Origin of the sequence: Pseudomonas sp. CNPSo 3701, assembly GCF_028674975.1 — a bacterium.
GTDB classification, from domain to species: Bacteria; Pseudomonadota; Gammaproteobacteria; order Pseudomonadales; family Pseudomonadaceae; genus Aquipseudomonas; species Aquipseudomonas straminea.
In genome coordinates, this window is record NZ_JAQZSI010000008.1 from 230,355 (window position 1) to 345,697 (window position 115,343).

98 protein-coding genes and 2 pseudogenes (2 of these 100 cut by a window edge) are annotated in these 115,343 nt (G+C 61.9%); 32 read left to right on the forward strand and 68 right to left on the reverse strand.

Translation table 11 applies throughout. The annotated features are described in order from the left end of the window. On the reverse strand, positions 1-1,026 hold the 5' portion of the coding sequence (gene msbA / locus PVA39_RS21075; protein WP_274125703.1) for a lipid A export permease/ATP-binding protein MsbA. The gene continues 804 nt to the left of window position 1, outside the view; only the first 1,026 of its 1,830 coding nucleotides appear in the window; it begins with the start codon at positions 1,024-1,026; its stop codon lies off the left edge, out of view. A 5-nt stretch (positions 1,027-1,031) separates the two neighbouring features. Here msbA and PVA39_RS21080 point away from each other — a divergent pair, with 5 nt between their 5' ends. Further along, positions 1,032-1,670 carry a toluene tolerance protein gene (locus PVA39_RS21080; RefSeq protein WP_274125704.1) on the forward strand — a complete coding sequence of 213 codons (639 nt, stop codon included), beginning with the start codon at positions 1,032-1,034 and terminating at the stop codon, positions 1,668-1,670. Here the strand turns inward: PVA39_RS21080 and PVA39_RS21085 are convergent. From PVA39_RS21085 to glnE, 16 genes are all read right to left on the reverse strand, one after another. Beyond that, entirely contained in the window at positions 1,640-2,437 is a 798-nt protein-coding gene (locus PVA39_RS21085) for a lipopolysaccharide core biosynthesis protein (RefSeq protein WP_274125705.1), read from the reverse strand. The two genes, PVA39_RS21080 and PVA39_RS21085, sit on opposite strands and share 31 nt — an antisense overlap. 45 nt (positions 2,438-2,482) lie before the next feature. Continuing rightward, entirely contained in the window at positions 2,483-3,427 is a 945-nt protein-coding gene (locus PVA39_RS21090; RefSeq protein ID WP_093506318.1) for a hypothetical protein, read from the reverse strand. 39 nt (positions 3,428-3,466) lie between these two features. Beyond that, positions 3,467-4,666, reverse strand: coding sequence for an O-antigen ligase family protein (locus PVA39_RS21095; protein ID WP_274125706.1), 1,200 nt, complete (start codon positions 4,664-4,666; stop codon positions 3,467-3,469). Position 4,667: 1 nt separating this feature from the next. Continuing rightward, positions 4,668-5,777 (reverse strand): capsular polysaccharide export protein, LipB/KpsS family, encoded by a 1,110-nt coding sequence (locus PVA39_RS21100; RefSeq protein WP_274125707.1) that lies wholly within the window; start codon positions 5,775-5,777, stop codon positions 4,668-4,670. 151 nt (positions 5,778-5,928) lie between these two features. Continuing rightward, a complete protein-coding gene (locus tag PVA39_RS21105) occupies positions 5,929-7,188 on the reverse strand; it encodes a capsule biosynthesis protein (RefSeq protein ID WP_274125708.1) in 1,260 nt (419 codons plus the stop codon). 5 nt (positions 7,189-7,193) lie between these two features. Then, positions 7,194-8,318: a glycosyltransferase gene (locus PVA39_RS21110; RefSeq protein WP_274125709.1), complete on the reverse strand. Its 1,125-nt coding sequence runs from the start codon at positions 8,316-8,318 to the stop codon at positions 7,194-7,196. Next, positions 8,305-10,059, reverse strand: a complete 1,755-nt coding sequence (locus tag PVA39_RS21115; protein WP_274125710.1) for a carbamoyltransferase family protein — start codon at positions 10,057-10,059, stop codon at positions 8,305-8,307. The genes PVA39_RS21110 and PVA39_RS21115 overlap by 14 nt, the downstream gene beginning before the upstream one ends. 12 nt (positions 10,060-10,071) lie before the next feature. Then, positions 10,072-11,517 carry a lipopolysaccharide kinase InaA family protein gene (locus PVA39_RS21120; RefSeq protein ID WP_274125711.1) on the reverse strand — a complete coding sequence of 482 codons (1,446 nt, stop codon included), beginning with the start codon at positions 11,515-11,517 and terminating at the stop codon, positions 10,072-10,074. Then, a complete protein-coding gene (locus tag PVA39_RS21125) occupies positions 11,517-12,260 on the reverse strand; it encodes a lipopolysaccharide kinase InaA family protein (protein ID WP_274125712.1) in 744 nt (247 codons plus the stop codon). Before PVA39_RS21125 ends, PVA39_RS21120 begins: the two co-directional genes overlap by 1 nt. Then, positions 12,257-12,988: a lipopolysaccharide kinase InaA family protein gene (locus PVA39_RS21130; protein ID WP_274125713.1), complete on the reverse strand. Its 732-nt coding sequence runs from the start codon at positions 12,986-12,988 to the stop codon at positions 12,257-12,259. Before PVA39_RS21130 ends, PVA39_RS21125 begins: the two co-directional genes overlap by 4 nt. Before the next feature lie 10 nt (positions 12,989-12,998). Then, positions 12,999-13,958 (reverse strand): glycosyltransferase family 9 protein, encoded by a 960-nt coding sequence (locus PVA39_RS21135; RefSeq protein ID WP_274125714.1) that lies wholly within the window; start codon positions 13,956-13,958, stop codon positions 12,999-13,001. After that, positions 13,959-14,765 carry a lipopolysaccharide core heptose(I) kinase RfaP gene (rfaP, locus tag PVA39_RS21140; protein WP_274125715.1) on the reverse strand — a complete coding sequence of 269 codons (807 nt, stop codon included), beginning with the start codon at positions 14,763-14,765 and terminating at the stop codon, positions 13,959-13,961. Next, positions 14,762-15,883 carry a glycosyltransferase family 4 protein gene (locus tag PVA39_RS21145; RefSeq protein WP_274125716.1) on the reverse strand — a complete coding sequence of 374 codons (1,122 nt, stop codon included), beginning with the start codon at positions 15,881-15,883 and terminating at the stop codon, positions 14,762-14,764. The genes rfaP and PVA39_RS21145 overlap by 4 nt, the downstream gene beginning before the upstream one ends. Before the next feature lie 20 nt (positions 15,884-15,903). Next, positions 15,904-16,905, reverse strand: a complete 1,002-nt coding sequence (waaC, locus tag PVA39_RS21150) for a lipopolysaccharide heptosyltransferase I (protein ID WP_274125717.1) — start codon at positions 16,903-16,905, stop codon at positions 15,904-15,906. Beyond that, the gene (gene waaF / locus PVA39_RS21155) at positions 16,906-17,943 is read right to left on the reverse strand and encodes a lipopolysaccharide heptosyltransferase II (protein WP_274125718.1); all 1,038 of its coding nucleotides are present in this window, start codon (positions 17,941-17,943) and stop codon (positions 16,906-16,908) included. Between the two features lie 41 nt (positions 17,944-17,984). Continuing rightward, complete coding sequence (gene glnE / locus PVA39_RS21160) at positions 17,985-20,930, reverse strand: bifunctional [glutamate--ammonia ligase]-adenylyl-L-tyrosine phosphorylase/[glutamate--ammonia-ligase] adenylyltransferase (RefSeq protein WP_274125719.1); 2,946 nt, start codon at positions 20,928-20,930, stop codon at positions 17,985-17,987. A 267-nt stretch (positions 20,931-21,197) separates the two neighbouring features. Here glnE and aceE point away from each other — a divergent pair, with 267 nt between their 5' ends. The 7 genes and pseudogenes from aceE (at position 21,198) to PVA39_RS21190 (ending at position 31,078) form a co-directional block, all read left to right on the forward strand. Then, the gene (aceE, locus tag PVA39_RS21165; RefSeq protein WP_093506290.1) at positions 21,198-23,846 is read left to right on the forward strand and encodes a pyruvate dehydrogenase (acetyl-transferring), homodimeric type; all 2,649 of its coding nucleotides are present in this window, start codon (positions 21,198-21,200) and stop codon (positions 23,844-23,846) included. Between the two features lie 11 nt (positions 23,847-23,857). After that, positions 23,858-25,849, forward strand: a complete 1,992-nt coding sequence (gene aceF / locus PVA39_RS21170; protein WP_274125720.1) for a dihydrolipoyllysine-residue acetyltransferase — start codon at positions 23,858-23,860, stop codon at positions 25,847-25,849. A gap of 310 nt (positions 25,850-26,159) precedes the next feature. Continuing rightward, a pseudogene (locus PVA39_RS23610) lies at positions 26,160-26,544 on the forward strand (diguanylate cyclase); the annotation flags it as partial. Positions 26,545-26,600: 56 nt separating this feature from the next. After that, positions 26,601-28,832, forward strand: a pseudogene (locus PVA39_RS21175) (putative bifunctional diguanylate cyclase/phosphodiesterase); the annotation flags it as partial. Between the two features lie 57 nt (positions 28,833-28,889). Next, a complete protein-coding gene (msrA, locus tag PVA39_RS21180; RefSeq protein WP_147177367.1) occupies positions 28,890-29,540 on the forward strand; it encodes a peptide-methionine (S)-S-oxide reductase MsrA in 651 nt (216 codons plus the stop codon). A gap of 15 nt (positions 29,541-29,555) precedes the next feature. Then, positions 29,556-29,753: a putative motility protein gene (locus tag PVA39_RS21185; RefSeq protein ID WP_274125722.1), complete on the forward strand. Its 198-nt coding sequence runs from the start codon at positions 29,556-29,558 to the stop codon at positions 29,751-29,753. A gap of 71 nt (positions 29,754-29,824) precedes the next feature. After that, entirely contained in the window at positions 29,825-31,078 is a 1,254-nt protein-coding gene (locus tag PVA39_RS21190; RefSeq protein ID WP_274125723.1) for an HD-GYP domain-containing protein, read from the forward strand. Between the two features lie 154 nt (positions 31,079-31,232). On the opposite strand, the gene PVA39_RS21195 is transcribed toward PVA39_RS21190, so the two are convergent. Further along, on the reverse strand, positions 31,233-32,078 hold the full coding sequence (locus PVA39_RS21195) for a 23S rRNA (adenine(2030)-N(6))-methyltransferase RlmJ (protein ID WP_274125724.1): 846 nt from the start codon (positions 32,076-32,078) through the stop codon (positions 31,233-31,235). Between the two features lie 160 nt (positions 32,079-32,238). Between PVA39_RS21195 and PVA39_RS21200 the strand changes: the two genes are divergently transcribed. Then, the gene (locus PVA39_RS21200; RefSeq protein WP_274125725.1) at positions 32,239-34,038 is read left to right on the forward strand and encodes an acyl-CoA dehydrogenase; all 1,800 of its coding nucleotides are present in this window, start codon (positions 32,239-32,241) and stop codon (positions 34,036-34,038) included. A 52-nt stretch (positions 34,039-34,090) separates the two neighbouring features. On the opposite strand, the gene ppk1 is transcribed toward PVA39_RS21200, so the two are convergent. Further along, a complete protein-coding gene (ppk1, locus tag PVA39_RS21205) occupies positions 34,091-36,304 on the reverse strand; it encodes a polyphosphate kinase 1 (protein ID WP_274125726.1) in 2,214 nt (737 codons plus the stop codon). A gap of 17 nt (positions 36,305-36,321) precedes the next feature. Further along, entirely contained in the window at positions 36,322-37,335 is a 1,014-nt protein-coding gene (gene hemB / locus PVA39_RS21210) for a porphobilinogen synthase (RefSeq protein ID WP_274125727.1), read from the reverse strand. Positions 37,336-37,586: 251 nt separating this feature from the next. On the opposite strand from hemB, the gene PVA39_RS21215 reads away from it, so the two are divergent. Next, positions 37,587-38,138: a DedA family protein gene (locus tag PVA39_RS21215; RefSeq protein ID WP_274125816.1), complete on the forward strand. Its 552-nt coding sequence runs from the start codon at positions 37,587-37,589 to the stop codon at positions 38,136-38,138. 142 nt (positions 38,139-38,280) lie between these two features. After that, complete coding sequence (gene elbB, locus PVA39_RS21220; protein ID WP_274125728.1) at positions 38,281-38,940, forward strand: isoprenoid biosynthesis glyoxalase ElbB; 660 nt, start codon at positions 38,281-38,283, stop codon at positions 38,938-38,940. Between the two features lie 131 nt (positions 38,941-39,071). Here elbB and PVA39_RS21225 read toward each other — a convergent pair whose 3' ends face one another. The 4 genes from PVA39_RS21225 to PVA39_RS21240 all read right to left on the reverse strand — a co-directional run bounded on the left by PVA39_RS21225 (position 39,072) and on the right by PVA39_RS21240 (position 42,785). Beyond that, entirely contained in the window at positions 39,072-39,524 is a 453-nt protein-coding gene (locus PVA39_RS21225) for a YaiI/YqxD family protein (protein ID WP_274125729.1), read from the reverse strand. Between the two features lie 2 nt (positions 39,525-39,526). After that, positions 39,527-40,156 (reverse strand): homoserine/homoserine lactone efflux protein, encoded by a 630-nt coding sequence (gene rhtB, locus PVA39_RS21230; RefSeq protein ID WP_027904350.1) that lies wholly within the window; start codon positions 40,154-40,156, stop codon positions 39,527-39,529. Positions 40,157-40,287: 131 nt separating this feature from the next. After that, the gene (locus PVA39_RS21235) at positions 40,288-40,821 is read right to left on the reverse strand and encodes a mechanosensitive ion channel family protein (RefSeq protein ID WP_111542222.1); all 534 of its coding nucleotides are present in this window, start codon (positions 40,819-40,821) and stop codon (positions 40,288-40,290) included. A 50-nt stretch (positions 40,822-40,871) separates the two neighbouring features. Continuing rightward, positions 40,872-42,785 carry an ATP-binding cassette domain-containing protein gene (locus PVA39_RS21240; RefSeq protein WP_274125730.1) on the reverse strand — a complete coding sequence of 638 codons (1,914 nt, stop codon included), beginning with the start codon at positions 42,783-42,785 and terminating at the stop codon, positions 40,872-40,874. Between the two features lie 49 nt (positions 42,786-42,834). On the opposite strand from PVA39_RS21240, the gene PVA39_RS21245 reads away from it, so the two are divergent. After that, entirely contained in the window at positions 42,835-43,287 is a 453-nt protein-coding gene (locus PVA39_RS21245; protein WP_274125731.1) for a TIGR02444 family protein, read from the forward strand. A gap of 155 nt (positions 43,288-43,442) precedes the next feature. Here the strand turns inward: PVA39_RS21245 and PVA39_RS21250 are convergent, their stop codons facing one another. From PVA39_RS21250 to PVA39_RS21285, 8 genes are all read right to left on the reverse strand, one after another. Next, complete coding sequence (locus tag PVA39_RS21250; RefSeq protein ID WP_274125732.1) at positions 43,443-43,904, reverse strand: hypothetical protein; 462 nt, start codon at positions 43,902-43,904, stop codon at positions 43,443-43,445. A gap of 216 nt (positions 43,905-44,120) precedes the next feature. Beyond that, on the reverse strand, positions 44,121-44,414 hold the full coding sequence (locus tag PVA39_RS21255; protein ID WP_274125733.1) for a hypothetical protein: 294 nt from the start codon (positions 44,412-44,414) through the stop codon (positions 44,121-44,123). 4 nt (positions 44,415-44,418) lie between these two features. After that, positions 44,419-45,066 (reverse strand): hypothetical protein, encoded by a 648-nt coding sequence (locus tag PVA39_RS21260; RefSeq protein WP_274125734.1) that lies wholly within the window; start codon positions 45,064-45,066, stop codon positions 44,419-44,421. A 239-nt stretch (positions 45,067-45,305) separates the two neighbouring features. After that, positions 45,306-46,007, reverse strand: coding sequence for a transposase (locus tag PVA39_RS21265; protein WP_274125735.1), 702 nt, complete (start codon positions 46,005-46,007; stop codon positions 45,306-45,308). A gap of 111 nt (positions 46,008-46,118) precedes the next feature. Then, the gene (locus tag PVA39_RS21270) at positions 46,119-46,799 is read right to left on the reverse strand and encodes a hypothetical protein (protein ID WP_274125736.1); all 681 of its coding nucleotides are present in this window, start codon (positions 46,797-46,799) and stop codon (positions 46,119-46,121) included. Continuing rightward, a complete protein-coding gene (locus PVA39_RS21275) occupies positions 46,799-53,881 on the reverse strand; it encodes a two-partner secretion domain-containing protein (protein ID WP_274125737.1) in 7,083 nt (2,360 codons plus the stop codon). Before PVA39_RS21275 ends, PVA39_RS21270 begins: the two co-directional genes overlap by 1 nt. A 35-nt stretch (positions 53,882-53,916) precedes the next feature. Then, positions 53,917-55,629 (reverse strand): ShlB/FhaC/HecB family hemolysin secretion/activation protein, encoded by a 1,713-nt coding sequence (locus PVA39_RS21280; protein WP_274125738.1) that lies wholly within the window; start codon positions 55,627-55,629, stop codon positions 53,917-53,919. Between the two features lie 187 nt (positions 55,630-55,816). After that, positions 55,817-56,095, reverse strand: a complete 279-nt coding sequence (locus tag PVA39_RS21285) for a polyhydroxyalkanoic acid system family protein (RefSeq protein ID WP_093507528.1) — start codon at positions 56,093-56,095, stop codon at positions 55,817-55,819. Positions 56,096-56,412: 317 nt separating this feature from the next. Between PVA39_RS21285 and ubiE the strand changes: the two genes are divergently transcribed. The 10 genes from ubiE to PVA39_RS21335 all read left to right on the forward strand — a co-directional run bounded on the left by ubiE (position 56,413) and on the right by PVA39_RS21335 (position 63,517). Further along, the gene (gene ubiE / locus PVA39_RS21290) at positions 56,413-57,183 is read left to right on the forward strand and encodes a bifunctional demethylmenaquinone methyltransferase/2-methoxy-6-polyprenyl-1,4-benzoquinol methylase UbiE (protein ID WP_274125739.1); all 771 of its coding nucleotides are present in this window, start codon (positions 56,413-56,415) and stop codon (positions 57,181-57,183) included. Continuing rightward, the gene (locus tag PVA39_RS21295; RefSeq protein WP_274125740.1) at positions 57,183-57,800 is read left to right on the forward strand and encodes a ubiquinone biosynthesis accessory factor UbiJ; all 618 of its coding nucleotides are present in this window, start codon (positions 57,183-57,185) and stop codon (positions 57,798-57,800) included. Before ubiE ends, PVA39_RS21295 begins: the two co-directional genes overlap by 1 nt. After that, positions 57,797-59,404: a ubiquinone biosynthesis regulatory protein kinase UbiB gene (ubiB, locus tag PVA39_RS21300; RefSeq protein WP_093507534.1), complete on the forward strand. Its 1,608-nt coding sequence runs from the start codon at positions 57,797-57,799 to the stop codon at positions 59,402-59,404. The genes PVA39_RS21295 and ubiB overlap by 4 nt, the downstream gene beginning before the upstream one ends. 52 nt (positions 59,405-59,456) lie before the next feature. Further along, positions 59,457-59,858: a phosphoribosyl-AMP cyclohydrolase gene (gene hisI, locus PVA39_RS21305; RefSeq protein WP_274125741.1), complete on the forward strand. Its 402-nt coding sequence runs from the start codon at positions 59,457-59,459 to the stop codon at positions 59,856-59,858. After that, positions 59,851-60,192: a phosphoribosyl-ATP diphosphatase gene (locus PVA39_RS21310; protein WP_075929721.1), complete on the forward strand. Its 342-nt coding sequence runs from the start codon at positions 59,851-59,853 to the stop codon at positions 60,190-60,192. Before hisI ends, PVA39_RS21310 begins: the two co-directional genes overlap by 8 nt. Positions 60,193-60,216: 24 nt before the next feature. Continuing rightward, positions 60,217-60,492 carry a twin-arginine translocase TatA/TatE family subunit gene (locus PVA39_RS21315; RefSeq protein ID WP_093507538.1) on the forward strand — a complete coding sequence of 92 codons (276 nt, stop codon included), beginning with the start codon at positions 60,217-60,219 and terminating at the stop codon, positions 60,490-60,492. An 8-nt stretch (positions 60,493-60,500) separates the two neighbouring features. Continuing rightward, on the forward strand, positions 60,501-60,884 hold the full coding sequence (gene tatB, locus PVA39_RS21320) for a Sec-independent protein translocase protein TatB (RefSeq protein ID WP_274125742.1): 384 nt from the start codon (positions 60,501-60,503) through the stop codon (positions 60,882-60,884). 2 nt (positions 60,885-60,886) lie between these two features. Further along, the gene (gene tatC, locus PVA39_RS21325) at positions 60,887-61,687 is read left to right on the forward strand and encodes a twin-arginine translocase subunit TatC (protein ID WP_274125743.1); all 801 of its coding nucleotides are present in this window, start codon (positions 60,887-60,889) and stop codon (positions 61,685-61,687) included. Further along, positions 61,684-62,391: a 16S rRNA (uracil(1498)-N(3))-methyltransferase gene (locus PVA39_RS21330; protein ID WP_274125744.1), complete on the forward strand. Its 708-nt coding sequence runs from the start codon at positions 61,684-61,686 to the stop codon at positions 62,389-62,391. The genes tatC and PVA39_RS21330 overlap by 4 nt, the downstream gene beginning before the upstream one ends. A gap of 232 nt (positions 62,392-62,623) precedes the next feature. Further along, positions 62,624-63,517, forward strand: a complete 894-nt coding sequence (locus tag PVA39_RS21335) for an acyltransferase (RefSeq protein ID WP_274125745.1) — start codon at positions 62,624-62,626, stop codon at positions 63,515-63,517. A gap of 201 nt (positions 63,518-63,718) precedes the next feature. Here the strand turns inward: PVA39_RS21335 and PVA39_RS21340 are convergent, their stop codons facing one another. The 10 genes from PVA39_RS21340 to PVA39_RS21385 form a co-directional block, all read right to left on the reverse strand. Continuing rightward, the gene (locus tag PVA39_RS21340) at positions 63,719-64,153 is read right to left on the reverse strand and encodes a VOC family protein (protein WP_274125746.1); all 435 of its coding nucleotides are present in this window, start codon (positions 64,151-64,153) and stop codon (positions 63,719-63,721) included. A 209-nt stretch (positions 64,154-64,362) separates the two neighbouring features. Continuing rightward, positions 64,363-65,562 (reverse strand): formaldehyde dehydrogenase, glutathione-independent, encoded by a 1,200-nt coding sequence (gene fdhA / locus PVA39_RS21345; RefSeq protein ID WP_075929728.1) that lies wholly within the window; start codon positions 65,560-65,562, stop codon positions 64,363-64,365. A gap of 217 nt (positions 65,563-65,779) precedes the next feature. Continuing rightward, positions 65,780-66,637, reverse strand: coding sequence for a formyltetrahydrofolate deformylase (gene purU / locus PVA39_RS21350; RefSeq protein ID WP_274125747.1), 858 nt, complete (start codon positions 66,635-66,637; stop codon positions 65,780-65,782). 258 nt (positions 66,638-66,895) lie between these two features. Next, positions 66,896-67,525 (reverse strand): sarcosine oxidase subunit gamma, encoded by a 630-nt coding sequence (locus tag PVA39_RS21355; RefSeq protein WP_274125748.1) that lies wholly within the window; start codon positions 67,523-67,525, stop codon positions 66,896-66,898. Beyond that, complete coding sequence (locus PVA39_RS21360; RefSeq protein WP_274125749.1) at positions 67,518-70,535, reverse strand: sarcosine oxidase subunit alpha; 3,018 nt, start codon at positions 70,533-70,535, stop codon at positions 67,518-67,520. Before PVA39_RS21360 ends, PVA39_RS21355 begins: the two co-directional genes overlap by 8 nt. Then, on the reverse strand, positions 70,532-70,858 hold the full coding sequence (locus tag PVA39_RS21365; RefSeq protein WP_274125750.1) for a sarcosine oxidase subunit delta: 327 nt from the start codon (positions 70,856-70,858) through the stop codon (positions 70,532-70,534). Before PVA39_RS21365 ends, PVA39_RS21360 begins: the two co-directional genes overlap by 4 nt. A gap of 55 nt (positions 70,859-70,913) precedes the next feature. Then, entirely contained in the window at positions 70,914-72,164 is a 1,251-nt protein-coding gene (locus tag PVA39_RS21370) for a sarcosine oxidase subunit beta family protein (protein ID WP_274125751.1), read from the reverse strand. 138 nt (positions 72,165-72,302) lie between these two features. After that, positions 72,303-73,556 (reverse strand): serine hydroxymethyltransferase, encoded by a 1,254-nt coding sequence (glyA, locus tag PVA39_RS21375; protein ID WP_274125752.1) that lies wholly within the window; start codon positions 73,554-73,556, stop codon positions 72,303-72,305. A gap of 181 nt (positions 73,557-73,737) precedes the next feature. Next, positions 73,738-74,472: a TraX family protein gene (locus PVA39_RS21380; protein ID WP_274125753.1), complete on the reverse strand. Its 735-nt coding sequence runs from the start codon at positions 74,470-74,472 to the stop codon at positions 73,738-73,740. 100 nt (positions 74,473-74,572) lie between these two features. Beyond that, positions 74,573-74,872 carry a hypothetical protein gene (locus PVA39_RS21385; protein WP_274125754.1) on the reverse strand — a complete coding sequence of 100 codons (300 nt, stop codon included), beginning with the start codon at positions 74,870-74,872 and terminating at the stop codon, positions 74,573-74,575. 211 nt (positions 74,873-75,083) lie between these two features. Between PVA39_RS21385 and PVA39_RS21390 the strand changes: the two genes are divergently transcribed. Further along, on the forward strand, positions 75,084-76,124 hold the full coding sequence (locus PVA39_RS21390) for a threonine aldolase family protein (RefSeq protein WP_274125755.1): 1,041 nt from the start codon (positions 75,084-75,086) through the stop codon (positions 76,122-76,124). 1,180 nt (positions 76,125-77,304) lie between these two features. On the opposite strand, the gene gbcB is transcribed toward PVA39_RS21390, so the two are convergent. Next, complete coding sequence (gene gbcB / locus PVA39_RS21395; protein WP_093507558.1) at positions 77,305-78,405, reverse strand: glycine-betaine demethylase subunit GbcB; 1,101 nt, start codon at positions 78,403-78,405, stop codon at positions 77,305-77,307. Between the two features lie 355 nt (positions 78,406-78,760). Here gbcB and gbcA point away from each other — a divergent pair, with 355 nt between their 5' ends. Continuing rightward, positions 78,761-80,053 (forward strand): glycine-betaine demethylase subunit GbcA, encoded by a 1,293-nt coding sequence (gene gbcA, locus PVA39_RS21400; protein WP_274125756.1) that lies wholly within the window; start codon positions 78,761-78,763, stop codon positions 80,051-80,053. 245 nt (positions 80,054-80,298) lie between these two features. Beyond that, the gene (locus tag PVA39_RS21405; protein WP_274125757.1) at positions 80,299-84,291 is read left to right on the forward strand and encodes a hypothetical protein; all 3,993 of its coding nucleotides are present in this window, start codon (positions 80,299-80,301) and stop codon (positions 84,289-84,291) included. A 42-nt stretch (positions 84,292-84,333) separates the two neighbouring features. Here the strand turns inward: PVA39_RS21405 and PVA39_RS21410 are convergent, their stop codons facing one another. The 4 genes from PVA39_RS21410 to choX form a co-directional block, all read right to left on the reverse strand. Beyond that, a complete protein-coding gene (locus tag PVA39_RS21410; RefSeq protein WP_274125758.1) occupies positions 84,334-84,804 on the reverse strand; it encodes a thioesterase family protein in 471 nt (156 codons plus the stop codon). Positions 84,805-84,806: 2 nt separating this feature from the next. Then, a complete protein-coding gene (locus tag PVA39_RS21415; protein ID WP_274125759.1) occupies positions 84,807-85,772 on the reverse strand; it encodes an L-carnitine dehydrogenase in 966 nt (321 codons plus the stop codon). Positions 85,773-85,792: 20 nt separating this feature from the next. Continuing rightward, entirely contained in the window at positions 85,793-86,677 is an 885-nt protein-coding gene (locus tag PVA39_RS21420; protein WP_027904328.1) for a 3-keto-5-aminohexanoate cleavage protein, read from the reverse strand. A gap of 70 nt (positions 86,678-86,747) precedes the next feature. Further along, positions 86,748-87,683, reverse strand: a complete 936-nt coding sequence (gene choX / locus PVA39_RS21425; protein ID WP_274125760.1) for a choline ABC transporter substrate-binding protein — start codon at positions 87,681-87,683, stop codon at positions 86,748-86,750. Positions 87,684-87,876: 193 nt separating this feature from the next. Here choX and PVA39_RS21430 point away from each other — a divergent pair, with 193 nt between their 5' ends. Then, positions 87,877-88,818: a GlxA family transcriptional regulator gene (locus tag PVA39_RS21430; RefSeq protein WP_274125761.1), complete on the forward strand. Its 942-nt coding sequence runs from the start codon at positions 87,877-87,879 to the stop codon at positions 88,816-88,818. A gap of 13 nt (positions 88,819-88,831) precedes the next feature. Here the strand turns inward: PVA39_RS21430 and PVA39_RS21435 are convergent, their stop codons facing one another. Beyond that, positions 88,832-92,155 (reverse strand): hypothetical protein, encoded by a 3,324-nt coding sequence (locus PVA39_RS21435; RefSeq protein ID WP_274125762.1) that lies wholly within the window; start codon positions 92,153-92,155, stop codon positions 88,832-88,834. Between the two features lie 772 nt (positions 92,156-92,927). Between PVA39_RS21435 and PVA39_RS21440 the strand changes: the two genes are divergently transcribed. Further along, a complete protein-coding gene (locus tag PVA39_RS21440) occupies positions 92,928-94,655 on the forward strand; it encodes an ATP-binding protein (protein WP_274125763.1) in 1,728 nt (575 codons plus the stop codon). A gap of 64 nt (positions 94,656-94,719) precedes the next feature. Here the strand turns inward: PVA39_RS21440 and PVA39_RS21445 are convergent, their stop codons facing one another. The 13 genes from PVA39_RS21445 to PVA39_RS21505 all read right to left on the reverse strand — a co-directional run bounded on the left by PVA39_RS21445 (position 94,720) and on the right by PVA39_RS21505 (position 103,530). Beyond that, complete coding sequence (locus PVA39_RS21445) at positions 94,720-95,775, reverse strand: EscU/YscU/HrcU family type III secretion system export apparatus switch protein (RefSeq protein ID WP_274125764.1); 1,056 nt, start codon at positions 95,773-95,775, stop codon at positions 94,720-94,722. Then, complete coding sequence (sctT, locus tag PVA39_RS21450; protein ID WP_274125765.1) at positions 95,775-96,593, reverse strand: type III secretion system export apparatus subunit SctT; 819 nt, start codon at positions 96,591-96,593, stop codon at positions 95,775-95,777. Before sctT ends, PVA39_RS21445 begins: the two co-directional genes overlap by 1 nt. Before the next feature lie 3 nt (positions 96,594-96,596). Further along, complete coding sequence (locus tag PVA39_RS21455) at positions 96,597-96,866, reverse strand: EscS/YscS/HrcS family type III secretion system export apparatus protein (RefSeq protein WP_274125766.1); 270 nt, start codon at positions 96,864-96,866, stop codon at positions 96,597-96,599. Positions 96,867-96,869: 3 nt separating this feature from the next. Then, positions 96,870-97,529, reverse strand: a complete 660-nt coding sequence (sctR, locus tag PVA39_RS21460; RefSeq protein ID WP_042556778.1) for a type III secretion system export apparatus subunit SctR — start codon at positions 97,527-97,529, stop codon at positions 96,870-96,872. Further along, entirely contained in the window at positions 97,526-98,506 is a 981-nt protein-coding gene (gene sctQ, locus PVA39_RS21465) for a type III secretion system cytoplasmic ring protein SctQ (protein WP_274125767.1), read from the reverse strand. Before sctQ ends, sctR begins: the two co-directional genes overlap by 4 nt. A gap of 23 nt (positions 98,507-98,529) precedes the next feature. Continuing rightward, complete coding sequence (locus PVA39_RS21470; RefSeq protein ID WP_274125768.1) at positions 98,530-99,000, reverse strand: hypothetical protein; 471 nt, start codon at positions 98,998-99,000, stop codon at positions 98,530-98,532. Next, positions 98,997-100,319: a FliI/YscN family ATPase gene (locus tag PVA39_RS21475; protein ID WP_274125769.1), complete on the reverse strand. Its 1,323-nt coding sequence runs from the start codon at positions 100,317-100,319 to the stop codon at positions 98,997-98,999. The genes PVA39_RS21470 and PVA39_RS21475 overlap by 4 nt, the downstream gene beginning before the upstream one ends. After that, a complete protein-coding gene (gene sctL, locus PVA39_RS21480) occupies positions 100,300-100,899 on the reverse strand; it encodes a type III secretion system stator protein SctL (protein WP_274125770.1) in 600 nt (199 codons plus the stop codon). Before sctL ends, PVA39_RS21475 begins: the two co-directional genes overlap by 20 nt. Then, entirely contained in the window at positions 100,896-101,522 is a 627-nt protein-coding gene (locus PVA39_RS21485; RefSeq protein ID WP_274125771.1) for a type III secretion protein, read from the reverse strand. Before PVA39_RS21485 ends, sctL begins: the two co-directional genes overlap by 4 nt. After that, positions 101,519-102,298, reverse strand: coding sequence for a type III secretion system inner membrane ring lipoprotein SctJ (gene sctJ / locus PVA39_RS21490; RefSeq protein ID WP_274125772.1), 780 nt, complete (start codon positions 102,296-102,298; stop codon positions 101,519-101,521). The genes PVA39_RS21485 and sctJ overlap by 4 nt, the downstream gene beginning before the upstream one ends. A 2-nt stretch (positions 102,299-102,300) precedes the next feature. Next, on the reverse strand, positions 102,301-102,621 hold the full coding sequence (locus tag PVA39_RS21495) for a hypothetical protein (RefSeq protein WP_443200999.1): 321 nt from the start codon (positions 102,619-102,621) through the stop codon (positions 102,301-102,303). Positions 102,622-102,723: 102 nt separating this feature from the next. Continuing rightward, positions 102,724-102,927, reverse strand: a complete 204-nt coding sequence (locus PVA39_RS21500; RefSeq protein WP_274125774.1) for a hypothetical protein — start codon at positions 102,925-102,927, stop codon at positions 102,724-102,726. Between the two features lie 24 nt (positions 102,928-102,951). Next, entirely contained in the window at positions 102,952-103,530 is a 579-nt protein-coding gene (locus PVA39_RS21505; protein ID WP_274125775.1) for a type III secretion protein, read from the reverse strand. Between the two features lie 159 nt (positions 103,531-103,689). Here PVA39_RS21505 and PVA39_RS21510 point away from each other — a divergent pair, with 159 nt between their 5' ends. Continuing rightward, positions 103,690-104,493 (forward strand): tetratricopeptide repeat protein, encoded by an 804-nt coding sequence (locus tag PVA39_RS21510; RefSeq protein WP_274125776.1) that lies wholly within the window; start codon positions 103,690-103,692, stop codon positions 104,491-104,493. Between the two features lie 26 nt (positions 104,494-104,519). Here PVA39_RS21510 and PVA39_RS21515 read toward each other — a convergent pair whose 3' ends face one another. From PVA39_RS21515 to PVA39_RS21545, 7 genes are all read right to left on the reverse strand, one after another. Continuing rightward, positions 104,520-104,915: a hypothetical protein gene (locus PVA39_RS21515; protein WP_274125777.1), complete on the reverse strand. Its 396-nt coding sequence runs from the start codon at positions 104,913-104,915 to the stop codon at positions 104,520-104,522. A gap of 14 nt (positions 104,916-104,929) precedes the next feature. Then, entirely contained in the window at positions 104,930-106,207 is a 1,278-nt protein-coding gene (locus PVA39_RS21520) for a type II and III secretion system protein family protein (RefSeq protein ID WP_443200994.1), read from the reverse strand. Further along, positions 106,204-108,342 (reverse strand): type III secretion system export apparatus subunit SctV, encoded by a 2,139-nt coding sequence (gene sctV, locus PVA39_RS21525; protein ID WP_274125778.1) that lies wholly within the window; start codon positions 108,340-108,342, stop codon positions 106,204-106,206. Before sctV ends, PVA39_RS21520 begins: the two co-directional genes overlap by 4 nt. Then, positions 108,339-108,680 (reverse strand): tetratricopeptide repeat protein, encoded by a 342-nt coding sequence (locus tag PVA39_RS21530; RefSeq protein WP_274125779.1) that lies wholly within the window; start codon positions 108,678-108,680, stop codon positions 108,339-108,341. Before PVA39_RS21530 ends, sctV begins: the two co-directional genes overlap by 4 nt. After that, a complete protein-coding gene (locus PVA39_RS21535) occupies positions 108,677-108,901 on the reverse strand; it encodes a hypothetical protein (RefSeq protein ID WP_274125780.1) in 225 nt (74 codons plus the stop codon). The genes PVA39_RS21530 and PVA39_RS21535 overlap by 4 nt, the downstream gene beginning before the upstream one ends. A gap of 148 nt (positions 108,902-109,049) precedes the next feature. After that, positions 109,050-109,997 carry a SctD/MshK family protein gene (locus PVA39_RS21540; RefSeq protein WP_274125781.1) on the reverse strand — a complete coding sequence of 316 codons (948 nt, stop codon included), beginning with the start codon at positions 109,995-109,997 and terminating at the stop codon, positions 109,050-109,052. A gap of 156 nt (positions 109,998-110,153) precedes the next feature. Next, positions 110,154-110,315: a hypothetical protein gene (locus PVA39_RS21545; RefSeq protein ID WP_274125782.1), complete on the reverse strand. Its 162-nt coding sequence runs from the start codon at positions 110,313-110,315 to the stop codon at positions 110,154-110,156. A 403-nt stretch (positions 110,316-110,718) separates the two neighbouring features. Here PVA39_RS21545 and PVA39_RS21550 point away from each other — a divergent pair, with 403 nt between their 5' ends. From PVA39_RS21550 to dgcB, 4 genes are all read left to right on the forward strand, one after another. Next, positions 110,719-111,696, forward strand: a complete 978-nt coding sequence (locus PVA39_RS21550; RefSeq protein WP_147177399.1) for a dipeptidase — start codon at positions 110,719-110,721, stop codon at positions 111,694-111,696. A gap of 119 nt (positions 111,697-111,815) precedes the next feature. After that, complete coding sequence (locus PVA39_RS21555) at positions 111,816-112,346, forward strand: DUF5943 domain-containing protein (protein WP_027904325.1); 531 nt, start codon at positions 111,816-111,818, stop codon at positions 112,344-112,346. 84 nt (positions 112,347-112,430) lie between these two features. After that, positions 112,431-114,491: a dimethylglycine demethylation protein DgcA gene (dgcA, locus tag PVA39_RS21560; RefSeq protein WP_274125783.1), complete on the forward strand. Its 2,061-nt coding sequence runs from the start codon at positions 112,431-112,433 to the stop codon at positions 114,489-114,491. 142 nt (positions 114,492-114,633) lie between these two features. Then, a protein-coding gene (dgcB, locus tag PVA39_RS21565; protein WP_274125784.1) for a dimethylglycine demethylation protein DgcB crosses the window boundary here: on the forward strand, positions 114,634-115,343 show its start. Its footprint extends 1,249 nt past the window's final position; the window shows 710 of its 1,959 coding nt (coding positions 1-710); its start codon is at positions 114,634-114,636; its stop codon lies off the right edge, out of view.

Below are 115,343 nucleotides of genomic sequence, written 5' to 3' on the forward strand. Positions count from 1 at the left end.
AGGCTCTTCATCAAGTTGCTCGAATATGGTCTCGGCGCCGGCCAACCCTTTCTGGATGGTCGAACTGACCTCGGACAACTGGCGAATCGGTTTGGGCAGCAAACCAGCTAGGGTGATATAGGCCACCAGATCCCCAGCCGACGAATCACCGCGTAACCAGAGGACAAGAAACATCAACACGGCCATGGCACTGTAAATCACCAGTTGCAACGAAGGTGTATACACAGCACCGGTGCGCACCATTTTCAGCTGCTTGTTCTTGTTCTCCTCGCTGGCCTTGAAAAAACGCTCCTTCTCGTAATCCTCGCCGCCAAAGCTACGCACTACACGATAGCCATGGATGCTCTCGGACGTGACATGGGTGACGTCCCCCATGCTGGTCTGAATCTTCCGGCTTTGCTTGCGGAATTTCTTGCTGGTGCTACTCACCATAAGACCGATGATTGGCAGAATGGCCAACATCACCAAGGTCAACTTCCAGTTCATCCACAGCAGGGTGATAAACAGAAAAATTACCGTCATGCCTTCCCGTACCACCACCTTGATCGAGTCGGTGGCAGCGCCGGTAACCATTGTTACGTTGTACGTGATGCGCGAAATCAGGTGGCCAGAGTTGTGGTTGTCGAAATAGCGGTTGGGCAACATCAACAGGTTGTTGAAAAGTGCAATACGCAGATCCTGCACCAACCCCATGGAAACCTTAGCTATGTAGTAATTGCCAAGGAAGGAGCCAAGCCCCTGCCACAAGGCGATCAGTATGATCAGCAGCGGTACGGCCTGCAGCAGCTTGAGGTGGGCCAGCCACGGCGCATGCTCCAAAAGCCAGGGAACACCTGCGAATAAACTGGCGTCAGGGTTCGACAGGCCATCGACAAAATACTTGAGGATGTAGCCTAGCATTGGCTGGGTGGAGGCAAAGATAAGGAAGCCAAAGAGGCTGATGGCAAAAAGCCCCCAGTAGGGGACCACGTAACGCAGCAGACGCAGATACACCTTCAGGCTGGATTGCTGGGTAGAATTGGCCATTCGGCATGTCCCACAACTGGCTAGAGAAAACGATGCGGATTGTAACAGCGAACGAGCTACAGCACTGGCTTAACACAGGGCAGATCGTGGAGAAGGACTCCCGCGGCCCGAAAGTCGTTCGCCTTCAAGATGGGCGGTTTCTTAAGATCTTTCGTAGCAAAAGACCGTGGCTAGCACGCTGGCGCCCCGAAGCAAAGCGATTTGCCCACAACGCCCAAGCGCTGGGAAGCTTGGGCATCGCCACTCCCGAAAAGATTGAAAGCGTTTGGCTTGAACCAGACAAAGGGGTTAGCGCCTGCTTGTATTATCCTCTGAACGGCACTCCACTGGAGAGCTTGTTCAAGCAACAACGACCACTCTTCGACGCGCTTCTAGCGGATTTCTCTGCCTACATATACCACCTGCATCAGAACGGCATATATTTTCGGTCACTGCATTTGGGCAATGTATTACTACTGCCTGCAGGAGGCTTTGGGCTCATCGACTTTCTAGACCTGCGCATTAAGCGAAGTCCACTAAGTCAGAGCCTGGTACGACGTAATTTTGCTCACCTGCAAGGCTATTTGAAAAGGCGAAACGTAGAGGGTTTTCCCTGGGAAGAACTCATACGCGATTACGAATTAACCAATAAGCCGTCCAACTGATCGATACCTATTTTAGGAATCAAATCGGCAGGCAGTCGGCTATTGGGCGACAGATTGTAGACAGCGAAGTGCTCTCCCACTACACGTCTTGCCATCAGCTGGAAACACGGCAGGATGTAGTCAAAATAGTCACCATCCAAACGGCTGGGCACCGCGTCGGCACCCTGCTCATAAAAACGACCAAGACTCGAATCAAGATCCACGCCTACCAAGAACACCCGACTGAACCCCAAGTGGTACGCCAGCTGGATGCCTGCATAAGGAATTGTTCGACCACTGAAGTATCCCTTGGCAAGATTACGGCAGAAACCAATGCGATTGGGTTTCTGCCGTAGCAGGGAGAAATGACATTCCATGTCCGAATCTTGACGCGCGCGCCAAGCAAAGCATCTATCACTCAAAGCGGGCTTATTTTCCCCGGGGCGATTCACACGCTCAAATCGGTAGATGTCCACGTCATCAAGCGCACGCTCTTGCAGCCTCAACAGGTTATCGATGACCCCAGGGCTCAGTGCTAAGTTCTGAGAAATCTCGACAGCCCGTAACAGCAACGGCAATCGATTACGTACGAAGCTGCCATCATCACACATATAAAAGAAAGGCGAGATACCCGCCTCATCAAACAAACGGACAGATCCATTCAAAGCCAGCATAGGAATATGCGAATACTGCATCAACGGAAACTCGCGAGCAGAGGGCCCACTTGCAATAATAAAAACATCCCCTCTTTGGGAATTTTGCACATTCGCGATATCTAAAGAATTCAAAAAACCTCCTTATCAAGAACCGTCAACCCGCCAAGACAAAAGCAATCAACCACTGTACCCATGATTGCGCATCAGTGTCTCTAGCATGTGCTCAGGTGAATACTCATAGATCAACGATGATGCAACAGGCTCAACCGTCGACGCGAGAAAGCGCTTGAGCTCTTCCACATCAGGTAAATGACAGTCATCAAGGATATAAAAATTACATGGATTATAAAAAGACAGCTCACGCACCGAGCTATTAGTCGTTATCAGTTTCTTTCCAAAGTAGGCTGCCTCCAGCGCACGCAGGGTAACGCCTGCCTGCCCTGACTGATTAACCTCAACAATGACGTCGGCACCAGCGCTAGCCAAAACGTAATCCCGGTAATCGACCAACTCCGTAACATGGTACTTTGTCTTACCAGAAAACTGCTTATCAACCAGAATTCTAAAATCCACCTCACAGCCGCACTCCACTAACGTCTCAGCCAAACGTATTAAGGCTTGGCCTCTTCCCTTATCCCTCCCTATGAACAATGCTTTTGTAGTGGTCCATTCATATGAGGACGCAACAGCTTTGGCATGGGCAAACCCCATAGGAAAGAATTGATGAAGGTACTTTATGCCAAGGACTTCACACTGCTTACGATCAAAGCTGTACACCGCATCAAAAAGACCGGCCCACCTTATAATAAAATCGGAGTCAACCAAATCCCTTATCAGTAATAGCTTCACACCGGGAAACGCTCCGACTATAGGCGCGTTGAACTTTCGATGTATCTCTCCCTCGTTGCATATCAACAGATCATTCGCAGAAAATCCCGACCGCCATACATAAAACAACGCGAGTCGTGACTGCCATCGCCCCCCCAGAAAACGGCCAACCAACCTGTTGAGACGGTTCCAAAACTTGGACTGCTCGAGATAAACGACATCATAGCTCTCTGCAAGGTGATCAATAAAAAGCTTTTCGTATTGGGCCTTCCAGCCGAGAAAGTAAACCGTCATAGGCAGCTCAGCATCAACTGAAAAGCAAAAATCATCAAATCAGCGAACATGATCTAACCCTGCCTTCACGCTCTCTGCGGCAATAGCCTCGGACGCATCCTCTTTTACCGCAAGCACCAAACCTATCGCTACAGGTAACCAAGTAACCATCCAGTCTGCATTCGGCTTAAACCATAAGCCGATACCATCGGTGAGCAATGACACGCTCGAAAACGTCCATAGCCCAAGCAAGGCAAGCCCTAAGTCGACTCGACGGTTATGCCACGCCCGCCACCCTACACTCGCCCACAACATGAAAAATAGAGCAAGCCCAACCGCCCCCCAGCGAATCCCCGTATCCAGATAAAGATTGTGGGGATGTTTAAAGGTTCGTCCTAGCGCATCCACTGTGATTCCGTACTCACCAAAACCGACTCCCAGCATCCAGCTCTCTGTAAAAATCGCCAGCCCCTTTTGGAACAGTTCAGGGCGATACGACAGGCCGCGCTGAGCCAGGAACTCGGGAAAGAACAGAGCCACTATGGCAATTCCTAACCCACCTAAACATAGAGTAAACACGCCCAGCCGCGTAGGTCTTGCTAACACAATTACTATAAATGCGGCGACCAGAGCGATCCAAACACCGCGCGTTTGACTCAGTAGAACGAAGAGGCCCATCGCGCCAATAGCTAAAAGGATTAGGAACTTCGACCAACCAGATCGATATCTAACGCTCAGCAAAACACCTAGAACCAGAAGCGCACCTACCGCATGAGCGGCCAGGATGACTGTGTCCCACAGCCCAAGGGCTATAACTCGATGTCCAAGGTCGTTACCTGCTAAGTAATAAACCTTAACAACAGACAATAGTGCAAAAGGCCCGGCTACAAGCGCAGCGGCGCACAGCTGGCTCTCGATGGAATATTTCCTTTGCTGTGCCGCAAGCACCACGCCAAGCAAAGATAGCAGCACATAGAACGGTAACTTGAGACTACTGAGCACGTCCGCTCCGCTATGGATGAGCGTTACGATTAGCGTCCACACCCCCAGCAAAACAAAGAGCACAAACTCAGGCTTCAGCAAATGCTTACGAAACTCGACATGTTTTAGCGCGAACAACCCTGGCAACCAGAGGAGAACAATCAAGAACTGGTGATAAAGCTTGTTACTAGGCATCACCCAAGGAGCACAAAGCAGCGTAAGAAAACCTAATAGCGCCCAAGTTGCCAGGAGATCAAGTCGTGGATAAATCGCTCTCATATCAGACTCTGTTATCCAGCATTCGATTCGCCACACGCTGTAACTGGGCCCCATCGGCTTCCCGCCACCCACCTTGGATACAGTATTCCGCAGCCAAGTAACGCAAAAAGCTCTGCCGTAGCTGATCATCCAGCCCCCACCGCGGAAAGTTCGCAGCCAACTCAAGCAGCTCGCTGGCCGAGTCAGCATGCGCAACAATCCCGGGGATATTGAAAAAAGCCTGCCCAAGGGTCATCACTGGTTTCCCCAGCAGCAAACTTTCAAGTCCGACTGTGGAATTGAGCGTCACGACAAACTCACAGTTCTGGATCAACTCTTGAGTTGGATTGCCATTAGCGAAAAGTAGCCTTTCATGCACCTGTGCATGAAGGTCGGGATAGGTCTCCCTGCTAGAGGGATGCTCCTTGAAAACTACGGTAAGGCCACACTCGTCAGCCAAACGCTTACCAAGAGCAAACAGCTGACGCATATCGCCCACCCAAGGTGAAAACAGTCGCACCTGAGTATCACGGTCATCTTGGAAAGGCATAAATACATAGCGATGTGGCAAGCGGATGGGCTCAAGGCCTTTATTGCGTGACGGACGTGGGATTAGCTGTAGACGGGCCTCAACCGCGCCTTCTGGCGCAATGTAGCGTCGATAGAACTCGGCGTTGCGAGGAACCGAATTGCGATAATTTACACCTTTTGAATCAAGTGTCGTCGTGTCCGGAAGCAATCCATTCTCAAAGAAGAAAGTGCCGCAGCCTTCAGGACGTAGAGCTAGCAGCAGCTGGCAGTAACGATGCGAACCATTCCACACAGCAACATTTTCTGGCTTCTCGCGATGCAATAGCGCTTCTACTCGCAGCGCCATCCAGGCCAATTCCAGCCTTAGCAGCAAACGGTAGAAAAACCCTTCATATTTACGCTTTACTCGCCTCTCTTGGCACTTCTCCTCGATGAGCCCTGCCCAGTCGAGCCGACCTGCGATGGCTGACAACCGCCATGGCCGCGGTAAGGGTAACTGGCTGGGCTGAAAAACCTTGCCCTGCAATTCCGTTTCATCAAGCAGCCGTTTGAAGTAAATAAGCTGATGTTTGGCCAGCGCCAGAAATAGAAACTGAGTCATTCGTTAATCCGGTGAAGAGCGTCAAACCTAACGCAAGATTGTTTGACGGGAAACTCGCTTAAAATAGCGATCCGATTCATGAGGAGTACACCAACCTCTTCATACAAGAATCAATACATGTATTGATGGGGTCTGACAGACAACATTGCTATCAACATTGAGCTAACTCGACTGTCGAGTGGATCACCTGCAGATCGCCAGGAGGGGTTCGACGCTCAAGCAACGTAGCCAGCGCGTCGAGGGTGCTGGGCAAACCTGCGCAACCATTCGCCAAGTGGTATTCAGCGAAATCTGAGCTTTGCTCGACGGCTGCTCTATAGCCGCGCTCTGCAGCAGATACCTGCGCCTGCAAAGCGTCCACCGATGCAACACCGGGCCCGAAGAAACGCTGGAGAGCGAAGATGTCCCGCTCGCCACTGACACTTATGCTTATTACCGGGCGCCGAGCCAGAGCGGCCTCAATAACAGCATTGGACATTATGTTGATTACCATCGAAGCGCGTTGCAACGCGTCTGCCAGATGGCAATCGCGTGACAGAACCGTAAGCTGTGGTATCTCGCTAGCAACCTGCCGCCAGAATGCCGCTTGACTACGCGGATGAGCCCTGAACAGAACTTTGTACTCGGAGTGCTCCCGCGCCCAGTCTCGCAGCAACTCATACGCAGCCTTATACCCCGCCTCCTTCTCCTTATCCGGACCAACGCCCAAGATAAGAATTGTGCGCAACTCCGGATCTGCCGGCGCCAAGTCATAGGTGTTGTCAATCATATGGGAGCCGGCAAGGACGGCCGTTGAACTGCCAAAGCGCAACGTTCGCTTCTGCAGCGCCTCCAATGAACTACGTCCGAACAGAAAGTAATAGTCGTAATCGTTCATTCCCAGCCGACGTGAACTTTCGACTGTAGTGGCGTGAGCCAGATGCACCAATAGGTTTTGCCGGGCGTTCAGGGCAAGCCGCAGAAATGGCGCATATAAGCTGCCATTACGATCATTGAGCAAGACGCGCGGATGGTAACGCTCGACTAGCCACTGTGCATGGGCTGCGTAACCGAAATAGCGAACGGGAATCGGGAATGGCGGCTTGCAGAGCATACGTTGACGGAGCATCTCACCAGGCTCAGGCAACGCAGTTTCCACCAAGCTATAGCCGCGGGCTACCAGCGCATCCTTTAACAGGCGTTTACGTTGCAGGGGAATGACTTTCGTCATCGACTGCAGCAACAGGAAATCGCAGCTCTGCGTTTGCGGATTCGCCACCAAACGCGTCATGGCACGAACACCTAAAATCCAGTCCCGGCTCGCATCGCGCACAAAGCGCAAGACGCTACCCAATAGACCATGACGCTCACGCAAGAGCAGCCAGCGATATCGGTCCAGCATTCGGCACTTGTCCAGCCAGGGATTGCTCATATGCGTTATGCCCAGCTTGACGGTATCAACAGCGTCCGAAAACGCTCAGCAGCAGCCTGATCCGAAAATAATCGTTGCAGGCGGACCAGCATCGCTTCACTTGAGGCCTGCACAGTAGGCACTCGGAGCAACTCGCTGGCTAACCCTTGCACATCGCCCAGCGTGAAAACCTGTCCAACGCCGCCCACAACCTCCGGCGCTCCGCCACAATCGCTGCAGACCACCGGAACACCTCCAGCCATCGCCTCCAGCAACACCATGCCGAAGGGCTCATGATCAGAGGTCAGTGCGAATACATCGAAGGCCTTGAAGTAGCGACGCCCATTCGGTATCTGCCCAAGAAAACGCACTGACTCACTCACCCCTAACTCCATAGCGAGGGCCTTGAGTGAGGACTCCAGACGGCCACAGCCCATAATGGCCAATAGGCTAGACACCGGCAACTGGGGTAGAGCTTCGGCAAAACCACGAATCAGCGTGGCCTGGTCCTTGTCGGGGTGCAGACGGCCTACATTACCGACCACCCAAGCATCCTGAGGTAATCCCAGATGCTCACGCGCAGCCTCACGAGGTAACTGCTCTGCCCGCACGGCCTCGATATCGATACGGTTATAGAGAGTTTCGATGCGCCCGGTTGGCCAATCAGGAAGGCAGGCGCGCATGTCGTCACGTACGGCTTTGGAAACGCCGATCAACATCAGGCGCTTGCTGAAGAAATTGGCGAACAGTTGCCTCGAGCGGCGCTTATAGTCGCCAAAAGCGTGATGTACGCCAATCACCGGCAGGTTGCTGCCCAGCAGAGCCACATAGATCGGTTTGAAGCGGTGCGCGATGCACAGGGCGAAATCGCGTGAGGCAGCAATCCGACGAAAATCCCGGACAGCCCCCAATTTCAGCGCGCGCACCTGGGCGCTGGAATAGTCGAGGAAGATCACCTCGTCGGAAACCGAGCCGCGCTCGACCTCCGCCGATGGCTTGCCGGTCAGATAGACAGTGCAAACCTTGTAGGGCGTGTCTTTGAACAGCACCGCGTATTGCCGCGCGCAGTCCAGAAAGGGGCCGTCGTAGCCATGGCAAAACTGCAGAACCCAGCGCTGCGCTTGACCAGCAGCCTGCTCAGACGCCGTCATACCAATCCTTGCCATCCTTGACCACGAGTACATCTTCCATGATGAGGTACTGCAAGTCAGAGCCGTAGAACATGTTCAGCGCGTCGGTCGGCGAGCAGATCATCGGCTCGCCACGACGGTTGAGCGAGGTGTTCAGCGAGACGCCATTGCCGGTGAGCTTCTCCAGTTCCAGCATCAGGTCGTACCAGCGGGGGTTGTACTGGCGCTCCAGCACCTGGGCGCGCGAGGTGCCATCCTCGTGAACTACCTCGCCGACGCGCTCTTTCCACTCCTCGTTGACCTCGAAGGTGAAGGTCATGAAGGGGCTCGGGTGATCGACCTTGAGCATCTTCGCTGCCACGGTGTCGAGCATGGACGGGCAGAAGGGTCTCCAGCGCTCGCGGAACTTGATCTGCTCGTTGATGCGGTCGGCCACGCCCGGAATACTCGGGCAACCGATGATCGAGCGGCCACCCAAGGCGCGCGGCCCGAACTCCATGCGGCCCTGGAACCAGGCTACCGGGTTGCCGTCGACCATGATTTTTGCGATGCGCTCAGCCGTGTTGTCGATGCGTTTGAAAACCGGCTGGTTCGGGTGCTTGGCGCAGGCAGCGATGACGTCTTCGTTGCTGTACGAAGGGCCGAGGTAGACGTGCTCCATCTTCTCCACCGGCACGCCACGCTGGTGCGAGACGTAGGCGGCGGCGCCGACAGCCGTGCCCGCGTCGCCAGAGGCCGGTTGCACGAAAAGCTCCTTGACGTCATCGCGGGCGATGATCTTCTGGTTCAGTTTGACGTTCAGCGCGCAACCGCCAGCGAAGGCGATCTTGCCGGTTTCCTTGAGGATGTCGCCGAGGTAGTACTCCATCATCTGCAGCGCCAGCTTCTCGAACAGCGCCTGCATGCTGGCCGCGTAGTGGATGTACGGGTCGTCGGCGATATCGCCCTCACGCTTCGGCCCCAGCCACTCGATCAGCTTGGGCGAGAAGTAGTAGCCCTTGCCGTTTTCCTTGTAGCGACGGAAACCGATGACGTTGGCGTAATGGGTGTTGATGATCAGCTCGCCATTCTCGAACTTGGCCAAACGCGAGAAATCGTACTTGGCGGCATCGCCATAAGGCGCCATGCCCATGACCTTGAACTCGCCATCAAGCATCTCGAAGCCCAAGTATTCGGTGATCGCACCATACAGGCCGCCGAGCGAATCCGGATCGAAGAATTCCTTGATCTTGTGGATTTTGCCGTTCTCGCCGTAGCCGAAGAAGGTGGTGGCGTACTCGCCCTTGCCGTCGATACCGAGGATGGCAGTCTTTTCCTTGAAGCCCGAGCAGTGATAAGCACTGGAGGCGTGCGCCAAGTGGTGCTCGACAGGCTCGATCTTGATCTTCTTGGTGTCGAAGCCCAGTTGCTCGAGGCACCAAACGATCTTCTTGCGATAGCGCTTGTAGCGGCGGTTGCCGAAAAGAATCGCATCGAGGGCACGATCGGGCGCGTAGGCGTAACGCTTGGCGTACTGCCAACGGGCTTTCTCGAAGATACTGATGGGCGCGAAGGGAATCGCCACCACATCGACGTCAGCCGGTTTGATCCCGGCTTGCTCCAGGCAGAACTTGGCCGATTCGTAGGGCATGCGGTTCTTCGCGTGCTTGTCGCGCACGAAGCGCTCCTCTTCCACTGCCGCGATCAGCTTGCCGTCGATGTACAGTGCGGCGGACGGATCGTGACTGAGGGCGCCGGACAGGCCGAGAATGGTCAATGCCACAGGTTTGAGCCTCTAATTCGGGCAGGTGCCGGGCACCTGCGGTAAACGTTGGTCGAGCAACTGGTGCAGGGCGGAGCCCGCCGGCCAATTGCGCAGAAAACGGGCGCGGTCACGGGCATAGGCCCGAGCGAAACTGCGCATACTGCGATGCTGCCGCATGGCGTCCAGGTCGATCAGCGACCAGGCGCCCTGCGCATCATCCCAGAACAGATTGTGCCCCTTGAAATCACCGTGGCTGATGCGTTCGCGCAGCAAGGCAGCGAATAGACGATCCAGCGCCAGCAGTTCGTTTTCCGGGGGCGTCGCCTGCTGATGTGCCTCGAAATGCGCGATTATATCCTGCCCGCCGCAATAGTCGGTAATCAGGTACGCCCTACCGCGCAGCCAGCACCAGCGTCGCTCGATCACCGCCAAAGGCGTCGGCGTGGCGATGCCCAGCAGCTGCAGGCGGTTGCCTTCAACCCAGCTATGCCAGGCGCGACTGGGCCGCCAGAAGCGTTTGAGCCAGTGCAGCCAGTTCTTGACGTTGTAACGTTTGACGACCAGAGGCCGAGCGCCAACCTCGACACGCGCCACGGTGGCGGCGCCGCCAGTCTTGTAGATGTGCCCGGCCTCGATGCGTGCGTCCAGATCGGCCAGCAGCGGCTGCAGCGCCGGCTCTGCCTCACGGCGCACCACACGCAGGCCAAAAGCGCCAATGCGCGCGGCGAACAGGCTGCAATCCCGTGCGGTTTTCTTCAGGTAATCGCGCAGACGCCAACGCCGCACCTTGGCGATCTCGGCCTGGAGCATTTCCAGCGGCAGCGCGTGCTCGCCGTTGGCCAGCAAATAGTGGATCAGCAGCTCTTCGAGAACAGCATCCAACTCGGCCGGTAGCTGGGCGAAGAACACGCCGAGGTTTTCCAGCACGCGCGCACGCGACAGCGGCTGCCCTGGCGTTTCGCAGCGCACGCCGCCGCCGTCGATCAGATACAGGCGGCCTTCATGCCGCAGCAGGTTGTCCAGATGCAGGTCGGCCTGCCATAGGCCTTGAGCATGCATCTGCCCAATCGCCCCCAGCGCCTCGGCCAGCACCGCCTGTTGGGCATCGCTCAGCGGCGGCTTGCGTGCTGCCTGACGCCAAGCCTCCCAGAGGCTCTGCGCGCCTTCCAGGTAATCGAACAGCAGCCAACCGCCCTGCCCCTCGACGAAGCCTTGCACCAACAGCTCGGGGGTGACCAGTCCTTGTCCAGCCAACAGCTCAGCACCCTCCAGCTCGCGCTGAAAGTGGCGCTGCGCCTTGCTGCCGACCAACAACTTGGCCAACACCTGGCGCCCCTGCCAGCGAGCCACACCGACATAACGCTGTCCCGGCAACACGCGCAGCAGGCGCTCGAACACCAGCGTCTCGCCAGAGATATCCAGCGACAGCGGCAGCTCAGGTGCGCGACCAGCGTGGTTCAGCTCGCTGAGAAGCATCACCGCGCCTCCTTCTTGCGCTGTCGTGCAGCGATCAAACGCCACCAATGCTCAACATCCACCACATCGCCCAGATATGCATTCAGCAGCTCGCGAACTTCGGCCTCGTTCCAGATGGGGGCTCGCCGTAACAGTGGCTCAAGATCCTTGATCCGGTCACGTCGCCCCAGCAGCAATGGTCGAGTTTTCTCCAGATCGATCAGTTGCGCCTCGAATGTGGCGCCACGTTCCTGCAAAAAAATATGCTTGGGATAGAAGCAACCATGCATTTGCCCAGCCCGATGCAGACAACGCGCTAACTCACCGCAGGCACGCAGAATCTCGCTTCGCTTTGCCCACTCAAGGCTCGGCCAATGTTCGAGCCAATACGCAAGATCATTCCAACCATCCAGCGCGCGGGTCAGCAGTACAGCTCGGCGCTCGCCCGGCAAATTACGTTGGCCGAAGAAAGTTGCCTGCAGCGCAGGAATACCTCGCCCTGCGTAGCGGCGGATATTGCGAAACTCGCGGGCAAACGTTGGCTCGCCGAATGGATGCAACAGGCTACGCGTCAGGTGATTGCTCTGCCGCTTGAGATAGAAGGCGCGCTCGCCAAGATCCAGGCGATACACCGAACTCCAGCCGCCACGCTCGGTGTTGGGCTCATCCACGGCCTCCAATTTCAGTGTCCAGAGGGCGTCAAAGCTCGACAGGCCGTGGCGCTCGAGCAGGGCACGATCTTGCGCGGCGATGAAGTCACTCATTCACGTCCCTCGAAGAATTTCAGCACTTGCCGCACGCGTTTTTTATCCTCGTCATTGAGATGGCTGCAACCCTGATATTGCAGATAAAAACGCAAGCGCTGCGTACGCGACAACACTCGCTTGGCGACCTTGTCGAGACAGGCCAGATCCTTGACGATGCGATAACGCAATAACGAGCCCCGCCAGAAACTGCCAGTAGGACAGTCGATGAAAAACAGCTCGGCCTTTTCGTTGACCAACAGGTTGCGCCACTTCAGATCATTGTGGGTGAAGCGATGGTCGTGCATGAGCCGGGTTGCACGGGCCAGCTGAAGGCTCACGCAGTCGACCCATGCAGCGTCATGCAAACGGGGGTCATTCTGACGAGCCATGCAGGCCATATCCAGAGTCCCCTTCAATTCTCGGGTAATCAGCGCCCCGCGTAGAAAAGTCCCTGCCTTGCGCTCCAGGCCGTGGGCCACGATGGGCGCGGTTGGAATGCCCCACTTGGCAAATAGCTGCAGGTTCTGCCATTCCGCCTTAACGCGCGGCCGCCCCAGAAACCGACGCATGCCCTTGCCAGCTCCCCAGTAGCGTTTGACGTAGTACCGCGCACCTTCGATCTCAACCCGAATGACCTCGGAAAGAGGATCTGATGTCAGACGCTCGCCCTCCAGCCGAAAAACAGCTTCCAGGCTATTGAAATGGCCTGACGAGGGGTCAGTTGCATCATGGTTCCAAACAGACATGCTTATTGCGCTACCACTTAGGAAGCTCCCGGATGAGACGACGGTGAGAAATGAACGGGCGCCAGATTGGCCGTCCCAACCATTTGAAAGTAATGCTGGGATTGATGACTCGGTTAAGGGAGTTGAATCCGGGCCGCCAGGTAAAGTCTTCACGCCTGCGCGTTATCGTGAACGTATAGAGCCCCAGAAGAGATGCGATGTGACCGCCTCCTGAGTCGTTACTGATCACCACCGAACAGCTACGCAGATAATCAACCAGCCCCTTCAGATCGCGAAATGCGTGAACGATATAATTCGGGTAAAGCGACTGTAGTGCCGCCTGCTCCGGGACGGTGACCACAAACTCGACCACCCACCCCCTGGTGGCCAACCTGTCGGCAAGACGCTTGAACCCAGGCGCGGAATAATTCTTGTTGATATCCGGACTGGTAGGAAAAATGGCGATGCGCCGTTTGGCATCCTCACTGACCGCTGGCAGGAATTGGAAGCCCGCCGGGGCAGCAGCTACATCCAGGCCAAGAATCTCGCTAGCATACAAATCGATCCACTGGGTCATGGTTTTACCAGCCCGAGAGTCTCGACAAATCACATTGTTGCCGCCTGGCAGGATATTGCCTCGTATCAACACTTCACGCCGCGCCAGCGGATGGTCTGAAGAAAATTTTTTGCTTGCCAAATAAGCGACATTGCTGAGTTCAGAATCGCTCAACTCATCAAAACGTTTCAGCGCGCATATCACCAAGTCGTTGGAACGCGCCAGACTCGGTAGATCATAATGACCATCGAGGATCGTCAAGCCAGGTAAGTAATGACTTAAAGACAACAATCCTTTAGAGCACAGTGACACTTCTGCTCCAGCAGCCTGTAAGCGCCAAGCCAGCCACAAAAAGAGCGTGGTATCACCCAAGGCCGGGCATGGCACAAGTGCTACTTTCATCCCTGGCCATATCAAAGAATCGTTCTCCAACATTTACAGCAGCTCTCCATATCGCTGTTTTCTTTCATACAGTTTCGCCGCTTTACGCTCCAACCAGGCAAGCACGACGGTCTCCTCGCGCAGTACTTGTCGCAAGGGAATCTGGAAATAGTCACGCAGAAAACGCAGTTTGTCGCGCTGCGTCAGACCAATATCCAGCGCTGAAAAATACAGGGCAGCCAGATCCTTGTTGCGCCAGCGCAGGGGCGTTGCGCGGCGCACCTGCGCGCGGTGCAGGTCGATGATCGACAGGCGCAAGTTGCTTGCCTCGATCGGCCGGTCGGTATGCAGCAGGAAATGGCAGATGTAGCAGTCGCGGTGATTGACACCCGCACGGTGCATCGTGCCCGTCATTGCGGCGACTTCGCGGATCAGTGCCCATTTGAGCGCTGGAGCCGGCGGTTGCCCGGGCCAGTCGAGGCTGAGCTGCTCAAGGTCGACCGTAGGCGCGAGCTCCTCGGTAACGATGAATGAGTGCTGCCTCGCCGGGTTGGCGCCCCGCTCGCCGAAGGCGACGGCGGTCATGGTCGGCACACCCGCCTCGGTCAGCCGCTGGATCGCCTGCCACTCCTGAGCGGCTCCCAGCACCGGCAGCTTGGCAGTAAGTAGGTTTTTGGCAATTTCACCCCAGCCGATTCCGCGGTGGATCTTGACGAAATAGCCGCGGCCATCGACCTCGGCGCGCAGGGTACGGCGCCCTTCCAGCTCACGGTAGACCTGCCCCTGCAAGGCCTCGACGGCCTCGAACGGGTCGGCACCAGCCCACAGGCGCTTAAAGGGCTCGGCCAACATGAGTTTCACCGGCGGCTCCTCAGAATCACATCCGCAGCCCGCTGCGGCATGCTGTAAAGATCAGCTGTATCGGCATAGGCCAGGCCATTTTGTTTCCACTGCGCGCGCGCAGCATCGTCGGCCAGCATCTCGGCCAGCAGGCGGTTCAGCGTGGACTGTTCGAACGGGCTGGGCACTACGCGGCCGGCGTCGGCATCCTCGATGTAATGGGCATAGCCACAGACGTCGGTAACCAGCACCGGCAGCCCGGCGACCAGCGCCTCGAGCAGCACGGTGCCGGTGTTTTCGTTGTAGGCCGGGTGGATCAACAGGTCGGCGCCGAGCAGGAAGCGCGGAATATCGCTGCGCCCTTTGAGAATCTGCACCTGATCGCTCAGGCCGAGGGCTTTTACCTGCAGCAGGAACGGCTTGGGGTCGTCCTGGCCGATGACCATCAACCGGGTACGCTTCTTCAATGCTTCCGGCAAGGCGGCCAGGGCCTTGAGGCTGCGGTCCAGCCCCTTGGTCTTGAACCCCGAGCCGATCTGCACCAGCAAGAGATCGTTATCGCCCAACGAGAATTCGCGGCGAAACTCGGCACGAATCTCGGCGGCATTGGCCGGCGCGCGGCGATCCAGGGCGATGCCCGGGGGCAGCAGGTGAAAGCGCTCGGCAGGCGTGCCGTAATGTTTGACGAACAGCGGCTGCTGCACCTCGGAGATCATCAGGATCTCGGTGTTCGATTCGGGCGCGAAAACCGCTCGCTCGTACTCGGCGAAATGCTTGTAGCGGCCCCAGCGGCGATACATCGGGTTGCGCAGGGTCTGCGCCTTGTCTTCGAAGCAGCCGTCGGCGGCATAATAGACGTCCAGGCCGGGCATCTTGTTGAAGCCGACCACCCGGTCGACCGGGCGCTGCTGTAGGTCGGCCTGCACCCAGGCGGTGAGTTTCTCGTTGCGATGATGGTTGAACAGTGCCTTGACCGGTACCACCACCACTTCGAAGTCCTCCGGCACCTCGCCTTCCCAGATCGGCGTGTACACGCGGATGCTGTGGCCGCGCTGCTGGCACTCCAGGGCGATGCGCATGAAGTCCCGCTGCAGCCCGCCGTAGGGGAAGTACTTGTAGAGGATAAAAGCCAGGCGCATCGGCCCTCCGCTCGTTTGCATCAGTCCAGTCCCAGGTCCAGCAGCAGGGCATGTAATTCGGTGAACACCCGCTGCGGCTTCAAATCATCGAAACAGGGCTTATCGCGGTCACCCTTGCCGGCATCCGGGCCGCTGGCGCACAGGTGCACCTGGGAGCGCCCGTAGGCACCGACCCGGCCCGGCAGGGTCGGACCGTATAGCGACACGGTGGGCACATCCAGCGCTGCCGCCAGATGGCCAAGGCCCGTATCCACCGCGACGCAGGCCTGGGCGCCGGCGAGCACTTTGGCAACACCGGCCAGATTGAGTTTCGGCAGCACGGCGGCGTTTTCGATGCCCTCGGCGATGCGTTCGGCGCGGGCCTTTTCGATCTCGTTGCCCCACGGCAGGCGGAAGGCCCAGCCCTGCTCGGCGACCTGCTCGGCCAGCTCGCGCCAGTAGGCTTCGGGCCAGTGCTTGCTGGCCCAGGTGGTACCGTGCAGAAACACTAGATAAGGGCTTGCGGCCGGATCTGCAAGCTGGGCGCGGTCCAACCCGTAGTCGCCCAGACCAGCGGGCACGCTGTAGCCCAGTGCCAGACCGAACAACTGGCGGGTGCGCTCCAGCGCATGCTGGGCCCGCGGCACGCTGTAGCGACGGTCATAAAAACGCGCGGCGATCGGCTCGCGCGCGGATTTGCTGTCGAGGCCAGCCACTGGCGCCTTGATGTAACGGGTCAGCCAGGCGCTCTTGAACAGCCCCTGGGCATCGATCACCAGGTCGTAATGGCTCTCGCGCAGGCGCTGCTTGAACCGCGCCCACTCGCCACTGCGCAGGGTTTGCAGCGGGTGCTTGCGCCAGCGGCGGATGGCCACCGGAATCACCTGGGAGACTGCAGGATGCCAGGCTGGAATCTCGGCGAAGCCTTCTTCCACCACCCAGTCAAAACGGATACCCGGAATTGCCCGGGCCGCGTCGGTCAGGGCCGGCAGGGTATGAATCACGTCGCCCAGCGAGGAGGTCTTGATCACCAGCACGCGCATTCAGGGCATGACCTCAACCGGCTCACCGACCAGGCGCTGCAGCGCGTCGATGGCGACCCGTGGCTCTAACTGCACCAGGCAATTGTAGTGACCGAAGCGGCAGGTGCGCTCGAAGCAAGGGCTGCATTCGATGCCCAGACGGATGATCTCCACCTGCTCGGCCAGCGGCGGGGTGAATTGCGGTGAGGTCGAGCCGTAAACGGCCACCAGCGGGCGATTGAGCGCCGCAGCCACGTGCATCAGCCCGGAGTCGTTGGACACCACCGAAGCGGCGCAGGACAACAGGTCAATGGCCTGGGCCAGGCTGGTCTCACCGGACAGATTGATCGCCTCCTCGCGCAGGCCGGGAATCAGCCGCGAACGGATGTCCTCGCCCACCGGATGATCCTTTTTCGAGCCGAACAGCCAGACCTGCCAGCCCTCGCGAATCTTCGCCTCGGCGACCTTGGCGTAGTGCTCACTGGGCCAGCGTTTGGCCTCGCCGAACTCGGCGCCTGGACACAGGGCCAGCACGGGGCGATCCAGGCTCAGGCCGAAATGCGCCAGAGCCGCATCGCGGGTAGCCGGGTCGATCTGCAGAGACGGGCGCGGATAGGGCTGCGGCAGCTCGGCGCCGGCCGGATAGGCCAGGGCCATGAAGCGCTCGATCATCAGCGGGTAGCGATCCTTGTCCAGCTTGCGCACGTCATTGAGCAGGCCGTAGCGCATTTCGCCCTTCCAGCCAGTGCGTACGGGGATGCCCGCGAAGAACGGCACCAGCGCCGACTTCATGGAGTTGGGCAGCAGGATCGCCTGATCGTAACGGCCGGCCAGGGACTTGCCGATGCGCCGCCGCGTGGCCAGTTCCAGCACACCATGGCCCAGCGGGAAGCTCAGGGCCTGGCGCACCTCGGGCATACGCTCGAGGAGCGGTCGGCTCCAGTCCGGGGCCAGCACGTCGATGGCGCAGTCAGGGTGACGCTGCTTCAGACACTGGAACAATGTCTGCGCCATCACCATGTCGCCTACCCACGAGGGGCCGATGATCAGAATATTCATACACTCAGTTCGCTAGAGAAGCCCGATGGCGGCGGCAGCCATCAACTCAGGCCCAGTTCACGCCAGATGCGCATCACGTTGCGCCGGTGCTCGTGAAACTGGTCGCCACCCACTACCCCGGGCTGCTTCTGCAGGGCCTGCCGATGGGCTGCCGAGCGGTAGGCCTTGTATGCGTCCTGCAGCAGGGTCGCCTCGCCATCGCGTAGCAGACCGAGGCGATCTAGGCCTTCCAGAATGCGGATGTTATCGGTGAATTCGAGCAGCGCCGGGTGCTGCCTCGACCACGCCAGGGCCGCGTATTGCACCATAAATTCGATATCGACGATACCTCCGGCATCCTGCTTGAGGTCGAAGGGCGAGGCGGCATCGAAGGCATTCGCCGCCGTGCCGGCCGCGGTGCTGCGGCTACCCAGGTTGTCGCGCATCTTGGCGCGCATCTCGCTGACCTCAGCCTGCAACTTGGCCTGATCGCGCTCGCGGCCCAGGACGGCGCAGCGTACTTCATCGAAGGCGGCGCCCACGCGCTCGCAACCAACCAGCACCCGGGCACGTACCAGGGCCTGATGCTCCCAGGTCCAGGCCTCGCCCTCCTGGTAGCGGCGGAAGGCGCCCAGTGAGCTGACCAGCAACCCCGCCGCGCCGGAGGGACGCAGGCGCATGTCGACGTCATAGAGCTGGCCGGAGTTAGTCTGTGCGGTCAGCAGGTGAATGATGCGCTGGCCCAGACGGGTGAAGAACTGTGCGCCGTCGATGGGCTTGGCGCCATCGGTTTCGGCCTGGGGGTCGCCATCGTGAATGAACACCAGATCCAAGTCCGAGCCGTGACCCAGCTCGATACCGCCGACCTTGCCATAGCCGACGATGATGAAGTCCGGCGAACACGGGCTGCCATCGGCGCGCAGCGGCGTACCATGGCGGCTGACCATCTGCCGCCAGGCCAGGACCAGCACCTGATCGAGAATCGCCTCGGCCAGCCAGGTCAGGTAATCGCTGACCTTCATCAGCGGCAGGCTGCCGGCGATTTCCGAGGCTGCAACGCGCAGGCCGTGGGCCAGCTTGAAGTGGCGCAGCGCTTCCATCTGCTGCTCCAGGTCTTCCTCAGGGATGCGCGTCAGCCGCTCACGTAGCTCGGCAGCAAGCTCCGGCGCAAGGGGCGGGCTAAACAGGCGCCCCTCGTTAAGCAGCTCGTCAAGCAGCAGCGGGAAGCGACTGATCTGCTCGGCGATCCACGGGCTGGCGGCGCACAGCGTCAGCAAACGCTGCAAGGCGCCGGGGTTCTCGGTGAGCAAAACCAGATAGGCGGAGCGCCGCGCCACCGCCTCGATCAGCGGCAGCACCCGCTCCAGCACCAGATCAGGCTTGTCGTGCTCCACCGTGGCAGCCAGCAGGCGCGGGATGAAAGCATCCAGGCGCTCACGGCCGATGCGCTGCATGGCGCGCACCTGATTGCCGTTACGCAGCCCCACCAGCCGCTGCCAGGCGGCCTGGGCCTCGACGAACCCGGCCTCGGTGAGCTGCCGGCAGGCCGCCTCCTCATCCTGATCGTCATTCCACAGCGGCAACCAATCGGCGCCGACCACGGGCTCCGCGTCGCCTTCCTGATCGTCATCGGGATCGGCGATGACCTGCCGGAAATGCCAGTCGACCCGGCCGCGCCAGTACATCAGCTGCTCGTGGAAGGCGCCCCAGCTGTCGAAGCCGAGCATGAAAGCCACGCGGGCGCGATCCTGATCGTTGTCCGGCAGCATCTGCGTCTGCCGGTCGTCGATGGCCTGCAGGGCATGCTCGGTGTAGCGCAGAAAGGCGTAGCCGGCGAGCAGTTCGTCGACCACCTGGCCAGGCAGATAGCCTTGATCCTTGAGGGTTTGCAGCACCTTGAGCAGGGAGCGCTGCTGCAGGCTGAGGTCACGCCCGCCGTGGATCAGCTGGAACGCCTGGGCAATGAACTCCACCTCACGGATGCCGCCGGAGCCGAGCTTGATGTTCTCTGCCATACCCTTGCGGCGCACCTCCTGCTGGATCAGCTGCTTCATGGTGCGCAGCGCGTCGATGGCGGAAAAGTCCAGGTAACGGCGGTAGACGAACGGGCGCAACATCTCCAGCAGTTGCGCGCCGGCCTGCTGATCACCACCGACCACCCGCGCCTTGATCATCGCGTAGCGCTCCCAGTCGCGCCCCTGGTCCTGGTAGTACTGCTCCAGCGCATTGAAGCTGAACACCAGCGCACCGCTCGAGCCGTAAGGGCGCAGGCGCATGTCGGTACGAAACACGAAACCGTCGACGGTGATGGCATCCAGCGCCTTGATCAGCTTCTGGCCCAGGCGGATGAAGAACTCCTGGTTATCCAGCGGCCTTTTGACGCCCTGGGTCTCGCCGCCTTCCGGGTAGCCGAAGATCAGGTCGATATCCGACGACAGGTTCAGCTCGAAGGCGCCGAGTTTGCCCATGCCGAGGATGACCATATGCTGCGGCTCGCCAGTGCGCCGCCCGACCGGCGTGCCGAACTGCTCGCAATGCCGGGGGTAGAGCCAGTGATAGGCCAAGTCGATGCAGGCGTCAGCCAGGTCGGAGAGATCGCGACAGGTTTCCACCAGATCCGCCTGGCGGCTGACGTCCCGCCAGATGATGCGCAACTGCTGGCGGTTGCGAAACTTCCGCAGGCTGCGCGCCAAAGCATTTTCATCGGTGCATTCGACCAGTTGCTCGGTCAGTTGCTGGCGCAACTCACCGCCAGCCAGGCGCCGCTCCAGCTCACCGCTGGCGGCCAGATCAAGCAGCATCTGCGGGTCGCGCAGGCTCTGCTGGGTGACGAAGTCACTGGCGGCCGTGACCCGTTGCAGGTGCTCCTTGCGCTGCGCCGGCCAGGCGGCGAAATCGGCAGCAGCCTCATCCGACAAGGTGGCGAATGCCTGGGTGAGCGACTGCTCGGCACGCAGGGCGATGGATTGCAGGGCAGCAGGCAAAGGGACGCGCGCGGGCAAGCTCATGGTCTATCCTTTTCGGCGGGCTGCGAGCCGGTGGAAAACCGGCGCAGCCCCTGCGAAGGCTCGCCGTTTCTGGCTCTCGCCTGATTTGATTGTAGTTTTGCCACGACTGGATTGATCGAGAGAGCTGAAATCGTCGACAAAATGTAGTAAAACTACACGAAGCCGGATCTACCCAACCGGTACATCCAAGAATTTATGTGCCCGCTCAAAAAGCCGGCAACGCATCTGGCTTCCGATTCTGGAAGCCTTTCCGCTCTGGAGCAAGCCATGCAAGACCTCGATCCAATCGAAACCCAGGAATGGCTGGACGCACTGGAATCCGTCCTCGACAAGGAAGGCGAAGACCGTGCCCACTATCTGATGACGCGTCTGGGTGAGTTGGCCACTCGTAGCGGCACACAGTTGCCCTATTCGATCACCACTCCCTACCGCAACACCATTCCGGTCACGCGTGAAGCACGCATGCCGGGCGACCTGTTCATGGAACGCCGCATCCGCTCGATCGTTCGCTGGAACGCTCTGGCCATGGTCATGCGCGCCAACATGCAGGACCCGGATCTGGGTGGTCACATCTCCACCTTCGCCTCCAGCGCGACCCTATACGACATCGGCTTCAACTATTTCTTCAAGGCGCCGACCGAAGAACACGGCGGCGACCTGATCTACTATCAGGGCCACGCATCGCCCGGCATCTACGCTCGCGCCTTCCTGGAAGGCCGCCTGAGCGAAGAGCAAATGCTCAAGTTCCGCCAGGAAGTAGACGGTGATGGCCTGTCGTCGTACCCGCACCCGCATCTGATGCCGGACTTCTGGCAGTTCCCGACCGTGTCCATGGGCCTGGGCCCGATCACCGCGATCTACCAGGCGCGTTTCATGAAGTACCTGGAAAACCGCGGCTTCATCCCGGCCGGCAAGCAGAAGGTTTGGTGCTTCATCGGCGACGGCGAGACTGACGAGCCAGAAACCTTGGGCGCCATCTCCCTGGCCGGCCGCGAGAACCTCGACAACCTGATCTTTGTCATCAACTGCAACCTGCAGCGCCTCGACGGCCCGGTTCGCGGTAACAGTAAGATCATCCAGGAACTCGAAGGCGTGTTCCGTGGCGCCAACTGGAACGTCAACAAGGTCATCTGGGGCCGCATGTGGGATCCGCTGTTCGCCCAGGATGAAGACGGTCGCATGCAGCGTCGCATGGACGCCGCCATCGACGGTGAATACCAGAACTACAAGGCCAAAGACGGTGCCTACGTGCGCAAGCACTTCTTCGGTGCCGATCCGGAGCTGCTCAAGCGCGTCGAGAAGCTGTCGGACGAGGAAATCTTCAACCTCAACCGCGGCGGCCACGACCCGTACAAGGTCTACGCAGCCTACCACCAGGCGGTCAACCACAAAGGCCAGCCGACCGTCATCCTGGCCAAGACCATCAAGGGTTATGGCACCGGTGCCGGCGAAGCGAAGAACACCGCGCACAACACCAAGAAGGTCGATATCGAGTCGCTGAAGAAATTCCGCGATCGCTTCGACATTCCGCTGAACGATTCGCAGCTCGAAGAGCTGCCGTTCTACCGTCCGGCCGAAGACAGCGCCGAGATGAAGTACTTGCGCAAGTGCCGCGAGAAACTCGGCGGCCACCTGCCGCAGCGTAACCGTGGCAGCATCAGCATCCCGACGCCGCCACTGGAAACCCTCAAGGCCGTTCTGGATGGCTCGGGCGACCGCGAAATCTCCACCACCATGGCGTTCGGGCGCATCCTCGCCTCGATGGTCAAGGACAAGGAGCTGGGCAAGCGCATCGTGCCGATCCTCGCCGACGAGGCGCGTACCTTCGGTATGGAAGGCATGTTCCGCCAGCTGGGCATCTACTCCCCTGTCGGCCAGCTGTACGAGCCGGTCGACCGCGATCAGGTGATGTACTACCGCGAAGAGAAGGACGGCCAGATCCTCCAGGAAGGTCTCAACGAGGCCGGTGCGTTTTCCTCCTTCATCGCTGCCGGTACCGCCTACAGCAACTACAACACGCCGATGCTGCCGGTCTACATCTTCTATTCGATGTTCGGCTTCCAGCGTATCGGTGACCTGGCCTGGGCCGCTGGCGACGGCCAGACCCGCGGTTTCCTGCTGGGCGGCACCTCGGGCCGTACCACGCTGAACGGCGAAGGCCTGCAGCACGAAGACGGCCACAGCCACATCCTCGCCAGCACCATCCCCAACGTGCGCAGCTATGACCCCACCTACGCTTACGAGCTGGCGGTGATCATGCGCGAAGGCACGCACCGGATGATGACTCTGCAGGAAAACGTTTATTACTACATCACCGTGATGAACGAGAACTACCAGCAGCCGGCCATGCCCGAAGGTGTCGAAGACGGCATCATCAAAGGCATGTACCTGCTCGAAGAGGACAAGAAGGAAGCCGCCCACCACGTGCAACTCATGGGTTGCGGCACCATCCTCAACGAAGTTCGCGAAGCGGCGAAGATCCTGCGCAACGACTACAACATCGGTGCCGATGTGTGGAGCGTCACCAGCTTCAACGAACTGCGTCGCAACGGCCTGGCCGTAGAGCGCAGCAACCGTCTGCACCCGGGCGACGAGCCCAAGCAGAGCTACGTCGAGCAGTGCCTGAGCGGCCGTAAAGGTCCGGTCGTGGCCAGCACCGACTACATGAAGCTGTTCGCCGAACAGATTCGTCAGTGGGTACCGGTCAAGGAATACAAGGTTCTGGGTACCGACGGTTACGGCCGCAGCGACAGCCGTCGCAAGCTGCGCGACTTCTTCGAAGTGGACCGTCGCTGGGTTGTTCTGGCTGCGCTCGAAGCGCTGGCCGATCGCGGTGAAATCGAACGCAAGGTGGTGGCCGAGGCCATCGTCAAGTTCGGTATCGACCCTGAAAAACGCAACCCACTGGACTGCTGAGGAGACGCATTGTGAGTGAATTGATTCGCGTACCCGATATCGGCGGCGGTGAAGGTGAAATCATCGAGCTGTTCGTTAAGGTCGGCGACCGCATCGAAGCCGACCAGAGCCTGCTGACCCTCGAGTCGGACAAGGCCAGCATGGAAATCCCGGCCCCCAAGGCCGGCGTCGTGAAGAGCCTGAAGGTCAAGCTAGGCGACACCCTGAAAGAAGGTGACGAGCTGCTCGAGCTGGACGTGGAAGGCGATGCCGAAGCCGCTCCGGCAGAGCAGAAGCAGGAGCAGGCGTCAGAACAGGCAGCACCGGCTGCTGCCGAGGAGCCGGCTGCCGAGCCGCAAGCTCAGTCGGCAGGCAACGCCGAGCCTCAGGAAGTCAAGGTGCCGGACATCGGTTCCAGCGCCAAGGCGAGCATCATCGAAGTGGCGGTCAAGCCGGGCGACACCATCGAGGTCGATCAATCGCTGATCACCCTCGAGTCCGACAAGGCCAGCATGGAAATCCCCTCGCCGGCTGCCGGCGTAGTGGAAAGCGTATCGGTCAAGGTCGGTGACGAAGTCGGCACCGGCGACCTGATTCTGGTGCTCAAGGGCGCCGGCGGCGCTCAGAAGCAGGCCGCCAGCGCGCCAGCGCCTACGGCCGCTCCGGCCCAGGCCGAAGCACCAGCGACTGCCGCTGCCGCTGCCGCTGCCGAAGAGCCGGCCGGTGAGAGCACTGAAGAAGTGCGTATCCCGGACATCGGCGCCGACGCTGCCAGCGTCATCGAGATGCTGGTCAAAGAAGGCGACAGCGTGGAAGCCGAACAATCGCTGATCACCCTGGAGTCGGCCAAGGCGAGCATGGAGATCCCGGCTCCCAAAGCTGGCGTGATCGAAAGTATCGCCATCAAGGTCGGTGACCAGGCCAAGACCGGCGACCTGATCCTGACCCTCAAGGTCCAGGGCAAGGCTGCCGCCAAGCCGGCTGCAGCCCAGGCGCCAGCCGCTGCACCCGAGCAGGCCAAACCGGCCAACGTACAGGGCAGCGCGCCAGCCAAGGCTGCACCGCAGGCCGCCCCTGCGGCCGCGCCAAGCCGCGACGGCAGCAAGGTGCACGCCGGCCCGGCGGTGCGTCAGCTGGCCCGCGAGTTTGGCGTCGAGCTGAGTTCGGTACCTGGCAGTGGCCCGAAAGGCCGTATCCTCAAGGAAGACGTGCAGGCCTACGTCAAATCCGAGCTGCAGAAAGCCAAGTCGGCTCCTGCCGCCGCAGCTGCCGGTGCAACCGGTGGCGCCGGCATTCCGCCGATCCCGACTGTCGATTTCAGCAAGTTCGGTGAAGTCGAAGAAGTGCCGATGACCCGCCTTATGCAGGTCGGCGCGGCCAACCTGCACCGCAGCTGGCTGAACGTGCCGCACGTGACCCAGTTCGATTCGGCCGACATCACTGAGCTGGAAGCCTTCCGCGTTGCCCAGAAAGCTGTCGCCGAGAAAGCCGGCGTCAAGCTGACCGTGCTGCCACTGCTGCTCAAGGCCTGCGCCTACCTGCTCAAGGAACTGCCGGACTTCAACAGTTCGCTGGCGCCAAGCGGCAAGGCCGTGATCCGCAAGAAGTACGTGCACATCGGCTTCGCCGTCGATACGCCGGACGGCCTGCTGGTGCCGGTGATCAAGAACGTCGACCAGAAAAGTCTGCTGCAACTGGCTGCCGAAGCCGCTGCACTGGCCGAGAAAGCGCGCAACAAGAAGCTGTCGGCTGACGACATGCAGGGTGCATGCTTCACCATCTCCAGCCTCGGCCACATTGGCGGCACCGGCTTCACGCCGATCGTCAACGCGCCGGAAGTGGCGATCCTCGGCGTCAGCAAGGCGACCATCCAGCCGGTGTGGGATGGCAAGGCCTTCCAGCCCAAGCTGATGCTACCGCTGTCGCTGTCCTACGATCACCGCGTGATCAACGGCGCAGCCGCTGCCCGCTTCACCAAGCGCCTGGGTGATGTGCTGACCGACATCCGCACCATGCTGCTGTAAACGACACCTTTCGAGCGCCACGCTCGTATCCTCAACCCCGCCCAATCAGGCGGGGTTTTTTTTGACCGATCATCGGCTTAATCACCTCGGATTACAGGTTTTTCTTTCTGCAATATCTCTTTCAAATCAGCAAGTTAAAATAAAGACGTCACAATGCCATTAGATTCCTTGTCAGCCGCTACTGCCATGGTGCAACCTAGGCCGGCTATCGCCTGTGCGGAGCTGCAACCAATACTGTATTCAACCCTGTTAGCGCTATAGTGGTAGGGCCGGGCAATAGCCTGTGCCAGCCGATGGATAACGCCATTCGATGAAAAGTCATCCCGATGCCGCAGGCCGTGCCATGGCCGAGGTCGTCACGCAATTGCCCGTGCCCTCTCGGCTCGGCATGATGCGTTTCGAGCGGATGAATGAGCCGAACTGGCTCCTGCTGTTCATCGATGCGAGCTGCGAAAAGCAGTTCGGCATTCCTCCCAGTGATCTATGCAACCTGGTGGAAACGCCTTATGCCAGTCTGATGGAGCCTGAGGAACGCTACCGTCTGCACGACTCCATTCAGCAACAGCTCGTCGATAATTCGCATTATCTGGTGCGCTACACCCTGCACACGCCCCAAGGTCCTCTGAAGTTGATGGAGCTGGGCGAGCCCTTCAAGCAACGCGGACGCGCCCTGCTACGCGGCTACCTGCTGGTAATCAGCGAAGAGCCGGGCGATCTGGCGCCCGCCATGCAGCCGTCAGCAGCGCTGGAGGACCTGCAGCGCAGCCAAGCCGAATTGCTGCAACACCAGTCACGTGCCCTCGCCCAGCAGCAGCTCATCGTGCGCCTGGCCAGCCAACGCTATCAGGGCACCGATCCATGTCGGGAAGCCGCTGAACTGATCACCCGCAGCGCTTGCGAGATCTACGATGTGGCACGGGCCGGCATCTGGCACATCAACGGCGACACTCTGGAGCCAGTAGCACTCTATGTGCAGGAACAGGGGCATCACGAGATGCCGCCGCCGATAGACGGTCGCCGCTATCCTAGTTACCTGCGCGCACTCAAGGAGGGCCGGGCGCTCGACGCCCACGACGCAGAGAACGACCCGCGCACCCGCGAGCTGTTCGAGGACTACCTGCGGCCCAAATCGGTGACCGCGATCCTCGACGCCAGCATCCGCGTCGGCGGCGAACTGGTGGCCGTGCTCTGCCTGGAACACACCGGTGGCCCACGTACCTGGCAGGCGGACGAAGTGGCCTTCGCCGGCGAGCTGGCCGACCAGTACGCCAACGTGCTGAGCAACCAGGAACGACGCAACGCCACCAGTGCCCTGTACCTGTTCCAGCGCGCCGTCGAGCAGAGCGCCAGCGCCTTTATCCTGCTCAACCGCGACGGCATGGTGGAATATGTGAACCCCAGCTTCACGGCCATCACCCAGTACAGCGCCGATGAAGTGCAAGGCCGCCAGCTCGCCGAGCTGCCCGCCCTGGAAAACCTCAGTGACCTGCTGTTCAACACCGACTCGGGCCTTGCCGAACAGAACAGCTGGCAGGGCGAGTTCAAGAGCCGGCGCAAGAACCTGGAGCCATACTGGAGCCAGTTCTCGATCTCCAAGGTACATGCCGACGACGGCAGCCTGACCCATTACATCGGCATCTATGAAGACATCACCGAGACCAAGCAGTCTCAGCAGCGCATTGAGCGCCTGGCCTATAGCGATAACCTCACCGGCCTCGGCAACCGCTACGCCTTCATCCGTGCGCTGGAGCAGCGCTTCAGCAGTGACACAGCGCCGGTCAGCCTGCTGCTGGTGGATATCGATAACTTCAAGCGCATCAACGACACATTAGGCCACCAGACCGGCGACAAACTGCTGGTCAGCCTTGCCAAACGCCTGCGCAACAGTTTCAGCGGCGAAGGCACCCTGGCGCGCTTCGCCAGCAACGAATTCGCCATCCTGCTCGATAATTGCGAGAGCCAGCGCGGACAGGAAATTGCCCAGCAGGTGCTGGAAACCCTCGACAAGCCGCTATTCGTCGACAATCAACTGATCATCATCAGCGGCTCCGTGGGCCTGGCCAGTTCGCCCGAGCATGGCGCCGACCCGCAGACGCTCATGAAACATGCCGGCCTGGCGCTGCACAAGGCCAAGGCAAACGGCAAACACCAGATGCAAGTGTTCACCGATGCCTTGAATGCCGAGGCCAACTACAAGCTGTTCGTCGAGAACAACCTGCGACGCGCCCTGACTCAGAACGAACTGGAAGTGTTCTACCAGCCCAAGCTGTGCCTCAAGACTGGCCAGCTGCTGGGTATGGAGGCGCTGCTGCGCTGGCAGCATCCGGAAAAGGGCATGATCCGCCCGGATCAGTTCATCAGCGTGGCAGAGGAAACCGGCCTCATCGTGCCGATCGGCAAGTGGGTGGTGCGCCAGGCCTGCCGCATGAGCAAGCAACTTACCGCGGTCGGGCTAGGTAACCTGCAGGTGGCCATCAACCTGTCGCCCAAGCAGTTCAGCGACCCGGACCTGGTTGGCTCCATCGCCACCATTCTTCAAGAGGAGCAGTTGGCGCCAGAACTGCTCGAACTGGAGCTCACCGAGGGCTTGCTGCTGGAAGCCACCGACAGCACACGCAGCCAGCTCAACGAACTCAAGCAGTTGGGCCTAACCCTGGCCATGGACGACTTCGGCACCGGCTATTCGTCGCTCAGCTACCTGAAAAAATTCCCCATCGACGTGATCAAGATCGATCGCAGCTTCATCAAGGACATTCCCGAAAACGAGGACGACATGGAAATCACCTCTGCCGTGATCGCCATGGCCCACAATCTCAAGCTCAAGGTCGTCGCCGAGGGCGTCGAGACGCCGGCGCAGCTGACCTTCCTGCGTCGTCAGAACTGCGATATCGGCCAGGGCTATCTATTCGATCGCCCCATTCCGGGCCGTGATCTGGTAGAAAGTCTCAAGCGCTACTCGCGACGCCCGACCGCCAGACGGTAATCAACCTCCGTCAGCCGCCGCGGTCTACCCAGAACATCGATTTGGAGAACCTCCACCATGGCTCTACGCTCGGAAATCCTCACCAAAAAGCTCGAACTGCCCAGCGCCGAGCAGGCCTTGCCGGGCCGTGAAACGCCGATCTCGGTTCCCGAGGCGCACTTCGTCAACGGCAACCCGCTCAAGGGCCCATTCCCTGCAGGCCTGCAGACCGCCATCTTCGGGCTGGGCTGCTTCTGGGGCGCCGAGCGCCGTTTCTGGCAGCAACCTGGCGTATGGACCACCGCGGTTGGTTACGCCGGCGGCTACACGCCAAACCCAACTTACGAGGAAACCTGCTCGGGCCTGACCGGCCATGCCGAGGTGGTGCTGGTGGTGTTCGATCCCAAGCTGACCAGCTACGAAAATCTGCTCAAGGTATTCTGGGAAGTGCACAACCCGACCCAGGGCATGCGCCAGGGCAACGACATCGGCAGCCAGTATCGCTCGGCCATCTACTGCGTCGATGAGCAGCAACTCGCTGCCGCCAAGCACAGCCAGGAGCAGTTCCAGGCAGAGCTGCGCAAGGCCGGCCTGGGCGACATCACCACCGAGATCGCCTCCGCGCCGACCTTCTACTACGCTGAGGCTTATCACCAACAGTACCTGGCCAAGAACCCGGAAGGTTATTGCGGCCTGGGCGGCACGGGTGTGTGCCTGCCACCTCAGTAACAGGAGCAGACGGACGTGGAGTTGAGCTGCATTGCCAGTCAGGTATCGAGTCAGGCATCGGCGCAGTTCTCCGCGCAGATGTCGCTCCTGCTGCTGCGCAAGACGCTTGAACTGCAGGCCGCCAGCGTCGGCGGCCTGGTGCAGGCCGCTTCGCCTGCCAGTAGCCCCGTCAATCCGCCAAACCTGGGCAACAGCATCGACGTAATGGCCTGACGAACTACTGCCATCCTATCGTCAGCCCGACTAAACTTGTGGGCAATTAGCCAGTAATCGACGAGCACCGGATGCCCGCCAACCTGCCCTACATTTCGCCCGAGCAGCTCTGCGTCGGGCTGTACATCCAGCTCGACCTGAGCTGGTGGGAACATTCGTTCGCGTTCAGCAATTTCAAGATCAAGGACGAAGGCCAGCTCAAGCAGCTGCGCGCCCTGGGCCTCAAGCGCCTGCGCTACGATCCGGCGCGTAGTGATTGCGACCCGCTACCGCTGGCCGAAGCGCCAGTCGAGCAGCCTGCTGCACCGCCTCCACCGCCAGATCCCCAAGAGCAGGCACGCCAGGCGCGGGTCAAGCAGCTCAGCGTGCTGCGCAAACGCCTGTCGGAGGTCGACCGCGCTTTCGTCCAGGCCAGCCAGCGGGTCAAGGCCCTCAACCAGAGCCTGCGCAACCAGCCGGAGGAATCGGTCAAGCAGGCCGGTGCGCTGGTCAACGAGCTGGTTACCACCATGCTCGGCGAAGACGGCGTTGCCCTACATAGCATCAACGGCAAGGCTGCGGAAGACGCTTACCTGCATTCCTTGAACGTCACCGTGCTATCGATGATGCTCGGTCGTCAGTTGGGCCTGGATGCTGAGGCCAGCCACATGCTCGGCATGGGCGCCCTGCTACATGACATCGGCAAGCTGGAGCTGCCCAGCAAGGTGCTGTTCAAACCGCCACCGCTGACCCGTGCCGAGCAACAGCTGCAGGAAATGCACACGCTGTACGGCAAGCGCATGGGCGAGAAACTGATGCTCGACGACGATGTGCTGCGCATCATCCATGAGCACCACGAACACTGTGACGGCAGCGGTTATCCACAGCAGCTGCGCGAGGCCTCCATCGGCCGACTGAGCCGAATCGTGTGCATCGCCAACCACTTCGACAACCTGTGCAACCCGGTCGACCCGCGCACGGCGCTGAGCCCCCACGAGGCGCTGGCGCGGATGTTCCTGCCACAGTATCGGGTTCGTTTCGACGATGTCGCCTTAAAAGCTTTCATTCGCTGTATGGGCGTCTACCCGCCGGGCAGCCTGGTTCAGCTTGAAGACGAACGCTACGCGCTGGTGCTGGGCATGCATCCGACCCTGCCGATGAAGCCGACCCTGATCATCTACGATCCGGCAGTGCCCAAGGAGGAAGCGCTGATCGTCAACCTGGAGGCCGAGCCGAAACTGGCCATCGCCGCCAGCATCCGCCCTTCGCAACTACCGCCTGAAGCGCTGGAATACCTCAACCCGCGCCAGCAGCTGACCTACTACGTCGACCCGCGGCGCCGCTAGACAGCGGTGGGTGAGAACGTAGGAGGGACTCTAGCCCCGAGCTTTATGAGGGCGTAAAGAGCTCGGGGCTAAAGCCCCTCCTACAAAAAGCACGCATTCACCAGCCGCTTCTGCCACTCAGTTGCCAAAAGGCTGAAAGATCGCGAACAGGCTCCTAGGGCTGCTGCTCGGCGATCAGCCAGTCCAGCCGCCAGCTGCCCTGGCTTTGCGCCAGGCGCTCGGCCAGCCACGGCAGCAGCGCATGCAGTTCCTCTTCCAAACCCCATGGCGGATTGCTGATCAGCAGGCCCGAGCCGTTGAGGCGCCCGGCCTCGTCGGCCGGATGGACGAACAGCTCGGCGCGCAGCAGTTTCGGCGCGGCGCTCTTTTCCATGTCCCGGTAGAAACGCTTGAGCTGGCGCTCGTCCTTGATCGGGTACCAGATCGCCACGATGGTCTGGCGCATGCGCCCGATGGCCTCGTTGAGCGCGGTGACGCAACGCTCCAGCTCATCGGCCTTTTCGAACGGCGGGTCGATCAGCATCACCGCGCGCTTCTCGCGAGTCGGTAGCAAGGCCCGCGGCAGATGCCAGCCTTCGCCCAGATGCACGGCCACGCGGCGGTCACCGGCCATGTTTTCTTTAAGCGCCTGGCCGTCGTCCGGGTGTTTTTCGTTGAGGTGCAAGCGGTCCTGCTCGCGCGTCTGCAGGCGAGCCAGCTCGGGCGAGCCTGGGTAATGGCGCAGCACGCCATCGGGGTTCATCGCGCGAATCACTTCCAGGTAATCGAGCAACGGCTCGGGCGCGTCCGTAGCCTCCCAGAGCCGGCCGATGCCCTCGCGCCATTCACCGGTGCGGCTGGCCTGATCGCCCTGCAGGTCGTACAGGCCGACGCCGGCGTGGCTGTCCAGGTAGGCATAGGGCGCGTCCTTGCGCGCCAGCAGCGCGAACAGGCGGCAGAGCACCAGGTGTTTGAGCACATCGGCGTGGTTGCCGGCATGGAAGGCGTGGCGGTAATTCATCGTCGGCTCCTGAGCAGGGGACGAATTGTAGCTGGCCTGGGCGCCTGACGCAGCGCCCGCCGGACGCCGTTCGACTTCTCCCCGGGTATCACCGCTTTCGATGATGCTGGCGAGGCGTAGTAAGGCCACTAGACTGGCCTCATTCCAGCGGAGAACCACCATGTCCGATACCCTGCTCAGCGCCCGCAACCTGGCGTTCGAACTCTACGAAGTGCTCGACGCCGAAGCACTCAGCCAACGCCCGCGCTTTAGCGAGCACAACCGGGAAACCTTTGACGCCGCCCTGGACACCGCGCGCAGCATCGCCGAAAACCTGTTCGCCCCGCACAACCGCAAGAACGATGAGCACGAGCCGCAGTACGTCGACGGCGGCGCGAAACTGATCGCCGAGGTAAAACCGGCGTTGCAGGCCTTCAACGAGGCGGGCTTTCTCAACGCCACACGGGATTTCGAGCTGGGCGGCATGCAGCTGCCCAACTTGCTCTCCCAGGCGTGCTTCGCGCACTTTCAGGCGGCCAACATCGCCACGGCGTCCTACCCCCTGCTGAGCATGGCCGCTGCCAACCTGATCGAAGCCTTTGGCGATGAGGCGCAAAAACGTCGCTTCCTGCAGCCGATCATCGAGGGGCGCTTCTTCGGCACCATGGCGCTGACCGAGCCCCACGCCGGCTCTTCCCTGGCCGACATCCGCACCCGCGCCGAGCCAGCGAGCGACGGCATCTACCGTCTCAAGGGCAACAAGATCTTCATTTCCGGTGGCGACCACGACCTCAGCGAGAACATCGTCCACCTGGTGCTGGCCCGCCTGCCCGACGCGCCGGCCGGTGTGAAGGGTATTTCGCTGTTCATCGTGCCGAAGTTTCTGGTCAATGACGATGGCAGCCTCGGCGCGCGCAACGATGTCACCCTGGCCGGCCTGTTCCACAAGATGGGCTGGCGCGGCACCACGTCCACGGCGCTGAATTTCGGCGATCAGGGCAATTGCATAGGCTATCTGGTCGGCAAGCCCCACGCTGGGCTCGCCTATATGTTCCAAATGATGAACGAGGCGCGCATCGGCGTCGGCATGGGTGCGGTGATGCTCGGCTATGCTGGCTACCTGTATTCGCTCGACTACGCCCGCCAGCGCCCCCAGGGGCGCCTGCCTGACGCCAAGCAGGTCGGTGGCCAGGTGGCGATCATCGAGCACGCCGACGTGCGCCGCATGCTGTTGGCGCAAAAAGTCTACGTGGAAGGCGGTTTCGACCTGGTGCTGTACTGCGCGCGCCTGGTCGACGACAGCCAGACTCTCGAAGACGCCGCCCAGCGTGAACAGGCCGCACAGTTGCTCGACCTGCTCACACCAATCGCCAAGTCCTGGCCGTCCGAATACTGTCTGCAGGCCAATGCTCTGGCGATCCAGATTCTCGGCGGCCACGGCTACACCCGCGACCACCCGGTGGAGCAGTACTACCGCGACAACCGCCTCAACCCGATCCATGAGGGCACCCACGGTATCCAGTCCCTCGACCTGCTCGGCCGCAAGGTTGGCCAGCATGGCGGCGCTGGCCTGCAGGCGTTGCGCCAGCGGATTCTCGACACCTGCCAGCGTGCCGAGCCATTCAGCGAACTGGACGCCCTGCGCCAGCCCTTGCAGGCGTTGCTGGAGCGCCTGTCGGAAATCACCCTGGGCCTACTTGGCGACCTGCAGCAGGGCCACATCAATACGGCGCTGGCCGACTCGGCGCTGTACCTCAAAGCCTTCGGCCATCTGGTGCTCGGCTGGCGCTGGCTGGAGCAGGCGGTACGCGCCGAACAGGGCCGCCTGGACGGTAAAGGAGGGGACGCTGACTTCTACGACGGCAAGCTGAAGGCCGCGCGCTACTTCCTGCTGCGCGAAGTGCCAGGCTGCCATCATGATCTGGATATTCTGGCGCGCCGCGACGATACCTGCCTGGCGATGCAGGACGCCTGGTTCTGAATTAGCCAAAATAAAAAACGGGCCCAGAGGGCCCGTTTTCTTATCCAGCTGATCAGCGCGCGGTGATCACCGGTGCGCTGAGCTTCTCCAGCAGGCTGGCTTGAGCACTGCGCGAGTTCTGGTTGCCGGTAGGTGACAACCGCACGTAGCGCCCGTCCGGCTGTAGCACCCAGGCGTGGGTGTTGTCGGTGAGGTACGCCTCCAGCTCCTTCTTGACCCGCGTGATGAGCTTCTTCCCCTCCACGGGGAAACAGGTCTCCACCCGCTTATCGAGGTTGCGCTCCATCCAGTCGGCACTGGACAGGTAGATCAGCTCGTCGCCGCCATTGAGGAAGTAGTAGACCCGGGTGTGCTCCAGGAAACGGCCGATGATCGAACGCACCTGGATGTTGTGCGACACGCCGGGAATGCCCGGACGCAGGCAGCACATGCCGCGCACCACCAGGTCGATCTTCACGCCGGTCTGGCTGGCCTTGTACAGTGCGCGGATGATCTTGGCGTCGGTCAGCGAGTTGAACTTGGCGATGATGTGCGCCGGCTTGCCCTCTGCGGCTGCGGCCGTCTCCTTGGCGATCAGGTCGAGCAGCGTCTTCTTCAGGGTGAAAGGCGCGTGCAGCAGCTTCTTCATGCGCAGGGTCTTGCCCATGCCGATCAACTGGCTGAACAGCTTGGAGACGTCCTCACCCAGGGCCACGTCGGCGGTCAGCAGGCTGTAGTCGGTGTACAGCCGCGCGTTACCAGCGTGGTAGTTACCGGTACCCAGGTGCGCGTAACGACGGATCTCGCCGTTCTCGCGGCGCAGAATCAGCATCATCTTCGAGTGGGTCTTGAAGCCGACCACGCCGTAGATCACCACCGCACCGGCGGCCTGCAGCCGGCTGGCCAGCGCCAGGTTGGACTCCTCGTCGAAGCGCGCGCGCAGTTCGATCACCGCGGTGACTTCCTTGCCGTTGCGCGCGGCTTCCACCAGCGCGTCGACGATCTCCGAGTTGGCGCCCGAGCGGTACAGGGTCTGCTTGATCGCCAGCACGTGCGGGTCTTTCGCGGCCTGGCGCAGCAGGTCGACGACCGGCGTGAACGACTCGAAGGGGTGCAGCAACAGGATGTCCTGCTTGCTGACCACGTTGAAGATGTTCTCGCTGTTCTGCAGCAGCTTGGGGATCACCGGGGTGAACGGCGCGTGCTGCAGCTCCGGGTGGCTGTCCAGGCCGGTGATGCTGAACAGGCGAGTCAGGTTGACCGGACCATTAACCTGATACAGCTCATGCTCCGACAGGCCGAACTGCTTGAGCAGCTGGTCGGTGAGGTGTTTCGGGCAGGTATCGACCACTTCCAGGCGCACGGCATCGCCGTAACGGCGACTGAACAGCTCGCCACGCAGAGCGCGGGCCAGGTCTTCGACGTCCTCGGTATCCACCGACAGGTCGGCGTTACGGGTCAGGCGGAACTGGTAGCAGCCCTTGACCTTCATGCCTGGGAACAAATCGTCGGCGTGGGCGTGGATCATCGACGACAGGAACACGTAGTTCGCACCTGGGCCACCCACCTCTTCCGGCACCTTGATGATGCGCGGCAGCAGACGTGGAGCTGGGATAACAGCGAGACCGGAGTCGCGGCCGAAGGCGTCGACGCCTTCCAGCTCGACGATGAAGTTCAGGCTCTTGTTGACCAGCAGCGGGAACGGGTGCGTCGGGTCAAGGCCGATCGGGGTGATGATCGGCGCGATCTCGTCACGGAAATAGCGGCGCACCCAGGCCTTGTGCTTGGTGGTCCAGTAACGCCGGCGGATGAAGTTGATGCCGTGCTTGGCCAGTTCGGGGAACAGCACATCGTTGAGGATGGCGTACTGGCGGCCGACCTGCTCGTGCACCAGTTCGGCAATGCGCGAGAGCGCCTGGTGCGGCTGCAAGCCGTCGGCACCGGCCTGCTCACGGGCGAAGTTGATCTGCTTCTTCAAACCGGCAACACGAATCTCGAAGAACTCGTCCAGGTTGCTGGAGAAGATCAGCAGAAACTTCAGGCGTTCCAGCAACGGGTAGGACTCGTCCAGCGCCTGTTCAAGCACGCGGATATTGAACTGCAGCTGAGACAGCTCGCGGTGGATGTACAGGCTGCTGTCATCCAGGCTCGGCACCACCACGGGCGCTGCCGCAGCTTCGACTACGGGTGTTTCCACGACTGTTTCCACCGGTGCTTCGTCGACCACCGGCAGGTTGACTGCCGCTACGTCGAGCTGTTCGTTCTCACTGAGTCCTTCGTTGCTCATTGAATTACCCTGGAGGGCTATTGCCCCTGTCGTAAGAGTTCGGCCGCACGCACGGCGAAATAGGTGAGGATGCCGTCGGCACCCGCTCGTTTGCAGGCGGTCAGCGATTCGAGAATCACCGCCTCGCTCAGCCAGCCATTCTGGATGGCGGCCATGTGCATCGCGTATTCACCACTGACCTGGTAGACAAAGGTCGGCACCTTGAATTCGCTTTTGACCCGGGAAACGATATCCAGATAGGGCATGCCCGGCTTGACCATGACCATATCGGCGCCTTCGGCCAGGTCGCTGGCCACCTCGTGCAGGGCCTCGTCGCTGTTGGCCGGGTCCATCTGGTAGGAAGCCTTGTTGGCCTTGCCCAGGTTGAGCGACGAACCCACCGCATCGCGGAACGGGCCGTAGTAGGCGCTGGCGTACTTGGCAGAGTAGGCCATGATCCGCACGTTGACGTGATCGGCCAGCTCCAGCGCTTCGCGAATCGCCTGGATGCGCCCGTCCATCATGTCCGACGGCGCGACGACCTGGGCACCGGCTTCAGCATGGGACAACGCCTGCTTGACCAGCGCATCGACGGTGATGTCGTTCTGTACGTAACCGTCTTCGTCGAGAATGCCGTCCTGGCCATGGGTGGTGAACGGGTCCAGCGCCACGTCGGTGATCACCCCCAGTTCGGGGAAACCCTCACGCAGCGCACGGGTGGCGCGCTGGGCGATGCCGTCCGGGTTCCAGGCTTCGCGGCCGTCGAGAGTTTTCTTTTCCGCCGGAGTGACCGGGAACAGCGCCAACGCCGGAATGCCCAGCGCCACCCACTTTTCCGTTTCCTGCAGCAGCAGGTCGATGGACAGCCGCTCGACGCCCGGCATGGACGTCACCGCCTCACGCTGATTCTCACCATCGAGCACGAATACCGGCAGGATCAGATCGTTGGTGGTCAGCACGTTCTCGCGCACCAGACGCCGGGAGAAGTCGTCGCGACGATTGCGACGCAGGCGGGTGGCAGGGAACAGGCGGTTGGCGGGGGTAAAGCTCACGGCAGACTCCTGGGCCCGCTCGAACGGGCGAAGTGTGACAGTTATAAGCCGCCATTATGACTAAATGATGACGAGCACAACGAATACTGCGACGGTGCGTCGCAGCCAGTAAGGCACATCCCGGCGCGCAAAAGCTCGCAAAATCAGCCGCTAGCGCCGGCGCTCGGGATATTTCACGGGTTTTCGACAAATGCTGTTTTAGAGTGTCGAACGGCGTAGCCTTGCCCCCCATTTGCGACGGTCATCTCTACATGCTGGAAAATCTGCTGCAGCACTTCGGTTACCCGGCCCTCGCGTTGGGCACCTTTCTCGAAGGCGAAATGTCGCTGTTGCTAGCGGCCTATCTGGCGCTACGCGGCATCCTGCAGATCGAGCTGGTGATGCTGTTCGCATTCATCGGTACCTACGCCAGCGACCAGCTGTGGTTCCACCTGGGCCGCCGTCACGGCCGCCGCATTCTCGAACGCAAGCCCAAGTGGCAGGCGCTGAGCGACAAGGCCCTGGTGTACCTGCGCCGCCACCCTGACCTGTGGGTGCTGGGCTTTCGCTTCTTCTATGGCATGCGCACGGTGATGCCACTGGCCATCGGCATTTCCGGTTACCCGCGACGCCGCTACGTGATTCTCGACGCCATTGGTGCGGCCATCTGGGCCATCGCGCTCGGCACCCTGGCCTACAAGCTCGGCCGCGCACTGGAAGGCCTGCTCGGCGAACTGCACGAGATCCAGGCCTATCTGTTCGGCGTCCTGCTGGTGATCGGCTTGGGCGTCTGGCTGTACCGGCGCAGACAGCGCGAGGGCTAGTCAGCGCCAGCTTGACGAACGCGGCGCAGACGTTCAAAAGGCTGTAACAATCTCACGACTGCCCAGTCATATCTTCAGGCAGGTTTTTCTCAAGCGAGCGCTGCATTCGACGTAGTGCTGGCCCTTCATCAGGAGTTGGTCGATGAACAAGAAAGTTGCAGTGATCCTTTCCGGTTGCGGCGTCTACGACGGCGCGGAGATCCACGAAAGCGTCATCACCCTGCTGCGCCTCGATCAGCGCGGTGCCCAGGTGCAGTGCTTCGCGCCCGATATCGATCAGGCCCACGTGATCAACCACCTCAAGGGCGAGGAAATGCAGCCCGCCCGCAACGTGCTGGTGGAGTCGGCCCGCATCGCCCGCGGCAACGTCAAGGACGTGCGCGAGCTGCGTGCCGACAACTTCGATGCGCTGATCATCCCGGGCGGCTTCGGCGCCGCCAAGAACCTCAGCGACTTCGCAAGCAAGGGCGCCGACTGCAGCGTGCAGCCCGATGTACTGGCCGCCGCGCAATCCTTCGTAAGCGCCGCCAAACCCATCGGCCTGATGTGTATCGCTCCGGCCATGGCCGCGCGCATCTTTGGCGCCGGCGTGACCTGCACCATCGGCAACGACGCCGATACCGCCGCCGCGCTCGGCAAGATGGGCGCCGAACACGTCGAGTGCCATGTGGAAGAAATCGTCGAAGACACCGAGCGCAAGCTGGTCACCACCCCGGCCTACATGCTCGCCAACTCCATCGCCGAAGCGGCCTCGGGCATCAACAAGCTGGTGGATCGGGTGCTGGAACTGACTCACGAGTGACGACCAGCTGCGCGTCGGCTCTGCGGCGTTAAAAACGGGTTCGGAATGCTCATGTACAAAAGTACACTCCGCTTCCTCACCCGTTTTTGCCTTGCAGAGCTCTAGCTCGCAAGCTCGTCGTCAGCGAAGCCTCAACCCCGCGCCAAACGCGTCAGCAAGCGATCCAGCGAATTGGCGAAGGCCTGGCGATCCTTGTCGCCATAGGCCGCCTGGCCACCACCGAGCTGCCCCTGCTCACGCAGATCGGTGAACAGGTTACGCACCGCCAGGCGCTCGCCCATGTTGCGTTCGTCGAACTCGCGCCCACGGGGATCCAGCGCCAGCACGCCCTTTTTGACCAGTCGATCGGCCAGCGGCACGTCGCTGCAGATCACCAGCTCACCCGGTACAGCGTGCTCTACCAGGTAATCGTCCGCCGCATCGGGGCCACTCGGCACCACGATCAGCTTCACGCAGGCGAAGTTGGGCCGCGCCACAGCCTGGCCAGCGACCAGCACCACCTCGAAATTACGCTTGAGGGCGAACTTGACCACCTGATCGCGGGCCAGCCGCGGGCAGGCGTCGGCGTCGATCCAGACACGCATGCTTAGAGCGGTGCGCGGCGCACGGTGGCGAGCAGCGCTGCCGCACCCACAAACAGGGCACCAAAACTGCGGTTCATGATGCGCTGCTGGCGCGGCGTACGCAGCAGACGCAGCACCCGCACGGCCAGGCCGGTGTAGCCAGCCATGACGATCAGGTCGACGGTGACCATGGTCACGCCGATGATCAGGTACTGCTCGGTCAGCGGCGCATGGGGATTGATGAACTGCGGCAGCACCGCGAGCATAAACACGATGGCCTTGGGGTTGCCGAAGTTGACCAGAAAGCCACGCAGCACCAGGCTCAGCGGCCGACCGATGGGGCGCTCGCCCGCGACGTTCATGTCCGCCGGCTCGGCGCTCCATTGGCGCCAGCCCAGATAGACCAGATAGGCCACGCCGAACCATTTGATCAGGCTGAACGCCAGGGCCGAGGTGGCCAGCACCGCGCCGACGCCCGCCGCGACGATGGCAATCTGCAGCGCCAGGCCCAGTTGCAGGCCCAGGGCATTCCAGTAGCCGCGCCAGAAACCGTATTGCAGCCCCGCCGACATCGAGGCGATGGCCCCGGCACCCGGCGACAGGCTGATCAGCCAACAGGCGACGAAGAAAGCGAGCCAGGTTTCCAGAGCCATGATGGCGACCTCGGTGAGGGATTAGCGAAACGTCGAAATTACCGGAATTGCCGCAATCGCGGCAGGGGCTGCAGGCGCTATTTCACAGGCGGCGCACGCAACCCCAAATGCGTACCGTGGCACAGTCTCGATTAAGGCTCGATCTTGCGGGCCGTCGGCAGCTCGCCGTTGCGCCAGCGGCGTACCGCTTTCTGGAAGAACAGGCTGTTGGGAATCTGCAGCCAGGTGCCCGGCGCATCGCCGGTCAGGTCTTCCAGGGTGGTGTAGAACAGGTTGATGGCCAGCACGCGACCGCGCACGCCCGGCTTGTCGGCGCTTTCCAGCACCTCCACGCAATCACCGATACGAAACGGCCCGAGGGCGAAGATCAGCAGCGTGCAGAACATGTTGGAGAGCACGCTCCAGATCGCGAAGAAGGCGATCGCCGCCACCGCCACGAAACCGGTGAGCGCGCCCCACAGCACCTGGGCGGACACGCCGAGGCGCTCGAGCACCAGCATGATGGCGCTACCGAGGATCAGCCAGCGGGTCAGGCCGCGCAACGGCATAAGCAGCTCCGGCGGCAACTGCGGGTAACGCTGGCCCAGACGGGTGATACCGCGGGTGAGGATGCGCTGAGCAACCCATGCCAGGATGAGGATCAGCAGCACCTGGCCGGCGCGCATCAGCGGCTGGCTCCAGGACACCAGCCAGGCCCAATCGATCAGCTCCAGGTTCAAACCACGGCCTCCAGTTCACGTTGCAATGCTTCGAGGGTTTCCAGAGCTTCGAGCCAGCCCTCCTCCAGTTCGGCCTCACGCGCTTTTAGCTGCGCCTGTTCGGCCAGGGCCTGGCGCAGCTCGTCCTTGCGAGCGGCCTCGTAGATCCCGCTATCGCCCAGACGCTCTTCCAGCGCCGCGAGCTTGGCCTGCACCTGACCAAGCTCGGCTTCGAGCTTGTCGGCCGCCTTCTTGTGCGGCGCCAGTTGCTGACGCAGCGCTGCGGCGGCCTGGCGCTGGCCACGCTTGTCGTTGCCGGCACCGGCAGCCGGTGCGGCGGCGACCGGCGCGGCCTGGCGCTGGCGGTAGTCGACCAGCCAGCGGGCGTAATCCTCCAGGTCACCGTCGAACGGCGCCACGCGGCCATCGGCCACCAGCAGGAATTCGTCAGTGGTGCTCTTGAGCAGGTGACGATCGTGGGACACCACCACCACGGCGCCGGCGAACTCCTGCAGGGCCATGGTCAACGCCAGGCGCATTTCCAGGTCGAGGTGGTTGGTCGGCTCATCGAGCAGCAGCAGGTTGGGCTTGCCCCAGGCGATCAGCGCCAGGGCCAGGCGCGCCTTCTCACCACCGGAGAAATTCAGCACCGGCTCGTCGCAGCGCGGGCCGCGGAAGTCGAAACCACCGAGGAAGTCGCGCAGCGTCTGCTCACGCTCGGTCGGCGCGATGCGCTGCAGGTGCAGCAGCGGGCTGGCTTTGTCGTCCAGAGCATCGAGCTGGTGCTGGGCGAAGTAGCCGATCACCAGGTTCTCGCCGCGGGTCAGGCTGCCGCTCAGTGGCTGCAGCTCGGCAGAGAGGTTCTTGATCAGCGTCGACTTGCCCGCGCCGTTGGGGCCGAGCAGGCCGATGCGCGCGCCCGGCACCAGGCTCAGTTTGACCTGCTGCAGGATGGTCTTGTCGCCATAACCCAGGCGCCCTTCGCTGAGGCTGAGCAGCGGTGTAGAAATCTTGTCGGCCTCGCGGAACACGAAGTCGAAGGGCGAATCGACGTGGGCCGCGCTCAGCTCTTCCATGCGTTCCAGGGCCTTGATGCGGCTCTGCGCCTGACGGGCCTTGGTGGCCTGGGCCTTGAAGCGGGCGATGTACTTTTCCATGTGCGCGCGCTGCGCCTGCTGCTTCTCGTACGCCTGCTGCTGCTGGGCCAGGCGTTCGGCGCGAGTGCGCTCGAAGGCCGAGTAGCCACCGCGGTACAGGGTCAGCTTGCGCTGCTCGACGTGAGCGACGTGATCGACCACCGCATCGAGGAAGTCCCGGTCGTGGGAAATCAGCAGCAAGGTGCCGGGATAGCTCTGTAGCCAGCCTTCGAGCCACAGGATCGCATCCAGATCCAGGTGGTTGGTCGGCTCGTCGAGCAGCAGCAGGTCGGACGGGCACATCAGCGCCTGGGCCAGGTTCAGGCGCATGCGCCAGCCACCGGAGAAGTCGCCGACGCGGCGATCCATCTGCGCATTGTCGAAGCCCAGGCCGGCCAGCAACTTGCGCGCCCGGGCATCTGCCGTGTAGCCGTCGGCGCTGTCCAGCTCGCTGTGCAGGCGGGCGATAGCGGCGCCGTCATGGCCCTGCTCGGCCGCGGCCAGCTCACGCTGCACGCGGCGCAGGTGGTGGTCGCCATCGAGCACGTAGTCCACGGCCAGGCGGTCGAGGGTGTCGACCTCCTGGCGCATATGGGCGATGCGCCAGTCGCCGGGCAGCAGGCAATCGCCGGAATCGGGCGTCAACTCGCCGCGCAGCAGCGCGAACAGGCTGGACTTGCCGGCGCCATTGGCACCGATCAGGCCGGCCTTGTGGCCGGCGTGCAGGGTCAGCTCGGCGTTCTCGAGCAAACGCTGAGGGCCACGCTGTAGGGTAAGATTCTGGAGTCGGATCATAATGGCGGCGGATTCTACCAGAGTCCCCCGCCGCATACTCGGAGCACGCATGAGCGCTGACCTGTGGACCTTCGCCACCACCCTCTACGCCCGCCCAGGCGTGGGAGCCGCCTGCCTGGAACTGCAGGCCGCCGGCGCGGACGTCTGTCTGCTGCTCTGCGGCCTGTGGCTGGATAGCCGTGGTGTGGCCCATGACACGGATCGCGAAGCGCAGCTGCGCCAGATCGCCGAGCCGTGGCAGCGAGAGGTGGTAAAACCGCTGCGAGCGCTGCGCCAGGGTTGGCGCGAAGCGGCTGGCCAGGATTCGGCACTGAGCGGCCTGCGTGAGCGGATTAAACAGCTGGAGCTGGAGGCTGAGCGGGAGCAGTTGGGGCGGTTGCAGGCGCTGGCGGAGGGGTGGGGTCATAAGCCGAGTGACCAAGATCGGCGGTGGCTGGACGTTTTTTCGCCAATGGGGCATGAAGAGCCACGAGCGGCGCTATATGACGCAAGCTCGTTCTAAAACGCTGATAAGGAAAACGATTAACCCTCGACCGCAGGCTGGGGTCGAGGATCGGGGGAAAGAGGCAGAATTTTAAACCCCGCCCTATTCATCAAACCAGGGCATTAAACACCCATCCAAAACATGACTTACAGCCATTACCAGCCGATACAGCCCTACTTCAAAACGCCTAGGTTCTCCATTGAAGCGGGGACTTTTCCGCTCTCATCAACCAGATCAATTGTACAGCCCTTAGCAGAGCGCCTTTGGGTAAGCGTATATGTAGCACCCTGCACTGGTATAAAACTTATGCCAGCAGAGCACTCGAAATTGAGACCATAGTTGTTATAGCTGGATACAACATAGCTGGCCTTGAAATATTTACGCTCACCTGCCGGCACATACACCGACGTTGACTGTTTTACAAAATGTCCGTGCTCGATAAGGCGCCCCGATCTTTCAGTCATCTCAAAGCGCGGATTATCGAACATCCTCAGCGCCTGAAGCTCACCGAGATTTAACGCCATTCTTGTATAGATTATTTTGGCAGCATCGGAAGTGTCCGCCATAGGAGGAATCACTTTTACGCATCCCTGCAAGGCAGCCATAGCAGTCAAAATTATGTGGACAATTTTCATATAACTGCCAGAGCAACCCCAAAAAATTCATTAAGCAGAAAAAAGGAACAGATCTATCGTGTAGCGACCATACGCCCATCGTTTGCATAATCATTTCCTTCCATTTAGGCCTTCAGCTTAGCCAATCAGGAGGAAAATAAATCTGTCCCTTTTCTACCGACTCATGGATCTCATGCGTCGAATACGACACCTTTGAGAAAAATAAATCCCCTTCCATTAAGGCGCCGGCATGCCTGGAAATACCTTTCTCCATAATATTTCTTCCAAATAGGCTTTGGCGTCCTCCTCATCATCTGCTGGATAAATGACATAAACATCATTATCGAGCATCTCAACTAGGCAAACAGAAGGATCATTAAAAAGCTCAAGCAGCTCACTCTCTATTACCGCTCTCTGCTGCTTATCATTAAGCACGCGATCCAAAGCAGAAAATGCCTCACCTTCATCAAAACCAACATCTGCCGAGAATATTGAGCAAAGTAAGTTTTTTATAACGCGATAGTCCTGCATAACATTACCTAGATGGGAATATGGTTATAGTTTCCCATTTCTTTGTAACGGGATTCAATTCATAAGTAGCCTGAACACTTCTGAGATCATTTACTTTTCTTGGCGCCCCCATCAACTCTGGGTTCAATTTACTTCCTCCAACACGCTCAAAACCACGACCTAGACTAATACCTAGATCACCGACATCCGCCGGCTTCACTGTAACGATAGTTGCACCTGGGTTTTTTGCAATAGCTGCCTGTAAAGCCCCACCGTTACGGACAGCCTGATCTGCTCTTACGAGCAACTGATCAGAATGAAATGCAGATGACATTGGCGGAACTACAGTCTTATTATTAGGTGCTTTTACATGGCCGTCGGGCGCGATACCTGAGGTTGCCCGGTATAGAAGCTGCTCGTCAGTCACACTTCCACCATGACGAGCAAGGGAGTGGGCATTTGGATGACTTGTAATCAAATCTAGATGATTAGGATCAATTTTCGCTGATGTTCCCTGCGGGCTAGTTCCCTTTACGCCACCAGTGCCAGTTATTGCAGGCGCCTTTATACCGCCAGCCCTACCAAGCCCGCCGGTGGCACCATCCCTCATAAGTTCAGCGAGTGCAATTTGGAACTCAGTATTAGCACCGAGCTCTGAGGCCATTTTTTGCATTGCCGATGAATTACTTTGCCCTATGGACGCCCCAAGGACCAAAGCAGTACCGATCTCCCCTTCACGAGCCAACTTCCTTGCCAGTTCGTGAACAAGAGGCTCTTCAGCAACAAGCCGATTCAGAATCGCATCACAAGTGCCAGGAGAACTGTCACAAAGAGCAGTGATTCCATCATTTCTAGAAGCGTCTAGTTCTGCGTAACGCTCTCTAACCTCAGACTTGGGAAAAGGGGACAGATTTATTTTTGGGGCTGTCGCTTGGGCCTGCCCTGACCTCGTAGTTCTACCCGCTTCCCTTGGATTCTTTCTATTTCATCCAAAAAACGAGCACTCCCGGTTAGCTGCCCCCTCTGTAGTGCTGCACGGATCAGCTCAATCTCGCTCGATGGAATGGCTTGACGCATGAATTCCATGTATCGGATACGACGCCTTTCAGCCGTGTGGCCAAGTGCAGTGAAGCAGGGATCTATATCCAGCCAATCGCTATTCGCCTGCTCCGTTACCCGCATCCGATGGCTCGACCAGGGATAATCAACCGCTTCAGCAACCATACGAGCTCGAACCGGATTCAGCTCGATATAGCGACAGCAGGCAAGCAAGTAGGCGTCTGACTCAACTACGCTGGACTTGTAGCGACTCTCCCAGAGAGTGCCGGTGCGACCTTCTAGACGATTTCGATAGCGCGTAGCACGTGCTGCCAGCGCCTTCATCAACTGCCCCAACCCAGCGATGGCCTCGCCGGGCGCCAGCAGCAGATGAACGTGATTCGTCATCAGGCAATAAGCGTAGACCTTGACCCCGAACGCATCTTTCAACTCGCGTAGGTCTGCTATGTAACGCTGATAGTCCTGCTCAGTGGCAAACACCACCTGCCGGTTATGCCCTCGCTGCACCACATGATGTGGGCAGTTCGGCAATACAATCCGTCCCATCCTTGGCATAACGATCTCCTTAACGATCTCCTTCCATTGAGATCTTCAGCTTAGCCAATCAGGAGAAAAATAAATCTGTCCCCTTTTCCCTCTTTCAGGGTCTGTGCCCTTTTCCTCGCATCACCCAACCACATCACCAACCAAAATTTTTTTTAATCGTTCTCCAGCGGTAGTTATCTCGCTAGTGGATAGCGGCGTATAGCTAACAACAATCAACACACCCCCGGCCAATTCCGACGCCTCCTCAACGTGCCCCTTGAGACAGCTAATAAGCTGTTGAGGGCTTTTCCCAAATGCGCGAAGGCACAACTCCTCATCGAAATAATTAGCCGCATTTATACGAAAAACACCCTCTCTCCCATTAACATCTTTTCCTGTAGCATCACATTCAGCTAATACTGCCGGCCAGTCGCTTCTAGTAACCGACCAATCATGCAGCGCAGCTCTATAAGCGCCAAAAGCATGTACGTATGCAGGGAAAATCCTTTTCAACAAGTCGGAATAATCAACTTTGGCGTAAGAAAACTCAACGAATAGGGAGTCATCAAACTGAGCATCATCCTCTAGGTATTTTTCACTTCTAAGAGAATACGTAACTCGGCCCTTTATTCCCTTTGGAAGAAACTTATCTAAAGAAACAGAAACAACAAGTTCGCCCTCAATATCGGGAACATCTATAGCACCGGCCAAATCCCATGGCTTGCCTAAGCCGGACAACTTTTCGAGAAAATCTTCGTGCCGCTTTCCAATCGGCTCTGAAAATTTTGGTCTATGACGAAATTCAAGCTTATGCGTAGTCATCAGGGTGCAACCCTCACAGTAATATTCCTGATATTTTGCTCAATCAAAATATCAGTTGCCCTATCAGCCGCTTTTTGACTTGGAAATTCAAAAACGGCTTTGATACCAGGATTTTGCTTCAACGCACTCGATACTCGCTGAAGACTTTGGATCTGCTTATTAAACGATGTCAGCGCTGTTTTTCGGTCAATTAAGATAATTCCATCGACATCCTCAACGCCATCAAACTTCACGAAATTGTTACCGTTAGGATTGGGGTTGTCAAACCGTATTGCAGGCACAGCCTTACGCTGCGACAGAACGTCTGAAAATGCTCCTGTCGTACCAGCCTCGAATTTCACGAACGGCTTACTAAAGTCTCCCTGAGGTTCTTGCACGAAGATCAAACCTTTATTTTCGCCCTCGAGCTTGCGTGCGTCTTTTATGGTCAATACATCGACCTTCGAAAGATCCAATCTCCCCAATGCAGGCGCTGGGTTCTCTTTTGGCACCCCAACCGGTGAACTCGGAGTATTCTTGGACGCCAAGGCCTGATTAGCAACGCGAATATCCTGAGTTAGCTTAGACTCCGCCGCTTTCTCAAATGGTGCCAATTCAGCACTAGGAGCTTTACCTGAAAGAAGATTATCAAGTTTACTAGCTACTTTGAACACGCTATCAGGCACAAGCTTGCCAGCCTTCTCGAGCGTGATAAATATTCCAGCAAGCTTAGCGGCCTTGGCTGTCGGCCCGACAAGGTCCAATAATCCAGGTTCGATAATCTCTCCAGCCGTCGAGAAACCATCAGCTACCGCTTTTGCAGAGCGAGCATACTGATCTCGGCTTTCTCTCCAACCTGGAACCAACTGATCGAGCTCTGCATCGCTTTTCTGCATGTATTCAAGGAGCTGCTGGCTAGCAGCCAATTCTTGTTCGAGCGATGCTTGGTACGCCTCGAAGGCGCGCAGCTTTACAGTGGCGTCAAAAGCCTCCTTGTTATTGCCAAGCGCAACCAAGTCTTTATTTTGTTTGTAAGCCAACTTATCCGCTGCAATTCGCAAATCAACATTATCGAGGTCGGAGCTTTGATACCCCGCCATTACCTCAACAAAGATCTGAGCATCACCACTCAACCCAGATTTAGCAGCCAGCTCACTTAGCGCCAACTTACCTTGCTCGACTTCGGCCTTGATTACGTCACAATTCCCGTTAATCGAACATGCATTCAGTTTCTTATCATTTTCAGCACTACGCTCTCGGTATTTATTTTTGATATCACGCTCGCACCCCTTATCTGCCTGACACTTGCGCAGATCAAGTTCCATCTCAGCAACATCGCGGTGCGTAAGGTAATTATAAGTAGCCGAGCTTTTCGCGATATCAGCGCCCAACTGAGCTTCACCACCCGTGGCGCCAGCGGCCGCCACCCCAACTAGCTGAGCTGCCATTTGCAGGAGCTGATCATCGCCATGGGCAAGTACATCCAGCTGTTTGATCATGGCTTCATTCGCACCAGCGGCCAGAGCCCCTGTTGCGAAAGAGCCGCCAGCAGCTTCGCTGAGCAAACCACCGACCATGGCATGCAGGACAACTTTGTTTACACTGCCATCATCCCAGCCGTTGTAATGCCCGTAGTCACCAACAGCGTTAAAGGCAATCGCCTGCAATGTGTTTTGCAGCTGGCTACTCAAAGCGCCTGTCAGGTTGTCTTTATAACTTCCACCATTTATGGCCGTACCAACGCTCGCCTGAACGGCACCATTGGCTGCAACTTGCTTTGCATAGCCCAAGGCACCGTCTAACGTCCCGACGTCATGGCCAAATGTATATTTTTGAGTGGCGTCAGTACCTGAGAGATGAGGCGTGACCACCCCCGCGACTATCCCAGCGCTGATACCCGCCGCGGCATAGTTTTTAAGGTTTTCACTGGAATGGCTTTCCTTGAAAGCGCCCAGCGGATTGCTTGGGTCGTTAGCGAGAAGAATGGCGCCTTGCACAGCATGAGCAGTGGCGAATGCACCGACACCGGTGCCAATCGCCGAAGCCGTCAAGCCAGAGGCAATACCAGCATTTGCTAGGCCATTAGCGACTGCACCGGCTAGGGCCGATGCAGCGCCAGCAGTAAGAACGGTAACGACGATGGCGATGATGACCATCGCACCACCACCCAGTCCGGAATGGCTGTACTTGAAGCTGTCGTGAATTTCCTTCACGCGATGCCAGTCGACATCCCCACGCTTCTCCGCTTCCTTGATCCAGGCCAACTCAGGATCGGCGGCGACCATCGCGTCGATGGTCTGGCTTACGGTTTTCTGGTTGATCTCCTTGATATCGATTCGCAGGCCTTCTACAGCCTTGATAACGGTCTCGCCTTTGGCGACCAGAACGCTCTGCTGCAGGGTTTCGTCGGTTTTTCCTTCACCTTTGGTAGAGGTCCACAGGAAGCCGTTCTTGCTCTTCTCATGACTCTCCTGATCCAGATCCTTCACCGCCTCAAAGGTAATCGCGCCGCCGCTGTCCAAGGTCAGGTTGTTACCGCTTTCCAGGCGGGCCTTCTGATACAGCTGGTCGCCTTCACTGATCAGGCTGAGGTTGCCGCCGGTGGTGATGGTGCTGCCGATATTGCGCACGGTGGTCGTTTCGTCGCGCTGGGTTTCCTTGCTGCCCCAGCCGCCCTTTTTCTTCTTGTCGTACAGCGAATAGTCGGTGTTCTGGTTGGCAATCAGCGCCAGTTGCTCGCCTGAGTAGAGGTAGGCTTCGTTACCGGCCTTGAGGTGGCTGGAGGCGAGAACAAGATTGCCGTCTGCCTGCGCGTTCAGGTTGCCACCGGCTTCGATGACCGAGGCCACCTGCTTGACGTGGTCCTCCTGGGAGACAACCTTCTTGCCGCCGCTCTTGCGGTAGTAATCGGAGTGGCTTTCGTCCGCTGCAGAGGTGATGGTCATATCACCGCCAGCATCGAGGTCGATGTTTCCACCGGCCTTGACGGTGCTGCCAACAACCAGCAGATCACGACCGGCAACGGCCTCCAGATCACGGCCAACCTGCACGTCGCTGCCGTACTGGGTGATGCTGTTCTGGTAGGAGTGGCCTTTACGGTCCCACTTGTTCTGGCGGTTCTCGGCCTCGGCCGAGCCAAGGATCAGGTCATTACCAGCTTCCAGGCTGGCATCGCGGCCCGCGCTGATGGCGCCGCCGATATTGCGGATATCGTTGCCGGCACTCACCTGCAGGTCATTGCCCGCCTCGATGCGTGCCGCACTGTCGACGAAGCTCTGCTGACGATCGGTATTGCGGGTGGTGCTGTGGTGGGTGCTGACGGTGCGCTCGTTGACCACATCACCGGCCACAGCGACCAGGCTGACGTCCTGGCCTTTGAGAATGCCGCCCTGGCTGTTGCGGATGCTCTCGCCGGCCAGCAGAGACAAGCGCCCGTCGGCGTGCATCAGGCCGCTGTTGGCGATGTTCTGCTGCGCGGTCAAGGTCAGGTTCTGGGTGGCACGCAGGGTGCCGCTGTTGACCAGGTTACTGCCGGAGATAAGCGCGACGTCGCGGCCCTGGATCAAGGCACCACCAGGCGCCAGGCGCCCTTCAGCCTGGGCCAGGTAGACAACGGGCACCAGCACCTTCTGGCCGCTTACCTCGCGCTCTTCCATCCACACGATGTCGTGCGTCAGGGCCGCGACCTGTTCAGCCGACAAACCAACGCCCACGGACAGCTGCAGCGCCTCCTTGCTGGCGATTGCGTTGTCCATCAGATACTTGAACTGGGCTTCGTCGCTATCCAGCCCAGCCAGGAAGCGCTGGCCGGTACGGGCGCGCACGGCATCGCGCACCAGGCGCTGTTCGTAGAAGCCATCGCCCAGACGGCGCTGCATTTCGTCCGGGTCGTAGCCCAGCAGGCCGAGCATGTAATCGGAGTTGAGGAAGTTGCCCAGACTGGCGAAGGCCGGATTGGTCTCGATCAGGTAGGGGTGGCCAGGATTGTTGCTCAGGCTGAACAGGCCGTTTTGCCCTGCCGGGAGCGAGAAGCCTGGCAACGCCAGCGGGTCGACCGCTTTCTGTTGCAGGTCTGGCGGCAGTTGCGGGTTCAGGGTGATCGAGGTGGCAATATCAGTGCCCGGCGCGCTGGTGTCTACCCGCGTGCCGCCATTCACGAAGTTGAAGGAAGGGCGAATGCTGGCATTGCCGATCTGACGGGCTTCGATGGTTACACCATTGGCATCGCCTGACTGCACGATGGCTGCATAGGCCTGGACTGCATCAGGTGTGTAGGTGGAACTGAAATGCTCGAAGCTGCCCTTCAGGACTTGAGTGAGGATGCTATTGAGGTCGGCCTCGACATTGGCGCTGCCGGTGGGCCAGTTGCGGGCGTTGAACCCACGTACAGCGTCGTGAATCCAGCCCTGGGACTTCTCACGCTCGCTGGTAGCGCGACCTTCGGATACGTACTCGCCGGTTTCGGCGCCGACGCTGGTGAAGGTGTCGCCTTTGATATGCACGGCACCATTGGCGGCCAGCATGCTGAAACGGTTGTGGATATCCTGCCCGTCGAGGGTCAGGTTGCCACCGGCCAGCAGGGAGGCGGTTCTGAGATCGCTGACGGCCTGGGTACGGTCGATCTGCTTCAGGCGGTAGCGAACGTTTTCCTTGTCACCGCTGCAGTCGGTGCAATCCGGTGCGTAGAACAGCGCCGCGACCTTGCGGCTGACGACCAGGTTTTCCACTTCATGGGCATTGGTGATCTGCTTGGCGCGAATCGCGATGTTGCCTTCGCTCTCCACGACGCCAGACAGGTTGCTGAACGAGGTCGGCGCATCGCCTTGCTCGTTGGCGACGAATTGCAGATCGCCGACGCTGTAAACATCGCCTCGCTGGTTGGTGAAGTTATCGGCCACCAGCAACATGGACGCGCCACTGAACAGGAAGCCATCTTCGCTGCGGATGTCTGCGGCCTTCAGCGAGAGCTGATTGCCAGCGCCGATGGTGCCGTAGTTTTTAAGGCTCTGTGCCGCGAGGGTCAGCCAGCTACCTGCGGTCATCTGACCACGTGCTACCCACGCACCCAGTGTGCTGAGGTTCGACGTGCCGCCAGCCAGCACCTTGGCATTTTCGCCCATGTCCGCGCTGGCGGCACTGAAGCCCAGGTTGCCCTGAGCGATAAGGGTGCCGTCGCCCTTGTAGTCGCCGGCCAGTTCGAGGCTCAGGTTACCGTTGGTTTCAATGCGCCCGTCGTTGTGCCAGGTATCGCCCTTGGCGACGATGCTATCGCGCGACAGCAATGCAGCGCCGGCTTTCTGGGTGAGTTCGCCGATATCGAGGCTGATACGCCCCGCTTGCAATTCGGTGCTGTTCACCCACTCATCGGCTTGCAGGTCGAGCTGCGCATTGGTCTCGATGCGACCACCGGCCTGACCAAGCTGCTCCATGGTCAGGCCCAGGCTTTGCGAGCCAAGGTGACGGATCAAGCCGCCCTGGTTGGTAAGGCTGCCCGAGTCGATGGCCAGGCTGGCATTGCCGACTTCGATCTTGCCGCCGTCGTTGTTGAGCTTGTCGGCTACCTCGAACTGGCTAGCGCCAGCGGTGCCCAGCGCCCGAATCTGGCCGCTGCGGTTGTCCACTTCCTGGGCCTTTACGGTGACCTGGCTACCGGCCTCGATCAGGCCGCTGGCGTTGTCGAGACGCTCCGCCACCTCGACCTCGATCGCGCCTCCCGCTGCCAAGGTACCGGCGCTGTTGTCAGCCGACTCTGCCTTGATGACCAGCGCCTGACTGGCCACAGCACTGCCGTTCTGGTTGTTCAACTTCTGGTTATCGAGCGTCAGGTTGCCCTGGGCGACGATCTCACCATTGCGGTTGTCGAGTTGTTCGGCTTTGAGGGTGGTGTTGCCCGCGGCGGTGATGGCGCCGCTCTGGTTGTCCAGCTTCTGCAGGTCGGTGTTCAGAGAACCATGGGTGGTCAACTTGCCAGCGTTGCGCACCGTGCCGCCGTCAAGTTGCAGATGGCCTGCGCTGCTGACGGAGCCCTCGGCACGTACACCCGCTTCGATGATGCCGGCATTGTCCAGCTGCGCCGCTTGTACGGCCACGCGCTGGCCCGCAGCCAGGCTTTCTTTTACCTGGACCGTTCCAGGCGAGGTCACCGTCGCATTACGCCCTGCATAGGTATCGGCATTGAGCTCGACGCCCTTGGCCACCAGCGTGACGTCATTGCTGGCCGCCATGCGGTTGGTGGTCAGTTGGCCGTTGGCATCGATCTGGATGTCCCCGGCACTGGCGGCCATGTCGCCGGCCAGCTTCACGCCCACGCCGGCTTCGGTGCCGACCAGGCGGATCGCGCCAGCGTACATACCGCCCAGGGCGGAACTGTCGATGGCCAGTTGCGGCTGCGAGGAGCCGTCATCGGCCTTGGCAGTGGCCTGCAGGGTGGCCACATCGACTTCGTTACGGCCGGCGATGACGTTCAGGCGCTTGGCGTGGATTTCGGCGTTGATCTGCGCGCTGCGGGTGATCAGGTCGAACTGGTCGACGTTGCCCGCATTGAGGCCAGCGCCTTCGATGGCGATGTCGCCGCCATTGACGTCGAAGCGTTGCAGGCGACCGTTGTCGACCACCGGCGCGCCGGTGGTCAGGGTCGCGCGCGGGGTGTTGATGAAACCGCAACCGTCACAGGTGATGCCATGGGGGTTGGCGACGATGACATGCGCACGGCTGCCGGCCACTTCCGTGTAGCCCTTGAGCTGGCTGCGATTGCTGCCGGTCACTTCGTTGAGGATGACGCCCGCGGCGCCGCCACGCAGGTTCGGGTTGCCGGTGATGTAACCGCCCAGCTGGGTCGGTACGAACGCCTGGGCGCCGTTGTTGAGGATCAACCCCTGCTGGCCGACGTTGTAGTCGGTGAATTTGTTGTGCGACAGGCCACTGCCGTTAGGCGTGGCGATGTTCACCACCGGCACGCCATTCTGGGCCTGACCGATGGTGGTGTTGCCGCCCGCCTGGGCATCCACGGTCAGTTGCGCCGCCGAAGCGACGATGGGGTTGAGGAACATCACGCCGGCAAGGATCAGGGCGATGTTCTGGAAGAAGGGGCTACGAACGTCCATGTCAGGGTGCTCCAGGGCGTAAACGAATCAGAAAATCAGAAGAAAAGGTCGACGCGGAAATACACCGGGCGCTCGCGCTCGGTGATCGCGTCGGGGCGCTCCAGGGAATGGGCGAAGGTCACGCTGGCAGCCAGGTGCTCGCCACGGGCGCTGAACTCCAAGGCATGCCCGCTGATGCGGCCACTGTCCCCCGAGTTGTGCTCATCGTGACTGATCACGCCGACGTCATAGGCCAGAGCCGCGCCGTACTGCTGTACGAAAGGTTGCAGCGGCGCCCAGGTGACGGGCCGCGTCCAGCGCAGCTGGTTACGCCAGTAACCACCGCTGTTTCCAGACAGGCTCTGATCCTTGAAACCACGTACCGAGTTGAGCCCACCGATGCTGATGCGCTGGGAACTGAACAGCTCGTCTTCGCTTTTCTGGCCGGTGGCCAGACTGTCGAAACTGAAGCGCTCGCCCCACAGGTTGAAGGGCTGCAGATAGCTGAGGGTCAGGGTGTATTTGTTGTAGCGCGCCACGGGCTGGTCGCCGTGAGGGTCGCCATTGCCCTGGGAATCGAAGGCTCCAATGCCGCGCTGCCAACCGATATCGGCGTTGACGAACGCCGTGCCGATACGCCGGCCATGGTTGAAACCCAACTGCCATTCACTGAGGCGGTTGCTGGACTCATCCATGCGGTTGCCGAGGATGAAGTTGTTGGTGCGTATATGGCTCACGCCGGTGTTGAAGGCGGTCTTGCTGACGCTGTCGCGGTGTAGCACGCGCTCGGCACGCAGGGCATGCTGCTGGCTGTCGCCGTCGGTCTCGAAGGTAAAGCCATCGGCCGTCTGGCCCATCGTGCGGTAATAACTCTGGCTGTAGCTGTAGTCCACACGCCACCAGCCGTAGGGGATGCTGTAGGACAGGCTCTGGGCGTGGGAGTGGCGAAAGCTGTCGCTGACCGCATCACGGCTGGCACGCAGGCTCAGCTGATCGGCCAGGCCCAGCGGGCTGTCCCAGGTCAGACCCAAGCCCCACTGCTGTTCGCCGGTGCTGCGCTGGCCATCGTTGTGGCGGTTGATGTTGGCGTACCAGGGCTTGCTGCGCTCGCCCTTGAGGCCGACGCGGCTGCCGCCTACCTGCTGACCCGGCACCAGTTCCAGCTGGGCCGGGCGCGACGGCAAGCGGTTGAGGTTGTCGACCAGTTGCTCCAGCTCACGCAGGTTGAGGATCTCGCCCGTCTCGCCGGGAAAGCTCATGGCCAACTCGCGGTCACTGGCCAGCGCGGAGCTATCGAGGCCTTCGAGGCGACCCTCGACCACGGTGATTTTCAGGGTACGGGCCGACAGATCCTGCTGCGGCAGGTAGGCACGCGTGGTCACGTAACCGCGATCAACGTAGTGATTGGTGATCGCCTTGAGCAGCTCGTTGAGCTGGCTGACGCCCAGGCAGTTGTCGGCGAACGGGGCGAGAATGGTCGTGCGGTCTGCATCGGACAGCAGGCTCGCGCCGCTGATCTCGATCTGGTCGATGGCGAAGCAGCGTTCGTCTTCGGGTGCCGCTGGCGCAGTCGGTTCGGCGCGTTTGCCTGGCAGTTGTTGAAGTTCTTGGAGGCGCTGTTGTTGCTCGTCGAGCAGGCGTTCCTGGCGGTCGCGGATCAGATCCTGGGTCAGCGGCGTCTGGCGGTTCGCGGGCAGATCGATGGGGGGCGTTTGAGCAAACGCAGTGAACGGCACTGCAATAAGCAACAGCGGGAAATACGAGCGCATGAAAATCCGTACCTGGAAAAAGTGAATCATCCCTTAGCGGCGATGAGACACCTTGCCATCCAGATTTATCCCGCCGAGAGACGAAATTCTCATTTCGCTACATAGCGCTGTAACTACGGCCTAAGTACGTGACAAACCGCTCAATTCTGCCGAGTCAGCTTTCAGCCGGATATACCCCAGACGTCAGTCAGGCACTCAATTCCTTATCCAGCACTTCCTCGATCTCGCTCTTGATCTTGCCGCTCATCACCGACAGCAGCAGGCCGAGGTTGAGTTGCAGCTGCACGCGGTCTTCGCTGACGGCGAGCCAGCCGTCGGCGCCGCTGCGTTTGAATTCCAGGGTGTCGCCCTTCCACTGGTAGCGCACGTCGTACTCGCGGGCCAGGCGTTCGGCGAGCTTTTCAGCCTTGCCACGGGCGGCCTCGATGCCCAGATTGTGGGGGCGGTCGACGGTGATTTTGGCCATCTGGCTCTCCTGACTGAAAACGCGGGCGGGGCAATATACAAGAAGCGCCCGCCGGCCCACTACCACGCGTGCAGCCGGCGCCCGGCTTTTGGGTTTAGAATGCCGCCACTCGGCGCTGTACCAGCGGTTGAACGGGCCGTGAATCAGCAAGTCGATGGAAACGCTTATTTACCTCGGTAAACTCGCCTTTTCGCTTGTCTGACTCACTGATGAGGCGCGCGTGGCGTTGTCTCATGACCACGGTCACGCCACCCGGGGCTTCAAGCCCGCACACTGAGCAGACGCCAACGCCTACCGGACTTCAGGAAAAGGGCCACATGAACGATCCGCGCAAGAACGACAGCAGCGAACCCACCACCCACTTCGGTTTCCAGGACGTTCCGGAAAGCCGCAAGGCGGAAAAGGTCGCCGAGGTGTTCCATTCGGTGGCCGCCAAGTACGACTTGATGAACGACCTGCTCTCCGGCGGCATGCACCGCCTGTGGAAGCGCTTCACCATCGAGCTGTCCGGTGTGCGCAGCGGCAACCGGGTGCTCGACATCGCCGGCGGCACCGGTGACCTGGCCCGCCAGTTCTCGCGCATCGTAGGTGAGACCGGCGAAGTGGTACTGGCCGACATCAACGCCTCGATGCTCAAGGTGGGCCGCGACCGCCTGCTCGACCGCGGCGTTTCCGGCAACATTTCCTTCGTGCAGGCCGATGCCGAGAAGCTGCCCTTCCCGGACAACCATTTCGACTGCGTGACCATCGCCTTCGGCCTGCGCAACGTCACCCACAAGGAGGCGGCCATTACCTCCATGCTGCGCGTGCTCAAGCCGGGCGGCCGCCTGCTGGTGCTGGAGTTCTCCAAGCCGAAGAGCAGCTTGTTGTCGAAGATTTACGACACCTACTCGTTCAACTTCATGCCGCTGGTGGGCAAGCTGGTCACCAACGACGCCGACAGCTACCGCTACCTGGCCGAGTCGATCCGCATGCACCCGGATCAGGACACCCTGAAGGCGATGATGCTGGACGCCGGTTTCGACCGCGTGACCTACCACAACATGACCGGCGGCATCGTCGCCCTGCACCGCGGTATCAAGCCCTGATGCTCACCCTGCCCCTGCTGGCGGCCGTCGAGCGCGGCCTCAACCGCGTGCTCGCGCTGGATAGCACTGCCCTGCCGCGCCTGGCCAGGCTCAATGGCCGGGTGATCGCGGTGCAGTCCCAGTCGCCATCGCTGCAGATGTTCATTCTTGCCGACGGCCAGGGGCTGCGCCTGGCCGGGCAATGGGCCGGCGCGATCGACTGCACCCTGCGTGCCCCCGCCAGCGCCCTGCTGCGCCTGGCCCTGGCCCGGGACAAACAGGCGGTGCTGCACGAGCCCGAGGTCGAACTCGATGGCGACAGCGGCGCGCTGATGGAGCTGGCCGGCGTGCTGCAGGACCTGGAGCTGGACTGGGAATACGAGCTGTCGCGTTGGCTCGGCCCGGTGCCCACGGCGCTGCTGGCCGGGCACCTGCGCAGCCGCGCGGGCTGGACGCGGGAAAACCTGCACAGCCTACAACTGAGCCTGGCCGACTACCTCAGCGAAGAATCGCGCACCCTGGTCGGCCGCCGCGAGGCCGACGCCCGTTTTGCCGAACTCGATGACCTGAAACTTTCCCTCGACCGTCTCGACGCGCGCATCGAGCGCCTCGCCCAACGCCATAAGCCCATCGCATGAAGCTGCTTGCCGTTCGTCGTCTGTTGCGCATCCTCTACGTGGTCATCCGCTATCGCCTCGATGACCTGCTGTTCGCCCTGCCGTTGCCGTTCTGGCTGCGCGCGCCGCGCTTCCTGCTGCCGTGGCGCTGGGTGCCGCGCGGCAAGTCGTCGCGCAGCCGCGGTGAAAGCCTGCGCCTGGCGCTGGAGGAGCTGGGGCCGATCTTCATCAAGTTCGGTCAGTTGCTGTCCACCCGCCGTGATCTGCTGCCGCCGGATATCGCCGACGAACTGGCGCACCTGCAGGACCGCGTACCGCCGTTCGACCCGGCCAAGTCCCTGGCGCTGATCGAAGAGCAGCTCGGCGTGCCGGTGAGCGTGGCGTTCGCCCGTTTCGACACCGCACCACTGGCCTCGGCCTCGGTGGCCCAGGTGCACGCCGCGCAGCTGAAAAGCGGCGAGGAAGTGGTGGTCAAGGTGGTGCGCCCCGGCCTCAAGCCGGTGATCAAGGCCGACATGGCCTGGCTGTTCCTGCTCGCCAAGATGGCCGAGCGCGCCTCGGCCGAAGCCCGTCGCCTACACCCAGTGGACGTGGTCAGTGACTACGAGAAGACCATCTACGACGAGCTCGACCTGCTGCGCGAGGCGGCCAACGCCAGCCAGCTGCGACGCAACTTCGAGGACTCCGGCTTGCTCTACGTGCCCCAGGTGTACTGGGACTGGTGCCGCCCCAAGGTGCTGGTGATGGAGCGCATCTACGGCATTCCGGTCAACGACATGGAAACCCTGGCCGACCAGCGCACGGACATGAAACTGCTGGCCGAGCGCGGCGTGGAGATCTTCTTCACCCAGGTGTTCACCCACAGCTTCTTCCACGCCGACATGCACCCGGGCAACATCTTCGTCAGTACCCGCACGCCGTGGAACCCGCAGTACATCGCCATCGACTGCGGCATCATCGGCAGCCTCACCCCCGAGGATCAGGACTACCTGGCGCGCAACCTGGTGGCCTTCTTCAAGCGTGACTACCGCAAGGTGGCGCAGCTGCACATCGACTCGGGCTGGGTGCCCCAGGAAACCCAGGTCAACGACTTCGAGGCAGCGATCCGCACCGTGTGCGAGCCGATCTTCGAGCGCCCGCTCAAGGACATTTCCTTCGGCCTGCTGCTGATGCGCCTGTTCCAGACCGCGCGGCGCTTCAACATGGAAATCCAGCCGCAGCTCGTGCTACTGCAGAAGACGCTGCTCAATATCGAGGGCCTGGGCCGCCAGCTGCACCCGGATCTGGACCTGTGGACAACCGCCCAACCGTTCCTGGAGCGCTGGATGCGCGAGCGCGTCAGCCCGCGCAACGTGATGCACAACCTGCAGAGCCAGGTCGAGCAACTGCCGCACCTGGCCAACATGACCCGCAGCCTGCTCGAGCGCATGGCGCAGCCCCACGCCAATGATCCACCGCCCCCATGGCGCGAACGCGACGGCTGGGCGGTGCGGCTCATCGGCGCTCTGCTGGTCGGCGGCAGCGTGATGACCGCCCTCGGTTTGGGCAACCTGAGCGATCCTGCCACCGCCTGGCCGGCATGGCTGATGGGCGCCAGCGGTCTGTACCTGATCCTGCGCCGATAGCCAGCCCAGGCCCCGGCTGGCACACTTGGCTTCGATTGAAGATGGAAATGCAATGAACGACTGGCTAGATGCAATCAAGTGGGACGACAACGGCCTGATCCCGGCCATCGCCCAGGACTACCAGACCGGGCGCATTCTGATGATGGCCTGGATGAACCGCGAAGCCCTGGAACTGACCGCCAGCGAGCAGCGCGCCATTTATTGGTCACGTTCGCGTGGCAAGCTGTGGCGCAAGGGCGAGGAGTCCGGCCACGTGCAGAAGCTGCATGAGCTGCGCCTGGACTGCGACGCCGACGTGATCGTGCTGATGGTCGAGCAACTGGGCGGCATCGCCTGCCATACCGGCCGCGAGAGCTGCTTCTACCGGGTGTTCGAGAACGGTGCCTGGAAAACCGTCGATGCGGTGCTGAAAGATCCGCACACCATCTATTCGCCGGAGCATCGCCATGACTGATACCCTCAAGCGCCTGGCCGAGGTGCTGGAGTCGCGCAAGGGCGCGGCGCCGGACAGCTCGTACGTGGCCAGCCTGTACCACAAGGGCCTGAACAAGATTCTGGAGAAGGTCGGCGAGGAATCGGTGGAAACCATTCTTGCCGCCAAGGACGCCGCCAGCAGCGGCGACTGCAGCGACCTGATCTACGAAACCGCCGACCTGTGGTTCCACAGCTTGGTCATGCTGGCCGCGCTGGATCAGCACCCGCAGGCGGTGCTCGATGAACTGGATCGCCGTTTTGGCCTGTCGGGGCACGCGGAAAAAGCCGCGCGCAGCGACAGTGACACTCAATAAAGACGCTGACGAGGATAACGAGACATGGGCATTTTCGACTGGAAACACTGGGTCGTCATTCTGATCGTCGTGGTGCTGGTGTTCGGTACCAAGAAACTCAAGAACCTGGGTTCGGACCTCGGTGAAACCATCAAGGGTTTCCGCAAGGCGATGAACGAGGAAGACGGCAAGCCGAGCGACCCGCACGCACAACAGCCGCAGCAACCGCAACAGCCTTACCAGCAGCAGGCGCCGCTGAACCAGCCGCACACCGTTGAAGGCCAGGCCAGCAAGGTCGAAGAACCGCTGCGTAAAGACTGAGGCAAATCATGTTCGGTATCAGTTTCAGCGAGCTGCTGCTGGTCGGGCTGGTAGCCCTGCTGGTGCTCGGCCCCGAGCGCCTGCCGGGTGCCGCACGCACGGCTGGGCTGTGGATCGGGCGCATCAAGCGCAGCTTCAATTCGATCAAGGAAGAAGTCGAGCGCGAGATCGGCGCCGACGAAATCCGTCGGCAACTGCATAACGAACGCATCCTCGAACTGGAGCGCGAAATGCAGGCGGTCAAGAACGACATCCTGCCGCCCGCGCCCCAGGCCAGCGTGCCGCCGCCACCGGTCGTCGAGCCCGCTGCACAGGCGCCGGCCAAGCCCGCACCGGTGCCCGCCACTCAGACCGCTCCAACGCCCGCCGCCAGCCAGGACAAGACGACGTAACCATGAGTCGCATCCCCGACAACGACCAGGAAATGCCGCTGGTTTCCCACCTTGCCGAGTTGCGCACGCGCCTGCTGCGCTGCGTGGCGGCGATCTTTCTGATCTTCGCCGGGCTGTTCTACTTTGCCCAGAAGATCTACACCCTGGTGTCGGCGCCGCTGCGCCAGTACCTGCCCGAAGGGGCGACGATGATCGCCACCGACGTGGCCTCGCCGTTCCTTACGCCCTTCAAGCTGACCATGATCGTCGCGGTATTTCTGGCCATGCCGGTGATCCTGCATCAGGTCTGGGGCTTCATCGCACCGGGGCTGTACAAGCACGAGAAGCGCATCGCCATTCCGCTGCTGGTCTCCAGCATCATTCTGTTCTACGCCGGCATCGCCTTCGCTTACTTCCTGGTGTTCCCGATCATCTTCCATTTCTTCGCCAGCGTGACGCCCGAAGGCGTGTCGATGATGACCGACATCGCCAGTTACCTCGACTTCATCATGACCCTGTTCTTCGCCTTCGGCCTGGCCTTCGAAGTGCCGGTAGCCGTGGTGCTGCTGATCTGGATCGGCATCGTCGACGTCGAGTACCTGCGCAAGATCCGTCCGTACGTGATCATCGGCTGCTTCGTGGTCGGCATGATCCTCACCCCGCCGGACATCTTCTCCCAGACCCTGCTTGCCGTGCCGATGTGGCTGCTGTTCGAGCTGGGCATCCTGGCCGGCAGCCTGGTGCGCACGCGCCGCGGCCAGCCGGATGAAGAAGACAGAGACGAGAACGCACCGACCGACCAGCCGCCCAGCGTCCAGCCATGAACCTGTTGCTGCTCGAGGACGGCGACTTCGTCGCCGCCGACCGGGTGCGCCTGAGCGGTCGGCGTCTCAGCCATCTCAATGAGGTACACCGCGCCGAGAACGGCGACACCCTGCGGGTCGGCCGCCTCGGCGGCCAGATGGGCCGCGGCCAACTGCTGCAGCTGGATGCGACGAGCGCCGAACTGCAGGTCGCCTTCGATCAGCCGCCACCCGCCAAGCTGCCGATCACCCTGCTGCTCGCCCTGCCGCGCCCGAAGATGCTCAAGCGCGTGCTGCAGAGCGTCAGCGCCATGGGCGTACCGCGGCTGATCCTGCTCAACAGCTACCGGGTGGAAAAAAGCTTCTGGCAGACGCCCTTTCTCGAGCCGGACGCGATTCGCGAGCAACTAATCCTCGGCCTGGAACAGGCCCGCGATACGCTGCTGCCCGAGGTGATCATCGAGAAGCGCTTCAAGCCCTTTGTCGAGGACCGCCTGCCGCAACTGGCCGCCGGCACCCTCGGCCTGACCGGCCACCCCGGCGACTACCCGGCCTGCCCGCGCGCCGTCGAGCAACCCGTAACCCTGGCTATCGGCCCTGAAGGCGGCTGGATTCCCTATGAGGTGGAGAAGCTGGCCGAGTCGGGTTTGCAGCCGGTGCAGCTGGGTGAGCGGATCTTGCGGGTGGAAACGGCTGTTACCGCGCTATTGGCCAGGTTGTTCTGAGCGACTCGTTTAGGCAGGTGTGTGGTGGCAGAAGCCACCGCACACTTCCTGTAGGAGCGTGCGGGGACGCCTAGTTCATGCCCGCGAAAAATCACGGGCACGGCCCGCTCCCACAAAAGCAGACCATCGTCCGCCTCAACGGGACATCCGGTAACGCCTTGCCCTAAGCAACGGTTTGGCGCCAGCATGCGCTCTGCCTATGATGAACACCTCGTGCCCACAAGGAGCTGTCATGCGCCGTCTGCTCACCGGCATCACCGTCATCCTGCTGTTGCTGCTCAATACGCTGATCCTGATCGGGCCGATGATGCTCATCGCCCTCGGCAAGTTCGTGCTGCCCAGCAAGGCGCTGAAGGCGGCCTGTTCGCGCCAGGTGATGCATATCGCCGAGGCGTGGGCTGAGAACTGCAAGCGCATCTTCGCCGCGCTCACACCGACCCAGTGGGACATCCGCGGCAACGCCGAACTGCGCCAGGACACGTCCTACCTGGTCATCAGCAACCACCAGTCCTGGGTCGACATTCCCGCCCTGGTGCAGGCCTTCAACCGCAAGACGCCCTACTTCAAGTTCTTCCTCAAGCAGCAGCTGATCTGGGTGCCCTTTCTCGGCCTGGCGTTCTGGGCGCTGGATTACCCCTTCATGAAGCGCTACAGCAAAGCCAAGCTGGAGAAGCACCCGCACCTAAAAGGCCAGGATCTGGAGATCACCCGCCGCGCCTGCGAGAAATTCCGGGATCTGCCGGTTACCGTGGTCAATTACCTGGAGGGCACGCGCTTCACCCCGGCCAAAAAAGCGCAGCAGGGCTCGCCCTACCAACATCTGCTCAAGCCCAAGGCCGGCGGTGTGGCTTTCGTACTGGCGGCCCTGGGTGAGCAGCTCGACGCGATTCTCGACGTCACCCTGGTCTACGTCGAGGACACGCCACCGGGCTTCTGGAAACTGATCAGCGGCCAGGTACCGAAAGTCATCATGGATATTCGCACACTGCCTCTGGAGCCGGCGCTGTGGCAGGGCGACTACCAGAACGATGCGGACTTCCGCCTGTACGTGCAGGAATGGGTCAGCGGCTTGTGGGAAGAGAAGGATGCGCTGATCGCTCGGCTGAAGCAGGAAGCCAGGGGCTGAGCCTGTCTATGATCTCTCAGCCCAGGCTCGGTCATATTGGCAACAAAGTGGCGGGAGCGGACATCCGCGCAGTACCTGTGGGAGCGGACCATGCCCGCGATTTTTCGCGTGCATGGCGCGCTCCCACAATGAATCGGTGACGGCTGCTTTTGCGTTTTACCTGCCGTTTCACATAAAGATCGTAAACAGGAAACGACTGTATCAGTCCGGCAGGATCATATGGCCGGCCTCGTCGAGCGGCGCGAAGGGGTTGTGCGCCAGCTCCCAGAGATGCCCGTCCGGGTCGGCGAAGTAGCCGGAATAACCGCCCCAGAATACTTTCTCCGGCGCCTTGACCTGCCGTGCACCAGCGGCCACTGCGAGGGCCATGGCCGCGTCCACGGCTTCCGGGCTTTCCAGATTGTGCGCCAGAGTCACGCCGGAAAAGCCCACTTGGCCGGCTTCGGGCAAGTGGGCGTCCTTGGCCAGTTCCTCACGGGAGAACAACCCCAGGGCAAGGCCCTTGAGCTTGATGAACACGATCTGCTCCTGGGACGCGGACGAGCGCGTCCAGCCCAGGCGCTCGTAGAAGGCGGCGCTGGCCTGTACATCGGCAACGCCCAGGGTGATCAGGGAAATCCGTCGGTCAAAGCTCATGAGGTGCTCCTTGCAGGTCGAGCCTGACAGGGTAGCAGCCGAACCAGCCGTCGAAAGAAAAAGGTGATCGTTCCAACGCTTTGCGTGGGAACGCGTTGGCAGGACGCTCTGCGTCCGTACCGTAATAGCGTCACGGGCGGCATGCCCACGCAGAGCGCGGGCACGATCAGCAAGAAAAAGCGGAGCCCTTGTGCTCCGCTTTTTCAGCTTCAGGCGGCGCTGAAGGTCTTGTGCGGGTCGATGACGAATTTCTTCGGCACGCCGGCATCGAACTCGCCGTAACCGCGCGGTGCGTCGTCCAGGCTGATCACCTGCACACCCACCACTTCGGCGATGTTGATGCGGTCCCACATGATGGCTTGCATCAGGGCGCGGTTGTACTTCATCACCGGGGTCTGGCCGGTATGGAAGCTGTGCGACTTGGCCCAGCCAAGGCCGAAGCGGATGCTCAGGCTGCCGATCTTCGCGGCAGCATCGACTGCGCCCGGATCTTCGGTGACGTAAAGACCGGGAATACCGATCTTGCCGGCGACCCGCACCACGCCCATCAGCGAGTTGAGCACCGTGGCCGGCGCTTCGTGCTGGGCACCGGCATGGCCGTGGCCGCGAGCTTCGAAGCCCACCGCATCGACCGCGCAATCCACTTCCGGTTCGCCGAGCAGGTCGGCGATCTGCTCATGCAGCGGCGTGTCCTTGGACAGGTCGGCGATTTCGAAACCCTGGGCCTTAGCGTGAGCGAGGCGCACCGGGTTGACGTCACCGACGATCACTACTGCGGCGCCCAGCAGACGCGCCGAGGCTGCAGCAGCCAGGCCGACCGGGCCGGCACCGGCGATGTACACTGTGCTGCCTGGGCCAACGCCTGCAGTGACGGCGCCGTGGTAACCGGTCGGCAGGATGTCGGACAGGCAGGTCAGATCGCGGATCTTCTCCATCGCCTTGTCGCGGTTCGGCAGTTTGAGCAGGTTGAAGTCGGCATACGGTACCAGCACGTACTCGGCCTGGCCGCCAGTCCAGTCGCCCATGTCCACGTAGCCGTAGGCGCCGCCGGCACGCGCCGGGTTGACGGTCAGGCACACGCCGGTGTGTTGTTCCTTGCAGGAGCGGCAGCGGCCGCAAGCGACGTTGAACGGTACCGAGACCAGATCACCGATCTTCAGGTTCTCGACGTCGCTGCCCTTCTCGATCACTTCACCGGTGATCTCGTGACCGAGCACCAAGCCGACCTGGGCGGTGGTACGGCCGCGCACCATGTGCTGGTCGGAGCCGCAGATGTTGGTGGAAACGACCTTCAGAATGACGCCGTGCTCGATCTTGCGACCGCGCGGATCCTGCATCTTCGGATAGTCGATCTTCTGGACTTCGACCTTGCCTGTGCCGAGATAGACGACACCGCGATTACCAGACATATGAATCTCCTTTCTTCTTGTGGATGCAAGGCGCGAGGTCTTGCGATGGAGTATTGAAGCGTCTGTCTCGGCACCCGCCGGTAAGGGCAGGACGGCTACCGAGCTGTCGTGCTGACGATGAGGGCAGCGCGAATGGTCTAGCCAGACTAGCTAGCGTATGGCACGGCCGCGGATGCAAAACCGACAGCCGCCGTTCTCTGTGCGGCACCGCCTCCGGTTAGAGGACTACGGTGCGATTGGCGTTGAGGAATACCCGCCGTTCGAGGAAGTAGCCGACTGCGCGAGCCAGGGTCAGGCACTCGATATCGCGGCCTTTTGCCACCAGATCCTCGGGATAGTGCGCATGATCGACGCTTTCCACTCCCTGGGTGATGATCGGGCCTTCGTCCAGGTCATTGTTGATGAAGTGCGCCGAGGCACCGACAAGTTTCACGCCCTTCTGGTACGCCTGGTGGTACGGCTTGGCACCCTTGAAGCCGGGCAGCAGCGAGTGGTGGATATTGATCGCCCGGCCGTCGAGCTTGCGGCACAGGTCGGCGGACAGCACCTGCATGTAGCGGGCAAGCACCACCAGCTCGGCGCCGGTGTCCTCGACCACCTGCATCACCCGGCGCTCCTGGGCGGGCTTGTCGTTGGGGTCGAGGGGAAAGTGGTGGTACGGGATGCCGTGCCAGTCGGCGAGCGGCTTGAGGTCCGGATGGTTGGAAACGATGGCGGTGATGTCCATCGGCAACTGGCCGGTGCGCTGGCGGTAGAGCAGGTCGTTGAGGCAGTGGTCGGCCTTGGACACCATGATCACCACGTTGGCGCGGTAGCCCGGCGACGTCAGCTCGGTGCGCATGTCGAACGGCGCAGTGCGCTCGTTGAGGCCGGCGAGAAAGGTCGCCTCATCGAAATCGGCCTGGGTACGAAATTCCACGCGAATGAAGAAACGGCTGGCCAGGCGGTCATCGAAGCTGTGGTGCTCGGTGACGTAGCAGCCCTGCTCGAACAGGTAGCGGGTCACCACATCCACGGTGCCCAGCACGCTGGGGCAGTGGGCGGTGAGAATCCAGGTATCAGGGGTGCGGCTCATGAAAGCGATTCCTTATGCAGATCGCTCCCATGCGCCGACCGGCAGTGCACGACGGGGAGCGTCGTTGGCTGCGTTTGTGCGCAGCCTTTGGGGAGTGGTGAAGCTAAAGCAGGAGCGGCGGTTAGTACTCGATAATGTGGAAACTGGCAGGGATGCCTAGGCCATGCCCGCAATTTTTTCGCGGGCATGGCCCGCTCCCACAGTGAAGTGCAGAATGGCTACTTTCGCCGCCATCCTGCCCTTGTCTGCAACGAGACCTCAGGCCTCCACAGCCAGCCCATACTCGGCGCTGGCATCCTGCAGCCACAGCCAGAAGTAGTCGGAGAAGCTGCGGCGGATCAGCAGTTCCCAGGTGTCTTCGCCGGTGTGGCGAATCACCAGTTGCGACTTGGCGAACACCGTGCCGACTGCCTTGCCTACCGGGAAATTCTTCGGGTGCACGTCGTAACTGCTGGACTTCATCAGCAGTTCGCGCACCTTCGGCCCGGACAGCTCCAGCAGAGTCTGCCCGCCGCTAACGTTGACCACCGAGATGTGCTGGCCATCAAGAGCGGCGCGCAGTTTGCCCTCGACCTCGAACTCACTACCGCCAGGCACGATCAGCAGCCATTCATCCGGGCCCAGCCACTGCAGCGAGGTATCGCCGCTGGCCACCAGGGTCAGCGCGCCTGGCAGCTCCAGGCCCAGGGCCTTGTGCACGCCGCCAGCGAAGTTGGCATCGGCGGCGTCGCCGCGCAGTACCAGATGGCCCAGCAGTTTTTTCTCGCGCAGCGTTACCCCGGCGCCGGCGCGGCCCTTGCCGGCCAGTTCGTGCAGGCCGGCGTGGTGCAGTGGTGATTGCCCGGCGATGTCGTCGGGGCGTTGCTTGTAGACGTTGACGTTAGACATTCTGGCGGTCCCCTTTCGGGTCATAGAACACGGGACTGACGATTTCGGCTTCGATCACGCTGCCATCGACCAGCGGCGCATACACACGCTCGCCGATGCGCTTGAGGCCGCCACGAACCAGGGCCATGGCGAAGGAATGGCCCATCGCGGCGCTCATGTAGCTGGAGGTGACGTGGCCGACCATGGTCATCGGAATCGACTGCTTGGGATCGAACACCAGCTGGGCGCCTTCGGGCAGCACCTTGTTCGGGTCCACCGGCTTGAGACCGATCAGCTGCTTGCGATTCTCCTTCAGGCAGTCCTCACGGTTCATGCCGCGCCAGCCGATCCAGGAGAACGGCTTGGTGCGGCCGACGCACCAGCCCATGCCCAGGTCGTCCGGGGTGACCGAGCCGTCGGTGTCCTGGCCGACGATGATGAAGCCCTTCTCGGCGCGCAGCACGTGCATGGTCTCGGTGCCGTAAGGCGTCAGGCCGTGTTTCTTGCCGGCCTCGGCGATCTGCTCGAGAACGCCCAGGGCGTAGTCGGCCTGCACGTTGACTTCGTAGGACAGCTCACCGGTGAAGGAGATGCGGAACACGCGAGCCGGCACACCGCCGACCTTGCCTTCCTTCCAGGTCATGAACGGGAAGGCGTCCTTGTCCAGGTCGATGTCGGTGACTTCGGCCAACAGCTTGCGGCTGTTGGGGCCGGACAGGGTCATGGTTGCCCAGTGGTCGGTGACCGAGGTGAAGTACACCTTCAGCTCCGGCCATTCGGTCTGGTGGTAGATTTCCAGCCACTCCAGCACACGGCCGGCGCCGCCGGTGGTGGTGGTCATGACGAAATGGTTGTCGGCCAGACAGGCGGTGACGCCGTCGTCGAAGACCATGCCGTCTTCCTTGCACATCAGGCCGTAGCGGGCCTTGCCCACGTCCAGCTTGGTCCAGGCGTTGGTGTACACGCGGTTGAGGAACTCGCGGGCGTCCGGGCCCTGAATGTCGATCTTGCCGAGGGTCGAGGCGTCGAGAATGCCCACCGCATTACGCACGGCCTTGCACTCACGGGCCACGGCTGCGTGCATGTCCTCACCGTTCTTCGGGAAGTACCAGGGGCGTTTCCACTGGCCGACGTCCTCGAACTCGGCGCCCTGCTGCAGGTGCCATTTCTGCAGAGCGGTGTAGCGCTTGGGCTCGAACAGCTCGCCGCAGTGACGACCGGCGATGGCGCCGAAGGTCACCGGGGTGTAGTTCGGGCGGAACATGGTGGTGCCCATTTCGCTGATGCTGATGCCCAGCGAGCGTGCGGCGATGGCCAGACCGTTGATGTTGCCCAGCTTGCCCTGATCGGTACCGAAGCCCAGCGCGGTGTAGCGCTTGACGTGCTCGACCGACTCGAAGCCCTCACGGGTGGCCAGCTCGATGCCGGCGGCGGTGACGTCGTTCTGCTGGTCGACGAACTGCTTCGGCGCCCGCGACGTGCCCTTGTCATGGGGCACCTGGAACAGCGCGAGCGAGGCTTCCTCGATGCGCTTCTCGGCCTTCGGCAGGGTGCCGGTGACCGGTTGGAAGCCCGCATCGGCAGCCGCCTTGGCGCCGGCCTCGAAACCATCGGCGAGGCTGTCGCCCATGCCGAACACACCGTTCACGGCACCGGCGCAGTAACGCTTCTGGAAGCCTTCACCGGGTACGAAAGCGAGGATGTCTTCGCGCCACACCGGGCGGCCGCCCAGGTGCGAGGCCAGATGCACCACCGGGCTGTAGCCGCCAGAGCTGACGATCAGGTCGCAATCAACGGTCTCGCCTGGGCTGGTGACCTTGTGCTTGGCGGCGTCGATGGCGCAGATGCGCGCACCGGTGACGCGCTTGCTGCCGCGCGCTTCGACCACGGCGCTGCCGGTGAGTACCCGCACGCCACGCCGGCGCGCTTCCTCGACCCAGCTGCCACGCGGGTTGTTGCGGGCGTCGGCCACGGCCACCACCTGGCGACCGGCATCGAGCCAGTCGAGCACCACGCGGTAGGCGTAATCGTTGTTGGTCGACAGTACCAGCTTCTGGCCGGGCGCTACGCCGTAGCGGCGTACGTAGGTCGATACGGCGTCGGCCAGCATATTGCCGGGCACATCGTTGTTGCCGTACACCAACGGGCGCTCGTGGGCGCCGGTGGCCAGCACCACGCGGCCGGCACGGACACGGTGCAGACGTTGGCGCGGCTGGCCCATGGGGGCGACTTCGCCGAGGTGGTCGGTGAGGCGCTGGTGAATGGTCAGAAAGTTATGGTCGTGATAGCCGTTGACCGTGGCGCGCGGCAGCAGGGTCACTTCCGGCATGGTCTGCAGCTCGGCGATGGCCTTGGCGGCCCACTCGGCGGCGGGCTTGTCGTCGAGCATCTCGCGGGTGGAGAGCAGGCTGCCGCCAAGCTCTTCCTGCTCGTCGGCCAGGATCACCCGCGCGCCACTGCGACCGGCAGCCAGGGCCGCAGCCAGGCCGGCGGGGCCGGCGCCGACCACCAGCACGTCACAGTGCTGGTTCATGTAGTCGTAGATGTCCGGGTCGTTTTCCTTCGGCGCACGGCCTAGGCCGGCGGCCTTGCGGATGTACTTCTCGTAGGTCAGCCACAGGTTCTGCGGGTACATGAAGGTCTTGTAGTAGAAACCGGGCGGCATCATGCCGCCGCCGACCTTGCCGAGAATGCCCATCAGGTCGGTGTTCACGCTCGGCCAGCCGTTGGTGCTGGTAGCGGTCAGGTTCTGGTACAGCGCCTGCTGGGTGGCGCGCACGTTGGGGATCTGCGCCGCCTCGGTGGAGCCGATCTGCAGCACGGCATTGGGCTCTTCGGCGCCGGCGGCGATGATGCCGCGCGGGCGAGAGTATTTGAAGCTACGGCCGATCACGTCGACGCCGTTGGCCAGCAGCGCGGCGGCCAGGGTATCACCGGCATAGCCCTGGTAGGTCTGGCCGTTGAAGTTGAAGGTCAGCGGCTGGCTGCGATCGATGCGGCCACCCTGGGAAAGACGATTGACCTGGCTCATGCCGTTACTCCTTGGTCAGCGGCCTTTTGCGCGGCGACGCCAGCCTCAGTGACGCTGGGGCGCTCGCCGATCTTGTAGGTTTCGAGAATCTCGTAGCTCACCGTGTGACGGGTGACGTTGAAGTACTGGCGGCAGCCGGCGGCGTGGATCCACAGCTCGTGGTGGATGCCGCGCGGGTTGTCGCGGAAGAACAGGTACTCGCCCCACTCCGCGTCGGTGCAGGCATTCGGGTCCAGCGGGCGCGGAATGTGCGCCTGGCCGCCGGCGTGGAATTCTTCTTCGGAACGCAGTTCGCCACAGTGTGGGCAGAAGATGTGCAGCATGTTCGGGACCTCCAGAAAACCATCGTCCCTCTCTCAACGAGAGAGGGCGCCTTAATCAGTGCGCCACACCGGCTGCGCCGTGCTCGTCGATCAGCGCACCGTTGTGGAAGCGCTCGATGGAGAAGGCCTTGGCCAGCGGGTGCATCTCGCCCTTGGCGAGGCTGGCCGCGAACACGTTGCCCGAGCCCGGCGTGGCCTTGAAGCCACCGGTGCCCCAGCCGCAGTTGAAGTACAGGTTCTTCACCGGCGTCTTGGCGATGATCGGGCAGGCGTCGGGCGTGGTGTCGACGATGCCACCCCACTGACGGTTCATGCGCACCCGCGAAAGCACCGGGAACATCTCGACGATGGCCTGCAGGGTGTGCTCGATGGTCGGGTAGGAACCGCGCTGGCCATAGCCGTTGTAGCTGTCGATGCCGGCGCCGATGACCAGGTCGCCCTTGTCGGACTGGCTGATGTAGCCGTGCACGGCGTTTGACATGATCACCGTGTCGATGATGGGTTTGATCGGCTCGGAAACCAGTGCCTGCAGCGGATGCGACTCCAGCGGCAGGCGGAAGCCGGCGAGCTTGGCCAGGTGCCCGGAATTACCGGCGGCGACCACGCCGACGCGCTTGGCGCCAATGAAGCCCTTGCTGGTTTCCACACCGATCACCGCGCCATCCTGCTTGCGGAAGCCGATCACTTCGGTCTGCTGGATCAGGTCGACGCCCAGGGCGTCGGCGGCGCGGGCGAAGCCCCAGGCCACGGCGTCATGGCGGGCCACGCCGCCACGGCGCTGCAGCGAAGCGCCGAGCACCGGATAACGAGTGTTCTTCGAGCAGTCCAGGTACGGAATCATCTCCGCCACCTGCTTGGCGTCGACCACTTCGCCGTCGATACCGTTGAGGCGGTTGGCGCTGACCCGACGCTCGATGTCGCGCATGTCCTGCAGGGTATGGCCAAGGTTGAACACGCCGCGCTGGGAGAACATGACGTTGTAGTTCAGATCCTGGGACAGGCCCTCCCACAGCTTCATCGCGTGCTCGTAGAGGTGCGCCGACTCGTCCCACAGGTAGTTGGAACGCACGATGGTGGTGTTGCGCGCGGTGTTGCCGCCGCCCAGCCAGCCCTTCTCGACCACGGCGACGTTCTTCACGCCGAACTCCTTGGCCAGGTAATAGGCCGTGGCCAGGCCGTGGCCGCCCCCGCCGACGATGACCACATCGTAAACCGGCTTGGGCGTCGGGTTGCGCCACATGCGCTGCCAGTTTTCATGGTGGCTGAAAGAATGCTTGAACAGGCCAAAGCCGGAATAGCGCTGCATGGGTAACTCCTGAATTCTGCTTGCCTGCAGGTGCGTACCTAAACCGCAGAACCGTAGGATGGGTGAAACCCATCAATCACTGATGGGTTCTCACCCATCCTACGGCGAGAGCTAACGCACCTACGTAACGACTGTGTCTCAGCGGTAAACCGGGTAATCGGCGCACAGACCGGCCGCCAGGCCAGCCACCTGGGCCTCGACATCGGCGTCGCCGAGGTGCTCGAGGATGTCGGCGATCCAGCCTGCCAGTTCACGGCACTGGGCTTCCTTGAAGCCACGGGTGGTGACCGCTGGCGTGCCGATACGCAGGCCCGAGGTCACGAACGGCGACTGCGGGTCATTGGGTACGGCGTTCTTGTTGACGGTGATGCCGGCGCGGCCCAGGGCAGCGTCAGCGTCCTTGCCGGTGATGCCCTGCTTGATCAACGAGAGCAGGAACAGGTGGTTGTCGGTGCCGCCGGAGACCACGTCGAAACCGCGGTCGATGAATACCTGGGCCATGGCCTGGGCGTTCTTGATCACCTGGGCCTGGTACTCCTTGAACGACGGCTCCAGCGCTTCCTTGAAGCACACCGCCTTGGCGGCGATCACGTGCATCAGCGGGCCGCCCTGAGCGCCCGGGAACACCGCGGCATTGAGCTTCTTCTCGATCTCTTCGTTGGCCTTGGCGAGAATCAGCCCGCCACGTGGGCCACGCAGGGTCTTATGGGTGGTGGTGGTGACCACGTCGGCCAGCGGAATCGGGTTCGGATAAAGGCCAGCAGCGACCAACCCCGCGACGTGGGCCATGTCGACAAACAGGTAGGCACCAACCTTGTCGGCGATGGCGCGGAAACGCGGGAAGTCCAGGGTCTTGGAGTAGGCCGAGAAGCCGGCGACGATCATCTTCGGCTTGTGCTCGACGGCCAGGCGCTCGACTTCGTCATAGTCGATCAGCCCAGTGTCGGTGTCGATGCCGTACTGCACGGCGTTGTACAGCTTGCCCGAGGACGACACCTTGGCGCCGTGGGTCAGGTGGCCGCCGTGGGCCAGGCTCATGCCCAGAATGGTGTCGCCCGGCTGCAGCAGTGCGAGGTAGACGGCGGAGTTGGCCGAGGAGCCGGAGTGCGGCTGCACGTTGGCGTAATCGGCGCCGAACAGCTGCTTGGCACGCTCGATGGCCAGCGCCTCGACTTTATCCACATGCTCGCAACCGCCGTAGTAGCGCTTGCCCGGATAGCCTTCGGCGTACTTGTTGGTCAGGCCGCTGCCCTGGGCTTCCATCACGCGCTTGCTGGTGTAGTTCTCCGAAGCAATCAGCTCGATGTGATGTTCCTGACGACGCTCCTCGGCCTGCATGGCACTGAGCAGGGCGTCATCGTAGCCTTGAATCTGATCTTGCTTGCTGAACATCACGTTTCTCCCCGGGGCGCCTTGCGACGCCGCATCTGGCGGTTGCTCGGTATGAGTCTTGTTGCAGCGATGGTATGACTGGCCCTGGCGAGCCAGATGCCTATGTACGCCACGGGAGATTGTGTTTGCGACATGCCTGAGCGTCGCAATTGCGCATGCCTGAACAGGCCTTTACGCCAGCTCAGAGGCTGCGCAGCGCCACCAACACGAGAAAGTGCGCCGGATAGAACAGGTAGGCCCAGCGCCTGACCGGCGGCACCGCAAAGGGCGGCCGGCAGCGCAACAGCAGAAGGCCCAGCAATGGCGCGAACAGACACATGGCCAGCACGCTCCAGGCGAAGGGATCACCACGGGTCGCATCGACGTAGAACGGCGCCCAGTAGTTGGCCGCCAGACAGCAGAACATCGGCAACAACCAGAGAGTCCAGGAACCCCGCATTGCCAGCAGAAAGGCCGCTGGCAGCAGCGCCCCGAAGGCGCCGAACATCAGCCATTCATGGGCCAGCACGGCAGTCGCCAACGCGCCGGCACCCAGCCAGCGCGCCTGGATATCGGTTCGCTGCACGGCATTGGCAATCAGCAGCCCGAGCACCAGGGTCGGCATCACGTTGAGCGACTCGGCAGTCGGCACCAATAGTCGATAGGGCCATTCGGAAACCAGCGAGAACAGCAGCAACCAGCCCAGATAACGGGCGGTCACCCCGCCGGCATCGTCAGCCCTGGGCCGTGCGACATTGGCGGCAATGGCCAGGCAAAACAATGGAAAGGCCAGGCGGCCAGGCACATAGAGAAAATACAGCTCAGGCCAGGCATGGCGCAGGTGATCGATCAGCATGGTCAGCAGCGCCAGCCATTTGATCAGATCGAGGGCCGGGTCGCGGCCGGAGGGAAGATTGTGCGGAATAGAGGAAGGCATGCACGCCCATCACGCTGACGGATGAAGCATCAAGGTAGAGGCAGCCAGCGCCAAGGCGCAAACAGAAAGGGCGGCGTAGAACCTACGCCGCCCTCAAGGCTTACTGCAGCTTCGCGTTACAGCTGCTCGATGCGGTGACCAGACGCTTTTGCAGAGCCGCATCTGGCGAAACCTGCTTGCTCATCTCGGCCATTTCCGCCTCGCTGAACTCCTGGCTGACCTTGGTCGCAGCGCAGTCACAGAAGGCGGTGAGCTTTTCCTGGGAGTGGCCGGACTGAGCGCCCTTCACGCATTCCTGCACGAAGGTCGACTTGGCTTCCGGCGACCACTGCTGAGCGGCGGCGGCCGGCAGAGCGAATGCGAGCGGTGCGAAAAGGGCGATCAGATGACGGTAGCTCATGGTGGGCTCCTGTAGCTTGGGATCGGTGAGTCCTGGTAATGAACTCTCTGCTTTGTGAGCCCATCGCCGCCCGTGAGTTCACAATTAATGCCGCACCCGGCATGGCAGGCCAACGGAACAATATGTCGCCCCGGCGAGTGCGGCGCAGCGCCACGGCGGGATAAAGTACCGGCATACGCCCGCACGGGGCGATGCAGAAAAGGATCCTTCAATGCCCGACAACGCTCAACAATTCGCCAGCGACAACTACTCCGGAATCTGCCCCGAGGCCTGGCAGGCCATGGCCGAGGCCAACCAGGGCCACCAGCGCGCCTACGGCGATGACGAATGGACAGCCCGCGCCGCCGACCACTTCCGCCGCCTGTTCGAAACCGACTGCGACGTGTTCTTCGCCTTCAATGGCACCGCCGCCAACTCCCTGGCCCTCGCTTCGCTGTGCCAGAGCTATCACAGCGTGATCTGCTCGGAGACCGCCCACGTCGAGACCGACGAATGCGGTGCTCCGGAGTTCTTCTCCAACGGCTCCAAGCTGCTGACCACCCGCACCGAACAGGGCAAGCTGACACCGACCTCGATCCGCGAAATAGCCCTCAAGCGCAAGGACATCCACTTCCCCAAGCCGCGGGTGGTCACCCTGACCCAGGCCACCGAAGTCGGTACCGTTTACCGCCCCGAGGAAATCCAGGCGATCAGCCAGACCTGTGACGAACTGGGTCTGAACCTGCACATGGACGGCGCGCGCTTCTCCAATGCCTGCGCGTTTCTCGGCTGCACGCCGGCCGAACTGACCTGGAAGGCCGGCGTCGACGTGCTGTGCTTTGGCGGCACCAAGAACGGCATGGCGGTTGGCGAAGCGATTCTGTTCTTCAACCGCGACCTGGCCGAAGACTTCGACTACCGCTGCAAGCAGGCGGGCCAGCTGGCCTCGAAGATGCGCTACCTGTCGGCGCCCTGGGTCGGCATCCTGCAGGACGACGCCTGGCTGCGTTACGCCAACCACGCCAATCACTGCGCCCAGCTGCTCGCCAAGCTGGTGGAAGATGTGCCGGGCGTCAGCCTGATGTTCCCCGTCGAGGCCAACGGCGTGTTCCTGCAGATGTCCGAACCGGCCATCGCCGCCCTCACCACCCGCGGCTGGCGCTTTTACACCTTTATTGGCGCCGGCGGTGCGCGCTTCATGTGCTCGTGGGATACCGAGGAAGCACGGGTGCGCCAGTTGGCTGCAGATATTCGCGAAGTGATGGCCGCCTGACCAACGTGATGGGCCGGCCGCGTTCCGGCCCATCATCTTTATCCCCGCAACGCCCTACCCGCCGCTCCAGCTACACTTCTGTGGATAACATCCTTATCCCCACCAAAAAGACGAACCTGATCCTCACGAGCCACCCCATTGAACGGGCTCAGGCTTCGACTGCCCGTGCGCAGTCATCCCCGAGATCCCCAGATCCCGTGGAAGGCGCTGTGCATAAACTGTCGGCATCCTGCTGCAGGCCAGGCATCCCAAGGGCTCCAGGAAATCGTACAAAAAACGTTCTATTTCAATAGGTTGGGCATTGGGTTACGCACAATCGCTGTGCAGGAAGGCTTTCACAACCTGTGCATAGATGCCTGTACCCCCCGTTACTAGAGGCTTACAGCGCCATGATTATATTTTGATCAACGGTATTCCGCGCGTCGTCATCCACACCCTAGCTTAGAAGTTTGTACCGCTTGTGGAAATTCTTCCCCAACAAGCGGGGACGATAGTGGGGATAAGCTGTCGGCAAAACGCTGTAGCCCTTGTTTTTACTGGCCTTAGGCCTGTCGGACAAAAAATGAGCGGTATCAATGGTTTGGCAACTTATCTACACACAGAAACTGTGTGCGCTTCTGTGAATAAGTTGTATCGAAAGAGCTGCAAGCCTTTAACTACGCGGCGCTGACAGCAGTGATCATTTATTGACCAAGCTACGGAGAGCAGCGTTTATGGGACTACAGCGCCATAACGCCTGAGGTACGGTGAATAACCCACAATGCACTTTCCCCAAACTCCGTGGATCAAGTTGTGCAAAAACTGTCTTAATCAGGCTACAGGCCATGAATGGCGGGGCCTTCAAAGATACGTTCAAAAAACGACCAGAAGAATCGCCACTTTCTCAGCCAATACACTGCATACAGCTGTGCACAGCACTGTGGATAAGCTGTTCAAGCAGAGTGGCATCGAATACGCAGGAGGGGCTGCAGCCGCGAGCGCTTTCCAGCCCCTCACTACGGCAGCCTGCGGGGTTTCCCCAAAGCCCTACCAGCCGCCTATGTTTGGTGAAAATTGGCCAAACACCCGCCAACCTTGCACACAGTTACTGTGCGCCGGACTGTGGATAAACTGTTGGATAGCCGCCACAGCGCCCGCGAGCCGGGCGCTGTAGTAAATTGATCAGCTTTTGATCAGCAGATCAGTACTCGATGCTCACGTCGTTACGCGGCACGCTGCAGCAGGACAGGATGTAACCCTCGGCCACGTCCTCGTCGGTGATCCCGCCGTTGTGTTCCATGTCCACGTCGCCCGCTGTCTTGAGCACCTTGCAGGTACCGCAGATGCCCATACCGCAGGCCTTGGGGATATGCAGGCCAAGTTTGGCCGCCGCGGCATGCACGGTTTCGCCCGGGCCGACCTGGATGCTTTTGCCGGTGCTGATGAAAGACACCTGGTTGCGCTCGGCAGCCGGCACCTCCGGCGCGTCGGCAGCCAGCTCGGCCAGCTCCTTGACCTCCTGGCGCACTTCGGCCGGCACCGGTCCGAAGGCCTCCTCGTGATAGCGGCTCATGTCGAAACCCTTGGCTTCGAGCAACCGCTTGACCGCCGCCATATAAGGCGTCGGGCCGCAGCAGAAGATTTCCCGCTCCAGGTAGTCCGGCGCCATCAGTTCCAGCATCGGCTGGTTGAGGTAGCCTCGGTAGCCCGACCAGGACTCGCCCAGGCCGTGCTTTTCGCAGATCACATGCAGGTTGAAGTTGTTGATCCGCGCGGCCATGTGCTCCAGCTCGCGCTGATAGATGATGTCTTTCGGCGAGCGGGCACTGTGCACGAACACCATATCGACGTTGGCGTTGGTGTCGTAGAACCAGCGCGCCATCGACATCACCGGGGTGATGCCCACCCCGCCGCTGAGAAACAGCACCTTGTCGGCCGGAAAGTCGATGGCATTGAACAGCCCGACCGGGCCGTGCACCGCCAGCTCCTGTCCCTCGGACAGGTTGTCGTGCAGCCAGTTGGAGACCTTGCCGCCCGGCACTCGCTTGATGGTGATCGAGAAGCTGTACGGCACCGACGGCGAGCTGGAGATGGTGTACGAACGCATCACCGGCTGGCCGTCGATCTCCAGCTCCAGGGTGACGAACTGCCCCGGTTTGAAGAAGAACAGCACGGGCTGGTCGGCCATGAAACAGAAGGTGCGGACATCCCACGTTTCCTGGATGACCTTGACGCAACGCACAACGTGGCGGCCATTGCTCCAGGTCTGGGTAGTGACGGGATAGAGGAAGTCGTTCGACATGTCGGTTCTCTCGCGCACGCAGGCCGCTCACCGGCCCATTCTTTGCCGCGATTGTGCGCAACGCCTCTGGCGCTCATTTACCTGCCAGCGACATCGGCATGCTCACCGCGACCTGCCCCGTAGACACTGGCGTACCCAGTCGGGAACTGATTCGGCCATGTCGCCCATGGATAAGGTTCGCGCCGCGCCCGGCTCCACACTCGCCCCCAAGCCGAACAGGATAAGAGCGTCCGCCGCAGCCCCCTGAGCAATGCGCCATTCGGCAGGCGATCCGGGCCAGGCGACGCCACCTTGCGTCAACCGCACCAGCCTATTTCATAGCGGCCGCACCGCGGCCGCCACGAGGAGTTCTCCGATGACCGTCACCTCTACCCTGAGCCTTGGCGACCCGCTGGAACCGGCACGCGCCGCAGCCGCTGAAATGCTGCAGAACCGCGAGCGCACCTTTTCCCTTCCGCAGCCGTTCTACAACGACGAGCGGGTGTTCCAGCTCGACATGCAGGAGATCTTCCACAAGGAATGGCTGATCGCCGGCATGACCTGCGAGATCCCGGCCAAGGGCAACTACCTGACCCTGCAGATCGGCAACAACCCGATCATCGTCATCCGCGGCGCCGAGGGCGTCGTACACGCCTTCCACAACGTCTGCCGCCACCGCGGCTCGCGGCTGTGCACCAGCGACAAGGGCAAGGTCGCCAAGCTGGTCTGCCCGTACCACCAGTGGACCTACGAAGTGGACGGCCGCCTGCTGTTCGCCGGCAGCGAAATGGGCGCCGACTTCAACCTGGCCGACTACAACCTCAAGCCGGTCAACTGCAAGACCGCCGGCGGCTACATCTTCATCTCCCTGGCCGAAAACCCGCCGGCCATCGACGAGTTCCTCGCCACCCTGGCGCACTACATGGAACCGTACGACATGGAGAACGCCAAGGTGGCCGTGCAGACCACCCTGATGGAAAAGGCCAACTGGAAGCTGGTGCTGGAAAACAACCGCGAGTGCTACCACTGCAACGGTTCGCATCCGGAACTGCTCAACACCCTGCTGGAATGGGACGACACCAACGATCCCCGCGCGACCCAGTCGTTCAAGGACCACGTGGCCGAATCCGCCGCCAAGTGGGAAGCCGAGAAGATCCCGTACCTGCACGCTGGCTTTGGCCTGCGCAACCGCATCGTGCGCATGCCGCTGCTCAAGGGCACCGTGTCCATGACCATGGACGGCAAGCAGGGCTGCAAGAAACTGATGGGCCGCATCCAGAACCCGGACCTGGGCTCGATGCGCATCCTGCACCTGCCGCACTCCTGGAACCACGCCATGGGCGATCACCTGATCGTGTTCACCGTATGGCCGATCAGCGCCCAGGAAACCATGGTCACCACCAAGTGGCTGGTGCGCAAGGACGCCGTCGAAGGCGAAGACTACGACGTGGCCCGCCTGCGCGAAGTCTGGGATGCCACCAACGACCAGGACCGTCGCCTGGCCGAGGAAAACCAGCGCGGCATCAACTCCACCGCCTACCAGCCTGGCCCGTACTCGAAAACCTACGAGTTCGGCGTGGTCAACTTCATCGACTGGTACAGCGAACGCATGCTCAGCAACCTGGGTGCGGCGCCAGCGCCGTATCTGCGCGATGTAAAAACGCAGTGAATTGCACACGGCGGCCAGGGTAGCGTTTGCCCTTGCCGCGCAACAAAATCGTCCCGCTACCTGGCGAAAGCCCCGCGACCTATGGTCTGCGGGGCTTTTTATTTGCCGTTCATAACATGATCGAGATGTTTCACAGCATTTCACGCCGTCAAGCGGAACAATCGAGTCGTCCCGGTCCACAGACGCACACGCGCAGTTGTCAGCGACGCGTTTAGGCCACCCGTCCCCTTGGCGAGGAATCCAACGTGAGCGTGAAGCCCCTGAGCAAAGGCCCCAACGAACAGAGCGGTGCCGACAGCCTGCGTTTCGACAACATCATGCGGCTTAGCCAGAAGGGCAATGCCAAGCCCAAGCAGGATCGTACCGCCACCGATAACGAACAATGGCCACCAGTGGACAAGACCCGAGTCGATGCGCCCAGGGACGGCAAGATCCGCTACGAACTTGATGGCCAGGGCGTGGTGGTCGAGCGTTCGGTGAACCCCGAGCTGTACAAGTTTCTGCTCAACCTGCACGCGCTCAACCAATCGCCTGAGCAGAAGGCCCAGGTGGTCGCGGCGATGGGCGACGAGCACGCCATCGCCGACCGCAACACCGAGGTGCAGGACTGGAGCGACTACACCCAGTTCAAATGGCAGGGCAACCTGGAAGAGGCCGAGGTGATCACCTATGTCACCGCGGACGGCGAAACCGTGACCGTGTCAAAGGCCCTTACCCCGCAGCTGTTCCTCGAGGTGCAGCAGATCGGCCTGTCGCGCTACACCCTCGAACAGCGCGTCGCCGATGGGCGTGAGGTCGCCGGCCCCGACACCTATGTGGCCGAGCATGATATTGCCCTCTGGGGAGGCCCGGAGGAGTTCGGCAATGGCGTCATCCAGTTCGAAACCAAGGATGGCAAGAAATACGTGGTATCCGAGCACGAAAACAAGGCGATGTACGACCGTGTAGCTGGGATGTGGAGCGATCACGTCAAAGGCGGCGACTCGATCCAGAAACTGCGTGAGAAATATGAGCTGCCCGACCTCGACAAGCTGGACCTGCTCGGCCAGAGCAGCGGCGAGAAGGCCAATAAGGACGACAAGGAAGAGATGACGGTGGTCGAGCTGGCCACCAAGAATCTGCTCGACAAGTACAAGAAGCTCATTGACGACGGCAAGGTCGGCAAGGACAGCGACATCTACAAGCTGGTCAAGGCCATCGAGGCCAAGGCGTCGATGGAGAGCGGCCACCGCATCACCCCCTATATCGAGGACCCGCGTGGCGGTAACACCACCTGGCGCGAGTTCGACAGCGATGGTGAAACCCTGAGTACCGAGGACATGCAGGACATCCTCAACGGCAATTCGGTGGATGAATTGCTCAGCGAGATGTTCACCAGCGGCAACGGCGAAAAGGACAAGATCGGCAAGGAGTACCAGGCCGAACTGGACAGCGCCATCGAGAAGGTCAGCGGCGAAGACAAGACCAGGCTGGCGGATGAAATCTACGACACCCTGACCAGCCTGGATTTCGTCAGGTACCTGGCGGACATGAAAGAGCAGGGCCTGGGCAGCGAGGGCCAGGCGGAGGTTGCCCGGCTCGCCTCGAGCCTGGAGCTGCTGGATCCGGAGCGTGCCCGCAAGGCCGAGTCGGCTCTCAAGCAGAACGGCATCCTGGTGGAGATCGATACCCTGGTCGGTGATCCCAGTGCGATTCCCGACGAGTACAAAGAGCTCGCCTACAAAGACATGGGTGCACTGATCAAGACCGTGCTCAAGTCTGCCGACATCCCCCGTCGGGTGCAGGACAGCATCGAGAAGTTCTACAACGAACTGCTCAATGACAAGACCAAGATGGCCGACTTTGCCAAGCTCTCCGAGCAGCTCAACAACGGCAGCATCACCCAGGCCGACTTCGATAAACAGTTGGAAACCAAATACATCCCGGCGGAAGTCAGCAAGGACGACTTCACCAAGGCCATCGGTACGCTGAACAAGTACGGCGTACTCGGTAGCATTTCCGCATTCGGCTCCCTGGGCGGGGCGATCTACATGCTCTCGGCCAAGAATGGCCAGCTGTCCGACGAGCCTCTGGAACGCCTGGCCATCGCCAAGGATTTCGTCACCTTCCTGAGTGGCGGTGCGCAATTCGAAAAGACCGGCATCTTCGACCTCTTCACCAAGACCAACACCGCTGAGCTGTTGGGCCTAAGCAAGACCCTGCCGGAAATCTGGGGCAAGGAAAACGGCACCCTCGGCAAGAAGATCGAAGGCTTCCTGCGTGACCGGGGCATTTCGGGCGTTCCCGATGCGGTAGAGAGCCGTGCCAACAGCGTGATCGAACTGGGCTCGCTGAATGGTGGCGGCGGTGGCGATGCGCTGGATCAGGTCAGGCTTTCTGCCGAAGCCTCGGGTATCGGCTCGTTCGACGATGCCGATAGCCGTGCGCTGCTCAACGACATCATCACCCGCGCCGGCGGCAACCCGCCCGACGACTACTCACGCTACAGCAGCCTCAACCAGATTGCCGAAGAGCAGAACCTCACCATCACCGAGGAACACATCAACGACGCCATCAACGAGCGGCGTGCCGCGAACGGGCTTGGTGAAATTGCCGATGACGTCTCGGTCAACGAGTTCGCCAGTCACCTCGATGACGCTGCCAACCGCGCACTGCCAGCGTCGATCACCTCTTCGGGCTACTCCACCTACACCGATGCGGTGTCGACCATTTATGAAGATGCGGTGGAATACTTCGAAGAACGCAACATCACGCCGCCTAGTCGCGAATCCGTCGAGCGTGTGGTCAACGAACGTATCGAAGAGTCAGGCCGCCGCGTACCAGCGGCCAACGACCCGTTCGACGGCGACCTGCGCCTGGATGGCGACTCGATCAACCAGATGTTCGAGAACGACAACCGCCCGCCACCAGCCGCCGAGGTGATCGACGATGCCGTCGACCGCCTCAACGACACAGTGCGCAACAGCTCGGTGCAGGGCATCGTCGATACCGACACGATCCATAGCGCCCTGGGTGGCGCCGATACACCGTCGATAAAGCCCGGCCTGGCAGCGAAGATCGGCGGCACCCTGACCAAGGTGCTGGGCGTGGCGCCGGACATTCTCAGTGTCGCCGACATCGTCATGGGCGGCTTCACCATCAAGGATGCCATCGCCAACAACAGCGATCTGGGCAAGGCGGCTGGCGCCCTGCAAATCATCAGCGGCGTGGCGGGCACCACCGCCGGTGTCATTGGCACGGCCGGGCTGTTCGCCAGCATAGGTGCCCTGGCCGGAGCCACCGGCCCGCTGTTCCTGATCACCGCGGGGCTGGGGTTGATCGGCGGCATCATCGGCATCTTCGTCGATCATGAGAAGAAGCAGAAAGCCACCGACAAGGAAGGTCAATGGTTCAAGGACCTCGCCGAGCTGGGTCTGACTCAGGAGGACTGGGGCGACAAGCTCGAGTATGCCCGCTACAGCTTCTACGAATACGATGGCCGCGACGCCCCGGCCGGCCAGAGCATCTACGACTACCAGAAAGACGAGTGGGAGCATTTCAAGGAAACGCCTCAGGAAGGTGGCTCGTCCATCAACCGGCTGGACGACGACAAGCACCTGGCTAAATACGACAAGGCGTTCTACGAGGAGAACCGCGAGGTTATCCACACCATCCGCGAGCGCTGGGATAACTGGAACGGCAAGGACGACATCGTCAGCAAGAAGGATCTGGAGAAGATCGCCAGCGGTGGTGGCAGTGACGAGGAGAAGGCGGCCGCGCAGTTCCTGCTCGATAACAGCGGCTTCTGGGATCAGCTCGACACCCAGTGGGGCAAGGGTGGCCAGGACGGCAAGGTCAGCACCAACGACCTCAACACCTGGCTGAAGCTGGTTGGCGCCCACCAGGAGGATTACGGGCGCGCCTATTACGATGAGCATCAAAGCATCATCGAGACCATCCGCGAGCGCTGGGACGATTGGAACGGCAAGGACGACATCGTCAGCAAGAAGGACCTGGAGAAGATCGCCAACGGTGACGGCAGCGATGCCGAGAAGCAGGCTGCGCGTTTCCTGCTCGATAACCAAGGTTTCTTCGATCAGCTCGACAACCTGGCCAAGAACGACAAGCGCGACGGCAAGATCAGCACCGGCGACCTCGACACCTGGCTCAAGGCCATTGGCCTGGAGAAGACCGACAAGAGCGAGCTGACCTACAACCCCAACGACAGCACACCGGCCTGGCGCCAGATGCGCTTCTGACCGCCCCGCGGGCGTCTGGCATGCCAGCCGCCCGTGGTAATGCTAGCGGCCCGGCAAGCCCATTACCCGACCCACATAGGCAGAACGCGGCGTTCCACACTGCGCCTCGTCCAGCTCGGCAATTCGCCCGGCCACGTCGCCAGCGAACGGTGCCGAACGGCCGGTCGCCGTGTCGATGTTCATCAGCATCTGCTCGCTCTCGGCCACCACCTGGCCGTCGTCGCAGCGCTCCAGCAGGTGGTGGATATGCAGGCGCTTGCGGTCATGGCCGAGCAGTTGGGTGCGCACCTGCAGCTCGACGCCGAGTTTAACCTCGGCGAGAAAATTGAGGTGGCACTCCAGGGTGTAGAGCGTGTGCCCGGTGCGCGCCCTGCCCGCCTCGTCGAGGCCAATTAGATCCATCAGCCCGTCGGTGGCAAAGCTGCAGATCAGCAGGTAATAGGCGTCGCGCAGATGGCCGTTGTAGTCCACCCAGGCGGGCTGTACCGCGGTCTTGTAGGTGACGGGTAGCATGCTCAGTCCTCGAAGGCGAAGCCATGGCGGGCCTTGGTTTCGCGGATCGCGCCGAGCACCGCCAGCAGGCAGTCATCGCGGTAGCACTCCAGCTCGGCGAGGCTGCGGGTGCCCTGCTGCACCGCTGTGCCGGCGACCACGTCGTCGATCAGTTGCTCGGTCAGCTCGGGGGCCTGCAGGTAGGTCCAGGGCAGCTTCAGCGCCGGGCCGAACTGGGCCATGAAGTGGCGCATGCCGGCGTCGCCGCCCGCCAGGGTGTAGGTCAGGAAGGTGCCCATGAACGACCAGCGCAGGCCGGCGCCGAAGCGGATCGCGTCGTCAATCTCGCCGGTGGTCGCCACGCCATCGTTGACCAGGTGCAGCGCCTCGCGCCACAGCGCTTCGAGCAGGCGGTCGGCGATAAAGCCCGGCACTTCCTTGCGCACGTGCAGCGGGCGCATGCCCAGCACGCTGTAGATGCTGATGGCCGCCTGCACCGCCTCGGGCGCGGTGCGTTCGCCGCCGACCACCTCGACCAGCGGCAACAGGTACACCGGGTTGAACGGGTGGCCGACCACGCAGCGCTCGGGGTGCTGCGCCTCGGCGTAGAACTCGCTGGGCAACAGGCCCGAGGTGCTGGAGCCGATGATCACGTTCGGGCGCGCCGCGGCGCTGATCCGTGCGTGCAGGTCGAGCTTGAGGTCGAGCCGCTCGGGCGCGCTCTCCTGGATAAAATCGGCGTCGCGCACGCAGGCGTCGAGGTCAGCGAAAAAGCGCAGGCGCTGCATCGACGAGCCGGGCGCCAGCCCCTGCTTTTCCAGCGCCGGCCAGGCATTGGCGATGCGCGTGCGTAGGGCTGCCTCGGCGCCGGGCGCCGGGTCCCAGGCGTGCACCTCCAGGCCGTGGGCCAGGGCGCGGGCGACCCAGCCGGCGCCGATCACGCCGGTGCCCAGTGCAGCGAAAATCTTGATGTCGGTTACGAAGGACATGGCAGGCTCCAGGTGAAGGCTCAGCGTTTTTTCAGATTCATTTTTTCCCGGCCCTCGGCCGGGCTCAGCACACGGCCACCGAGGCGCTCGATGATTTCCACCGCCCGCTCGACCAGCGAGCCGTTGCTGGCCGGCACGCCCTTGTCCAGCCAGATGTTGTCTTCCAGCCCCACGCGCACGTTGCCGCCCAGGAGCATGGCCTGGGCGAGCATCGGCATCTGCATGCGGCCGATGCCGAAGCCGGCCCAGGTCAGGCCCGGCGGCAGGTTGTCGACCATCGCCTTCATGGTCGCGGTATCGGCCGGCGCGCCCCAGGGGATGCCCAGGCACAGCTGGATCAGCGGGTCGTCGAGCAGGCCCTCCTTGAGCATCTGCTTGGCGAACCACAGATGGCCGGTGTCGAAGATCTCCAGCTCGGCCTTCACGCCCAGTTCGGTGATGCGCTTGGCGCCGGCGCGCAGCTGCGCCGGGGTGGAGACGTAGATGAAGTCGCCATCGCCGAAATTCAGAGTGCCGCAGTCCAAGGTGCAGATCTCCGGCAGCAGCTCCTCGATATGGGCAAGACGCGTAAGCGGCCCGACCAGGTCGGTGCCGGCGCCGAACTCCATGGGCTGCTCGCCCTTGCCGATTTCCAGATCACCGCCCATGCCGGCGGTGAGGTTGATGATCACGTCGGTGTCGCTCTCGCGAATGCGCTCGACGAGCTCGCGGTACAGCGCCACGTCGCGGCTCGGCTTGCCGGTCTGCGGGTCGCGCACGTGACAGTGGGCGACGGTGGCGCCGGCTTTGGCCGCCTCGATGGCGGCCTCGGCGATCTGCTTTGGCGTGACGGGGATGGCCGGGTGGCGGCCGACGGTGTCGCCGGCGCCGGTGACCGCGCAGGTGATGATGACTTCATGGTTCACGGTCGTACTCCTAGTTATTCAGGACGAACGCCGCCCCCACGCAGAGCGCGGCGGCAGCAAAGAGCTTCGGTTATTGGGTAAGTTTCAGGGCCTGGGCGGCCGGTTTGCCGTCAAGGCTGGTGACGCCCTCCAGCCAGGCGCTGACGACCTGCGGATTGGCGGCGATCCACTCGCGCGCCACCTTGTCCGGCGCCTGGCGATCCATGATCGGCTGCATCAGCTCGGCCTCCTGGGCGCTGGTGAATCGCAGGTTGGTGAGCAGGCGGTTGGCGTTGGGGCAGCGCTGGGCGTAGTCCGGCGCCGTCACGGTGGAAACCGTCGCCGCACCATCGTTGGGACCGAACACATCTTCTGTGCCGGTCAGGTAGGTGATCGGCATCTGCAGGTTCATCGGGTGCGGCTTCCAGCCGAAGAACACCACCGGTTTCTGGTTGCGCACCGCGCGGCCAACGGCAGCAAGCATGCCGGCCTCACTGGACTCCACCAGCTTGAAGCCGCCAAGGCCGAACTGGTTGGAGTCGATCATCTTCTGGATCGCCGTATTGGCGCCCGAGCCGGCTTCGATACCGTAGATCTTGCCGTCGAGCTGATCCTTGAAGCGTGCGATATCGGCCAGCGTCTTGATGCCCTGCTCGGCCGCGTAGGTCGGCACGGCGAGCACCGCCACGGCATCGTCCAGCGACGGCTTGTCAGCCACCTTCACGGCGCCGGCGTCGAGGAAGGGTTTGATGTTGTCATCCATGATCGGCTTCCAGTAGCCGAGAAAGGCATCGACCTGACCCTTCTGAATACCGGCGAAGATGATCTGCTGCGAGGCCTGGGTCTGTTTGGTTTCATAGCCCAGGCCCTCCAGCAGATGATTGGCCACGGCGGTAGTGGCGACGACGTCGGTCCAGCCGACGGCGCCGAGGCGTACGGTCTTGCAGCTGGCTTCTTCGGCGGCCAGCAGGGGCGAACTGAACAGCGTGACGGCGCAGCAGGCTGCGAACGCGGTGAGCGTTTTCATGAGCGGGCTCCTCAACGGTTTAGTTTCTGGTTTTTAGTACCGTGCGACCGGAACAGCGGTATTCCGATAGCGCCACGCTACGCCGTTACTGAATAGGAAATTCGCACCATATCGACATAAAACCAGAACATAACGACTTGATCACCCATCACCGCTACCGTTAGATAGAAGCCTCCCGCACCGGAGCGCCGCCATGACCCATCACTTCTGCTTTCTGCTGCTGCCCGGGTTTTCGATGATGGGCCTGATGTCGGCCATCGAACCGCTGCGGGTCGCCAACCGTTTTCACGCGCCCCACTACCGCTGGCGCCTGCTCAGCGAGAACGGCGAGGCCGTGCCGGCCAGCAACGGCATGTCGCTTAACGTCGACGGCACCCTGGAAGATGAATGGGCGGGCAATAGCCTGTTCGTTGTCGCCGGCTTCGACCCGCTGGCCGGCTTCAGCGCGTGCCTGGCGAACCGCCTGCGCCGTGCGGAGCGCGAGTGCCAGGTGCTCGGCGCCATCGATACCGGCAGCTTCGTGCTGGCCGAGGCCGGGCTGCTGGACGCCCGGCAGCGCTTCACCTTGCACTGGGAGGCGCTGGAAGCCTTTTGCGAACGTTATCCACAGCTGCAGCCGACCCAGGAACTGTTCGAGATCGACGGCCGGCGTATTACCAGCGCCGGCGGCACCAGCAGCCTGGACCTGATGCTCGGGCTGATCGGCCGCGACCATGGCGAAGCGTTGTCGATCCAGGTGTCCGAGCAGTTCGTACTCGGCCGCATCCGCACCCGGCTGGACCACCAGCGCATGCAGGTCAGCAGCCGCTACGGCATCCACGACAAGAAGCTGGCCCTGGTGATCGGCGAAATGGAGCGCTGCACCGAGGAGCCGCGCACCCCGCAGCAATTGGCCGACACCGTGGGCATCACCACCCGCCAGCTGGAGCGGCTGTTTCGCCAGCACCTGAACACCACACCGGTCACCTTCTACCTCGCCCTGCGCCTGGACAAGGGCCGCCAGCTGCTGCGCCAGAGCGACCTCAGCGTGCTGGAGGTCGCCCTGGCCTGTGGCTTCGATTCGGCCTCCTATTTCGCCAGACGTTATCGGGCAAGGTTTGCCGTCAGCCCCCGCGCGGACCGCCACGAGGCCTGAGTGGCGCGAGCGATCAGCTCACCTGCTCCAGCCACTTGTCGACGTCCTTGCGACTGATCTTGCCGTCTGCCTTGGTGTTGTTGGGATGGAAACGGATGGTGTCGAGGAACTCGAAGAACTCCTTGTTCTCCATCAGGAAGCGCACGGCGTCGATGTCTTCCTTCGAATTGTCGAAGCGATCATCGCCCTTGAGCAGCTTGTTGAAATCCTTGTCGCTGATGATGTCGTCACTGCCCTGCCACTGCTCCCAGTTGTCGACGATACGATCAATCTTGTCCTTGTTGTCGCGATAGAACTCGGCATCGAACTTGTCGCTGTAGGTGACCAGATCCTGCATATTGTCGCGGAACCAGTCGTCGTCGATGCGTCCATCCTTCTCGACGTTCTCGGTGAACTCCTTGTAATGCTCGGGTTGCGCTTCCCAGGCGGGAATGTCCTCCGGATACCAGGCGTCGAAGCGGTCTTCGTACTTGCCTTCGTAATAGTGGTACTCGTAGTTCAAGTGGATAAGGTAATTGAGCTTTTCACCCCACTCCTTCTCGAGTACACCATCCTTGCCCAGTTCGCGAAAATAGTCGCGTACCTTCTCGACGGTCTCCTCGCTCTTCTTCAGGGCAACCACGCCACCGATGATGGCGCCAATGAACCCAAGTACCGCACCCACACCACCAGCAGCGGCAGCCACTACCCCGGCAACGGCCGCCGAGCCCACACCAAGCGCCGCGGCCAAGCCGGCGCCACCCATCACCAGCCCGGCAGTGCCGCCAACCAGTTGCAGGCTCTTGGCCGCGAACTGTTCGGGCGTACCACCCTCCTTACGCAACTTGTCGATACCCATGCCGCCGAGCACCAGGTCGAGCACACCGCCAGCCACGTCGGCGATCCCTCCCACGGTGGACAAGGCACCACCGATCCAACGCAGGCGATCAGCCTCCGGTATTTTCTTCAACTCGGGATCGTTGCCGGTGACGTTGAGGATGTTTTTCTTCACATCTTCCTGCTGCTCGGCAGGCAATTGCTCGATAACATCTTCGATCGAGGGGCGAGAATTACGCGTGTGGACGTCGTACGCTTCCCAGAAACTTTCCGCGGAGAATTTACCAGATTCGATTTCCGGCAATTTATCCAGCTTGTCCTTGATTTCCTTGAGCTCGATGGCCTCGGGCTCGGACACTTCCTTGGGCTTGAAATGCTTGTCCCAGACGGTTTCCTTGAGGCTTTTGCCCAAACCCAGCGAGTCCGCAACGCCTGGCTTGCGAAACAGTTCTTCATAGGCCCCGGTGACCATGGTGGCCATCGGCGAGATCATGCTGATGGTGGTCACGAAGTTCTTCGCCGCCTCGATACGCTCGGCCGGCGTTTCGCCAAAGTTCAGCCCGCCATCGGAGAGTTTGTAGATACCGGCGACCATCGAGATCAGGCCCGCACCGGAGCTCAGCACACCGGTCTTGCCAAGCTTGCCCAAAACCCCGGCAACACCGTCGCGCTCGGCCAGTGGGACTTTCGCCACTTCCTTTTCGATCTTCTCAGCGGTGATGGCGCCAGAATTACCTGAAGGGTCGTTGATGCTCGCCTTGGCGCTGTCCTTGAGCAGTTGAGTCAGCGGCTCCCGAGAATTTTCCGCGGCGGTAACCAGCTTCTGCTCCTCGGCATTGAGCTCGGGCTTGGCCTGGCCCTTTTCCTTGCCGCCGCCGAAGAAGTAGTTGTAGATATCGGTGCCGCGCTTGGTACCCAACACCGAGGTCATCATGGTGGTGAGCAGCGTGGAGACCATATCGGTGGTGGCCTTGTCGACGTTCTCCTCGCCGACGCCTTCGATACCATCCTTGTAAAGCTCGTTGAGCTGATCGATGGGAATGCCGAACTTGAACTCGGTGTCGATCTGCGCCGCCAGCTCCGAGTCGAGCAGGCTGAGTGACTGCATGTCGGCGGCGTAACGTGCCGCTGCCCCTTCGGGATTGTCCTTCTCCAGCGCTTCGAGGGCCTTCTTGTACTCTGGGTCGCGCAGGGCATCGACCAGCTTGTCCTTGAAGCCGTCCTTGTCCTCGACTTTATCGATCGCCTCCTTGAGGAAGCGGTCGTTGTCGGCGGCGATGTCCTCGTCGGTCATCAATTCCAGCAGCTCTTCACCGAGTTTGCCTTCGTCAACCAGCCCACGCATTTCCGAGGGACTCATCTCCTTCGGGTCCTTGCCATAGCTGGTGGTCGTGCTGTTGAAGGCGCCGTTGGTGGTGCTGTACGGCAGGAACTGGAAACCGCCATTGAGCATCGCCCGGGCTTCGAGTAGGCGCAGGTACTTGGCCTCCTTGGAATCAGAGGGCTTGTCCTTGTACGCCTCCTTGAGGTTATCGTAGTAAAGCTCACCAACCGTCTTGGCCTTGCCGTCCTTCTTCTCGCGGGTTTCGGCGAGCATCAGGTCGGTTTGCTTGGCGGATGGCAGATCGCGATCCTCGAATGCCTTGTCGACAGCACCCTGCTGCTTCTCGGTCAACACGCCGCTGAGATTGGCGAAGTGTTCAGGTGTAACGCTTTCGATGACGATGAACTTGCCGCGTCGCGGCGTTTCTACGGCGAGTACACCAGGGGCCAGGGTCTCGACCTTGGTATTGTCGGTGACCACGGGAATGTCGTCCCGGGCGCTCATCACTTTATAGCCGTCATCGTCGATCTTGTTTTCGATCTTGTCGCGGGTTTCAGCGAGCTCCTTGACCTTCTTGTAGGCTTCTGGTGAAACCTCCTTGGAGACTGCGTATTTCTTGCCATCTGCGGTGGTAAAGAGGGCCGTGTCGTTCTCACCATAGGCACCGCTGTTGTCAACGGTCAGCTGAAAGCCATGGACAGGGTGATACACCGCCGCGCTCATATCCATGTAGCCGTCTTCAATGAAACGCAGGTCACCCAGTTCGGGAATCTGCTCAGCCGAGGTGACCACTTCGAATCCGTAGGACTCGCGCTTACCAAGCCATAATTCATGCTCTTCGGATAATTCTTTCTCGGTCCATGCCGGTGGCCCGGCGACGTCACCAGCGTCCAGTTTTTCCTTGGCCACCTCGTGCATTCTCGGATTGACGCCAGCGTGCACCAGCACCTGATCACCATTTTTCATGGTCACCAGCAACAGGTCGTCCCACAACATCAGTCGATGGCCGCTGGACGACAGCCATTCGGTCTCGACGTTGGCGATGTCCTCTTCTTTCCATTGATGATTACTTTCTGCCAACGGCGGTTTGCCATCCAGATAGGGACCGCGGTACTCCTTGTAGGCCTCGATACCTTCCTTGTCGAGCTGACCGCCTCTGCTCTGCGCTTCGCGCATCTTGTCATCGAATTCGCGCATCTTGGCATCGAAATCGGTATCGCCGGTTTGCTCTGTCGCCCGTTCTGGGCTTGTTTTATCGCTGCTGCTCATTGGCTCTGCGCTCCGGTTCGATAAGTGGACAAGGTCGCAAAACGGCGCAGCGGCCCTTGTAGGAAAGAAGGTGGCTATGGCACTTGTTGGCAGACGCAAGTCGACTCATGGCGCCCTTGCCGTTCGGCGGAAACGAGAACGGGTGCGCGCAAAAAGGGCGGTCTGCAGTGCGTCCATTCAAGCAACGGTCACATTGATGTAACAACCTGATCGCGATGGATTTCGCAGCTTTTCACGGCGACACATGGCCCTTAACAGGATGCGAGGGCGGCACTGTACAGACTGTCAGGAGTACCGCGACATGCACCAGGATCAGACTCTAGCCACCAGCCACGAATCGGATTTCCGAACAACTTTTACCTCGCCATCCGAAATCCCGAACGCTGTGTTTCTGCAGAACATTAGCGGCCATTCACAATCAATCAGTTAGCAGCTGCCCAGGTGTATCCCGGCGCGGCACGCTAATTGCGAAGTACTTCCCGCCTCTGATCGACACCGCCTTGCAGCACTGCGGTGATATACAAAAACAAGTACGTTCTGGAGGGTTCTTCTTGCCTATTCAAACTGCCGCGCCGGCACGTTCCGCCAGCGACCACCATGTCGGGCCTCCATGCGAACCGAATCCGAGCATGACGTGGCGCGCCTGCGCGCGACCGTCGCCAGTGCGTACAACAACCATAATCCTCGAGGGACTATAGGCATGTATTCGACCACTCTCGGCCCCAGCGCGCCGACCGAGACACCCTACGACCACGCACCATTCAACAGCGAAAGCGCCGTGCGTTTCGGTGCGTTCATCCTCTTCCCACGCCAGCATCTGTTGCTCAAGCATGGCGAGCCCGTCAGCCTGGGTAGCCGTGCCCTGGACCTGCTCATCGCCATGGCAGCGCGGCCGGGAGAGTTGCTGGAGAAGTCCGAACTGATCGCCTGTGCCTGGCCAAAGGTCATCGTCGAGGAATGCAACCTGCGCGCGCAGATCGTCACGCTGCGCCGGGTACTCAGCGAGGACGAGAGTGGCTTCGAATACATCGTCACCGTCCCAGGACGTGGTTACCGTTTTGTGGCGCATACCGAACCCTATGAGGCGGGCGAACCCGCCGTGGTGGAGCGTCTGCAATCCTTGCCCAGCTTGATAACCCGGCCTCTGGGGCGGGACACAATCCTGCAGCGCCTGGCCGAGCAGTTGCAGCACAACCGTCTGGTCTCCCTGCTGGGACCCGGCGGCATCGGCAAGAGCACCGTCGCGCTGGCGCTCGGCAACCAGTTGGCTGGTGACATGCCCCATGGCACCTGTTTCGTTGACCTCAGCGAGGTCGATGACGACAGCCGCATCCCGCATGCCCTGGCTGAAGCCCTCGGCCTGCAGACTGGCAGCGACCCCTTGCGCGACGTGGTGCAGTACCTCCAGCACCGGCGCCAATTGCTGATTCTCGACAACTGCGAGCAGGTGCTGGACGGCACGGCGCTGGTCGTCGAAACCCTGCTCAAGTGGACACCGGACTGCGCCATCCTGACCACCAGCCGTGAGCCGCTGCACGCGGCAGGTGAGCAAATCGAGCGTTTGCTGCCGCTGCAATTGCCTGCGGCCTGCGAGCATCCCAATGCCGAGCAGGCACTGGATTACCCCGCCATCGAGCTGTTCGTGGAGCGGGTACAGGCCAGCGATACGGCGTTCACCCTCAACGACGGTAACGTGGCGGACGTGATCAACATCTGTCGCAAACTCGACGGTATCCCCCTGGACATCGAGATCGCCGCAACACGGGTCAGCGCCTTTGGCCTGGAGCCCCTGGCGGAACTGCTGGATGGCGATTTCCGCCTGCAGATGGAGGGTCGCCGTACCGCGCCACCACGCCACCGCTCGCTACGCGCCACGCTGGACTGGTCATACCAGACCCTGGCACCGGCCGAGCAGGCGATGCTGCGTCTGGTGGCGATCTTCAACGGTACCTTCACCCTGAACGCCGTGCGCGCGCTGGTCGAAGGCGATGCGACCCTGTCGGGTGACCCGCTGCCGCTGATCGAGAGCCTGGTGGACAAGTCCCTGCTGATCGCCCATCGCGACGACACCCTCAAGTTCTATCAGATGCCCAAAAGCGAGCGTCTCTACGCTCTGGAGAAACTCGACCAGACCGGCAGCACCCAGCGTCTCGTCGCCCGCCATGCGGCTTATGCGTTGGCCGTGGTGAAAAAGGCTGCCAGCCAGCTCGACGCCGTGGTGCCGGAAGCCTGGAAGAACCTGTACGGCGCGGAAAGCGACACCATTCGCTCGGCGCTCACCTGGGCCTGTTCCACTGACGGCAATCAGTCGCTGGGCCTGGAGCTAACCCTGGCGGCCCTTGGCCTAGGCCCCTACCGGGATAGCTCATCGCGCCCTCGGGTAGAACAGCTGCCGCAACAGGAGCCGATGCGCCGCCAGGCAGGTTGAGCACAGAAGATCAGGGCACCGTGGCCGAGAGGCGGTCGCCCCGTCAGAGCCAGACAGCTCGCCCCTAGATCAGCCGCGCGGCAACCAGCGCATCGGCCACCGGCTGGAAGGTATTGGCCGGAATCGGCTCGCCCTTCACCGCCCGCTTGGCGATCTCGGCCGCCAGCTTGGCATCCGGGCTACGCGGTATGCCGAGGCTGACCGACTGCGCCAGCAGCGCTTTGGCGTCCTCACCCGTAGCCATGCATGTCAGCACCGGCACCGGCGTTTCGCCGCGAACGTAGCGCACGCCGACCAGCCAGCCGTCTTCGCTACCGATCATCAGGGTGGCATGGGCGATGCCGACCTTGCGGCTGCTCAGGGCCTGCATCTCGCGGCGCTGACGCTGACGCTCGCGCTTGATCAGCGGATCACCATCCATGTCCTTGCGCTCGCGCTTCTGCTCGCTGCGCGTCATGCGCATCTCACGCTGGAACAGCCAGCGTTGCAGCAGCACGTCGACGCCGCCGATGAGCAGGTAGGTGAGTAGCACCGTGGCGACCAGCGGCTTGAGCAGCACGAAGAACACCGACTCGATGCACCCGGCACCGCAACGCGAGGATTCCATCAGCGCCTGCAAGGCGATGCGCCCCACCACGTAAAAGGCTACCGACAGCACCACCACCTTGACCAGGCTCTTGAGAAACTCGATGAAATTGCGCATCGAGAAGATGCGCTTGGCGCCTTCGATCGGATTGATACGCGAGATTTCCGGCTTGATCGGCTCGCCGGAAAACAGCACGCCGCGCATGGTCACGATGTTGGTCAGGATCACGCAGACCACCGTCACCCCGAGGATTGGAAAGGCGGTGCGCAGCAGCACTTGCTGGGCACTTTCCAGCAGGCGTGGCCAGACGGTGGCGAAGGGCTCCACGTAGATGGTCGCGGCCAGGTCGAGCAGGCCGCGCACCCGTGATTCGGCGATGCCGGCGAGAAAGGCGATGCACACCGAGCAGCCGAGCAGCACCACCGCCGAGACCATATCCTGGCTTTTCGAGACCTGGCCTTTCTGCCGTGCCTCGCGCAGCTTCTTGTCGGAGGCCGGCTGGGATTTCTCCTCGCTGCCGCTGTTGCCGGCCATCAGGGCTCACCCGCGCCGGACAGCGTCTTGAGCACCTCGACGGTGCCGCGAAATTCCGCCAGTTGCTCGAGCATCAGCGGAATCAGGAAGCTGCAGTAGAGCACCATCAGAAAGGTGAAGATCAGGTTCTTGATCGATAGCGACAGGTCGAAGATATTCATCTGCGGCGCCATGCGCGACAGGTAGGCAAGCATCATGTCCGCCACCAGCAGGGCGATGATCAACGGCGCCACCATCAACACGCCGATGCGCATCACCTGATCGAGAATCGCCAGCACCGCCTCCAGCGCCGCGCTGGCGATCACCGGGGTGAAGGCGGTAACCGGCCATAGCTGATAGCTGTGGTAGAAGCCGTCGACCATCAGGATGAAGCCGCCGGACATAAAGAACAGGGTGATCAGGGTGACGCTGAGCAGGGTCGCGGTCACCCCGGCTTCGCCCGCACCGGAGGGGTCGACCAGTTGCGCCATGGTCGAGCCGCGCTGCAGGTCGACCAGCTCGCCGGCCACCTCGGCAGCCCAGAACGGTATGCCGAACAGCAGCCCCACGGTCACCCCGATGAGGAACTCCTTGACCATCAGCCCGGCGAGGAAAAAGCTGCCGTAGTCCTCCAGCGCGGTGAGCGCCGAAAAGGCCGGCAGGAACATCGGTGCGGAGATCGCCACCGCCACGCAGCTGCGGATCATCCCGGTCAGCCCCAGGCGATTGAAGGCCGGGGTGATGAACACCAGGCCGAGCGCCCGACAGACCGCCAGAGCTGCCGCCGAGATCACCGGATACGCGATCTCGGCGATGCCCAGACCGATATCGGCATCCATGACCTAGCGCGTCCAGACGGGGAAATTGTCCAGCACGTGGCTGGCCAGCGCCGCCACCTGGGTGGCCAGCAGCGGGCCGATCAGCACCAGCACCAGCAGCACCGCCACCAGCTTGACCGCCTGCGGCAGGGTCTGGTCCTGTATCTGGGTGAGCGCCTGCAGCAGGCCGACACCGAGGCCGATGAGAATGGCCACGCCCAGCGCCGGCGCGCTGAGCAGCAGCACGGTCATCAGCGCCTGTTTCATCAACGACAGGAATACGTCCTGGCCCATGCTTCACCCTCCTCCGTAGCTGAGAATCAGGCCGTGCATCAGCCGTGACCAGCCGCTGACGGCGACGAACAGGAAAATCTTCAGGGGAATCGAGATCAGCGTCGGCGACACCATCATCATGCCCATGGCCATCAGCACGTTGGCCACCAGCAGGTCGATCACCAGAAAGGGGATGTAGAGCAGAAAGCCGATCTCGAAGGCACGGGTCAGCTCGGAGCTGACGAACGCAGGAATCAGTACCACCAGGTCGTCGTCGCGCAGATCGGCGCGCGCCTCCTCGGACCACACGGTCTCGGTGGCCTGCACGAAGAAGGCGCGCTCGGACGGGTTGGCGAAGCGCGACAGGTGGGTTTGCAGAGGCGCATGCAGGGCGTCGCCCAGCTCGCGTAACTCCTCGGCGTTCTGCAGGCTGATCGAGCGCCCCTCCACCTCGCGGTACATCTCGCCGATCAGCGGCGTGGTCACGTACACCGCGAGGATCAGGGCGATGCCGTAGAGCACCAGATTCGGCGGCGTCTGCTGCACGCCCAGGGCATTGCGGATCAGGAACAGCACCACGGAGATTTTCAGAAAGCCGGTCAGGGTCACCACCGCCAGGGGAATCAAACCGATCGTGGTGACGACCAGGATGATTTCCAGCAGGTTCGGCTGGTAATCCGTCATAGGCTGGCGAACCGGGTCAGGCGCACCCCCAGCCCATCACCGATGGCGACCAGCTCGCCGCGCCCCACACAGCGCCCGTTGATCATCAGTTCGACCCGCTGCGCATCAGCGTGGGGCAGGGCCAGCACACTGCCCTCGCCCAGCTCGCGCAGTTCGCCCAGGGGCATTTCCAGGCTGCCGATCTGGCAGACCACGGTCAGCGGCACATCGTCCAGTTGCGCATCATCGGCGTCTTGCCCCATGGCGTTCTCCATCGTCGGGTTGGTCGGTTGCAAGGCTTCGAGCAGTTGCAGGCCAGATTTCTGGCGTTTGAAACGGGCCTGACGGTGGCCGCCCGCGAGTAGTAGCAGGCCGTCGGCATCCGCCGGGCAGTCGAGCATCAGCACGTCGCCCGGCTGCAGGCTACACAGCTCGGCCAGGCTCAAGGTCTGACAGCCGCGCAGCAGGGTCAGGCTCAGCGGCAAGGTAGGCAGGGCTTGGCGCGCCGGCGGCACGTGACGCTCCAGCAGATCGGCGATGCTTTGTGCGGCCGCCCGGCTCAGCTGCAAAGTCAGCGTGCCCAGGGGCGCACCGTCTGCGCTGAGTTGCAGATTCAGGTCGACTTCGCCATGGCACGGCTCGGCGTCCAGACTCAACGGTTGACCCAACGCGGCTTCGAGCGGCTCGATCCAGGGCAACAGCGCCTGCTCGAGCAGCACGCTCTGCAACACTGCGGGCAGACCGGCGAAGTCGCGCTGCAGCGCCATGGTGCCCAACAGTCGCTCGAACAAGGCAGCATTAAGGTGCAGCTGCAGCGAATGCATGCCGAGCCGCGCCGGTACCACCCACGCAGCGTTTTCCGAGTGCTGACCACCGAAAGCGATCTCTAGCTGCACCCCGGCGGCCTGGCCCCGCCAGGGCTTGCGGCGGCGCAACAGGCGGTTGCGTAGCGCCTGTTCGGCGACATCGAGTTGCGGCAGCAGGGGCAACAGCGGCATGGGCACCAATGACTGACGGCAATTCATCTGTGCATGGCCTCCCAGGGGCGGTCTTCGGCCAGGCTCTCTTCGAGCGCTTCGCTGGCACGTTGCTGATTCCTAGCCTGGCGTTGCAGCAAGGGCTCCAGTGCCTCGCACTGCAACTGTCGGCGCAGCCAGACCTGCTGGGCCTGGTCACGGCCCGCCTGCAACTGAGCCAGATGCCGAGCCGCCTCACCGGCCTGCTGGGCAAGGTGCCCGCGCTGCGCCTCGAGCGCGTCGAGCAGCTCCAGCGCGCTGCGGTACTGCCCCACTGGCAGCGCGCCCTCGGTAAGCAGGGTCTGCAGGTGGCGGGCCTCGCCTTCGAGCAGCGCCAATGCCTCGCTGACCTGCGCCTGGGCGTGCTGCAGATCGAGGGTCGCTTGCTGGCAGCGCGCCTGCCAACTGGCCAGCTGCGCTTCGGCGCGGCGCACGCGCAGGCGCCGCAGCTCGTCCAGCTGCTGAACGGCGCTCATCCGAGCACCTTGCGCAGCGCGCGCAGGGTATCGTCGAAGCCACTGGGTTCGGCGGCGTCCTGACGCAGAAACTGTTCAATGGCGCCCTGGCGGGCGATCGCCTCGTCAGCCAGCGGATCGCTACCAGCCACGTAATCGCCGGTGCGCAGCAACAACTCGATGTCGGCGTGCCGCCCCATCAGGGCACGCAGGTGGCCGGCCAGCTGCCGCTGCTCCGGCGCTACAACGCGGTCCATCAGGCGGCTGCGGCTCTGCAGCACGTCGATGGCCGGAAAGTGGTTGCGCTGCGCCAATTCGGCGCTGAGCACCAAATGGCCATCGAGGATCGAGCGCACCTCCTCGGCCACCGGGTCGAGGGACGCATCGCCCTCCGTGAGCACGGTATACAGCGCCGTGATGCTGCCAGTGGCCGCCGGCCCCGAGCGCTCCAGCAGACGCGGCAGGGCCGAGAACAGCGAAGGTGGATAGCCGCGTCGGATGGGCGGCTCGCCGATGGCCAGGCCAATCTCGCGCTGGGCACGGGCGAAGCGGGTCAGGCTGTCGAGCAGCAGGAGCACGTGGCGGCCCTGATCGCGGTGGTATTCGGCATGAGCAGTGGCCACCAGTGCGGCCTTCACGCGCTCGGTGGCCGGGCGATCCGAGGTGGCGACCACGGCAACGGTGCGCGCCCGCGCCTCTGTGCCCAGGTGAACATCGAGCAGCTCACGCACTTCACGCCCACGCTCGCCGATCAGACCGATGACGATTACCTGGGCTTCGCTGCGCCGCACGATGCTGGCCAAGAGCGACGATTTGCCCACACCGGGCTCGCCGAAGATACCCATGCGCTGACCACGCGCCACGGTGAGCAACCCGTCGATGGCACGTATGCCCAGCGGCATCGGCTGCTCGACGATCTGCCGGGAAAAGGGTGCGGGCGGCTCAGCGTGCAGTGGATAGCGCTGCAAGCCAGTGACCGGTGCGCCACCATCGAGCACATCACCGAGGGGGCCGATCACCCGCCCCAGCAAGGCATCGCCAACCAGGACGCCCTGGCTCTCGCCGGTGGCGACGATTTCGGTTCGGGTCGACAGCCCTTCCAACGAGCCGATGGGGGAGAGAATCGCTTCGTCGCCATCGAAGCCCACCACCTCGGCAGTGAGCACCCGCCCACTGGCCGGGTCGTTGAGACGACACAGCTCGCCGATGCCGACATTCGGCACGCTGGCCTGGATCAGCGTGCCGCGGATGCTGCGAATGCGCCCGCGTAACGGTCGTGGCTGGGCATCGGCCAGGCGCGCGCTGAGGGTCGGTAGCAGATCACGCAGAGGGGCGTTCATTACCGCCCTCCAGGCTGCCAGGCAGCAATGCCTGGCGCAGCCCCTGAAGCTGGGTGTGCAGGTCCAGCTCGACACTGGCCTGAGTGCTGCTCAAGCGGGCGTGACCGGCAGCGAGACCTTCATCGGCAGCCACGTCCAGCCGCTCGCCGAGGTCGCTCAGGCGCTCGCGCACGGCGTCGAGCTGATCCGGGCGCACCTGCAGGCGCAACCGCTGGGCGTGGCGAAAGGCGCCAAGTGCCTGACGGGTGCATTGCGCCAGGCGGGTGGCATCGTCCAGTTCGCCGATGACCTGGCGGGCGATACCCAGCGCCAGGTCGGCCATCTGCGTTTCAAGGCCGGCCAGATAGTCATCGACCTGCTGCGCCGTGCGCGCCAGCAACTGTGCCGCCTCGCGTTGCCCTTCGGCGAGGCCGGCCGCCAGGCCCTCTTCGCACGCCTGGTCACGCAATTGCTGCAAATCGGCCTGGGTGCGCTCGGCCTCCTCGCGGGCGGTCTGCAGGAACGCGTAGCCATCGATCCACTGGGCAGCCTGCTCGGCCCGCAGAATGCGCTGACCGGGTTTGCTCGGCAACTCGCTCATGCCGCCCCTCGCTCAACATGAACGCCCAGGGCCAAAGCAACCTGACGCACCAGTCGAACATCATCGTCGCTGCCATTCGCCAGCGGCGCTGCCAGGCCGAAACGCAGGCGCAGCCAGGCCTGCAACGTTATCGGCTGGACGGCCAGCCATGCTTCCACGCAGCGCTGTCCATCAGTCTCGATGGCGGCCAGCAGCGCAGCGCCACCGACGGGCGCGGGCGCGCCGGTTCCAGCATCACGCCAGTCCACGGCCAGATCGTAGGTGGCGTCACCTAGCCGCTCGCGCAGTTGCTGTACCTGCGGACCGCGAATTTCGCGGGCCAGGGTATGGGCATGCCGGCATGCGCCACAGGCCATGGCCAATTCAGCGAAGGCCGACGGCGGCAGGAGCAGCACCGGCAGGTCGTCATCAGCCACTTCGCCAACCTCACTCAACGGCTGCAGGCCGTAGTAGGAAGCCAGTAGCTCGGCAAGGCGCGCCTCGAAGCGGCGCTGCCTGATCAGTTCGCTCACTCGATCTCGGGGCACGGCACCCAGCAGCGCCGCCTCGAGGCACTCCTGGGCGACAAACCGTATCGGCTGGGCGAGTAACGTGCTCCAGGCATCACGTAACGCCTGGCTCATTCGTTTTCCCTCAGCACATAGGTGCCCTGCCCCTGACGTTCACGCCACAGGTACCAGCCCAGCGCACCGGCCAAGCCGAGCAACACCAGCAGCCCGACAATCAACAGGGTACGAGCTCGTGACACGCTTTCCTCGAGCATCCAGATGCCCAGAAAAGAGCTCAACGGTGGTCGCGCATCGTCACGCAGATTGCGCACCGCTGCCTTGATGGCGGTGACCGATACACCGTCGTAGTTCAGCCCGGAAATACTGTTGGCGACCAGGGTCTTGATCTGCGGGATCAACTGGTCGACATCGGTATCCGGTTCGTAGCGAATCAGCACCGAAGCCGATGATGGCGAGATCACCCGCTTGAGCAGATCGTTATCGGGCAGCACCACGTGAACCCGCGCCGACAGCACGCCGTCGATCTGCGACACGGTGTGCGACAGCTCTTCGCTGAGCGCATAGACCATCTGCGCCCGCTCCTGTACCGGTGAAGACACCAGGCCGTTGTTCTTGAACACTTCGCCCATATTGGAAAACTGCTGCTGCGGCAGCCCGGCCTCGTCGAGTAGTGCCACGGCCTCGGACAGCCGCTCCTGGGGCACGCTGACGGTGATACGTCCGTCTTCCTGCACCTGACGCTGGGCGGCAATACCTTCGCGCAGCAGGGCCGCCACCATGCTGTTGGCTTCGCGTTCGCTGAGGTTGCTATACAGCACCATGCCATCGCAGGCCTGCAGCAACAGCGTCAGCAGCACCAGCGCGAACAACCGGAGGGGATGCCCACGCATGGTCACTGGCCTCTGAGCAGGGTATTGGCGGAGCCGGAGATCTGCGTGGCGCCACGCACCACCATCTGGGTTTCGATAGAGTAATCGAATACCCGGCTTAGCGAGCCAACCAGACGATCGATCTGCTGCTCGTTGACCTTGCCCGGTTCGACCCCGGCGCCCTTATCCACCGGCGCATTGCTGATATACGGCGTGCGCTCCACGGCGGCAGCGTCGGAAAACCCCTTGGAGCGATCGATGAACCCGTTGAGCCGCTCCATCAAGTTCTCGCCAATCTGATTCGGGCTGGCGCCCTGGGGCATGCCCTTGGCCTGACTGGCCATGTGCTCGAACAGATTCTGCGAGGCCTGGGCGAGATCCTGCCCGGCGACCGTAGGGGCCGCTGTGGCGACTGCTGCGCTGACTGTCATGGCCGATCCCCGTGGTTATTCTTCGTCGTCCGCGGTGGCTTCCTTGAGAATCTCCTGAGCACGCGGCATGACGATGAACTGGCCGCCGAGGATGACCGCCTGGGTGATCATGTCGTTGGTCAGCTCGTCCTCGGCCTGGGCGTTTTCAAGCGCCTGGTCGAATTCGGCTTCAGGGGTGTTCTGTACTTCTGTGTTGCCATCTACCTGAGCGACTGCCATGGGATCTCTCCTTTCGTCTGACGGTTATTCGTCCGCGCTCTTGATCACCTGGATGCCGGCGCTACCGCGAAACACTCGCACACCCCGCTCGCGAACCACCTCGGGTTCGGCGACTACCGGGCTCTGCAGTTGATCGATACGTTGCTGGACCAGCGCCATATAGGGCGGTGGCCCGGAAATCATCATCCCGTCACCGTGGAAACTGCTGCGCAGCGACAAGTGCTTGCCTGCCACACCCAGCTCGTCCAGCGCGGCCTGTAGCTCGTCGAGCTGGAAGCCGCTGGGTTCGAACTGGCGAATCTCGATTTCGTCCTCGCTGTTCACATGCAGCATGTTGCCGTCGAAGAACCAGGTCAGGCCGCCGTTGCTGCACAGTGCATCGAGAAACTCACCGGCACTGGCCGCACGTAGATTGCTCTGCGCGCGGCCCTTGACCCGGCTGGAAATCGCCATCGGCAGGCCCAGGTTGCGTCCGAAGGCCTCCAGTGCGCTGCGCAGATCCTGGTTGATCACCACGTAGGCATAGGGCTGTTCGAACCACGGCGGAGTCACCTCGGCCTGTACGCTGCCTGTACCACCCACCAGCAAGAGCAGCGACAACACCAGGCCACGACCGACCGCGCTACTATCGGCGCAGGCAGATCGATGAAACAACCGCCGCCCGGCAACAATCACAAGATTTCGCAGCCGCTTCACAGATCCCCTCGAAGCCGGCTCTATAGAATGCCGTTCACTTGCCGGACCAACCGAGGAGCACCGCCCTTGCCGTCGATTTCCACCCGCTGCATCCTGCTTGCCAGCCTCGCCCTGCTGGGCGCCTGCAGTAACCATGCGCCTAGCACTTCGACACCAGGCGGCGATGAGGCCTACCAGCGCTTGATGAAGCTGGCCGGCGATGTCGAGGCGCGTGGCGACCGCGGCACCGCCGCCACCCTCTACCAGCGCGCTGCAGAACAACCGGGGGCGGGCTTCGAAGCCTGGCAGCGGCTGGGCCAGGCGCGGTTGGCGAGCGGCAACACCCAGGGCGCCGAGGCGGCGTACCAAAAAGCGGTCGCGCTGGAGCCGGACAATCCCGTGGGACTGCTTGGCCTGGGTACCGCGCAACTGCGCCTGGGTTATCCGGAACGCGCTCAGCCGCTGCTCGAAAGCGCCGCCCGCCAATTGCCGAACGATGCCCAGGCCTTTGCCCGGCTGGGCGCCGCTGAAGCACAGTTGGGCAACATCGAGGCGATGCAGAAGGCCTTCGCCACGGCACGCCGGCTGGCCCCCGCTGACCTCGACGCGCGCAGCAACCTCGCCCTGGCCCACGCACTCAACGGCGACACCGGCAACGCCTTGCGCGAGATCGACGGTATCGACCGCGCGCCCACCGCCCAACGGCGCCACCAACGCACGGCACTGCTTATCCAGGTGCTGGCCGGCGCTCGGGGCAACCCGGCCAGCGTGCAGCTCAACGACACCAGCGCTACGCAACGTCAGGCACTGATCGCCGAGGCGCAGGGTATCGCCGCCATCCGCGACCCTGCCGAACGCGCCCGGGCGCTGGGGCTGAGCGCCGGCCAATAGCACATGCTGCCTTGTGATGGCAGGGATCACTGTCCACCTCCGGTTTCGCTCTGCGCCGCCTGCTCCTGGCGCCGGCGACGCTTCTCGTCGGTCTCGAAACCTTCAAGATAGGATTGCGCCGCGCGGCCCACTGGCGCGGCCAGGGTCGGCCCGGTCTGCCTGCCGCGCAGCAGGTCACCGCGACGCTCGACCATCTGCAGCAGGTTGGCGTTGTTGGCGCAGCCAGGCGGCAGTGGTAGCAGCTCACGCTCGTCGACCGGCTGGCCATCGTTGGTGACGCGACGGCAGGCATCGGGCACCAGCAGGGTCTGGCCGTTGCCGTCAACGACGGTCTGGTAGCCAGGTGAATAGCGGGGGGCCTTCAGCTCGGTCTGGCAGGCGCCCAGTAGCAGGCAGGCGGACAGCAGGCCCATGCGCGTCATTACGACACTCCCGTTCATTGCACGTGAAACCCGAACGAGCTGCTGCGCCCCGGGGCAGCGGCGCGCGCGCCGAGGCTCTTGTCCAGCGGCGTAAGCATGGCCTGGGTCTGCACCGGCTCGACCAGATAGGGCGTGATCAGGATCACCAGCTCGGTTTCGTTCTGCTGAAAGCGCTTGGAGCGGAACAGGTTGCCGAGGATCGGCATGTCACCGAGCAGCGGGACTTTCTCCAGATCCTGGGCATTCTCGCGCTGGAACAGGCCGGCGATGGCGAAGGTCTGCCCGCTGCCAACCTCGACGCGGGTGTCAGCGCGGCGTACACGAAACGACGGCACGCGAAAACCCGAAACCTCCAGGGTGCTGCCGCCCATCAGGCTGCTAACCTCCGGGCGCACCTGCAGACCGATACGCTCACCCGGCAGCAGCGTCGGGCTGAACAGCAGCGACACTCCGTAGGATTTGTATTCGATGCCCACCAGATCGCTGTTCACCGGCACCGGCACCGGTACTTCGCCGCCAGCCAGGAAACTCGCCGTTTCACCGGTCATGGTGGTGATGTTTGGCTCGGCGAGGATCTCCAATACGCCATTGCTCTGCAGCGCCTCGAGCACCGTATCGATATTGAAGTTGCCGCTGTCCAGGCCCACACCGATCAGATTGGAGCCACCGGCAGCGGCCTCCGCCGCCAGCCTGCCGCCGGTGAGCAGGCCGAACGAGAAAGTGCCGTTGTTGAACAGCGCATTCCAGCTCACGCCATAGCGCAGTAGCTCTTCGCGAGACACCTCGGCAAAGCGCACGCGAATGTTCACTTGTGCCGAGCCTGGGTAAGTCGCGGTGTTCACCGCGCCCTGCCAGTCCTGGCCGGTAGGATCGAGCATGGCGTTGAGATCCAGCGCCTCGGCGACGCTGCCGACCTGCCCGCGAGCCGCCAAGCGGTTACCGACGCCTTGCACCTCGGCGCCACTCTGCGGATGACGGCTACGCAATGCACTGGTAATCGGCCGGCCATTGCTGCCGACGTTGATCTGCAGCAAAGCGATTTCCCGTTCGTCACTGCCCAGGGCCACCAGCGTGGTGTGCCCCGGTCGCTTGCCGAACAGGTAGATGACACCAGGCGAGATCACCTGCAGGTCGGCTACATCGGGCTCGGCGACCATCACCGCGTCCACTGGATCGCTGAAGCGCATGATCCGTCCTTCGCCGGTGGCCAGAGAGATATCGCCACCCAGCGGGGCTTGGGCCATGGCCAGCAGTGGCACACAGCACAACGTCAGCAATAGCAGGCGCATCATGTCGCACCTGCCAGCGCGGGTGCGGGTTGACTCTTTTCCGCCCGCGCTGTGCTCGGCGTGCCGATCACCTTGATCGCCTGCAGGCTGTATTCCGGGGCCAGTTCGGTAAAGGACAGCACGGCCATCTCCAGTTCGTCACGAATGCACAGGCGCAGAATCCGGCGACGCAGCTCCGGGTGCACCACCAGGGTCGGTTTCACCTGCTCGGGCAATTGCCCGCACTCCAGGCGTAGCGCCTTGAGCAGGCCGCGGGTGGCCTCCCGGGCGCGAATTTCACCGCGCCCGGTGTCCTGCTGGCGGGCAGCTTCCAGCAACTGCGCCTCTAGGGCCGAGCCCAGCACGAAGGCGGCGATCACCCGTTGTTCATCGGCATGCTGGTGGCTGATCTGGCGCGCCAGGGCGGTACGCAAATGGTCGCTGAATCGCCCGACATCACCCTCGCGACCGCCCCACTCGACCATCGCCTCGAGCAGTGCCCGCCGGTTGCGGATCGACACGCCCTCGGCCACCAGGCGCCGCAGGGCGTCGGCGATGCGCTGCAGCGGCACGGCCCGCAGTGCCTCCTTGACCAGTTCGCCGTGGCTCTCCTCCAGGTGCGCCAGCAACTGACGGGTTTCCTGGATGCCGAGAAAGTCGCCGGCATAGCGGCGCAGCACGCGCGCCAGCACATCACGCAAGATCTCGTCGGGGCGCAAGTAAGTGATCCCCGCCTCGCTCAGCTCGGCCTGGCGCTCGCTGGCGATCCACCAGCCGCTACGACCGCCCAAGGGCGATGCTCGCTCCTCGCCGCTGATATCGAGCAGCTGCAGATGCACGGGGTCGTCCTTGAGCAGCACTTGACCGGGGTTCAGCTCGCCTTGATCCACTGGCACGCCTTCCAGTTCGACGCGATAGCTGCCGGGCGAGCCCGCCATGTCGACAGCCACGGACGGCATCGGGAACTCGATGCCCAGCTCGTTGTGCAGGTCGTGGCACAGTACCTCGAGGCGTTGCTTGAAGGGCTGCAGCGGCACCGCTTCAGCCAGACCGGGGCCGATCGAAAGCAGGACCCGGGTGTCCGCGGCGGCAGCGGGCTCTTGCACCTGCTGCTGTTCGTCGGGCTCGGTGACCACCTCTTCGACGGCCTCGACAGCCGCCGCCTCGGCTTGCTGCTCGCGGCGCTGACGCCGCTGTAGCATCCACGCGCACAGCCCCAGCACCGCCGACAAGCCGAGAAACACGGGCGCCGGGAAGCCGGGAATGAACGCCACGGCGGCAAGAATCAGCGCAGTCAGGGTCAGGGCCCGCTGGCTGTTACCCATCTGGCGGATGATCTCGGTGCCCAGGTCGACCTGTTCGCCCTCGTTGTTGACGCGAGTGACCACGGTGCCTGCTGCCACGGCGATCAACAGCGCCGGTATCTGCGCGATCAGCCCATCCCCCACGGTGAGCAGCGAATAGGTATGCCCGGCCTCGGCGAAGGACATGCCGCGCGACAACATGCCGATCAGCAGACCACCAATCAGGTTGACGAAAAGGATCACCAGGCCGGCGATGGCATCGCCCTTGACGAACTTCATGGAGCCGTCCATCGCACCGAACAGCTGGCTCTCACGCTGCAGATCGGAGCGCCGGCGGCGCGCCTCGTTGGCATCGATGTCGCCGTTGCGCAGGTCGTTGTCGATGCTCATCTGTTTGCCGGGCATGGCGTCCAGGCTGAAGCGCGCCGCCACTTCGGCGACCCGCTCGGCACCCTTGGTGATGACTACGAACTGCGCCACGGTGATGATCAGGAAGATCACCAGACCGACCACCACCTCGCCGGCAATGACGAACTTGCCGAATGCTTCGATGATATGTCCCGCATCGCCGTGCAGCAGGATCAGCCGCGTGGTGCTGATCGACAGGGCCAAGCGAAAGAGTGTGCTGAGCAGGATCAGCGCCGGCAGTGCGGACAGTTCCAGCGGCTTGCGTATGTAGAAGGCGACGATCAGCACCAGGATGCTCAGGGCAATGCTGACGCCGATCAGGGTGTCGACCAGGTAAGTGGGCAGCGGGATGATCATCATCACGATGGCCATCATCATGAACGCGACCACCACCACCTCGGTGCGCTGCGCTGCCATGCCCGCCAGGGCACCCAGCCGCGCCATCATGCGTCACGCTCCTGGCGCAGCGCCCGATAGCGGGCAAAGCAGGCGCGCGCCTCACCGTGCTGGCCGGTGCTCCACAACGCCCGGCTGCGCAATAGCAGCAAAGCCACAGACTCGCCCTGCAACCCGCGCAAGCGATCAAGTGTATGCAAGGCCCGCTCGCCATCGCCGTTGGCGGTGAAGGCCGCCGCCAGGCGGGCCAGCAACACTGGATCGTCGGGGTTGAGCTGCACGGCCAGCAGCAACAGCACCAAGGCGCGTGGCCCCTGGCCAACCCGAAGGTAGAGGTCGCCCAGCCCCTGCAGCAGCTTGGCGGCATCGTGGTCGTCACGCAGCGTCATGGCTCCACCTCGGTTTCGACGCGCTGGCGATCCAGCGCCTGGCGGGTATCAAGCTCCTCGCGTACCAGGCTCATGGCCAGGGCTCGGGTTTCACCGTCGAGAGGCAGCGAAGGCAGGATGCGCTCGAGGATGTCTTCGAGAATTTCCGCAGGACGCGAGCCCGCGAACAATCCGGGCTCGACGCCCGCGGCCAGCTCCAGAGCGTGCAGATCGTCCTGCACGGTTGGCAGCGGCGGCGTACGAGAGCGCCCTGCAGGGTTCGCGAGCGCGGACGAGACGGGGATTGCGGATAGTTGCTCACCAGGACGTGAACGAACCTCGGACGGCGCATCCGCAGGTACCAGCGGCAGGCGGGCGTCGACTCTCATGCTATTGCCCGGGCGCTGCGGACGCCCCGAGCGTCAGGGCGAAGCGCTCGTCGCCGAGCGCCAGGATCACCTGGTCATCCTCGATGCGCTCCAGCTTCCAACCGCCCTCCAGCGGCGCTCCCGGATAAAGACGCGCGCCGGACGCGTTGATCACGTAGGGATTGTCGCCAAACCATACGGCCTGGAAGTTGATCCGTGGCCGGGCGGCGCTTTCGCGCACATGAACGTCACCACGCATTACGTACTGGCGGCCGTAGCGCCCATCGAAATATTGCTGCAGCGCTAGCCAATCCTGCTGTTGACCTGGCTCAAGAGTGCCACTGACGCGTAACTGGCCGGCATCGGCCTCGAACGTCAGATGATGCAGCCCGGCGGTCTTGGCCTGCCCGGCCAGGTCGACGCGGGCCAATTGCAGCGACGCTGCCTTGGGCGCGGGCTTGAGCTGGTCCTCGGCGATGGTCAGGCGCTGTAGCGACTCGGGCACTTGCGTCGAACCATCGCGCAACACTGCTAGGGCGCCGGCGCAAATGAACATGAATAACAGCGCAATGGCCCACTGCGCCTTGCCATACCACACAGGAGTGCCTGCCGCCCCACCACGCGATGGCAAGTCCAGGTGCAGGGCGGCTTCACCTATATGGATCTCTACAGGCATGCGGCCGCGATAGCCGTGCCCGTGAACGACAGTCGTTTCCCGACCGGCGCGAACCACCCGCACATCGCCACCAGTGGCCTCGATATCCACATGACGAGCGCCAAAACGCAGGGTCAGATGGCGCTGCGCCACACCGGCGTCACGCAGCATGAGACTGGCTCCGACACCGCTGCCGACGCTGTAGACGGACTGATCCAGGGCCAGGGAAACGCCGCGGTGCAGGCCAGCGGTGACGTCCAGACGCGGCAGGTCGACGCTATCAGGCAGTGCAGAACTGGAGACGGTCGCAGTCATAGGACTCACCAGGTTCGCGGCTCACGCCAGGGCTAGGGGATTGCTTATCGAATGCGCATCCGGGCAGAACACCCACACGCGCCGTCGATGGAAAAGGTGCCAATGAAGGCAAAGACACGAGTTGCAGGCGACGCAAGGCGTCGCCTGCAACCAGAGTCAGTTCTGCGGACGCTGTTTGGTAGCGTCGAGCTCGGCTTTCTTGGCCGTGGTGATCTCGGTGATCTTGGCGGACTTTTCGATCGCCATATCGAACACTGCGGACATTTTTTCGATGGCAGCGTCTGAGTTGCCCGGGTTTACTGCAGGAGTCTCAGCCATGGGATATCTCCAGAGGTATCAAGGGAATGTCCGGCCTCGTCGGCCGGTTTCAGGAAAGCCACCTCGCTGAGCGGGCTTTCCTGCAACGCCTCGAAGACTAGGGAGGGATCGCTGGGCAGTGTTGTTAAAGGTTGTTAAAGCTTGTTGAGCTGCTGTTAAAGGCGGCCCGAGCCTGGACGTAAAACCTCGGCAAGCTAGGGCCGGCGCGCGCATTAGCAGGCTGGCAGCGAGATACTTTGACCGATCCGGCGCGACAACCGGGCATATTCATTCACGACCTCGGCTTGACGCTTTCGGCAATCCCCCCGTCGTTTTTGCATCGGGTCGCCCGGGCGGCGAGGCATATGCTGCCCACAAAGCGCCAGCAGCGAATCTGGTGCATTCATTCAAGGGGAGCCGCCTGATGAGCCCAGCCGAATTGCACGCCGACAGCATCGTCATCGACGGTCTGATCATCGCCAAGTGGAACCGTGAACTCTTCGAGGACATGCGCAAGGGCGGCCTGACCGCGGCCAACTGCACCGTGTCGGTATGGGAAGGTTTCCAGGCCACCGTCAACAGCATCGCCGCCAGCAGCAAGCTGATCCGCGAGAACAGCGACCTGGTGATGCCGGTGCGCACCACCGCCGACATCCGCAAGGCCAAGGAGCTGGGCAAGACTGGCATCCTCTTCGGCTTCCAGAACGCCCATGCGTTCGAGGACCAGATCGGTTACGTCGAGGTGTTCAAGCAGCTTGGCGTGGGCATCGTGCAGATGTGCTACAACACCCAGAACCTGGTGGGCACCGGCTGTTACGAGCGTGACGGCGGGCTGTCCGGCTTCGGTCGCGAGATCGTCGCCGAGATGAACCGGGTGGGCATCATGTGCGACCTGTCCCACGTCGGCTCGAAGACCTCCGAGGAAGTCATCCTCGAATCGAAGAAGCCGGTCACCTATTCGCACTGCCTGCCTTCGGGCCTGAAAGAGCATCCGCGCAACAAGTCCGATGAGGAACTGAAGTTCATCGCCGACCACGGCGGCTTCGTTGGCGTGACCATGTTCGCGCCGTTCCTGGCCAAGGGCATCGACTCGACCATCGACGACTACGCCGAAGCCATCGAGTACGTGATGAATATCGTCGGCGAAGACGCCATCGGCATCGGCACCGACTTCACCCAGGGTCACGGCCAGGACTTCTTCGAGTACCTGACCCACGACAAGGGCTATGCCCGTCGCCTGACCAACTTCGGCAAGATCATCAATCCGCTGGGTATCCGTACCGTCGGCGAATTCCCCAACCTCACCGAAACCCTGCTCAAGCGCGGCCATTCCGAGCGCGTGGTGCGCAAGATCATGGGTGAGAACTGGGTGCGCGTACTCGCCGACGTCTGGGGCGAATAAGCCCTTCCATCTCAATTTCCGTAGGAGCGGCTTCAGCCGCGATCAGCCCCCAAAGGGCTACGTGCCTTGAAGCTCACGGCTAAAGCCGCTCCTACGATTCGAACTCAGGAGTTACACACATGGCCACCCACGCCCCCGAAATGCCCATTCAGGTCGACGACGAAACCGGCGTATGGACCACCGACGCCCTGCCGATGCTGTACGTGCCGCGGCATTTCTTCGTCAACAACCACCGCGGCATCGAGGAAGTGCTCGGCGCCGACAAGTACGCCGAGATTCTCTACAAGGCCGGCTACAAATCCGCCTGGCACTGGTGCGAGAAGGAAGCCGAGTGCCACGGCATTGAAGGCGCGGCGGTATTCGAGCACTACATGAAACGCCTGTCGCAGCGCGGCTGGGGCCTGTTCGAGATCCAGAAGCTGGACATCGACGCCGGTTACGCGGAAGTGAAGCTCAAGCACTCGGCCTTCGTGTACGTGTACGGCAAGGTCGGCCGCAAGGTGGACTACATGTTCACCGGCTGGTTCTCCGGCGCCATCGACCAGATCCTGGCCGCCAAGGGCAGCAGCCTGCGCACCGTCACCGTGCAGGAATACGGCGGCTCGGAAGAAGGCCACGACGATGGCCTGTTCGTTACCCGCCCGCTGTGAATAACAACAGGAGCGCCACTCGCTAGGCGCTCCACCCCGCATTGACCGTGAACGCAGTGCAGCCGTCGAATCGAGGAGAAGGTCATGGCCTTCGAAGCAATGTTCCAGCCGATCCAGATCGGCAAACTGACCATCCGTAACCGCGTACTCAGCACGGCTCACGCCGAGGTGTACGCCACCGACGGCGGCATGACCACCGAGCGTTACGTCAAATACTACGAAGAGAAGGCCAAGGGCGGCATCGGCCTGGCGATCTGTGGCGGCTCCTCGGTCGTGGCCATCGACAGCCCGCAGCAGTGGTGGAGTTCGGTGAACCTGTCCACCGATCGCATCATCCCGCACTTCCAGAATCTCGCTGACGCCATGCACAAGCACGGCGCCAAGATCATGATCCAGATTACCCACATGGGCCGCCGCTCGCGCTGGGATGGCTACCACTGGCCGACCCTGATGTCGCCGTCCGGCATCCGTGAACCGGTGCACCGCGCCACCTGCAAGACCATCGAGGTCGAGGAAATCTGGCGCATCATCGGCAACTACGCCCAGGCCGCGCGCCGTGCGAAGGAAGGCGGCCTGGACGGCGTCGAGCTGTCCGCCGTGCACCAGCACCTGATCGACCAGTTCTGGTCGCCGCGGGTGAACAAGCGTACCGACGAATGGGGCGGCACCTTCGAAGGCCGCATGAAATTCGGCATGGAAGTGCTCAAGGCGGTGCGCGCCGAAGTCGGCGACGATTTCTGCGTGGGCATGCGCATCACCGGCGACGAGTTCCACCCCGACGGCCTGTCCCACGAGGACATGAAGCAGATCGCCGCCTACTACGACGCCACCGGCATGCTCGACTTCATCGGCGTGGTGGGCTCGGGCTGCGACACCCACAACACCCTGGCCAACGTCATTCCCAACATGAGTTTCCCGCCGGAGCCGTTCCTGCATCTGGCGGCCGGCATCAAGGAAGTGGTCAAGGTGCCGGTGCTGCACGCACAGAACATCAAGGACCCCAACCAGGCCACGCGCATCCTCGAAGGCGGCTACGTCGACATGGTCGGCATGACCCGCGCGCACATGGCCGACCCGCACCTGATCGCCAAGATCAAGATGGGCCAGATCGACCAGATCAAGCAGTGCGTCGGCGCCAACTACTGCATCGACCGCCAGTACCAGGGCCTGGACGTGCTGTGCATCCAGAACGCCGCGACCAGCCGCGAATACATGGGCGTGCCGCACATCATCGAGAAAACCACCGGCGCCAAGCGCAAGGTGGTGATCGTCGGCGGCGGCCCGGCTGGTATGGAAGCCGCCCGCGTGGCTGCCGAGCGTGGCCACGACGTGACCCTGTTCGAGAAGCAGGACAGCCTCGGCGGGCAGATCAGCATCGCCGCCCGCGCCCCGCAACGCGACCAGATCGCCGGCATCACCCGCTGGTATCAGCTGGAAATCGCCCGCCTGGGCGTCGACCTGCGCCTGGGTACGGCGGCCGATGAAGCGACCATCCTCGACCTGCGCCCGGACATCGTGGTGCTGGCCAACGGTGGCCATGCCTTCCTCGAGCAGAACGAACACTGGGGCGCGGCCGAAGGCCTGGTGGTCAGCGCCTGGGACATCCTCAGCGGCAAGGTCGAACCCGGTAAGAACGTGTTGGTGTACGACACTATCTGCGAATTCACCGGCATGTCGGCGGCCGACTACCTGGCCGAGAAAGGCAGCCAGGTGGAGATCGTCACCGACGACATCAAGCCCGGTGTGGCCATGGGCGGCACTACCTTCCCGACCTACTACCGCAGCATGTACCCCAAGGAGGTGGTCATGACCGGCGACATGATGCTGGAGAAGGTCTACGCCGAGGGCGACAAGAAGGTCGCGGTGCTGGAGAACGAATACACCGGCGCCCGGGAAGAGCGGGTGGTCGACCAGATCGTCATCGAGAACGGCGTGCGCCCGGACGAGGGCCTGTACTACGGGCTCAAGGACGGCTCGCGCAACAAGGGCCAGATCGACGTCGAGGCGCTGTTCGCGATCAAGCCGCAGCCGTGCCTGTCCGAGGCGGGCGACGGCTACCTGCTGTTCCGTATCGGCGACTGCGTGGCCCAGCGCAACGTGCACGCGGCGATCTACGACGCCCTGCGCCTGTGCAAGGACTTCTGATCCCGATTGGATGATGGCTCCCACGCTCTGCGTGGGAGACCTGGCGCCGTGACGCTCTGCGTCACAAGCGCTGGACGCAGAGCGTCCGGCGATGCGTTACCACGCAGAGCGTGGGAACGATCAACCCTGTGAGGGTAAGCAAATGCTGCAAACCATTCTCCCCATTCTGCTGTTCGCCGCCCTGGCCCTCGCGGTCATCGGCGCGGCCAGGCGCTTCCTCATGTGGCGCCGTGGCCGCGCGGCCAAGGTCGACTGGATCGGCGGCCTGCTGAAAATGCCGCGGCGCTACCTGGTGGACCTGCACCATGTGGTCGAGCGCGACAAGTACATGTCCAAGACCCACGTGGCCACCGCTGGCGGCTTCGTGCTGGCGGCGGTGCTGGCCATCGTCGTGCACGGTTTCGGCCTGCACAACCGCATCCTCGGCTTCGCCCTGCTGGCGGCCACGGTGCTGATGTTCACTGGCGCCCTGTTCGTCGCCAAGCGCCGCCTGAACCCGCCCTCGCGCCTGTCCAAAGGCCCGTGGATGCGCCTGCCGAAAAGCCTGTTGATGTTCGCAGCGAGCTTCTTCATCGCCACGCTGCCGGTGGCCGGGATCCTGCCGGCCGACTTCGGCGGCTGGATCCTTGCCGCCATCCTTACCGTTGGGGTGGCCTGGGGCGTGTCCGAGCTGTTCTTCGGCATGACCTGGGGCGGGCCGATGAAGCACGCCTTCGCCGGCGCCCTGCACCTGGCCTGGCACCGCCGCGCCGAGCGTTTCGGCGGCGGTCGCTCGACCGGCCTGAAAGCCCTGGATCTGGACAACCCGAAAGCGCCGCTGGGTGTTGAAAAGCCCACCGACTTCACCTGGAA

Bases quoted from the DNA above. Each gene is read 5' to 3' on its own strand.
- PVA39_RS21080 (WP_274125704.1), top strand. From the start codon at position 1,032: ATGTCCCACAACTGGCTAGAGAAAACGATGCGGATTGTAACAGCGAAC.
- PVA39_RS21295 (WP_274125740.1), top strand. From the start codon at position 57,183: ATGCTCACCCTGCCCCTGCTGGCGGCCGTCGAGCGCGGCCTCAACCGC.
- PVA39_RS21280 (WP_274125738.1), bottom strand. From the start codon at position 55,629: ATGCGCTCGTATTTCCCGCTGTTGCTTATTGCAGTGCCGTTCACTGCG.
- PVA39_RS21500 (WP_274125774.1), bottom strand. From the start codon at position 102,927: ATGGCAGTCGCTCAGGTAGATGGCAACACAGAAGTACAGAACACCCCT.
- PVA39_RS21470 (WP_274125768.1), bottom strand. From the start codon at position 99,000: ATGAGCGCCGTTCAGCAGCTGGACGAGCTGCGGCGCCTGCGCGTGCGC.
- PVA39_RS21485 (WP_274125771.1), bottom strand. From the start codon at position 101,522: ATGAGCCAGGCGTTACGTGATGCCTGGAGCACGTTACTCGCCCAGCCG.
- PVA39_RS21260 (WP_274125734.1), bottom strand. From the start codon at position 45,066: ATGCAAAAAATGGCCTCAGAGCTCGGTGCTAATACTGAGTTCCAAATT.
- PVA39_RS21390 (WP_274125755.1), top strand. From the start codon at position 75,084: ATGCCCGACAACGCTCAACAATTCGCCAGCGACAACTACTCCGGAATC.
- PVA39_RS21475 (WP_274125769.1), bottom strand. From the start codon at position 100,319: ATGAACGCCCCTCTGCGTGATCTGCTACCGACCCTCAGCGCGCGCCTG.
- PVA39_RS21095 (WP_274125706.1), bottom strand. From the start codon at position 4,666: ATGAGAGCGATTTATCCACGACTTGATCTCCTGGCAACTTGGGCGCTA.
- tatB (WP_274125742.1), top strand. From the start codon at position 60,501: ATGTTCGGTATCAGTTTCAGCGAGCTGCTGCTGGTCGGGCTGGTAGCC.
- PVA39_RS21190 (WP_274125723.1), top strand. From the start codon at position 29,825: ATGCCCGCCAACCTGCCCTACATTTCGCCCGAGCAGCTCTGCGTCGGG.
- msrA (WP_147177367.1), top strand. From the start codon at position 28,890: ATGGCTCTACGCTCGGAAATCCTCACCAAAAAGCTCGAACTGCCCAGC.
- rhtB (WP_027904350.1), bottom strand. From the start codon at position 40,156: ATGGCTCTGGAAACCTGGCTCGCTTTCTTCGTCGCCTGTTGGCTGATC.
- tatC (WP_274125743.1), top strand. From the start codon at position 60,887: ATGAGTCGCATCCCCGACAACGACCAGGAAATGCCGCTGGTTTCCCAC.
- PVA39_RS21495 (WP_443200999.1), bottom strand. From the start codon at position 102,621: ATGGCCAGTCAGGCCAAGGGCATGCCCCAGGGCGCCAGCCCGAATCAG.
- PVA39_RS21335 (WP_274125745.1), top strand. From the start codon at position 62,624: ATGCGCCGTCTGCTCACCGGCATCACCGTCATCCTGCTGTTGCTGCTC.
- waaC (WP_274125717.1), bottom strand. From the start codon at position 16,905: ATGCGCGTGCTGGTGATCAAGACCTCCTCGCTGGGCGACGTGATTCAT.
- PVA39_RS21285 (WP_093507528.1), bottom strand. From the start codon at position 56,095: ATGGCCAAAATCACCGTCGACCGCCCCCACAATCTGGGCATCGAGGCC.
- PVA39_RS21355 (WP_274125748.1), bottom strand. From the start codon at position 67,525: ATGTCTAACGTCAACGTCTACAAGCAACGCCCCGACGACATCGCCGGG.
- ubiE (WP_274125739.1), top strand. From the start codon at position 56,413: ATGAACGATCCGCGCAAGAACGACAGCAGCGAACCCACCACCCACTTC.
- PVA39_RS21415 (WP_274125759.1), bottom strand. From the start codon at position 85,772: ATGTCCTTCGTAACCGACATCAAGATTTTCGCTGCACTGGGCACCGGC.
- PVA39_RS21240 (WP_274125730.1), bottom strand. From the start codon at position 42,785: ATGATCCGACTCCAGAATCTTACCCTACAGCGTGGCCCTCAGCGTTTG.
- purU (WP_274125747.1), bottom strand. From the start codon at position 66,637: ATGAGCCGCACCCCTGATACCTGGATTCTCACCGCCCACTGCCCCAGC.
- PVA39_RS21515 (WP_274125777.1), bottom strand. From the start codon at position 104,915: ATGACGCGCATGGGCCTGCTGTCCGCCTGCCTGCTACTGGGCGCCTGC.
- PVA39_RS21340 (WP_274125746.1), bottom strand. From the start codon at position 64,153: ATGAGCTTTGACCGACGGATTTCCCTGATCACCCTGGGCGTTGCCGAT.
- PVA39_RS21090 (WP_093506318.1), bottom strand. From the start codon at position 3,427: ATGACGGTTTACTTTCTCGGCTGGAAGGCCCAATACGAAAAGCTTTTT.
- PVA39_RS21365 (WP_274125750.1), bottom strand. From the start codon at position 70,858: ATGCTGCACATCTTCTGCCCACACTGTGGCGAACTGCGTTCCGAAGAA.
- PVA39_RS21250 (WP_274125732.1), bottom strand. From the start codon at position 43,904: ATGAAAATTGTCCACATAATTTTGACTGCTATGGCTGCCTTGCAGGGA.
- PVA39_RS21385 (WP_274125754.1), bottom strand. From the start codon at position 74,872: ATGAGCTACCGTCATCTGATCGCCCTTTTCGCACCGCTCGCATTCGCT.
- elbB (WP_274125728.1), top strand. From the start codon at position 38,281: ATGAACAAGAAAGTTGCAGTGATCCTTTCCGGTTGCGGCGTCTACGAC.
- PVA39_RS21315 (WP_093507538.1), top strand. From the start codon at position 60,217: ATGGGCATTTTCGACTGGAAACACTGGGTCGTCATTCTGATCGTCGTG.
- PVA39_RS21380 (WP_274125753.1), bottom strand. From the start codon at position 74,472: ATGCCTTCCTCTATTCCGCACAATCTTCCCTCCGGCCGCGACCCGGCC.
- fdhA (WP_075929728.1), bottom strand. From the start codon at position 65,562: ATGTCTGGTAATCGCGGTGTCGTCTATCTCGGCACAGGCAAGGTCGAA.
- PVA39_RS21520 (WP_443200994.1), bottom strand. From the start codon at position 106,207: ATGATGCGCCTGCTATTGCTGACGTTGTGCTGTGTGCCACTGCTGGCC.
- PVA39_RS21225 (WP_274125729.1), bottom strand. From the start codon at position 39,524: ATGCGTGTCTGGATCGACGCCGACGCCTGCCCGCGGCTGGCCCGCGAT.
- PVA39_RS21530 (WP_274125779.1), bottom strand. From the start codon at position 108,680: ATGACGCTGCGTGACGACCACGATGCCGCCAAGCTGCTGCAGGGGCTG.
- PVA39_RS21110 (WP_274125709.1), bottom strand. From the start codon at position 8,318: ATGACGGCGTCTGAGCAGGCTGCTGGTCAAGCGCAGCGCTGGGTTCTG.
- waaF (WP_274125718.1), bottom strand. From the start codon at position 17,943: ATGAATATTCTGATCATCGGCCCCTCGTGGGTAGGCGACATGGTGATG.
- PVA39_RS21275 (WP_274125737.1), bottom strand. From the start codon at position 53,881: ATGGACGTTCGTAGCCCCTTCTTCCAGAACATCGCCCTGATCCTTGCC.
- PVA39_RS21255 (WP_274125733.1), bottom strand. From the start codon at position 44,414: ATGCAGGACTATCGCGTTATAAAAAACTTACTTTGCTCAATATTCTCG.
- PVA39_RS21540 (WP_274125781.1), bottom strand. From the start codon at position 109,997: ATGACTGCGACCGTCTCCAGTTCTGCACTGCCTGATAGCGTCGACCTG.
- PVA39_RS21125 (WP_274125712.1), bottom strand. From the start codon at position 12,260: ATGAGTGACTTCATCGCCGCGCAAGATCGTGCCCTGCTCGAGCGCCAC.
- PVA39_RS21265 (WP_274125735.1), bottom strand. From the start codon at position 46,007: ATGCCAAGGATGGGACGGATTGTATTGCCGAACTGCCCACATCATGTG.
- PVA39_RS21555 (WP_027904325.1), top strand. From the start codon at position 111,816: ATGGCCACCCACGCCCCCGAAATGCCCATTCAGGTCGACGACGAAACC.
- PVA39_RS21215 (WP_274125816.1), top strand. From the start codon at position 37,587: ATGCTGGAAAATCTGCTGCAGCACTTCGGTTACCCGGCCCTCGCGTTG.
- PVA39_RS21370 (WP_274125751.1), bottom strand. From the start codon at position 72,164: ATGCAGCGCTATTCCGGCTTTGGCCTGTTCAAGCATTCTTTCAGCCAC.
- PVA39_RS21130 (WP_274125713.1), bottom strand. From the start codon at position 12,988: ATGTCTGTTTGGAACCATGATGCAACTGACCCCTCGTCAGGCCATTTC.
- PVA39_RS21455 (WP_274125766.1), bottom strand. From the start codon at position 96,866: ATGGGCCAGGACGTATTCCTGTCGTTGATGAAACAGGCGCTGATGACC.
- sctV (WP_274125778.1), bottom strand. From the start codon at position 108,342: ATGATGGCGCGGCTGGGTGCCCTGGCGGGCATGGCAGCGCAGCGCACC.
- PVA39_RS21100 (WP_274125707.1), bottom strand. From the start codon at position 5,777: ATGACTCAGTTTCTATTTCTGGCGCTGGCCAAACATCAGCTTATTTAC.
- glnE (WP_274125719.1), bottom strand. From the start codon at position 20,930: ATGAGCTTGCCCGCGCGCGTCCCTTTGCCTGCTGCCCTGCAATCCATC.
- aceE (WP_093506290.1), top strand. From the start codon at position 21,198: ATGCAAGACCTCGATCCAATCGAAACCCAGGAATGGCTGGACGCACTG.
- PVA39_RS21235 (WP_111542222.1), bottom strand. From the start codon at position 40,821: ATGCGCGCCGGCCAGGTGCTGCTGATCCTCATCCTGGCATGGGTTGCT.
- PVA39_RS21360 (WP_274125749.1), bottom strand. From the start codon at position 70,535: ATGAGCCAGGTCAATCGTCTTTCCCAGGGTGGCCGCATCGATCGCAGC.
- gbcB (WP_093507558.1), bottom strand. From the start codon at position 78,405: ATGTCGAACGACTTCCTCTATCCCGTCACTACCCAGACCTGGAGCAAT.
- sctQ (WP_274125767.1), bottom strand. From the start codon at position 98,506: ATGCCGCTGTTGCCCCTGCTGCCGCAACTCGATGTCGCCGAACAGGCG.
- ubiB (WP_093507534.1), top strand. From the start codon at position 57,797: ATGAAGCTGCTTGCCGTTCGTCGTCTGTTGCGCATCCTCTACGTGGTC.
- gbcA (WP_274125756.1), top strand. From the start codon at position 78,761: ATGACCGTCACCTCTACCCTGAGCCTTGGCGACCCGCTGGAACCGGCA.
- PVA39_RS21245 (WP_274125731.1), top strand. From the start codon at position 42,835: ATGAGCGCTGACCTGTGGACCTTCGCCACCACCCTCTACGCCCGCCCA.
- PVA39_RS21145 (WP_274125716.1), bottom strand. From the start codon at position 15,883: ATGCGCCTGGCTTTTATCCTCTACAAGTACTTCCCCTACGGCGGGCTG.
- PVA39_RS21410 (WP_274125758.1), bottom strand. From the start codon at position 84,804: ATGCTACCCGTCACCTACAAGACCGCGGTACAGCCCGCCTGGGTGGAC.
- PVA39_RS21550 (WP_147177399.1), top strand. From the start codon at position 110,719: ATGAGCCCAGCCGAATTGCACGCCGACAGCATCGTCATCGACGGTCTG.
- sctJ (WP_274125772.1), bottom strand. From the start codon at position 102,298: ATGCGTGGGCATCCCCTCCGGTTGTTCGCGCTGGTGCTGCTGACGCTG.
- PVA39_RS21120 (WP_274125711.1), bottom strand. From the start codon at position 11,517: ATGCTTCTCAGCGAGCTGAACCACGCTGGTCGCGCACCTGAGCTGCCG.
- choX (WP_274125760.1), bottom strand. From the start codon at position 87,683: ATGAAAACGCTCACCGCGTTCGCAGCCTGCTGCGCCGTCACGCTGTTC.
- PVA39_RS21330 (WP_274125744.1), top strand. From the start codon at position 61,684: ATGAACCTGTTGCTGCTCGAGGACGGCGACTTCGTCGCCGCCGACCGG.
- sctL (WP_274125770.1), bottom strand. From the start codon at position 100,899: ATGAGCGAGTTGCCGAGCAAACCCGGTCAGCGCATTCTGCGGGCCGAG.
- PVA39_RS21195 (WP_274125724.1), bottom strand. From the start codon at position 32,078: ATGAATTACCGCCACGCCTTCCATGCCGGCAACCACGCCGATGTGCTC.
- PVA39_RS21545 (WP_274125782.1), bottom strand. From the start codon at position 110,315: ATGGCTGAGACTCCTGCAGTAAACCCGGGCAACTCAGACGCTGCCATC.
- PVA39_RS21270 (WP_274125736.1), bottom strand. From the start codon at position 46,799: ATGACTACGCATAAGCTTGAATTTCGTCATAGACCAAAATTTTCAGAG.
- PVA39_RS21440 (WP_274125763.1), top strand. From the start codon at position 92,928: ATGTATTCGACCACTCTCGGCCCCAGCGCGCCGACCGAGACACCCTAC.
- PVA39_RS21200 (WP_274125725.1), top strand. From the start codon at position 32,239: ATGTCCGATACCCTGCTCAGCGCCCGCAACCTGGCGTTCGAACTCTAC.
- PVA39_RS21310 (WP_075929721.1), top strand. From the start codon at position 59,851: ATGACTGATACCCTCAAGCGCCTGGCCGAGGTGCTGGAGTCGCGCAAG.
- ppk1 (WP_274125726.1), bottom strand. From the start codon at position 36,304: ATGAGCAACGAAGGACTCAGTGAGAACGAACAGCTCGACGTAGCGGCA.
- PVA39_RS21430 (WP_274125761.1), top strand. From the start codon at position 87,877: ATGACCCATCACTTCTGCTTTCTGCTGCTGCCCGGGTTTTCGATGATG.
- hisI (WP_274125741.1), top strand. From the start codon at position 59,457: ATGAACGACTGGCTAGATGCAATCAAGTGGGACGACAACGGCCTGATC.
- sctT (WP_274125765.1), bottom strand. From the start codon at position 96,593: ATGGATGCCGATATCGGTCTGGGCATCGCCGAGATCGCGTATCCGGTG.
- glyA (WP_274125752.1), bottom strand. From the start codon at position 73,556: ATGTTCAGCAAGCAAGATCAGATTCAAGGCTACGATGACGCCCTGCTC.
- PVA39_RS21105 (WP_274125708.1), bottom strand. From the start codon at position 7,188: ATGAGCAATCCCTGGCTGGACAAGTGCCGAATGCTGGACCGATATCGC.
- PVA39_RS21135 (WP_274125714.1), bottom strand. From the start codon at position 13,958: ATGTTGGAGAACGATTCTTTGATATGGCCAGGGATGAAAGTAGCACTT.
- PVA39_RS21435 (WP_274125762.1), bottom strand. From the start codon at position 92,155: ATGCGCGAATTCGATGACAAGATGCGCGAAGCGCAGAGCAGAGGCGGT.
- PVA39_RS21445 (WP_274125764.1), bottom strand. From the start codon at position 95,775: ATGGCCGGCAACAGCGGCAGCGAGGAGAAATCCCAGCCGGCCTCCGAC.
- sctR (WP_042556778.1), bottom strand. From the start codon at position 97,529: ATGACGGATTACCAGCCGAACCTGCTGGAAATCATCCTGGTCGTCACC.
- dgcA (WP_274125783.1), top strand. From the start codon at position 112,431: ATGGCCTTCGAAGCAATGTTCCAGCCGATCCAGATCGGCAAACTGACC.